The following is a 113,520-nucleotide window of genomic DNA, read 5'->3' as shown; positions in this document are numbered from 1 at the left end:
CCGCCTGAACAAGGCTGCCGGCGTCCACCACCAGGCGGCTACCGCTATCGTCCCAGGAGCTGACGTGCTTGCCGACGGCCTCCAGCAGCGAGGACAGCCCGGGGATGACGACCATGGTGTGCTTGCGTTCTCGAGCCCAAAGGGCTCGATCATGTGGGTCGCCCGACCCCCGTCACAAAGATTGAGGAAGAGCCAGTTTTGCATCGGCGGCGACACTTGCGTTCGGTGCGCGTCAACGTACCTGTCGCCTGACCTATGCAGCCAGCGGCTGTTTATTCGATGCGTGTGAGTGCGCCGCCACGACGGCCTCGCGCTCCGGGTTGAGGGTCACGGCGCCGATGGGCGTCCAGTTGCGAGTGGTACGTGACCAGCGTGCAGGGTTGCGCTCACGGGCAGCGGTGTAGACGGCATGGCGTGCGGCAAGGATCGCGTGGTCACGCCCGGCATGGCGGTCGGCGGGGCTGACGTAACGGATGCCGCTGTGATGGTGCTGGGTGTTGTACCAGCCCACGAATTCAGCAGCCCAGGCGCGGGCGTGGTCCAAGTCAACGAAGCCCTTGGCAGGGAACTCCGGCCTGTATTTGGCCGTCTTGAACAGGCTTTCCACGAAGGCGTTGTCGTCGCTGACGCGCGGGCGCGAGTACGACGGTTTCACGCCCAGCCAGTGCAGCATGGCCAGCACCGTGGTGGCCTTGAGCGTGGCGCTGTTGTCGCCGTGCAGCACGGGCTTTTGCGTCAGGGCGTGGATGCCCTCGGCCAGCGCCGTGCGTTGCACCAGGTGCGCCGCATGGTCGGCATCGTCCGTGTCGTGCACCTCCCAGCCGACGATCTTACTGAGATGGACCCGACGCCTCCCTTCGGGGAGACTTTGTACCCCAAGTCCGAGTTTTGGTACGGAGGCCCATCATGGAAGTCGACGTCCTGGGAATCGATCTGGCCAAGCAGGTATTCCAATTGCATGGAGCCAGTCGTAGCGGCCTGGTAGTGCATCGCTCCAAGGTCAGCCGGCAAGGGTTGCTCACAGCCGTCCGCAATCTCAAGCCGCGACTGGTTGTGATGGAGGCGTGCAGCTCGGCGCATTACTGGGCGCGACGACTACAGGCCATGGGCATCGAAGCCAAGCTGATCAGCCCTCAGTACGTGGCCCCGTTCGTCAAGACCAACAAGAACGATCGCAACGACGCAGAGGCCATCGTCGAGGCCGCCAGCCGGCCCACCATGCGCTTCGTACCCGTCAAGACCGTCGAGCAGCAAGACATGACAGCGCTGCATCGCATAAGGCAGTTGCTGGTGCAACAAGCAACTGCGGTCATCAATCAGGTGCGCGGAATTCTGGGCGAGCGTGGCATCGTCATCGCGAAGTCACCGGCAGCCTTTTACCGCGCCATGCCGGATGTGCTTGCCAGCGACGACGCCGAGTTCACGCAGTTCTGCCGTGGCCTGCTGGTGAGCTTGCTGGAGCACCTGCACAGCATTGAGGAGCGCATCACCGAGGCCGACGGGAAGATCAAGGGCTTCATGCGCAGCTCGGCGTTGTGCCAGAAGATCAGCGCCATCGATGGCGTAGGCGCCGTGACCGCCACTGCTATCGTCGCGGCTGTCGGTGACGCCAGTGAGTTCAGGAACGGCCGGCATCTGGCAGCTTGGCTCGGTCTGGTGCCAAGGCAGCACTCGTCAGGAGGCAAGTCTCGGCTGTCGGGCATCAGCAAGCGCGGCGACGTTTATCTGCGCACTTTGCTGATCCATGGCGCCAGATCGGTGCTGAGGTTCGTCGCGGACAAGACCGACGCGCAGAGCAAGTGGCTGCGAGAGCTCATTGGGCGGCGTGGCTTCAGCCGTGCCGCAGTCGCGTTGGCCAACAAAAACGCACGGGTGATCCAGTCACTGCTCAGCAGCGATCGCGACTACGTGCGTCCTGGTGCGGCCTGAACAAGCTCGGCAGTCCACCACGTAACAAGGAACCCCTACAGCAACTGGATCAAGGAGGACCACACCCAACGCAGGTTTGCGAAGCTCTACCAACGTGATGACAAACCGGTCAGACCAGCATCCCGAGAACCTGTAACAGCCGACGGCTGAGCAATCGAGCCGTCTTTTTGCTGAGGACGGGATGCGCGGATCTCATCGAGGCTGCGGGCATGCACTCAGATCTGCCCATCAAGCAAGCCGGATACATGCGTGCAGACCAATCTGATCACCTCGTAGGACTTGCAAAAGGCGTCGGCTCCATACATGCACGCGGAGTCCGTCCACCCCAGTTTCTTGCGGGCCTGCTGCTCCAGGCAACATGCTGGTAAAAGGCATTCAAGGCCGGCAAGAATTCCGCTGGGTAGTGCTTATATGCACAAGCGTCTCCGGAAGCCAGCAACTGGTGCAGCGGTTGGCTACAGAGCGCGGATAGAGTTGTTAGCCATGGAAACCATGGCACCGATTCTTCGGATCAGCGCACGGTGCCATTTGCCTCCGTTGGTCAGACCGTCAGTACAGGGGTTTCAGGCACCAAAAATCTTCTTGAGCAGCCATCTCCAGCGGATCACAGGTGACTCCTGCGGTTCCTCGGATTCGCTGGTCAAGCTTTCGGGCGCGGGCAAGCCCTGCGCCCATCCTTGCAACCATGCCCTGGCTTCAGGCGAACCCTCCGGGTAGGGAAGCCGATGTTCCCGCCTTCGAGCAGCCTCGAAGCCCTCCCTCCATATCTTGTCGTTGCTTTGTGGCAATGCAGCATTCCCTGTTCAGACGTGTCCGGGCTTGATTTCCAGTCAAAGGCTAGGCCTGGTCAGCTCGACTGCGCTGGTGATTTCAGCCAGGCCAGTGTCCGCTACCAGTCAAAGACAGGGCATGGCGAAGCAGTTCGAAGCCTGTGCCGGTCCAATTCCGTTTCTTCGGCCTTTCTTGACCACTCTTCGTCAGTTCGCCCTCGCCTTTGAATGCTCGGGTGACCCACTCCGGTGAAAAGTCGTAACCGGGCGCTGTCGGTGTGGGTTCAAGGCCCGGTTCCCGGCGCTAAACGCCGTCGCCTGTGCCGGGCAAGAACGCCGGCCTTACCGCCTTGAGGGCATGGCAGTTGCAAGGTGGCTCGTTTGCGACGACACCCACTTCCCGACTTGCGATACCGAGAGCCGTTGCCTGTCCCTATGAAACCCCGGCAAGACACGTCCGGCGTGCCGCTGTGGTGGCCGCTGATGCTGCTGGGCGTGGGTCTCGTCGTTGCGGTGCTCGGGGCGGTGTGTCAGCAGCGCGCCAACGATGCCCTGGTGCGCCAGCGGCTGCAAGTGGGGCTTCAGTGCCCCAAATCCTGCGCGGCCGACTCCATCCGGTGTTGGTGTGCCGGGGCGCTGTTCACCGGGCACCCTCGGCTACGGCGGACGTCAAGCCGGTGCACCACACGTGGATCGGCCATGCGGCAAGCCCAGTGTCCTGGCCGATCCTGCGAGCCAGCCATCCAGCCAGTGCGCTTCTTCCGGGGTGCCGCTTGCATAGGGGCATGGGATCTGGAAGGTCTCTCCAGCCTCATACCCCTTGTTCCAAGCGCTCGTGTCGTTGCCGTGCAAACCTTTGACTCAGGTGCCAGCGGCGCGCCGCCGTCGGACACCAGCACCGTCCGGCAGCGGTCATACGCCGTCCGTGGTCAAACTCCCCGCTTTCTGTCCGGTCACAGCAACCGTAATCCTCAACAGCGGTTCAGCGGCTTCGCGATGACTGCAGGGCGTCCCGGATTTCGCGCAGCAGCACGATGTCCTCGGGTGCGGCGTCGGGCGTCTCCGCCGGCGGCGGGGAGGGCTCCTCGCGGCGCAGCCGGTTGATCTGCTTGACCATCAGGAAGATCACGAAGGCCAGGATCAGGAAGTTCAGCGCCACCGTGATGAAGCTGCCGTAGGCGAACAGCGGCACGCCGGCCTTGGTCAGCGCCTCGTAGGTCATGGGGCCGCTGTAGCCGGGCGGCGGGTCGGCCAGCCGGACGAAGTAGTTCGAGAAGTCCAGCCCGCCGACGACGCGGCCGACGACGGGCATGAACAGGTCCTTGACCATCGAGTCGACGATGCGCTGGAACGACGCGCCGATGATCACGCCGACCGCCAGGTCGACCACGTTGCCCTTCATGGCGAAGGCTTTGAACTCGGAGAAGAAGCTCATCGACTGGCCTTTCAAGGTCTTTTTGGGTGCAGTGGTAGTACCGGGCACAAGGCCGGCAGCGGCCAGTATTTCCGAGGCTCGCTCCCTGTCAAGGCCTTGTCGCGCTGTCGGCCCTGCTCAGCCCGGCTGCCGTGGCGGTTTTTGGCTACCGAACAAGCGTGCGTGCTCGCCAACCTGTGGCCAACACATTGCATGACGCACGTTTCAGGTTCTGGCTCCCGTGTCCAAGCCCGGCGCCAAGATAGGCCAGCATGGTCGTGAGGTTGTGCAGGACAAGCACGAGCCCAAGAACGACGACAACGCGGCTGTTGCCATGCAACCAATGGACAAGTACATACGCAACCTCCTTGCGTACCGGCCTCTTCCGGCCCGCGCAGCAAGCTTTAGCGCGGACGGTGCACCCTGGGCTTGTAAACGTACACGCTGCAACCGGAAGTGCGTGGCGGACCGCCATCGCGCCCGCCGCCGCGTTCAAGATCATCAGTCCGACAAGGCTTTGCCCGGGAAGGCTTGCAGATAAATCCGAAACGCCCGTCGCCAAGCGGCCTTCCAACACCTGCCCGCAGCGATGTTTATTTACACCGCGACCAACCTCCACCGGCTTGAGCAGGTAGCCGTCGAAGCCGGCGTCGCGGCTGCGCTGGCAGTCCTCGGCTTGGCCTTAGCGGCTGAGCGCGACGGTCACGGCCGCGGCAAGCCGGGTGTCACGGCGCAGCGCCCGCGCCACGGAATAGCCCTCCATGCGCGGCAGCCCGATGTCGAGCAGGACCACGCTGGACTGCAGGCCGCGTGCCACATCCAGCGCCTGCATGCCGTCGTGGGTCAGCTGCACCCGGTGGCCGTCGGCTTGCAGCAGCAGCGCCAGCGACTGCGCCTCATCACTGTTGTCGTCCACCACCAGGATGGTCGTTGGCTCCAGCAGCGCGCGCCTCTCGTGCCGCGCCTCGTGTGACAGTGATCTCATAGAGCCGTACCGGTACGCCGCGCGCTCCAACCTGCTGGAGACGGAGCACCTCAAGCGGCTGCTGGCCGAGGAACCGGCACAACTGCAGCGCTACGCCACCTTGGCGACATTGATCAACCGCCGCCTGACCCAGGTGGACCACATCGCGGACCTGCGCATGAGCCAGGGCTTCAAGGCGGCACGCGAGTTCGTCGGCTGCGGCGGTGGCAAGCAGCTGCAGGACCAGAGCCGCGGCCTTGTGGCCGAGGCGCGCGCCGAGCAGCGGCTGCTGAGCCAGCGCGAGCGCCGGTTCCAAAGCAGTGCGATGCTGGCCATGGCCAGCATTCCTGGGCAAGTCGGTGGACATCAAGCAGTTGCTGGCGGTGCTGTCGCGCCATGGGCGTGCCAGCGGTCAGGCGGCCGCCCCGGCAGCGCTTGCCACTGCTGCCCAGACACCTGCCGCGCCGGCGCCCTGGCCACCGATGGAAGGCATTGACCCTACCCTGGTGCGCACGGCGCTGCAGGGCAACTTCGAGCGGTACGTGCAGCTGTGCGCGCAGTTCATGGAGCAGGCACAGGCCGCACCCGAGGAGATCACCGCGGCGCTGAACAGTCAGGACGCGCAGGCGGCGCTGAACACGCTGCACAGCGTGCGCGGAGCTGCAGTGTCGCTGGGCATGAAGCGCTTGGCTGCCGCTGGCAGCCATGTGAAAGAGGCCATACGCGCAAGCCGCGCCAGTGCATGATGCATTGGGTGAGTACGCCAAGACCCTGGCGCAGCTGGAACAGGCGCTCTCACCGTGGTTATCGCCGGTATCGAAAGATACACAGGACAGCCCAGTTTGAGAAACGTCAAATTGCGCCTGCATTCGTGACAAAGGAGCACCCCGGGCCCCTCAGGACAAGGCATTTGCAGCCAGCCCTTGTGAAACACTGGGCACGTAGCTTGCGCCACCCACAGCGCGGCTGAATGCCAAGCGGTCGTGTGCCCTGGCAACTGGGACAGCAGCCCTGCCTCGGAGGCAGTGGCCTGTGCGTGGCAACCGTGCCCACCTGCAATGAACGCGATATCCGACTGCCGCCATGGCGGCATTGCCGAGACTGATGCCCTTCGGGATACGAAAGCCAGAGCCATGCCACCCGTGCACGAATCCGTTGTTCTCTACGTTGAGGATGACCCTGTCAACGCGCTGCTGATGCAGCACCTGCTGGCGGCGCACCGACCGCGATGCGCGCTGCATGTAGCCGAGGACGGCAGGAGCGGCGTGGCGTGCGCTGAGCGCCTGCGGCCGGACTTGGTGCTGATCGACATGAACTTGCCCGACATCAGCGGCTTGGAAGTACTCCAGGCGCTGCGACAGAACCCGCGAACGCAGTCCCTGCGCTGCATTGCGCTGTCAGCCAACGCCATGCCAGACATCGTGGAGCATGCCCGCACGGCTGGCTTCAACGACTATTGGACCAAGCCGATCGACATTCACGAGTTCTTGCAGGATCTCGACGGGCAGCTGGCGCGGCATTGAATGTCCGATTCCTCGGGGAGGGGGCGGCAGAAATGCCGTCCCCTGCCCTTCCACCTCGGGCACGCTGATGCCAGTTCGAGTGCATGCGTCCATTCCATTACCCCCGCCAGCAGTTCACGGAAGGGCATGTTGTCGGGGAGCGGTTGGCAGAACACGGACCCGTAGGGCCATCTACAGGCTTGTCCTCTGGGTGGGTGCTCTGTCAACGGTGGGCGCGTATGCTGATCTGCTGCCCTAGGAAAAATGGGTGGGGCCCCGGGGAGGGTCAGCCCTTGTCCAATCCTTGTGCCCTAAGCAGTGCGGCAAGTAGCTCTAGCGCTTCTGCTTCAAACCCCATCGAGTCCGTGTTCCCTAACTCACGCTCTTTCCGAGCTTCGTTGAGTAGGGCTATGGCTTTGCGTAATGCTGAGACTTCTGCTTCGGTCACTGTGGCTCCTGCTGGTTGAATGGGCCGTGGTCGTCGGCCCTTTCGTTCACTCTGCTGCGCAATACCTGTTGGCGCCGGTACCGAATTGAGCCGCATTCTGTGAACTTACCAACGAATTGCTAAGTCAAAGGTTAGAGTGCAAGTTGTTGATCGGACAGGCAACTTCGCAATCCGTGTTGGCAGCAATATCCCGTCGGCACGATGGCTTATTCTGACGGCGGCGCCAACAGCTGCCGGGACTGCGGCTTTTTCAATCCGTGTAGGTCTCGCTCTCGAACCCGTTCCAGCTGAATCCTGTGTGGCGTGGGTCGTCGCGCAGCGCAGGGCCGTAGCGGTAGACCAGCTCGCAGTTTTCGTAGCGGCCGCGCTGTCCCCTTGTGGACATGGAAACGAATTCGCCGCCGCGGATACATCCTTGCCAATCCGGTGACGCTAGCTTGGCAGGCGCTGTTACAGGAGAACTGCCATGCCTTATCTTGGTCACCATGTGCTCATGTGGGCTTTGGGTGCTGCCACGGCAGCAGGGGCAGTCGCCGCCTCAGCAGGAGAGGTGCCGCGCTACCGGGTGCAGGACCTGGGCAGGCTGATAGCCACGGCTGGCCTGAACCTGTACGACAGCCGCCTTGAAGACATCAACAACGCCGGTATCGTCGTGGGCGGTGGGAGTGGCGCGTCGCCGCTGTTCATGATCGAGCAGGGGCGGCTGAGCCTTCTGCCCGTCGATGGGTTTGCGTCCGACGGACGCGCTACGGCAATCAACGAGCGCGGCGATATCCTGGCCTGGACACTGGACAACAGGGGCGGCGGGGGCTACCGCGACGTGGTCTACCGCAACGGGGTGGCGACCAGGCACATCACCGCACCGGCCGGCACCGGGCTGGGGTCCGTGAATGCAATGAACGAGGCGGGCCAGGTCATTGGCCGAGTCATGCAGGTGGACAGCGACGGAGGTGCTATCGGGGAATGGCTACCCATCATCAACGACGCCGCGGGCAGCCGCCTCATCACCATCCCCAACGCCCGCGCTGCTGATGCCAACGCCATCAATGACCATGGCACGGTCATTGGCACGGCGGACCTGAATGGCCGCGGCTCACGGGTTTTCGTCTGGCGCGATGGCCACAGCGACGTCTTGCCCGTGCCTATCGGCGGTGGCGACAGCCCGAACGACTATTACTACGGCCAGGACATCAACAACGCCGGTCAGATGTTGGTGCGGCACATGACTTACGGTCCGGGCTCGGGCATGACCGAATTTATTTATCAGGACGGGCACTACACGCGGCTGCCGCTGGACAGCGACCAGCGCTTCGACGGCGGTGGTGGATCGGACATCAACGAACACGGCTGGGTGGTGGGGCAGCGAACGTTCGAAACACCTGACGGCACCGCGCCTGACAGGCGTGCCTTCCTGTACCGCGACAGCCAACTGCACGACCTGGACAGCCTGCTGCGCCCACAGGACTCGCAGCGCTGGCAACTGTCTGAGGCGCAAGCCCTGAACGACCGTGGTCAGATCATCGGCATCGGGTACCTGAACGGCCAGTTGCGCCAGTACTTGGCCGCGCCCGTGCCAGAGCCGTCTGCGGGCGCGCTGCTGTGCGCCGGCTTGGGGCTGGTGTTATTGGCGGCCCGGCGAGGCCGGTCCGGCCGCGGGTAGGCCAATCAGTGCTCTAAGCGCCAGTGGGTCCGAACTCACTAACGCTGTCAAAGATGATGGCCAGCGTGTTTCTTATGCCAAATAAGGTCAGTACTCCGAGGGCAGTTTTGATATTGGGAACGGGCGCAAGCACGCGTTGGTGGACCCTGCCGAGTTTCTACGATGGCGCAGTTCCAGATCCTGTGTGCCGCACCATGCCAACAATCCGTGCCTAGCCCGAGGCAGAGCAGCCGCAACGTGCTGTCTGGGGCCAAGCCCAGTGCTCGGGCGTGTTGTGCGCGCCTGCAGCGCAGCCCATCATGGGCACCCATGCACCTGTTCCTCAGCCACCAGAGTTGCAGCAAGCCGCGCGTGCGCCGCATTGCCAAGGGCTTGCCGCCGCACGTGAGCTGGTGGCTGGACCAGGACGAGATGCCGCCGGGCTCGGTCTTCCCCCGCCACATCGAGGAAGCGATCGCGCAGAAGTGCGATTTCTTCATCGCCTTCCTTGACGAGCGCGCCCTGGACAGCGAGTGGGTGCGGCGCGAGATCGCGCTGGGGCTGCGGCGCGAGGCCGACCTGCAGCGCACGTTCGTCATTCCGGTGCTGCTGCAGGACGTTCGCGCACGGCTGCACGAGCTGGACCTGGCCGAGCGGCTGTACCTGCCGGGCTGGGATGAAGACGACGATGCACGGCTGGCGCAAGCGCTGTCTGCGCAGCTCTTCGCGCTGGCCAGCCGCATCATCGAGAGCCTGCGCGGGCTCGGGCGCCGCGGCATGCTTGATGCCTTCGCCGCCGAGCTGACAGCCTGGAAGCAGGCCGCCTTTCAGTGGCGCGCCTCGCTGGGCAACAGCATCGCGGTGCTCATCACGAACCAGGCCGCCTTCGACCATGTGCGCGAGTCGGTGGCGGCATACAACCGTGTCGCCGACGTCTTCATCCCGCGCCTGGCGCTGCACCGCGACCGCATCACGGCCGCCTGGGCTTCCTACCGCGGGCTGTGCGAGGACACGCGTGATCTGGTGGGCCGCATCGAGCAGGTGTACCGCAGCGAGATGTACCGACTCAACGAGATCCACGAACTGGTGCATGCGGCGCTGGTGGCGCCGCCTGACGCCGAGAGGCTTGCCACGGCCGATGCGCGGCGCAGCGCCATCCTGGCCGAGGCGGGCGCGGCGCTGGACCAGCTCTCCGAGCGCGCCACGCGGCTGCTGGCGGCGCTGGAGCGCGAGATCTCCTGAGCCACAGCACGTCGCAGGATGCGCTCAGGAGCAGTTGGCCGTTTCGTTGCGGCGTTCGAGATCGATGCTGACCGCCCCGTTGCTCAGCCGCATGCCGGAAGCGCCGACGAAGTCGCCTGTCCAACGGTCGCCGCCCTGGACCGCCAGGCTGTCGATGCGGGTAGCGGGTTTCAGGGCAGTGCCCGGATCGAAAGCCACGGTGCCGTAATTGGACACCACCACCGCCATCGTCGCGGCTCGACTCCCGGAGCTCGTAATCTCGCAACCCGTCGCCGTGGCGTTGGCGAAGGCGGTGAACTTGTAGCGGCGGCTGGAGTTGTTGACGTCCACCCATACGCCCGTGGTCATGTCGGGGAAGAAGTCGTTGAACAGGTGCAGCTTGCCGTCGTCGGAAACCAGCTCGTTGACGGACGCGTACTGCCCACTGAAGCAGCTGCCGATCGTCACCCGGCGTCCTTCGACCCGGCCAGAGGCGTTGCTGCAGTTGGGAAGCCCACCGCTGGCCGTGACGGCGTAGCTGGTACCGAAGAGCACCGGAGCGGGCACACCAGTGTTGGGGTCGGGGGGCGCGTCCACTGCCAGCGTCAAGGCGCAGGGTTGGCCCCCACAGTCCACCGGCTGAAAGCCCGCCACCAGAGGATCGTCCTGGAAGAACTGTCCGCCCCCGGTGCCCAGAAAACCGACGACGGCAGACTCCAGCGCCCCGCCGCCACAGCCCGCGAGCAGGGCCACCGTGACGGCTGCGGTGCAGCGGCGCCACTGGACACTGCAAGGCCGAAGACCACGCAGACAGGGGCGGTCTTGTTGCTCAAACATGGCCGGTCCTTTGCACGAAGGTGGGACCTGCAAGCATGCCCGGCCTTTGCACCGCCGGCCAGTGACGAAGGCCACGCCGGCATTGACGAGTGTGCGCCTCACCAGCATGAAGAGGCCAACCTGGTGAGGCTGTCCGTGGCACCAAGTGTCGCGGTAACCCGTTTGTCGGAGGCACTGGGGCTGGTGAGGGTACCGATGGCGGCTTTGCCCGGGCACCAGCCCTTGGTGACGGCCTGCTCAGCGCACGGGCGGCACGGCTGCAGCGCTTGCCGGCATGAGGGCGAACATCCGGTTGGCGTTGCGGATGCCGCTGGCGATCTCGCGAGGGCCCAGCCAGGTCTCGACCAGGCCACCCTCCAGCCAACCACGGTGCTCGTAGCGCAGCAGCCGGCCGTCCTGCGTCAGGGCCAGCACCACGCCTTCGCCCGGGGAGCAAATCTGCGCGAAGTCAGCCCAGCCGCTGCCCACGTCGGCGTGGCCCTGCCACCCCAGGCCGCCGTCCGCAAAGCCCAGATGACGGTACCAGCGCAGCGTGCCATCGGGCAGCACGCCATAGATCACGCCCTGGCCGGCGCAGAACACGCGCGCGAACTGCGTCCAGCCCGAGCCCACCGCATGGCCGCCGCTCCAGGCGCCGGCACCGCCCTCCAGGAACGCACCATGGCGGTACCAGCGCAACGTGCCATCGGGCTCGATGCCGTAGAGCACGCCGTCGCCGCCAGCAAAGACATGGCTGAAGCGCTCCCAGCCGCTGCCCACGTCCTGAGGCCCCTGCCAGACAAAGCTGCCGTCGTTGAAACCGTCATGGCGGTACCACTTGAGGACGCCGTCCTGCGCCACCGCGAAGAGGGCCGCGCCGCCCGCGGGCACGACCTGGCGGAACTGTACCCAGCCCGAGCCGCAGGTACGCGGCCCCATCCATGCGGCCGCCTCGCCCGCCCGTGCGGCGCGGTGCGCCAGCCACATGAGTTCGCCGTCGGCAGCGACGGTGTAGAGCGTCAGCGGCGTGGGCACCGGGCCGACGGGGAAGGTGCCAATGAACGGCTGGGGTTCGCGCACGCTGGTGCGCCCGTCCTCGGCGCAAGCGATCACGCCGCGCTCGAAGCGCTGCGCGCGGCCCGTACCGTCCGCCATCTCCGGCTCCACCGGGTAGCCCAGCGCGCTGCGCTCCCAGCCCAGGCGTGCCCAGTGGGCGCAGATGGCGCCGTAAACCTCGACGGCGCCGGTGGCAGCGGTCCAATAGATGGAGGCCTGCGGTGTTCCGTCGAACTGCAGCGCGCGGAAATGGTTGAAGCGCCCGAGACCGTCGGGAGTTGCGAGCTCGTCGGTGACGGGATAGCCGTAGCGCTCGGCCCCCAGCGCCAGCCAGCGCTGGGCGATGGCGCCGTGCACTGAGAACGCGCCCGTGTCGGGATGCCAGGCGATGAACCCGCCGGCGAAACGCTGCAGCCGCCCGGTGCCGTCGCCCGTGGGCGCCTCGGCCGCCAGCGGCGCTACCAGAAAGCCGTCCTGCCCGCCCAGCCGGCGCCATTTGACGACGATGGCACCGAAGACCGGGATGCCGTTGACGCTCTCGGGATGGTCAGCACGACGGATCACGTCGCGCACATAGGGCCACCAGGGATGGCCAGGATCCTCGTGCTGACCCCAGGCCGGCCCCCGCCCGCCCGGCGCGAACCACTCGTCCACCACGGTGGCCTCCTGCTCCAGGTTGAGCGCCGGCCAGGGCTGGCGCATGTCGGCCGGCGGGAAGTAGTAAGCGCTGCCCTCCACCACGCCCGCCGTAAGCCGGTGGCACAGGCGCGGCTGGTACTTGTCATGGGCGATCTGCCAGACATGGCACAGCTCGTGGACGAACAGCTTGCCGGGCACGGGATATGGCGGTTCGACATGCGTGGCCGGGTTGTCGTAGGCCTCGGTGCCGAGGTTGACCAGGATGTCGCCGCCGATCGTTGGCATCGTGAAGGCGGCGCTGCCCAGCCCGCTGAGGTTGGTCAGCACGATACGGTCCAGTGGCAAGGTATCGCCATACACCCTTAGCGCCAGGTCCCGCTCGATCTGCTCCATGCGTCGGTGCCGGATCAGCGCCGCAGCAGTGCCAGCGCCGGCCAGGAAGGCGGGTACGACATAGGTCGGCCCGGCGATGAACAGCGCGGGCCCGATGGCCAGGATGCCTGCCAGCGGGGCGGCGCCCTCGAACAGCGAGGCAGCGGCATCCGCCAAGCCCTCGCCTACGTCTTCGACCACCTCCACGGCGTCATCCACCACGCCGCCAATGGCGTCCCAGATGCTCATGTCCAGCGCTCCTGTTGGTGTTGAACCGGTTACACGCGGCCCAAATGGTCGGGCGGTCTTGATCCGATATCCGATGTCACCTCAGCACGACGGGCACCCTGGCCCAGCCGCCGACGGGCGAGACCGCGCGCTCGGCCGGCTGCTGTGGATCAAGCGCGATCGACGTCGTCGCGGCGAGCAGTTCGCGCACAAGGATGCGCATTTCAAGCGTCGCGAGCAGACGCCCCGGGCAGGCGTGTAGGCCGATCCCATACACCAGGTTGCGGTCAGCGTTGGCCAGTGGCTTCAGTGCATTCAAATCTCCAAAGACCGCTTCGTCGCGGTTCGCGGAGGTCCAGTTCAGCTTCACATGGGCTGCTGCGGGCAGTGCCACGTCCCCGATCGTGAGCGGGCACGTTGTGATGCGGCGGCTGGACACGAACGGGTCGTCGATGCGCAGGATCTCGTCGAGAACGGCGTCCAACTCAGTGTCGGCAACGCCGGCGCGCAGCCGCTCTTGCAGCCGCGGCTGTGAGGCCAAGTGGTGCACGAGCACGCCGACGCACAGTGCGATCGAGCCCAGGTCGCCGCCGGTCCAGTTGCGCAGGACCGAAACGATCTCCGCCTCGCTGAGTGGCTGGCCGTTCACCTTGGTGTGTATCAGCTCGGTGGTGACGTCGCGCGCGCCTCCCGGCGACACGCCTGCGCGGCGTGGTTCGAGCACCGACCGGATCAGGGCGTCGAAGTCCTGCGCCACCCGCTGGGTCCACGCGCGGTCCCCCGAGCGCGTTGCCGCGTGGTTCTCGGCCACCCAGGCGACGAGACGCTCCTCGAGCGCGGCCGGCCAGCTCAGCCATGTGCTTTGCGCTCGCACCGCGAAGCGCGTCCCGAGCCCGGACACCGCGTCGACGCCGGTACCCCGCGGCAGCGACGCGACCAAGTCCGTCGCGACGCGGCGAAAATCCTCCTCGAAAGGAGCCAGCGCCCCCGGAGTGAGGAAGCGATCCAGGGCCTGACGATACGCCGCGTGTTCGGCCGCGTCGAGGCCGTTCGGGACATGAAGGTGGCGCGACACCGCGCTGGAGAAGCGGTCGGGATCCAGCGCGGCCTGCACCACCAGCTCATGGCGCAACAGCACCCATTCGCCGTGGACGTTGCGCACCACACCGTGCCGGGGACGCAGTTCGTCGGTGTAAGCCCGCAGGTCCCGGCCAGCTGCCGACAGGTCGTCCGGCATGTGCTCGGTCATCCTCAACTCCTTGTCACGGACGGTGGCCGGCACCGCAAAACCTCGGCTGGCGAAGCGCACTCGGATGCAGAGCGACGCCAGCTGAGTATCCCCGGTGAAACCACCGTTGTGCGAACCCGCGGTGCGCCGCTCGAGCGGGCCTAAGAAGCAACATCAATCCTACGTTGGTGACTGCGAGGCATCGAGGATCCTCATCCGGCCATCGGGCTCGACCAGGTAGACCCTCGTCGGCGGGTAGGCCTGCAGCAACGCCGTGGCCTGCGCTGGCGGTCCGATGGACAGCGCCGTTGAAAGCCCATCCGCCAGCGTCGCCCGTGAGGCGGCCACGGAAACCGACAAGTAATGGTTGGCGCTGCGGCCCGTGCGGGGATCCAGCAGGTGGTGGACGCGCGGGTCGGTACCGAACAAGGTGCCGTAGCCGGCGGACGTTGCCAGTGCCGGCAACGCACCGCGGTCCTCGCCCAGCGGCAGTTCAAGGATAGTGCGGGTGAGTTCGCGTGGATCGACGATACCCGCGCGCCAGGCCTGACCGTCGTCTCGGTGGCCGAGCGCACGCGCCTCGCCGAGATCGACCAGCACATCGTTGAAACCTGCGGCCCGCAGCAGGTCGGCCACGCGGTCGGTCACATAGCCCTGAGCCACGCCATTGAGCGTGAGCGCCATGCCGGGCCTGCGCAGGCGCACAAAGTCGGGGCGCAACTCAACCGCTCTGAAATCCACCCGGCGCAGCACCCGCTCGATTGCTTCCGGGCAGGGCCCGCCCGGCGCGCCACCCGGCGAAGCAAAGTGGTCTGCATACAGCCGATACAGCGGCTGTATCGTCGGATCGAAGGCTCCGGCACTGCGCTGTGACAGCGATAGGCTGAAGGCCAACAACTCGACAAGCTCGTGAGGCGGCCCGGGCAACTCGCCCTGCGCATTCAGCCGCGACAGCGCCGAGTCGGCGCGGTAGAGACTGAAAATGTCCTCCAGCCGCTGCAGCTCGCGCACGCAGTCCTCCAATTGCGCCTGTGCCCTGGCCCGATCGGGGTGGACCAGCGTGATCGATGCCAAGGCCCCCATGGCGGTTCCGCGCCAGACGCAGGGCAGTGGTGCGGCCGCTGCGCGCACGGCGTGCCAAGGCGCCAGGGCGGCGCAAGTCGCGGCGATGGAGATGAAGCGGCGACGGCTGGACATATCAGGCCTCACTGCGATGGATGGCTGGCACCATGGCCGTGAAGGTCAACAGGTCCGAGCACATAGGCGTCAGGGATGTCGCCGAGCCGGACCACGCGGCCGCCGTGGGACGCCGTGAAGGTTTCGGCCAGCGCCGAATCGGAGAACGGCACCGCCTCCGGTGCGCCCATGCCGCCACGCATATCGCTGTCGATCACGAACCAGGCCTTTCGGGGGTCCACCCAGGCGCCCGCTTCCGGTTGGTCCCAATGGTTGGCGCGGGCCATGTCGTTGACGTAGACAGCGGCGATGTCGCGCGGCTCCTCGGGCAGCCGCAGGAATGCTAGGGTGTCGCGCACGGACGAGAACCACAGCGGGTCCTTGCGGCTGCCCAGATGGACCTGTCCTTTGGGCCCTTCATGGTCGACAAGCAGCATGCCGCAGTAGTGCCCGATGGCCTCGGCATGCACCTCGGCCGGCGGTGGTGGCGGTGGTGAGGCGGATCGGCTGCAGCCCGCGACCAGCGTGACAGAAGCGATTAACGCCGCAGCTACCCGTACGAATTCGCGCCGGCACACCATGCTCATAGCGGTCTCCTACGAAACACTGCGATGGCCAGCACCAGCGGCACGAGGATCCAAGCTGCCAGCACGGCCAGGAATACCGTTGCCGGCAGCGCCGCCGGATCACCGGGGCCCGCCATGCCGCTGTAGACCGACACGGTCTCGCTGGCGGTCATGTTGAACAGGCGGTAGACGTCGGTGGGATTGAGCAGCAGCAGCGCATCAAGCTCGGGCTTGCCCAGCACGCGCCCCTGGTCAGCAACCAGCACCCCCAGCAACGCCGTGTCGTAGAGCAACACGAAGAACAGCCACGCGCCGACCGCCAGACCCGCAGCGGTCGCGCGCTCGCGCACCAGCGTGCTGGCCAGGACTCCCAGCGCCACGAAGGAGGCCCCCAGCATCACCGAAGTCAGCATCATGCCCCCGAAGGCCTGCAGGGCCTGTGCACCGACGCCACCGCGCAGCCACAGCGCGGCGGCTGCCGAGCCGTAGCCGAGCACGGTCGCGACACCGAGGATCACAACCTGCCCCACTCCCTTGCCAACCACGACCTGCCAGCGTGCCACCGGGTAGGCCAGCAGCAGCATCAGCGTGCCGCGCTCGTGCTCGCCGACGATGCTGTCGAAGGATAGGAGCAGCGCTATCAGTGGCACGAGGAAGATCGTCAAGCTGGCCAGGCTGACGACCACCACCGCCAGCGGATCGGCCTTCACCACACCGGTCGGTGCGCTTCCAAGCAACGCCAGCGACAGCGCCAATGCGGCCATCAGCACCGTCGTGGCCAGCACCCAGCGGTTGCGCAGGCCGATCCGGACCTCCTGCGCCGCGACCGTGAACACGCTCATGGGGCTTCGCCCTCCTCTTGCGCCGGGCCGACGAGATGGTTGTACAGCTCCTGCAGCCCCGGCGCCGTGACGTCCAAATCTTCCACCTCGCCGGCCTGCGCGATGGCGCGCAGCGTCGCCATCTTCGCCTGCGGAGCCACGAGAAGCGTGAGCTCCGTGCTGCTGCGCTCGGTGCAGCGTGCCTGTGGCGGCAGCCGCGCGAGCACGGCGGCGGTGGAGCAGGTGCGCACCTGCAGCCGAATGCGGACTTCGGCCGTGACGCCGTGGCGCAGCTCGGACAGCGTGCCGGCAGCCAGCAGCCGGCCACCGTGCATGATCGCCGCGCGATCGACGCGCTGCTGTACTTCGTCCAGTGCATGGGTGGAGATCAGCACCGTTGCACCGCTGCGGCGCAACCGGTCCACCATCTCGTAGACATCGCGCCGCGATGCGGGGTCCAGGCCGCTGGTCGGCTCGTCGAACAGCAGCAGGCGCGGCTCGCCGATCAGCGCCTGCGCGATGCCCAGGCGTTGGCGCATGCCCTTGGAATATGTCGCCAGCCGCCGGTGTGCCGCATGGGCAATACCCACCCGCTCCAACAGCTCGGCGTTGCGCCGGATCGGCGCGCCCTTGAGCCGAGCATAGAAAGCCATCAGCTCACGGCCCGTCATTGCGCCATGGAATGCGACGCTCTCAGGCAGGAAGCCGATCGTGCGCCGTACTTGGACCGCGCTGAGGCCGGCCGGGTCCGTGCCGCCCACCCGCACCGAGCCCTCGTCCGGCCGGATCAGACCCAGCAGCAGCTTGATCAACGTCGTCTTGCCTGCGCCGTTGTGCCCGACGAGCGCCGTGGCCTCGCCCGCCATCAGCGGCAGCGACACGCGGTCGAGCGCCGTCACGGCGCCGTAGCGCTTGGTGACCGCACTCCACTCGGCCACCACCGTCATCGCGCGTCCGACGCCGGCGTGCGCGCCGGATGCATCAGCGGCGCGGAGTCGATCACGCCGCCGGGATAGAGGGCCGGAAAGCGTGCTTGTGCCCAGCGCACCATCTGCACGGCCGGGCTGGTGCTCAAGGCCTTGGCCGCCGGCAGCGTCCACAGTACCTGGTCCATCACGTCGTTGGGCCGGTAAGGCCGGTCGGCGATGCCGTTGCCGTCGAGATCGAAGGCGGGGTTGTCGCTCCAGTAGTTGCCGCGCCCCTGGTAGGCCCAGTCGATGAACCGCGTGCCGACGTACTTCACCTGCACGCCGTTGCCGATGAACGCGTTGCCGCTCACGGTGTTGCCCTCGGAGCCGGCGGTGAAGTGGATGCCGATCGGGCAGCGTTCGAACCAGTTGTCGCGCAGCACGTTGCGGTGGGCGTTGTAGATGAACACGCACTTCTCGTGGCCGTGCCGCACGACGTTGCCCACGACCTGCGAAGCGTTGGTGAAATTGAGCATCAGACCGTGGGTGTCGTCATCGTCGGAGACGTTGTCGCGGATCTCCAGGCCGTCTGAGAACATCAGCGCCCAGGCCATGTGGTTGCCGCGCGAGCGGTTCCCGACGATGCGGCTGTCGTGCGTGTACATGTAGTGGATCGCAAAGCGCAGGCTGGTGAATGTGTTGCGCTCAAAGACGTTCTGGCGGCTGGTGATGACGAAGATGCCGTCGCGGCCGTGGCTGATTGTGTTGCCCACGACCTGCGTGCCCGGCGCATTCCAAATCGACACGCCGTCTCCGGAATCCGACAGGCGCAGGTCGCTGCGGCCGATGATCTCGTTGTTCTCAACCAGCGATGCGGCCGCGCCATGCACGTAGACGCCGAAGAGGTTGTCCACGAGCCGGTTCGAGCGGATGCGAGCCCGAAGCGCGCTTTGCTGCAGCAGGATGGCCGCGTCCATGTCAGGCACCGTGCGGCCCGAGCCCCTGATCTCCACGCCCTCGATGCGCACGTCGGGCGCGGTGACAACGATGACGCTGCCTCGGCCATTGCCTTTGAGCACGGCACCCACGTCGCCGACCAGCGATACCGACCGATCGATGTGCACTGGCCCCGCGTGCTGCCCCGGCGCCAGGCGCAGGACCTCGCCGGCCGCTGCCTTGTCCAGCAACGGCTGCAGCGCCTGGCCGGGCGTGACCAGGCGCTCGGCGCCCGAAGCGCCGGACGCCGCCAACACGGCCGCGACTCCAGCGACGGCAAACCGCCACGGCATGGGCAACACCTTTAGGTACGACGCGGTTGGACCAACATGCGTCCCTTCATCTCCATGTGCATCGCATGGCAGAACCACTGGCAGTAGTACCAGAAGACGCCCGCCCGATCGGCCTTGAAGGTGACGGACACGGTGGCCTGCGGCGGCACCTCCATCGCAATGCCGTAGTTGACGATAGTGAAGCCGTGCGTGAGGTCCTCCACCATGTCTCGGTTGGTCACGTAGATTGTGACCTCATCGCCTTGCTTCACGGTGAAGTCGGTCATGCTGTAGGTTGGCGCCACCGAGAACATGTAGACCCGCACCTTATTGCCCTGGCGTATGATTTGCGAAGCGGTCTCCAACTCGACGTTGTCTGCTTTAGCTTGCTGTCGCGCGTCCTCCCACATGGGGTCGTCGCGCTTCCACAAGCTGATCGGGTTCACCTTGGAACGATGGATGATCGTGGCATCGTGCGGCTCGGCAAAACTGGGCGAATCGTGTACCAAGACCATCTTGTCGCCCGAGATGTCGACGAGCTGGTCGCACTCGGGCTTGAGCGGACCGACGTTGAGGAAGCGGTCCTTCGAGAACTTGTTGAGCGAAATCAGCCACTTGCCGTCGGCCTCCTTGGTCTGCCCCATGGAGGTGTGGTTGTGCCCCGGTTGGTAGTGCACGTCGAGTTTCTGGACGATGGGGTCCACCTTGTCGCCCTTGTACTTGGCGATCGCCTTCTCGATCGACCACTTGCAGATCTGGCTGTCGATGAACAGCGTCGTGTAGGCATTGCCCCGCCCGTCGAACGCGGTATGCAGCGGTCCGAGCCCGAGTTCCGGTTCGGCGACCACCGTGTCGCGCGGCTGGATCTTGTCGTCGAACAGGTCGTCGAACTTGCGTACGTCGAAGACCGTGACGGTGGGCGAGAGCTTGCCGTTGGCCACGACATGGATACCGTCGGGCGCGGTGTTGATGCCGTGCGGGCTCTTGGGCACGGGAATGTAGCGCGTGAAGCGCGAGCCCTTGCGGCCGTCGAGCACCGGCACGCCCCCGATCTTCTTGAAGTCGCCCTTGGCTACCGCCTCCTCGATGCGCTTGAGGTTGAACACCACCACCCAGTCCTGCTCGGCGGCCGTGCTCTCGGCCAGCGTCACCCCTTCCTCGGAGTTGTAGCAGGTGGAGAAGCAGTACTTGCCCTGGTAGTCGCCATCAACGTTATCCAGGTTGCCGCTGACCAGCACCTGCCAGGCGACCTTCATAGTTTCACCGTCAACGGCAGTGAACACGCACTGGTACTTCTTTGGCTCGTCCAGAACGCTACCGTCGTTGGGAATCGGCGTGCGGTCCTCGCCGTTGCAGAAAACATAACCGGTCTTGGGAAACTTTTGCACCCGCAAGCCGTGCACCGTGTGCTGGTTGGGCAGCTCAATGATCTTGTCGCACTTCATCACGTCGCAGCGGATACGGGCCACGCGTGTGTTTGCCTTGTCGTTGACGAAGATGTAGCGGCCGTCGTAGGTGCCGTCGGTGAACGACATGTGCGGGTGGTGCAGGTCGCCGTTGGTGTAGGTGCCGCCGCGCGTCTGCAGGAACTTGCGCGTCTCGGGCTGCAGGCCTTCGGTAAGGACCTTGAGGCTTTCATTGGTCTGTCCCCAGCCGGTGGCGCTGCAGCGGTTGAACACCGGCACGCGCATGAGCTCGCGCATCGAGGGCAGCCCCATGATGCGCAGCTCGCCACTCTGGCCGCTGGAGAAGAACACGTAGTACTCGTCGAGCTCGCCGGGGCCGACATGCGTCTTGGCCAGCGCCGCGTTGGTGGTCGCGGCGTTCGGGGAGGCGGCGTGCGAGGCCTGCGAGCCGGGAGCCGAAGGCGCGGACGCGGCACCGGCTACCGCGGGCTCGCCGGCCTTGGGGCCGCAGCCAGCCAGCAGTCCGCTGGAGGCCCCCGCCGCCAGCGCAACAGCCTTTGCACCACCGCCCAGGACGGCGCGACGCCGAGGGTCCACGGGTTTGCCTTGGTGAGAATCGTTGCTCATGACGGGCTCCTTCGATGGTTGGAATGCACGTTCAGGTGCCAGGTTGGCCGGTGCCCGCAGGGGCGATCGGAATGACGCTCGGCGCGGCGCCCGACTCGGCCGCCAGGGGCGGCGCCATTGCAGAGCGCCGCTCGCGCTTGAGGCGGCGCTGGATGAGCACGGGACACTTGTGCTCGTGGTGGTACAGCACCTGGCAATGCAGGCAGGAAATGCACTCATTCGGATTGATGTGCCCTTCCGGATGGATGGCCTCGACCGGGCACTCCTTGAAGCAGCGCATGCACGGATTGCCGCACTCGCGGTAACGCTTGAGCCAGTCGAACATGCGGATACGACCGGGGATTGCGAGCGCCGCACCCAGCGGGCAGAGATAGCGGCAGAAGAATCGCTCGACGAACAGCCCCGCGACCAGCAGCGCGACCGCAAAGGCTACGAACCACCACTCACGCATGAAGCGCAGGATGATCGCCGTCTTGAACGGTTCAACTTCGGCGAACATCTCCGCAACCGCAAGCGAGCCGAGCGATACGCCGAAGAGGCCGAGGAAAATGATGTACTTGAGCGGCCACAGCCGCTCGTGCACGCGCCACGGGATTTTGAGCTGCGGCACCTTCAAAGCCCGGGCCGCGCGGTTGGACAGCTCCTGCAGCGCGCCGAACGGGCAAAGCCAGCCGCAGAACGGCCCGCGGCCCCAGAACAGCAGTGCTGCCGCGACCGAGCACCAAAGGATGAACACCAGCGGATCGATCAGGAACGACGACCACTGGAAACCGGTGCGCAGTGCGGTGGTGAAAGTCAGCACGTTTACCACCGAGAGCTGAGCCTGCACCATCCATCCGAGCCAGACCAGTGTCACGGCCAAATAGATCAGGCGGACGCGGTCGTAGAGCTTCTCGCGCTTCACCAGCGCGTCCTGGAAGAAGAAGATGAGCGTCAGCACGGCCAGCATCACGGCCAGCACGGCCACAGAGGCTGCCTTGCTGGTCCACAGGCGCTTCCACAGCGGCGGACCGTCCTGGCCGGCGGCCGCGCCGTGGACGTCCACATCCGCTGCGGCGGCCGGCGCGGCGGCGCGCGGCTCGCTTGCAGCCACTGCCGAGCCCGCCCCTGCAGTGGCTGCAGCGGCGACCACCTTGGTGTAGCGCCGGGGCAGCTCATAGGGCAGCATGAACGACACGAACGCCTTCTCCAGTGCACCGGTAGAGCGTTGCACGAGCAACTGAAGGCGCCACGGTCCCGCGGGATCGAACTCGGTGCCGGCCGGGATCAGGAAGACGCCGATCTCCTTGAGCTCGGGTGCGCCCGCCGCCCGCAGCGCGCCAACGCGGCGGTGCAGCCGGTCCCGGAAACGGATCGTCTCTGCCCCCTGGATCAGCTCGATGCGGTCGAAGATGCCGCCGCGAACATAACCCGAGCCCTTGAACGAATAGAGGCCGTCACCGGCTACGAGGATTGCCTGCTGCCCCGGCGCCAGCATGCCGGATACGCTCGCGTACTCCTCATCACCGAGCAGGCTGCGGCCGATGGCCGGCTGCGACACAAGCGCGGCGTAGAGATCGATGAAGTCGGCCTGTTCAGGGCCCGGCTCCGGTCGCTCGGCAGCCACCTTGTTACCTGACTCAACGAAAGCCTTGTTGACCTGCCCGACTGTCAGATGCAGATGGCGCACGGCGCCTTCGTTGAGCAGCGTGTTCCAGTCGACCACGGCCCCCGCCTGGCTGTCGACGGTGCGCTGTTGCGGCAGGGCGGCACTCGTGGGGGCGCTCTGCGTGCTCAGTGCCCGGGCCACCCGCACGGCCGATCGCACAACGGTTTCCCCCATCACGAGCACGGTCACCGTGGCTCCGCTAACGATGTCAGGGTGGGGCGGACCTTGATTGGTTGCGGCGGCCTTGAGCGGGTTGTAGCCGACGAATGACTGCAGGTACGTGACGACCTTGCGTTCGGGAATGCCGATCAGCACGATGGGCTCGCTGTGCGCCACCAGCTTGACGCCGACAATCGTGCCTTCGGTATCCAGGCCGACCAGGATGTGGATCGGCTTGCCGGAGTAGCCGTTGGCGTCGACGTACTCCGAGTTCAGGTAGACATAGCCGAGCAGCTGGTTGCCCCGGTACGCGGGGGCCACCCGTGGCGACTCGCGTACTGGCCCGAACCGGTCCGCACCGGGCACGATGTCCGACGCAGCGACCTTGGGCAGGAAGGTGTCCAGCCCGGCCGGCTCGGTCGCAGCGTGTACCGGGCACCACCACACCAGGAGCGTCGCAATGACCAGGGCCAGCAGCGGCAGTCGGATTTGAATGGTCAATACCACCTCGCCAGTTACGGAGGCTCCATCGAGCGTCAAATGGCGGCAATTAGCGTGCCCATGACAGCGGATACCGTCTGCACGTAACACGGGAACCGTTGTGCAATCATCCCTTGCGCTGTGCCTGCTGCAGCGGCCGGATGCTTCAAAGGAAAGGGCCCCCATGCGCAAGCCCCTGCTCGACCACCAGCCCCACATTGGCGAGGTGAGCCTGTCGGTGCTCATCGGCGTAGCCAACGCCATCGAACGCGAGTCCGTGCAGCGCTATGACGCGCTCGCAGAGCTCATGCAGCGCCGTGGCGACGCTGCGACAGCCGAAGCATTTCGCGCCATGCGCGACGAGGAGCGGGCCCACGTCGACGCCGTCGAGCACTGGGCTGGCGCGCTGGGCCAGCCGGTGCCGGACACCGCGGATTTCAGCTGGTGGTTGCCACCGGAGATGGCCAGCGCCTGGGGCGACGTTGCCGGCAGCGCACTGCTTTCACCGTATCGCGCGTATGCCATCGCCGCGGACAACGAACAACGGGCCTTCGCGCTGTACAGCTACCTCGCCGCCCAGGCGTCCGATCCCGCCGTTGCAGCTCAGGCCGAGCGCCTGGCGCTCGAGGAGTTACGCCATGCATCGCTGATGCGACGCTGGCGGCGAAAGGCCTGGCATCGCGAGCGGCGCCAGCTGCTGCCTCCCCCGCCGACCGTCACGACGCAGGAAGCTCTGGAATCACTGCTGGCGCAGCAAGAGTCTGGGATCGCCAGGCGCCATCGTGCCGTGGCGGCGGCGTTACGAACCCAGGGCGACGAGGAAAGCGCCCGGCTGCTAGAAGATGAACTCTCCACGACACCGCTGCGCCCCTATGTCGAGGAGGCTGCGCTCCTTGAGAACGCGATGCATGGGGCGTCGGTTGTCTCGCTGCTGGTCTGGGCACAGGAACCCCTGGAAACGCTGAGTGAGACGCTGGAGGCGATCATGCGAAGCAGCGAAGGCCATTTGTTCACCGCGGCCGAAACAGCGCTCGGCCGAGTCGTGCGGCGACTGGGCCGGCTGGCGTTGCAGATTGAGCGCCGGATGCGGACTTGAGCCGGCCACGGGCTGCCACCGTGGCAGTGGCGGCCATCCAGGCAGCGTGGCCTCACGAGCCGCACGGCGGCTGTCAAGATTGCCAGGCGGGGGCAGGAACGCATGGCCGGGCATGTCCTTCGCCCCGCTGTGCGGCGCCCGCTTGGCGCCTACACGATAGGACGAGACGATGAGCATACGGACAATTTTCGCGGCGGCACTGTTGGTCACGGCTGGCAGCGTACTGGCACAAGCCGACGACCCGGGCGCCAAGCTTGCCCAGCAGAAGAACTGCTTGGCGTGCCACTCGGTCGACAAGAAGGTCGTCGGGCCGGCGTACAAGGAGGTGGCCAAGAAATACGCTGGGCAGAAGGACGCGCCCGATACGCTGGTCACCAAGATCATGAAGGGTGGTTCTGGCGTCTGGGGCCCAGTGCCCATGCCACCACAAGCTGTCAGCGATGCCGAGGCCCGTCAACTCGTGGCTTGGATCTTGAAGCAGAAGTAGCGATGTGAGCACGGCGGTGAGATCGAACTGCGGCAGTGCCCGTTAGGCCAGCTCTGGACCGCTGTGTCCGCCGCTGACGCGCGGCGGGAGTGGTTGGCGGCGGAAGGAGTTCAGGAGGTAATTGACCTGGCGCAGGCGCACGGCGAGTGGGTCATCGTCTGTGGTTCTCTACTCAACGGTTTGAAAAGCAACCCTGTTACACACCACCGGTCAACGATAGCCACCAAACGGTCAAGCCGTGCAACACACGCCACCGTGTGGAGTCTGCACGGAACTCAAATGACCCGGGAAAACCGGCCACGCTCCTTGGCTGCTTGTAAATGCCGGTCGAACACCATGGCAATGGCCCTAACAAGGAACCAGCCCGAAGGCGTGACCTGGATATCGCCTTCGCCAATCTTGACCAAACCAGACTGAGAAAGCGCTTGCATCGATGCCAGTTCAGCTGCGAAGTAGTCGCGCACGTGGATGCCGTGGGCGCGCTCGATGGCGTCGAACTCCAGACGTCCCTGGCACATCAGGGACATGATCACATCGCGCCGCAGCAGGTCGTCACTGTCAAGGGCGTAGCCGCGCACCACCGGCAACTCGTTGCGCGCCAAGCTTTCGTAGTACTGCGGCAGCGTCTTCGCATTCTGGTAGTACGTCGCTCCGATCCGCCCGATGGCCGAGACGCCGAGCGCGACAAGGTCGCAGTCGGGCTGCGTGCTGTAGCCCTGGAAGTTGCGGTGCAGCCGGCCCTCGCGCTTGGCCACAGCCAGCGCATCATCAGGCAATGCGAAGTGGTCCATGCCGATGTAGTCGTAGCCACGTGCCAGGAAGCCGCTGATCGCCTCGCCCAGCATGACCACGCGCTGCGACGGGCTGGGAAGGTCTGCGCCGTCAATGCGTCGCTGGGGCTTGAAGCGCTCGGGCAGGTGAGCATAGGCATACAGCGCAATGCGGTCGGGCCGCAGTTCACCGATCTGCTCCAGCGTGCGAGCAAAGCTCTGTGGCGTTTGTCTGGGGAGCCCGTAGATGAGGTCCGCGTTGATCGAGACAAAGCCCAGCGCCCGCGCGCTGTGCATCAGCTCACGGACGCTCTCGAACGACTGCACGCGGTGCACGGCCTGCTGGACGTCGGGGTCGAAGTCCTGCACGCCGAAGCTGAGCCGGTTGAAGCCTAGGGCGCGCAGGTGCTCCAGCCGCTCTGGCGACACCGTGCGCGGGTCGACCTCGATGGAAACTTCCGAATCCGCAGTGAACACGAAGCGCTCGCCCAGCGCCTTCATCAATCTGCCAAGCTCGGCGTCCGACAGGAACGTTGGCGATCCGCCCCCGAAGTGAAGCTGCGACACCGGGCGTCCCGGGCCCAGTGAGTGCACGACCAGGGCGAGTTCCTTTTCCAGGGCGTCGAGGTACTCGGTGGCACGCTCATGGTGCTTGGTGATGATCTTGTTGCACGCGCAGTAGTAGCACAGCGACTCGCAAAAGGGGATGTGCACGTACAGCGACAGCGGCGCCGTGGCGCTGCTCGCGCCAAGGCTCAGGATTGATTGCACCGCTTCAAAAGGACCGAAGTCTGCTGAGAAGCGGTCGGCCGTCGGATAGGAGGTGTACCGGGGGCCCGGCGTATCGAACTGGCGCAGCAGGTCTTCGGTAAGCACGGATCGTGGGTCCATCGGTTGAACGGCAACGGTAGACATGGCCACATGTTCGTGCCCACGCCGATACGGCGCCTTGATATTGGTCAATTCGCGCGTTGCCCGGTCAGGCTCACGAGCTACGGCGGCCCCGCGCTCGTGCGCGTGGGTCCCGCGAGCGACCAGGTGGTGCAGACCATCCTGTTCCCGCAGAACGTAGCGCTGCCCACCAAGTACCTCAACAGCGTGCGCTTCAACCGGCGCCGTGGCGACGTGGGTTTTGCCTTCATCATCGACTCCAGCGACCAGGGCCCCAACTGCCCCACCATCGTGGATTTGCTCAGGGGCGAAAGCTGGCGCCGGCTGCATGACCTTTTTCACCAAGGCAAGGCCGGTGCACGACTTCATCCCCGCCGTGTAAGGAAGGCCGCCCGCTCCTACAGCGGCAGCGCGGCCAGATCAAGCTTGCTGTGGCTCAGGGCTCGGCATGGTAGACGGTGGCCGCGACGTCACCGGCCAGGAGACTGGGCGCTGTTGTGGAGAGCATTGCCGAGCGAGTGCGGGGCAGCAGCAGTTCGGCCTTCAGCCCGCCGAGCCGTCCGCTGCCCAGCATCACGTTGCCGCCGTAGAGCTCGGCGAGCTCGTGCACGATGGCCAGCCCCAGGCCACTGCCAGGTGCGGCCTCGTCCAGGCGCACGCCGCGCGACAGGGCGTGCTTGCGTTCCTCGGCCGCGATGCCCGGCCCGTCGTCCTCGACGACCAGGCGAAGCTGGGGTGTCCCTGCCTCGGGTACCCGGGACGCCGCGATATGCACCGAGCTGCGCGCCCACTTGCAGGCGTTGTCGATCAGGTTGCCCAGCATCTCCTGCAGGTCCTGCTCCTCCCCGGCGAAGGCCAGTCCGGGCTCCACGACGGCGATGTCGAATTGCAGCCCGCGCTCGGCATGCACGCGCGACATCACCCGCACGAGCGCTTGCACGACGGGGCCTACCTCGGCGCGTACGCCCGGCATGCCTTGCGCCGCCGCGGCGCGCGAGCGGGCCAGATGCCAGTTGACGTGGCGACGCACCACTTCGACCTGGTCGGTCACGAATGCAGGCAACGCGACCAGCGTTTCGGGATGCTGCTGTGCCGAAATCGCACCCTGCGCCATCACGGCCAACGACGTCTTGATAGCGTGTGCAAGGTTTCCCGCCTGTGTCCGCGCGCGAACCACGATTTCGGTGTTTCGTTGCAGCACGCCGTTGAAGTCATCGACCAGCGGCTGGACTTCTTGGGGAAACTCGCCCTCCAGGAGTTGCCGTCGGCCCTCGCGCACGGCGTTGAGTCCACGCCGCAGCGCGCTGAGCGGCGCCAAACCCACGACCACCTGCGTCACAGCCCCCGCCATCAGCAGCCCCAACAGCACCGCCAGCGAGGCTGCTAGAAGGCGGTTGAAATGGGCAACCGCCGCGGCCGTGTCACGGCGATCGGCTGCCACCAGCAGGCGCCAGACCGTGGTGCGGCCCGCAGCCATGCGCACCGTGCGCTCCACCAGGAGCAGCTCAGCGCCACCAGGTCCGGCGACCTCGTGCACGTGCACCTCGCCATCGGCCAGCGCATCCGCGGGCGCCTGCAGCTCGGCGTCCCACAGCGAGCGTGAGCGCAGCACGCCGCGTCGGGGCACTGTGCCCGCCATCTCGTCGATCTGCCAGTACAGGCCGGAATACGGCCGGGTCCAGCGCGGATCGCTCAGCCGCGCCGGATCGAGCAGGGGCTGTCCGTTGGCGTCCACCTCGAACCGCGCCGTCACTTGGTCGAGCTCGGTGGCCAGCGTCGCCACGAACTGTTGGGTGACGTGTTCGCGGAACAATCCGGACAGCAGCCAGCCCGCAAGCAAAACGGCCACGGCCGTGCCCACGAACGTGGCCGCCAGCAGCCGCCAGCGCAGCGACCGCGGCAACGGCACCGCCATGCGCATTCTCATGCTCCGGGCACGAGCCGGTAACCCAGGCCTCGCACCGTCTCGATGGTGTCGGCAGGCAGCTTGCGGCGCAGCCGGGCGATGAAGACCTCGACCGTGTTGGAGTCCCGCTCGAAGTCCTGGGCGTACAGGTGCTCGGTGAGCTCCGTGCGCGACACGACCTGGCCGGGCCTGTGCATCAGGTAGGACAGCAGCCGGTACTCGTGCGAGGTCAAGCTCACCGGGTGGCCGCTGATGCTCACGCGGCCGCTGCGGGTGTCCAGGCTCAAGACGCCACACTGCAGCAGCGGCGACGCCAGCCCCTGGGCACGCCGAATGAGGGCCCGCACGCGCGCGAGCAACTCCTCCATGTGGAACGGCTTGGCGAGGTAATCGTCCGCACCGGCGTCGATGCCCGCCACTTTCTCGTGCCAGCTGTCCCGCGCGGTGAGGATGAGCACCGGCATGGCTCGCCCAGCGGCGCGCCAGCGCTGCAACACCGTCAACCCATCGACGATCGGCAAACCGAGATCCAGCACAACCGCGTCGAATGGCTCGGTGTGGCCCAGATGCTCGGCGTCGCGGCCGTTGTCGGCCTCATCCACGGCATAGCCGGCTTGCTGCAGGCCGGTGCGCAACTGTGCCCGCAAGGTAGGTTCGTCCTCAACCAGCAGCAGTCTCATCGCGGCTCCTCGGTGTTTGGCAGACCCTCACCGGGCCGGTCCCTGCATCGGCGACGGGCCCTTGGGGCGCTGCTTCAACACCTCGGCCGTTGCGGCATCGACCGCCAGCTTCACCACCTGGCCGCCGGGCTGCAGGAGCTTCACCTCGTAGACCCAACGTCCGTCGTCGCGCTCGAGCTCAAGCTCCAGCACCTGGCCCGGGTGGGTGCGCTGCAGCCGCTCCAGCAGCACCGGCAGCGCCAGCGCTTGACCCGACTGCACGGCGTCCCGGGCACGCTCGTGGTCCCCCTCGCCTGCACGCACCGGCGAGGCCGCCCCCAGCGCGCAAGCCGCGAGCAGCCAGACGGCACGCCGGCTGATACGCGCCGGCCGCACCGTGCCGGGGACGGTGGCCGGGAGCAGACGGAGCGGGTAAGTCATGCGTCCAGTCTTCAGCGTCCTGGCTGAACCACAGATGAACAGCCGGTTCAGAAAACGTTCAGTCCTCGTTGCGAAGAATGCCTCCAACGCCTGCAACGGCACCGTCGCGAGGAGCCCGCAATGAACGCCAAGCTGACCTGGATCAAAGATCGCTGCCCTTACTGGCTGGCGGCGGCCGTGCTGGCAACCGGCCTTGCCGCAGTGGCCGCCCCGGTCCGGGCTGGCGACACCACGGCGGCTCATCAACTCGAACGCTTCAACGCCCAGGCCGGCACTGCGGGCCAGGCCGAGCGCGGCCGCGTCTTCTTCACCAGCCGCCATGGCGGTGAGTGGTCCTGCGCGTCGTGCCATGGCAACCCGCCCACGAGCGCCGGCAAGCATGCCAGCACCGGCAAGTCCATTGAGGCGCTGGCACCCGCCTTCAATCCGCAGGCCTTCACAGACACCGCAAAGGTGGACAAGTGGTTCCGGCGCAACTGCAAGGACGTTGCTCAGCGCGAATGCACGCCCACCGAGAAAGCCGACGTGCTGGCGTACCTGCTCAGCCTCATGCGCTGAAGCTCGCCCCATTACCGAGGAGAACGTCGATGAACGCGCCATTCCGCCCCTTGCCGTCACATGCATCGCTGCCCTGGGCCGCTTCGCTGCTGCTGGCCCTGGCGGCGGCGCTCCCGGCCCAGGCCGACGAGCGCCAGCTGCTGCCAGCAAACACGCCCAAGGCCTACACACAGGAATGCGGCTCCTGCCACACCGCCTACCCGCCCGGCATGCTGCCGGCGCCCTCGTGGAAGCGTCTGATGTCGGGCCTTGACAAGCACTACGGCACGGACGCATCGCCGGACGAGAAGACAGTCCAGCAGCTGGCTGTCTGGCTGGAAACCCACGCTGGCACCTACAAGCGCGTTGCCGAGGAGCCGCTCCAGGACCGCATCACGCAGTCGAACTGGTTCAGGCGTGAGCACCGCGGGATCGACGCCGCGGTATGGAAGCACGCCAGCGTCAAGAGCGCCGCCAACTGTGCGGCCTGCCACAGCGGGGCCGAGCGCGGCAACTTTGACGAGCGCGGTCTGCGCTTTCCCGCTGGGCTGGACGAGCGCCACCGCCGCGCCTGGCAGGACTGAGTTCCCCAAGGAGACACCATGATCCAAGCCGAAACGATGGCCGCCGCTGGCCGTCCCGTACCTGCCCAGGCCGCGCGCGGCCGGCGCGTCACGGATGCACCGACTCGGATGTTCCACTGGCTCTTCGCACTGAGCTTCGCCGGTGGTTGGCTGACGGGAGATTCCGAGCACTGGCGTGCGCTGCACGTGGCCCTGGGCTACACGATGGCCGCCCTGCTGGGCTTTCGCATCGTGTACGGGCTCGTCGGGCCACGCCATGCGCGGCTGTCGCTGCCGTGGCGCAAGCTCGCCGGCGCGCCGGCTTGGCTGCGCTCGCTGAGGAACGACGGTACGGCCACGCGCATCAATTGGCGCCAGGGGCAGAACCTGCTGATGGCCGCTGCCGTGGTCCTGTTGCTGCTCACCGTCGTGCCGCTGACCCTCAGTGGCTATGCCACCTACAGTGACTGGGGCGGCGAGTGGCTGGAGGAAGTGCACGAATTCTTCGCCAACGCTTTCCTGGCCATCGTGACCGTGCACTTGGCGTTGATAGCGCTCTCCAGCCTGCTACGACGCCAGAACCAGGCGCAGCCCATGCTCACCGGTCGAATTCCCGGCATGGGGCCCGACCTGGTAGGCAAAGACCGCCGCTGGCTCGCCGCGCTGCTGTTGCTGGGCGTGCTGGGCTTTGGCGCATGGCAATGGCAGCTCTCGCCCAACGGGCTGCTGCCCGGCTCGACGAGCCATTCCGAGCAGTCGCACGACGGCGGTGACTGACTTCTCCACCCCGGCCGTCATCCAAAGGAGTGACCATGAAGACTTACGTGTGCCCGGCTTGCGGGCTGGTGTATGACGAAGCCGCCGGCTTGCCCGAGCACGGCATCCCCGCCGGCACGCCCTGGGCCGATGTGCCCGAGAGCTGGCGCTGCCCGGAGTGCAACATCGGCAAGACCGACTTCGTGCCGATGGAACTGTGAGCGCATGCGCCTGGGCCGCGTGGACCGAGCCGGAGGCTGCGGTTGGTCGCCCCGGCTTGGTACGGATCACGGCATGCAGCCTCTGGAGTCCTGGACGCCGGTCGGCGCGCCGCCCCTGCCCTGTTCTTGATATTTCCCAAGGAATCGAAACATCAGCCGAACGCCTGGCCTTTCGTCCTCATCTGAACCAGCAGGAAGGCGATGGACGCCAACCGCAGACCAGAAGGAGATGCACGTGAAGACCCCGAACTGGACCGTGTTGGTCACCGCCGTTGCGACCGCCGCGATGGCCGCAGCCCTCAGCGCCCCGGCGCTGGCACAGACCGCCACGCACGACCACAGTGCTGCCACACCGCACAAGCTCACGCTGAACCAGGGCCGCAAGTGGGCTACCGACGAGCCTTTGCGTGCCGGCATGGAGCGCATCCGCGGCCTCGTCGAACCGCAACTCCGCGCCGCTCACGCTGGCAAGCTCACGCCGGCGCAATACCGCGAGCTGGCAACGCAGGTGCAGACCGAGGTCGGCGGCATCGTCGCCAACTGCAAGCTCGAACCAAACGCCGACGCGATGCTGCACCTGGTGATTGCCGATATCGGCGCAGGCACCGACGCGATGGCCGGCAAGGACGCCAAGACCCGGCCGGCGCTGGGCTTGGTCAAGGTGGCGGAAAGCCTTAATCAGTACGGCAGCCATTTCGACCACCCCGGCTTCGAGCCCATCCGCAACGCTTACTGAAATCCCGAGGAGACGGTCATGAAGTTCACCACTCCCCAGCCCCTGCAACACGAACATGAAGCCCTGCATGAGCGGCTGCGCCAGGCCACGCAGGCCGGTGGCGAGATCGGCGAAGCGGCCAAGACGCTGGCGCGCCTGACGCACCCGCACTTCGTCAAGGAAGACCAGATCGCGCTGCCGCCGCTGGGCCTGCTCGCAGCGCTGGCGCGCGGCGAATGGAACGCCGAGATGGCCGAGGTGCTGCCGCTCACCGAGCAGCTCGAGGCGGAGCTGCCGCAGATGCTGGCCGAACACCAGAGCATCGTCGCAGCGTTGAACAGGCTGCGTGACGTCGCCGCGCGCGCCGGCCGCAGCGAGATCGTCGCGTTTGCCGAAGCCCTGGTCGAACATGCACGCACCGAAGAAGAGGTGATGTACCCGGCCGCGGTGCTGGTGGTGTGAACGGAGGTTAGGAAGCGCGCAATTCCGGTGGTGAGGTCGCGCTTTTTGAGCAGCAAGGCTCCTGCAGCGGTTGCATGAGGGAGCCCGCCCGGCAGGCCGCCCTGCAGGGCGGCCTGCCGGGCGAAGTCGCGTCGTTCAGGCAGGGGGTGACGGCGCCGAGAACGCTGTAGGCAGCGCGGCGAGCAGCATGCGAGGGAGCTACAACGGCAATTCCCGCCGAAGGCATCAGGCGGACACGGCAGCGGCCAACTTCGTGGCAGAGGCATGCCGCGCCGTGTCCCACACCACGGTCGTCACGACGGTGAGTGCAGCACCAGTGTTGCACCGAGCACGTCAGGGCGTCCAGCACTTCGGCTGCGAATGCCGAGGTGCCGTGCCGCAGTGGAGCGATCTCCCCGCTTGTTCCTGTGCAGCCGCTGCCGCGCGCAGGTGCTGCTGTGCAGCCACTGCGATCGCGGCCAGCACTATTGCGGGCGCGAATGCTCCAGCGCAGCACGGCGTGAGCGCCGCCGTGAGGCTGCCCAGCGCTACCAGCAAAGCCGCCGTGGCCGCCTGGCGCACGCCGCGCGCTCGCGGCGTTGGCGTGCGCGCCAGGCCGCACGTGCCGACACCGCGGCCGAGGGTGTCGGCGCCAACATCGTGACGCACCAGGGTTGCCCCACACCGGCAGCGGCGGCTCCACTGGCCGCATGTGCCCGCACCACCGTCATCCCAGCCCCCAAGGCATTGACGCCTGCGCCCGGCATACCGCTGCCGTGGCAGTGCCAGCAATGCCGGCGACCGCTGTTACCCCATGTGCGCCAGGACTTCCTGCGCAGGAGGCACGGTCGTGACCATCTCCCCTGACCTGGGCGCCGAGATCCTGCGGCTGCACCACGCCGAGCTCTGGCCGGTGGGCACTATCGCGTACCAACTGGGCGTGCACCACAGCACCGTGCGGCGAGTGCTCGCCGCCGAAGGCCTCACGCCACACGCGTACACGCCGGTGCCGCGCCCAAGCCGCGTCGACCCGTACCGTGCCTTCATCGGCGAGACGCTGGCCAAGTACCCGACGCTCACGGCCAGCCGGCTGTACGTGATGGTGTGCGAGCGCGGCTACGCGGGCTGCCAGCGTCACTTCCGGGAACTGGTGGCCGGGATGCGGCCGCGTCCCGCGGCACAGGCCTACCTGCGGCTTCGCACGCTGCCCGGTGAGCAGGCCCAGGTGGACTGGGCCCACATGGGCCACATCGAGGTCGGCCGGGCGCGGCGCCCGCTCATGGCCTTCGTGATGGTGCTGAGCTACTCGCGCCGTATTTACCTGCGCTTCTTCATGGACGCACGCATGGACAGCTTCCTGCGTGGCCACGTCGAGGCCTTCGCGGCCCATTGTGGTTGTGCACGCATCCTTCTGTACGACAACCTCAAGAGCGCCGTGCTGGAGCGTGTAAGCGATGCCATCCGGTTCAACCCCACGTTGCTGCGCCTGGCATCGCACTACCGCTTCGAGCCCCGGCCCGTGGCCGTGGCGCGGGGCAACGAGAAGGGCCGCGTGGAGAGAGCCATCAACTACATCCGCACGAACTTCTTCGCCGCCCGCAGCTTCACCGATCTGGCCGACCTCAACGACCAGGCCCGGCGCTGGTGCGATGGCGCCGCGTGCGAGCGGCCCTGGCCCGAGGATCAGCGCATGACGGTTGGCGCCGCGTTCGAGGCCGAGCGATCCCATCTGCTGCCGCTGCCATCGTACGACTGGGTGTTGGGCGAGCGGGTGGCCGTCGCAGTCGGCAAGACGCCCTACGTGCGCTTCGACCTCAACGACTACTCGGTGCCCCACACCCACGTGCAGCGCACCCTGGCGGTACTGGCTGACGAGCAGCGCGTACGCATCTTCGACGGCCCTGCCGAGCTGGCCTGCCACGCGCGTTGCTGGGACCGCGGCCAGCAGATCGAGGACCCGGCGCATGTGCAGGATCTGGTCGCGCACAAGCGTCAGGCTCGGCAGAACCGCGGTTACGACCAGCTGGCCCAGGCCGCGCCGGCCAGCGCCCAGCTGCTGCAGATGGCCGCCGCGCGCGGCCACAACCTCGGCGCCATCACCGCCGCCTTGCTGCGGCTGCTGCAGCGCTACGGCGCGCAGCCGCTGCAGGACGCCATCCTCGACGCCATCGGCCGCGGCGTGCCGCATCACAACGCCGTGAGCCTGGCCCTGGAGCGCGCCCGCGAGGCCGCCGGGCTGCCGCCACCCATCCCGCTGATCCTGCCCGAGCACGTCGCGCGCCGCGATGCGCCGGTGCGTCCTCACTCGCTGGAGATCTATGACCGCCATGGCCGCCGTCCCGAACACCCTGCCCAAGACGAAGCTGAGGACTGACGCCACCTTCACGCTGGCGGAGCTGCGCGAGCAAGCCAAGGCGCTGCGCCTGCATGGGCTACTTGCTCACTGGGGCGAGATCACGACAGACCCCGACTCGCAGCGCCGCGTGCACCAGTGGCTGCAGTGGGAACTTGCCGAGCGGGCTGACCGCAGCCTGGAGCGGCGACTGCGCGACGCGCATCTGGGGCAGTTCAAGCCGCTGGCCGACTTCGACTGGAGCTGGCCCAAGGAGATCGACCGCGCTGCCATCGAGGAGCTCATGGGGCTGCAGTTCCTGGAGGACGCCACCAACGTCGTGCTGGTCGGCCCCAACGGGGTGGGCAAGTCCATGTGCGCAGCCAACCTCGGCTACCAGGCCGTGCTGGCCGGCCACACGGTGCTCTTCACCACCGCCGGCCAGATGCTCAGCGAACTCGCCGCCCTGGACAGCGACTCGGCGCTGCGCCGGCGGCTACAACGCTACGCCGTGCCTGACGTCCTATTGATCGATGAGGTCGGCTACCTGTCCTACTCCGACCGCCACGCCGACCTGCTGTTCGAGCTCGTGAGCCGGCGCTACCTGAACAAGAGCACGGTGGTGACGACGAACAAACAGTTCGCAGACTGGGGGCAGGTCTTCCCGAGCGCCGCCTGCGTGGTCTCGTTGGTGGACCGCCTGATGCACCGGGTAGAGGTGGTGCGCATCAAGGGTGAGTCCTACCGCCAGAAGGAAGCCGAGGAGCGGGCTGCGCAACGTGCGGCTGCTCGCACCTCCGCCACGCGCGCACGCTCAACCGCGAAGGCCCGTGCATGAACTCCACTCCCAGACCCGAGACGGCAAACGGCATCGAGCTGCCCACGCACTGGACGCCCGAGCAGGCGTTGGCGGTCTTCGAGGCCGTGGACTTGCTGCGCGACTACCTCTGGGCCGCGTACGGGCCCGAGATCCAGCGCGCGCTGCGCGACGACCGTGTGACGCAGCAGCGCTCGCTGCCCTTGGACTCGGACGAGCCGTTCTGACAACGGCTGTGCAGCTCCTGCTCATGGCCTGAAGCCCTGGTACCTCTCCCGGGGTCCCTGGGAAGCGAACTGGACTTCGCCGGGGAAGGCCCGGTCTGTTCAGCTTTACACCAGCTGCAAGACTACCGTGCATGGACTCGGCCGATCACGCGCACCTGTACGCTTACCGCACTCAGCTGGAGCACGAGTTGCTGGCCATCGAGCAGGCGCTTGAGGGCCACATGCTCACCGCTGGCGACGTTGAGCGGCTGCAGCTAACCGCCCGGCAAGAGAGCCACCTCGCTGAACTCAGCGCGGTCAATGCCCGGCTCAGCGCGCTGCGCGACTCCGTGGCTCCGACATAGCCCCCGCCTTCACCAGCACGCCCGCCTCAGCCGCACGCCGTCCAAGGCCGCGGCAGCCCCTTGCCGCCACCCCTGCGCCGCGTGTAGCTAATGCCCGGCCGGCGCGCAGCTCGCCGCCGAAAAGCGCGTCGACACCGCCGAAAAGCGCGACCTCACCACCGAATACACGCGCTTCCTGACCGCCGCCAACAGGTGGGCCAGGTGGTGCGGCAACGGCTGGGCCAGCGATCACCTGCTCCGGCGCGAGAAGGGCGAGCATGAAGACGCCCGCCTTCTTTGATGCGGTGCCGGCGACCGTGGTCGCCGATCCGTTGGCCGAGACGCTCGGCGTAGCCTAGGGCGGGCTGATCGAGTACCGGTAAGTCGATGCGGTCAAGCTCGCCGACCACTGGTGCCCGACGGTGGCCGGTGCCTGGCTGATGACGCGTGCGGCGCTGGCGTGGCTGTATGCGGGCGAAACGCCGCGGCGTGGCGAGATCCGCGTCGAATTGGGCCAGGGTGTCGGCGTGGCGGGCTTGGTGACCGGCGCGGCCAACGAGGGCGGCTTCAAGGACCTGGCCGGCCGCTTCGCGCGCCAGGGCCTGCTGCGCTTCGGTGTGGCGATGAGCGGCGAGATCCGCTTCACGCGGCTGGACACCGGACGACGCGTCGAGCTGTCGCACCGGCCCAGGCGGTACCGCGGCCCGCCGGGTTGAGCGAGCGGCTGTGCGACACCCTTGCGGCGCAGGCGCCGGGCGCGACACGGCGTTGATCGAGATGGTGGCCTGAACAACATGGCGCGCCGAGAGATCGCGCCCGACGCGTTCCTCGCCGGCGTGCCGCTGTTCAAGACTCCAGACGCCGCCACGCTGGCACGATTGGCGGCGGCCACCACGCGGCGTGCGCTCAAGCGCGGCGAGACGCTTGTCCGCAAGGTCGATCCGGCCACCGGCATGTACGTCGTCTACGGCGAGATCAAGCTGAACGCCACCACGCCGGCTCGCGGGCATCGTTGGGTCGAGGCGGAGTTTTAGCGAGCCGGTGATGTTTCTTGAGCGCCCGCCCATCGTCGACGCTCAGACGGCCAGCGATGCGCTGCTGTTGCACCTGCCCAAGGAGGCGCGATGTTCGAGGAGATTGAGCGCAATCCGAACTTCGCGCTTCGCATGATCTCCGGCGCTGAGTCAGCGCATCGAGCGCCTGGTACGTGAACTCGATCGCCAGGCGCTGGGCAGTGGCAGCGAGCGCTTCATCGATTACCTGCTACGCCACGGCCAGGGCAAGGCGGGCACGTTGAAGCACGGCGGTCCTACCTGTTCGGGCCGACCACGGCCGGGCCAGTGCACGGGGTGTAGGTCGATGTCGGCGATAAGGTCAGGGCCGGTCAGTTGCGGCCGAGCCCGGCGGATCTAGACAAAAGCCTTGCCGCGCTCGACGCCTTGATCCGCGCGCACCGGCAGTGCGGCCGCGGCCGTGGAGGCTCAGCGCAAGAACGCTCTCAACTGAGACCGATTTCTAGCCGAAGGCAGAAGAAGAGCGTGCGCAACGACTAACGCGACAAGTGCAGTCGTGCAACGCACGCCGGCGAGATTCCATGACTCCGAGGGCGGGTCAGTGGCTGCGCTGGGCGGATGAACGCCGGGTGAACACGCTCTTCAGCGTCTGTACACCCCTCGCCTTGCAGACTGCAAGCACAGTCGATGTCGACTGGGCAATGCTGCAAAGGAGATCCTCATGAACTCGACATCTTTGCTCTCAGCGATCGGGATGCTGGCGATCGCCGCCGCCGCGAGTACCGCGTCCCTTGCGTACGCCGGCCTAGGTTTGCTTAACGAGCCTGCAATGCCGCAGGCCCTACAGCCAACCGGGCGCGCGCTGACAGCGATGAACACGGGCTGGGTCAGCCGGGATACAGATCGGCACAACGGGCACCGGCGTGATCACGAGCGTGACAGGCCGATGCACCCGACTGCAGCTGCAAAACTCGGCATGCAGGCGGTGCCCACCAGCACGGGCCCGGGTGAGCCTGCCCACGGTTGGCGCTATTACACGGACGCCCCTGCGGGCCGTGCCGTGGTCATCAGCCCGCAGGGCGAGTACTTTCTCAGCCGCGGAGAGGGCCTTCGCCTGGTGGCCGTCACGCAGTCCGTTCACTGAGCAGCTCTGCAGGCACGCCGGCACGCCGTTGAGATTCCTCAACCGTTTTCTGATGTTCTGGGCACATCCTTCACATTGAACGAGAGCCTGGACTGCAATCCGTGCACTGTTCGTCCCCTGCCCGCAGCCTCGCGATGGCGAGGCTCATCGTTGCCGCTCAGCCAGCGTGGGCCGTCAACGACTGCGATGCCTCTGCCAAGGCGCGGCGCGCGTCGAGCTGGTACTGGGCGACGCGCGCCTGGCATTGGAAATAGATGAGCCCAACCGCTGCGACGTGCTGGCCGGCGACGCCGTGCTGGCGCACCTGCTCTCGCGCGAGGCGATGCGCCTGCATGGGCCTCGGACCGGCCCAACGGCCTACACGACGGTCCAAGATGCCTTCGCAACGTTCAGCCGCGCAGCAGCTTGGTCTTTGCCCGTGCCAAGGATTCAGGCTTGCCCAAGAGCACCAATGTATCGCCCGAGCGCAGCACGATGGCATCGTTGGCCTGCACGATTTGACCAGAAGCGCGGCGGATGGACAGAGTCCGTACGCCCAACGCATGCAACGCCAGTTCGCCCAAGTTGTGCCCCAGGCTGGTCGCAGCGGCCGGCAAGCTCACGCTAAAAAGCTGGACGTGCTGGCGTTCTTCCATCATTGGATCGTCGTCGGCACCATGGAAGTAACCGCGCAGCAAAACGTAGCGAGCATCGCGCGCGGCGCGCGTGAGCCGGATGACTCGACGCGCCGGTACACCCACCAGCGCAAACACATGGCTGGCCAGCATTAGCGAGCCTTCCAGCGCCTCGGGTACCACTTCAGTGGCGCCTGCGGCACGCAGCGTCTCCAGGTCGCTGTCGTCGGTGGTGTGCACGACCACTGGCACCTGCGGCGCGTGCTCGCGTACGAGGCTGAGCACTTTGAGCGTCGACGCGGTGTTGTGATAGCTCAGCACCACGGCGCTGGCCCGCGTCAGGCCCGCAGCCATGAGAGTGCGTAGCCGCGCCGCGTTGCCGAAGACCACGCTCTGGCCGGCGGCGGCGGCCTGGCGCACGCGGTCGGGATCCAGGTCCAGCGCCATGTATGGGATCTTCTCTGCCTCCAGCATCCTCGCCAAACGCTGGCCACTGTCTCCGTAGCCGCAGATGATCACGTGCGCCTCGTTGCGCATGGATTTCTTGGCGATGGTGGTGAGCTGCACCGACTGCAGCATCCATTCTGTGGCCCAGAGCCGCATCACGATGCGGTCGGCATGCATGATGACGAAGGGCGTGGCCAGCATCGACAGCACCATGCTCGCCAGCACGGGGCTGACCCATTTGGGATCGATGAGCCCGTGCTCGCTAATGAGCGCCACCAGCACGAAGCCGAACTCGCCCGCATGTGCCAGGTACAGGCCCGTGCGCAGCGCCACGCCCGGGGTGGCATGGAACAGCCGCGCCAAGCCCGCCACCAACACGAACTTGGCCAGCAGCGGTAGCGTGCTCAGCAGCAGCACCAGCGGCCACTGCGTGAGCATCGGGCGGCCGTCGAGCCTCATGCCGACAGTGATGAAGAACAGGCCCAGCAGCACATCGTGGAAGGGGCGGATGTCGCTCTCCACTTGGTGCTTGAAGGGCGTTTCGGCGATGAGCATGCCCGCCACGAAGGCGCCCAGCGCCAGCGACAGCCCGGCGTGCTCGGTGAGCCAGGCCAGGCCCAGCGTCACCAGCAGCAGGTTCAGGACGAACAGCTCCTCGCTCTTGCGCCGCGCCACCAGCGTGAGCCACCAGCGCATGAGCTTCTGTCCGCCGGACAGCAGCAGCGCTAGCAGCGCTGCGGCTTTGAGCAGCGCCAGGCCCAGGGCCTGCCACAGGTTGCCGCCGCTGTCGCCCAGCGCCGGGATCAACACCAGCAGCGGCACCACAGCCAGATCCTGGAACAGCAGCACGCTCAGCACGCGGCGCCCATGCTCGCTCTGCAACTCCAGCCGCTCGGCCATGAGCTTCACGACGATGGCGGTGCTGGACATGGCGATCGCCCCACCCAATGCCACCGCGCCCTGCCACGACAGCTTCCAGGGGCGCGCTGTGAAGGAGAAGGCTAAGGTGAGCAGGAAATTGCCCAGCACCGCGCCGATCATCGTCAACGCCACCTGTGACAACCCCAGCCCGAACACCATCGCGCGCATGCTGCGCAATTTGGACAGGTTTAACTCCAGGCCGATGGCGAACATCAGGAACACCACGCCGAACTCGGCCAGGTACTTCACGCCCGCGCTGTCCTTGGCCAGCGCCAGCGCGTTGGGGCCGATGAGCACGCCCACGACGAGGTAGCCCAGCATGGGCGGCAGCTTCATGGAGCGGCAAAGCACCACGCCGAGCACGGCGGCAACGAGATACAGCAGGACGACTTCAAGCGTGGAGGCCATGGAACAGGAGACAAAGGCCGTCGCGGTCTCAAGCGCCCTGAGTGTGCCCCTTGGCGCGGTGAGTGATCGGGCGTCATCTCACGAGCGGCGATGGAAAACAACGACTCGGGCAATCAACACATGACGGCCCCACACGCAGCCGTTTCAATCAACGTTAACCCAGATAATTGCCCATAATCTCCTATAAATAAAAGCTGTCGCAAGTTGACTTGGCTGCGGCGGATGGCTGCTGATCTGAAGCCCGACAAGCACTTAGGAAGGTGAGCGACTCATGACCAAGGCGCCCAGCCCGAGACTCACAGACCCAGGAATCTGCTGCTACTCACAGAGCGATCACCTGAAAGTCACCGCGCAGCCGCTCCAGCAACGTGCCATCGAGCCGTGGTGGATGGCACGCGCCCAATGCTGCGACAGCGTGTAGTCACTACCGCTGCACAGGTCGTTGTTGAGGCCCAGGGCCTTAAAAGCCGTGCCAGTCAGATCAGCCATCAGCAGTTGCGGCCGTGCAGGCCGCTGCAGCGGCACTATCCACCGGCCAGCCAGCTCCGCCGTGGCCACCAGCCAGGAACCGTGGCGCCAAGCCGACGACTCGTGGATCACGGTTTCGACAAAAGCCGTGGCGACCTGATCGGCGGCATAGCAGACACCGAACCGCTGCTGCGAATCATCAAAGCGCCGAGCAGCCACCCTGCCCCACCATGGCTCAGTGGCCGGGTGCCGCGACAGGCGCACCGGGCTCTCAATGGGAACTTCGACGGGCTGCAGCAGGTGCTCGCAAGTGCCGCGCTCAGGTGCGCGCATCGCTCCCGGAGTCGGCGTCGGGATGCATGCGCTCGCGCGCCCAGGCTTGTGCCAGCTGCACGGTGCGTGCGAGCTGCTCGGCCTGTATCGGTACCGCGGGAACAAGTCTGCTGGGGGTTACAGCCACCGTGAATGGGTCCCCTCACGGACTGTTTGCGCGGTGGGAATGGCATCGGGACCGACACGGCCGGACGCCGCCTTCGTGCACGAAGCAAGGGAACTGAGTTCAGCGGCGCAACGACCAAGCGCCCGTTCACGGAACGAAGTTGAGGCTCTACGGGAAACCCGTACTCTTGTTGACCGGTGCGTGCCCAGCGCTTTCAAACTTGGCTATGCGCATTTCCGGACTGCCATGGCGTCAAGCAAGGCAGCCTGCCCTACACCGCTTGGCACGCTTGAATCACACGGTGTGGTGGCCTTGGGCCACCACACCGCGCTAGATTGAAAGGGTCCAGGCTGCGCCGTGACGCTACTCGCTGCTGCAAAGCGTAGTGGCAGGTGGCGCTTCCGGTGGCCGATACGCCGCACCAGCCGCCCGGCGCGGACTGCACTTCTTTCCCCAAGAACGCTTTACGCCGCGGGCCGTTCCTGTCATGGCGCGGGCGCGTGCCCCGCGACTAAGGAGGTGGGCAGGGTCAACGGTGCCCTGCCGCGTGGCGCGCTGGTGCCAGAAGGCAACAGGCGGGGTGCGGAGTTTTCGCGCGTGGGATCGCTACGCCGCATGAAATTCATATCAGCTATCAGCTTGGCAACGCAGTTCAACGGCAACGTACCGCCAAGAGAAGTCAGTTCTGGACAGCTCCAAACCTGCACGTAGCGGAACAGGCACACCGGTTGGTTTCTTGATCGACACGGCTTGGCAATCAGGCAGAGGAACATCGAGTGCGGGACGAGGCGCAGCAGGAGATGCAATCGCTTGTGAATGCGTTGCTCGAACTTCTACACTCGGTGTGGTGCAAAGGTGTCGGCGCATGGCTATTGCGCAGCGCAGTTGCGCGCCCACCTGTGGCACGGTGGCCCGGGGCCACCACGCCGGGTGCACTGTGCGCTTTAGCAGCGATGTCGATGAAGCGGCCCGACGGTTGCCAGGGATCACACGGAGGCTTCCATGCCTCCACGCAATCACGGATTGAGTGTCGACTTCCTGGAGCAGGTTCGGGCCGTACTGGACTGCCTTGGGCAGAACGCCGTGACGGGTCTGCCAAGATGACAATCCCCTTCTCATCATGGCTGAGGACGAAGTGGTCTCCCGGAAAGCGCTGTGCCCTCACCGCGTGAGCGCCGTGCGCCGCTGCACGTGCCTCCGCGCCATCAGTACTCCGCCCGGACGCATGTGGCTGGCCAAGCTTTATGGCTGAACGTCCAGCAGGCAGCCTGCACTGTGGTGGATTTGAGGGGTTTTGTACGAGAGCACACGCGAGCCTGCGAAAGGAGGCGGTGGCCCCGGGCCACCGCCCCATCGTTCCAAGCTGCAATGAAAAATCATCGCTGGACAGGACCTCGTGTGGTCGGTCCCAGCAGTTCACATGGTCATGTGAAGTTGAGGGTGGCCCCAGGCCACCGCCGTTTGACGGGGCCTCCAGTCAGCGCAATTGTTTCTTTTAAGAGAAAAAGGCTGGCCAAGCGTTTGCAGTGAAAAGGCGCAGGCTGCTCGCGTCTCGCGGAAAAGTGGCCTCAGGCCACCGCTTTCGGGCAAGAAAGGAAACGGGACCACGCCGCTTGGCACAGTGTCTTTCCAACGCAGCAGACGCTGAGCAGAAGGCTTGCTGGGTTTGATGGGGAAAAGGGCTGCGACCGACGTATGGCCGATGCGCCGGCTTCGTGTAGGGAATTCACGAGGCGACACCGCCAGCTACGAGCACCAAGCCCAGCACGCCTTGCCACTGGTGGGCAGGCGCACAACGCATTGGTGGAAGAGGTTTGCCAAAGAATGCACGCACCGCACGAGGATCGAAGCGGCCCGGTGATTCAAAGCCACTGGGCCGTCGCAGTACAAGGCACACGCGGTTTAATGCCCTCGACACCCTATTCCCGATGGCCGAAGACGCTGGATCTGCAGACCTGCCGCAGGACTATCAAACGCAGGACTGAATGAAAACGAACTTCGCCGCCGGTGGTGGGGGTGCTCGCCGGCAGTCGACATGTTCTGTGACCTTCCTCTGTCACATTGCCGCGGATCCGATGCGGTGAGTAGCCAGACACCAGTACTCAACCGCGAAAGTCGCTTCCTGCGAGCAATGCCCGTTCATGGACATCTCCGACCCGGTTCGGTGATCGTGCCACCGCCGCCTTCCTGTCCGAGGTGGCCATTTGGTGGCCTGGGGCCGCGATGCGTTGCACGAGGATTCGTGGCGGCGCAGCAGAGTTGCCGCAATTGGACTCGCGGCGAAAAAGATGCCTGCCGTCGGCAGCGCAGTAGGACAGCAATCACTTCGTGTGCAGCCAGGCCCACACCCGAAGACACGCGCCTTGTTGCGGCACTAGCACCGGATCCCGGCATACGCTTGCCAAGCATGCAAACGGTGGCCCGGGGCCACCGCGTGCGTCTCGTCGCGAGACAGGGTAAATGCCGTGCCGCCCCAGCACCGGTCCGCAGCATCCGCGCCGACACGGCAGTTGCTGTCCTCTTGGCACGACCCGGCTGTCGACGTCGCCGAGTTGGCTGTGCCGGACCCGCCCTGCGCCGACAGGCATGCAACAGGACCGAGCGTAAGGCAAGCCAGCATGGGCAACCCGGTACCTATTCGGGAACGGGCTGCAGCGTAAGCAAACGGCGATCACGCTCGTCGTTCGCGCAAGTTGACAGGGCAGCGCACGCCAGGCCGCAGCTATATCACCGGGTCAGTTGATTCATCTTGCAGACTTGGTGGCCCCAGGCCACCGGGTCGCCCAGGATTGGCACTTCGCCGATCCGCACGCCACGAGTTCTGTATACCGACCATCCGCCCGAGGCCTGCAGCAATCCTATTTAGCGCTACAGGAGCACGGGCGACTATTTATCGGCTGGCAGTCAACCTGGACCAATCGTCTGGAGACAGGGGCGGGCGGTGCGGCGTTGCAAGCAACCGTACCTGTCGGGCCAGGCCCCATTGGCCTTCCTGCCATGGGGCTCCTCGACGGCTCCCAGACACCGTTGGAGCGAGAGCTCTCGTGAGGCTGACTTCTCGGAGACCTTTGTCCGCACAACCTCTTTCCAGCGGCTGTGCCGCTTGCGTTGGTCGGCACTATACCGGCATGAAGTCCTGCCGGAACCTGACTGGTGGCCCGGGGCCACCGAGGGGTCCGCAAATCGCGCCGCAACCACGGAAACTCCTCGGAATGCACGCGGCCCGCTGTCCATTCAAGCCGCCAAGAAGGGATTCCTTGTAAGCGGCGCCGATATCTTGGCCGCCGATGCAGTAGGCACGCCCTGCTGCGTCCATTCTTGAGAGAAAAGCTCTTTGGCGGGCGCTGGCCCATCCGGGCTTGGCGACGTCGCGGTGCCGCCTCAACCTCCCGCGCCGACGCACGTCGACCAACTGACCCCCTTCGTTTCGCCGGCGTATCAGATTTGGGCCCTGCCCCCGGTGGCCTCAGGCCACCGACAGCGCTGCTGCAGCGATGGTCACTGGGGAGCACAGCAGCGGCTTGGCAAACGGGAGTGGCCATAGCCGCCTAGTCATGGTGTGCCGGCCTGAAGGATGCCGCTGCAACACATGCATCGGGGCGCTGCAGTGGTGCGTCAGATAGCAAATTTGCAAGAGGCATGGAAGGTTCAACCGCCATGCCGATCGATGTACCCGCGGCCGTTTCATCAAGGGGCATCCTTGGTGAAGCATCAGCACGCGACAGAGTTGCTGGGTGGCGCCGCTTGGCCGGTTGATGGCCGGTCCATGGTCTCTTACGGCGCGAGCGGCATTCTCAGCGGCTACCGCACCGCCGGCGGTCGGGTCACTCCGATGCAATGTGGTACGCGGCGAGCCTCGGAAGTGCACGAACGTCGATCCTGCTGCTCTGCTTACGTTGTAGCTTGAGTCCGGCTTCTGACACGGCCAAGCGCTGAACCATGTACACCACGGAGTCTGCAAAAGACCAGTCCCTCGACCAACGAACCTCCGTCTTCTTAAGGCTGCAGCGGAATCGGCGAGCCGCTGCTATTTGGTGGCCCCGGGCCACCACAGCAGAATGGGCAGATGCAAAGCATGCATCCACCACAGGGCAAATGAAAAGGGCTCCTCGAAGGGAGCCCGGGTTGCGTAGCAGTTCTGCGGTGCACTATTGCTTGTGCAGCTTGTCGCGCTCTTTCTCTAGCAACGCCTGGATTGCCTCGACCAAGCGCGGCGTCAGCCTCATCTCCTTGGATAACTTGACGGAGAGCCAACGGTCCGCACATTCGAGCGTGGCAACCGGGCGCCCATGGCTGCCCGCGATCTCTATGCGCTGCGGCCGCGCATTGGCCGACACCGTCAGAATCTCGAAAACTTCCCGTGCACCCAGCCGGCCCTTCTCTTCCCTTGCTTTCTGGGCACGCTGGGAGACTCCGTCCGGATCCTTCTGGACTGCGTCGGCAAGCTTCTCTGCCCAGCCTTTCTGAATGCTGCGCTTGCTCGGGAAAGCCTCGAGCACTTCAGCCGGCAGTGACGCAAGGAGCAGATAGCGACGCACCAGCCCCTTGTCCTTGCCGATCCTGTTAGCTAGGGCCGTGGGCGACGTGAACAGGCCCGCGTCCAGCGCAAGCTTGTAGCTGCGTCCCTGCTCGTACGGCGAAGGATTGGCACGCCCGGCGTTCTCATACTCCATGGCCTCCCACAGGGCCATGTCGGTCATGTCAGTGACCACCGCGGCCAGCACCTTCAACCCGAGTTCTGCACAAGCACGGGTACGGCGCCTACCGAACACCATCTCGTACACGCCTTCCTGCCCGGCATTGGCCCTGACCAGGATAGGCTGCACGTTGCCGCGCGTCTTCTCGATGGCGGCCTTGAACTCTTCCCATTCATTGCCTTCGAAACTTTCGGCGTCACGGTTGGGAAAAGGGCCGGGCGTAATGCTGGCGGGATCCAGCGGCAAGGTCGGCTGAGCACCGACCCACTTCTCAAGCTGCTTTCGCAGGCTTGCCAGTTCGCGTTCGGTGTCCTTCTGGACCCCCATCATGGCCAGCAAGGTTCCCGGTGCCGTACGAGGCTGCGAGGTCAGCGGCGCAGTCGACGTGGCCCCAGGCACCGTCTCTGCAGGACGTGGCACGGCTGCCGCCGAGGCTGTTGGCTGGATCTTCTCGACCGCCGCAGTTGCCTGCGCGATCCGGTCCTTCATCTTGCTCACAGTGCGGCCTCCCTGGCTTCAACGCCGAACAGGGCGCGCTGAGCGGTCTGATTGGCCCAAGCCTTTCCGATCGACGACTCCAGCATGTCGACCACGCGGTTTGCCGCATCCACCGCGCGAGCGAACGTTGCCCTGGACCCCTCGTAGGTTGTCACGTCGAACACGGTGCCAAACGACAGCGATGTCGTGCCGGCCGCCTTGGAGTCGGGGATTTCCACCGGAAGCACGAACTCGCCGTAGGCCTTGGCGATCCACGTCGCCACGGTGGTCGCGTTGTCGTCGCCTGCCTTGACCTTGGAGAGCAGCACATGGACGAAATCGAACTCCGACCGTCCGCCGTTGTAGGCAGCGTTCTGGGCGAGCTCGGAGAACAAACCGAAGAACTGGGCTGAGGACGCGAAGTCGAGATTGTTGGGCGGCAAGGGAATCAGCAGTCCGTCAGCCGCGTTGAACGCGTTCATCACCGTGAAGCTAAGCGACGGGCTCGTGTCGATCAGGATCACGTCGTACTGATCGCGCAACTCCTCCAGGCCGGCATCAAGAACCATGTAGAAAACAAGTCCTTCGGTGCCCTCGCGCATCTGACGGGCAGGCAGCAGGAACTCGGCGTTGTAAAGATTGGGATTGCTCGGGATAAGGTCGATGTTGGGCCAGTAGGTCTTTCTCACGGCGTAAGCCGCGCTGTCCTTCTCGCCTGCGAACAGCGGCACCAGCGTGTCGTCCATTGGCAGTGTGCTGATCTCATGCCCGAAGCCAAACAGCGTCGTGAGACTTCCCTGTGGGTCCAAGTCGATGGCCAGCACCTTGTGGCCACGCAGTGCCAGGCCCTGTGCCAAGGTCATCGACGTCGTCGTCTTGCTGACTCCGCCCTTGAAGTTGCCAACCGCGATTGTCACGGCCCTGCATCCCTGGGGGCGCAACTTGTCGGATCGGTACGCGCGAGCCCAGGTCGAAGCCTCCTCCACAGTGAAGAAGCGGCGGTTGTTGCCCCGGGCCACTTCACCCTTGGGAAGGTCACCTCGCGACACCCGGTAAAGCACTTGGTCATTGGAGATGCCGCACAACGCTGCCAGCTTCCCAGTGGACAGGGTGGGAGGCGTCTTCACCCTGTCCGGCGCAAAGATCGCACCGCGTACCGTTTCCAGTGTGGTAGCTGCAACCTCAGCAGCCTGGGAAATCCGGCTGAGAGGGACCTTGGGATAGGGAAGGGTACGTGTGCTCACTATGGATGCTCGCTTGGGGACGGAGTCCGTGAAATTCGACGGATTCGATCATAAATCACGGACTAGTGGTATGGCGCCAACTACGTGGATACAAAAATACAACTCAACTACCAATACCAATACAGGGGCCAAAAACTTCTTTTAAATCAGCGACTTACACCATTTTGAGTGAGTTGAAACCGGAAAGCCGGTGAGTTGAAAACGGGCTGCGGTGTGTTGATAGCTGAGGATTGGTGAGTGCCTTACGGGGGTTTGGGTGAGTTGAATCCTGGGGCTGGCGCAGAGAAGAGTCAGCGCCCACCTCCATCGCAGTGATGCTGCATCGTGCTTTCCGCTTGGGTTGGCACCGACCCCAGGAAACATCTCACCTTTAGTGCTCCTGAGCGCCTCCTTCATGAGCACGGCTTCTCCGGCCTCACCGTTTTTCGCCGCTCGACGCGGTTGGAAACGCACCGAAACCACGGGACAGGAGCATCGCAACGTCGCAGCAACGTAGAGCCACCGGAAACGTCTCACCTTTCGAACCATTGCGGTTCCCGCTCCTTTGTCCTGGGGAAGTTTGCGGAATCAAGGGCTGCGGTCGACCAGGGTCCGGAAACGTCTCACCTTTGGCCGCCTGCGCCAGCACGCTCATAACCACTGAACGTGAGGAACCAGCTGCATCCGCTTTGCCGGCAACGCTGCGATAGCACTTGCATCGACGCTCCTGCTGGCCATGCGCACGCACTTGCGCCGAAAGCGTTGCTGCATGACGAGGGCCTGCGTCATGCTGATCAGACGAAGACGGGGGCCGGGCGTCTGGCCGAGGCCGGGCGCTGCTTGCAGTTCTTCTTCTGCAGAAGCATCCCGCACAGCGGAACGCGTCTGTGCTGTCGGCAGGTGTGCGACGACCCCTTCACGTAGCGTCGTCGTGGCGTATCGCCTGCAGACAGCGTGGCCGTACCAGACATGCCGATAGACGGCGCGGTTACGCAGGAATCTCAAGTGAGGACGGAACCACGGCTGGCGCACGGTTGGTCACAGGTCACCGACATTTCCTTGGAAGCGATCCTGAGGTTGAGGTGAGATACTGTCCAGAGGAGACTCACCGATGCCCCCCGCCCCCAAAAAGATCAGCAGCGAAAGCGGTGAGCCGCAGCAGCTGCGCAAGTCCGAACGCATGCTGGTGCTGCGTGCCTCATCCGTCTCGCTCACCCTGATCGCGCGCAAGATGTACAACGCGATGCTTTACGTCGCACAGCGCCAGGGGCTGGAGAGGCCACGCTATTCAGCGCCATTGTCGAAGCTGGCCAAGATCATCGACTACGGCGGGAACGACAATGCGGCCCTGAAACAGATCGTTCGCGAGATGCAGACTTGCCTGATCCAATGGGAGTCGCCGGTCGGGCGGGGCGGTGTCGGCTGGTCGTCGTCACAGCTGATCGGCGGTGTCGAGGTCGGCGTGGTTGCTGGCCAGAACGTCATCTGGTGGGAGTACAGCAGCATCTTCAAGCGCGACATCCTGGAGCCGATGCCCTACGCCACCATTTCGCTGGTGACCAACGCGCGGTTGCGATCGATCTCGGCACTCGCGCTCTACGAGATCTGCTCGCGCTACAAGAACTCGATGCTCACGACCAGGCACCACTGGCGGTGGTGGCGTGATGCCCTGAGCCTGCAGCCCGGCACGATGAAGGAGGGCGGCGAGTACAAGACGTTCCATCGCGATGTTCTCAAGCGCGCCATCAGCGAGATCAACAGCCAGTCGGAGATCGAGATCGAACTTGTCACCCACAAGGAGGGGCGGGCGATCAGCGAGATCCAGTTCAAGGTACGCCCCAATACCAGCGCGCAGCGCGAAGTCCAGGTACCGAACATCGAGCCGGTCGACCTGATGCTCTATGACCGGGCAGCTGCGCTGGGCATAGGCGTCAGATGGTCAGAACGCCTCATCGAGCTCCATGGCGATGCGGCCTTCAGCAGTGGCTTGGACTTGCTTGAAGCCCGCATGAAAAACGCGGCGGCCGAGCTCGTCGCATCGCCGCATCGCTGGCTGGAGGAAGTACTCGACAGGCGGTCACTGCCCTTGTCGATGGCAAGCCAACCGACAGTGGTCGAGACCCAGCCCATGCCAACGACGTCCCCACCGCCCGCGCCCGTCCCGTTCACCTCGATGTCCGTCGCCGACTTGGAGACCCGGGAGAGGCGCAACGCCGAGGCGATCAGCCTGTACGCGCAGTGCAGCGAGGAGGTCAAGCTGGCGTATCGGCAGGCCTTCGCCAGTGCGGTTCTGCCTGGCTTGCATCGCAGCTACAAGACGGATTGGGAACGCAACGGTCCCACCGGACGCATGGTCGGTCCTGTCTTTGTCCGCTATCTCAGCGAGCGGCTTTCCGTGAATTCCGCAGTGTCGGCCCCGTAAGGTAAGCCGCCTGCGCCTGACGCCGCGGATGGCCGGGAGGCGCGGTACAGCCAGGACGCGCTCAGACCGAGCGGTCCGTTCCGTTTGCCATCGTTGCAACAGCCGAACTCTCCGCCGCGCGACTCGCCAGCTCGGGCAGCGACGACTCCGACCGCCCGACATCGAGCACCGGTGTCGCCGTCGCTGCGGTCTGCATCAAGGCAAGGGCGTCGCTGCTTGCACTGATTCCCGCGTCCGACCCGGCCGGCGCTGCCTCATCCAAGCCAGTGGCAACAGCAGCGGGCATGGCCGTGGGCCCTGGATCGCGCATCTCCATGCGCAACCGGTCCGCCAGCAGCCTTGCCAGGGAGGCAGGGCGCCCGGTGATGCGCTTGGCCTTGGCCCGCATCCTGTCAAGCTCGGTCTCGGTCACCAACTCCTCGATCTCCAGCGTCTGCAGCAACGGCATCAACTGGTCAAGCTTGTGAATGAGTTCGAAGTAGCGCCTGCCGATGGCCGAGACGATTGCAACGTCCTCTTCCATAGGGGTCGTCGTGAACGAGGCAACAGCGTCGATGCTGGATTCCTTCAGGCGCTGCTCCATGCCGTCCATGAGCTTGTCGATCAACTTGCTGGCATTGGCGATGGCCTGCTTGATCTGTAGTTCCAGGGTTTCGATTTCCTGATGACTCTTACGCGTCCGGCCAATCGTGGAGATGTAGTACACCCTGGACTGCAGCACGTAGAAGAAGCGCACGAACAACCGCTTGCCCTCCGCGCTGTGCAGCGAGGTCCGGCGCGTGATGGCCGCGGCTTCCACCCGGCGGAAATCCGCTGGCGTTTCCTTGGCCAGGATGCGCCTGTTGGCTTCGCCATGGTCGGTCCGGACCATCGCCGGTAGCTGTCTGAAGTTGTCCATTTGTGCGCATCACTTGCGTGAGGGAGCTGGCCAATCATCACGAAGCATCCGGATCGTTTCCAGGAAAAATCCCGCCGTTTTTTCCGAAGATCAGGCCCCAACCCCCCGCAGACCCCTCGTTGCGGGCTAGCGTTGACAGCGGCCGTGGTCGGATTTACTTTGGCGGCATGTGCAGCAGCTGGCCCTGCACTCAAGCATCAGGCAAGCCACCCAAGGCGCCGCCCCAGTGGTCGGCGCACACCCGCTCCCAGCGGAAACGTTCTTACCAGCCGAGCTGACAGCTTGGCTTTTCGAGGCGCGACGCCACGCCCTGAGCGGGGTCGCGCGCCGAAAAGCTTTCTGATCGGTAGCTGGTAGACCGATCAAGCGGCTCACGCCGCCAGTTCAAACCAGCGCAAGCGGTCGGCATCGATGCCGACGTCATCAACCCTGCGGGGCAATGTGCCTCGCAGGAGTTCCCCTGCAGCGCATTGCTTCGCCCGTTTGGGAGACAGCAATGTCCGTTCATCACCGGGCGTGTGCGTCATCCGCGCGCGACCCAACTTCCGTACCTGTTCCCGGTGCACTGCTTGGTCAGGAAGAGCTCAAGCTGACCTTCGAAGACCTGCCGCCCAGCGCGCAGCAGGCTGTAGCTGAGATGCTTGGCGACCTCGGCGGACGCACTGTCGAATGGTCCGAGCAGGACGTCGTGTACCTGCACTGGCGGCTGCTACAGGAACTGCCTCGCTTGGCAGACCCTGAAACGCCGCTGGAGGAGAAGCTCGACACGTTGGCCTGGGCCCTCGCGAAGTCCGAGCACGATGCCGAGCCTTTCAGCTTCGCGCAGTGCCTTCGGGTCGTCGGCACAAGCCCACTGTCGCCGGCGCCCTACGTCGGCCTGGTGGATGCCGACGACATCCGTGCATGGCTGCGCTGGCACTCGCGGCGCTGGATTGCAGCGACGCTGGAACGGTACCCCCAGTGGGTGCGCGATCTGGTTCGGGCCCAGCCCGACATGGTGTGCCGGGAACTGCAGCGCAATCCCCAGTGGATCAACGAGCAGATCCGAGCACGAGAGCAGGGTCCTCAAGGGGACCTGTTTGGTTCGGATTGTCCGTAGGCGGGAGCTGACCATGCAACTTCCCGCGATTCCCTCGCGGCTCGCGCTGGCCATGCTGATTGTGCTGTTCGGCTTAGCGGGTGCGTTGGACCGTGACACGAATGGTGATCCGGTCTCACATGCTGCTTCGCACGCCACGGCCGGGTTGCAGGGCCACGCCGTCCGGCGTGCGCCGCAGCATCTGTGCTTGCTGTGCCAAGTGCCAATCGAAGAGCGACACGAGGCGGTACGCCGTCTCGTGCGCGCCTCGGCGGAGCCCGTGACGATCGTCCAAGGTCAATCAGAAACCGGACCGGCGCGCGAACTGCGTTGTACGGTCATCGACGAATAGGAGAGATGCCATGAACACGGCTGTTGAGTCCACTCTGCGTCAGGTCCTGTCGCGGGAAATGCTGGGCTACTACGTCAAGGAGTACGAACTCCTGACCGCAGAGCGCGGCCGTGAGTTCGTCGTGCTTGGGGCAGAAAGGATCGCGTACCGCGTGGGGCTTTGCCAGAACGGGTACGAAATCCAGCGCGAGTCGGAGAGCGGGACGGCAGTGCATCCGCTGCTTCGCGCGCCAGCTCACGGTTTGCACAAGCACGCGATCGGCAAGGCGATGGTCAGTGGCGCGCTCTTCACGAGCGCGCTCCATTGACACAGCTGATACCGGCTTGACCGACGTACGCGGCTGCGACTGCAGCTGTCGTGCACCGCAAGCATGCGGCCGAGCAAGCCCGCAGGGTCTTGGTTCGATACCGGCTACCCGCGGCTTCATACCGCGGTGACGCCACCCACCTCAACCCGAAGCGGGTCGCGCATCCGCCTCGGCGGCGCCGCGTCCTGCTTTCCCAATGGAGCTGATCATGAAAGTGCATGTTCAAGTGAATGAGCAAGGCGCGTTGCGCAACGGTCGTTACGCCTTCGGCAACCGCTATACGGTGCTGTCGGAGCTGCTTCAAAACGCCCGCCGGTCCGGCGCATCGGCTGTACACGTCGAGTACCTGGACGTGATTCAGCGGTTGCGCTTCACCGATGATGGTTGTGGCATCGACGACTTCCAGAAGCTGCTGAGTCTTCACGAAAGTGGCTGGGACGAGCAGCTGGCCAACAGCGAAGGAGCTTTCGGCATAGGGTTCTCAAAATGCCTGTACGCCGCCAAGTCGGTGTCCGTGACGTCCCGCGGGATGACGCTGGCGTTCGAGTGCGCCGATGCGCTGGCACAAGCCGAGCTGGAAGTCGTTCCGGTACCTGAGACGGACCGTCGCAAGACGGTCGTACAGCTCGATGGCGTCGAACTGCCGCACCTTCGCGTCATCATCGGCCGCATGGTGCGAAGCTTCCCGATCCCGGTGTACTTCAACGGCGAGCCGTGCGAGCGTTCCCATGCGCTCGATGCGCGGCCCTTCGTGAAAACGCCTATCGGCATGGTGCATCTCGCCGGCGTCGAAACCGGTAGACCTTCCGACCTGGTGGCCGTCTACCTGCAGGGGCTGCTCGTGGCCGACGCCGCGCTCGCTGGCTACCTGTCGCAGGGTGAGGTTGACGTCATTCACCTTGACCTGCAGCGCTTTGCCGCTCGTCTGCCAGACCGTACGGAGCTCATCGACCCGCTGGAGGCCTGCGAGCGCATCGACCGCAGGATCAAGCGGACGTGGAGGCTGACGCTGCTGCAGCACAAGGCCGTGATGGCCCCGCAGGACTTCGTGAATCGCTACTACGAGGCCGCGCGCTGCAAGGACCTGCTCGAGGTCTTCGACGACGTGGACGTATTGCCGCGCCGCGCTTACTCGCTGGTGTCGGCCTATCCGGGCGTACCGATGCGGGAGGAATGCGACTACCGCCTGGTCGGGGAGTCGCATCTGCATCGCTCGGATATCGACGCCGGCGTAGTGCGGTTGGCCGCGTACGAACCTGGCCTGGAAGGCCCGAATGTGGCCACGCTGATGTACGCCCAGGCCGCGTCGCTGGTGCTGGTCGATCTCGGCATGCTCGGTCCAAACCATTGGGTCCAGCACGGCTTGCGCGACCTGACACGGGAAGCCGTGACCGTGACGGCCGTGGACGTCACCGCGGAGGCCAACTTCCGTGGCACCTACGCGCAAGCGCCGGTGCGTGCCTGCGACCACATCGAGATCGTCCACGGCGGCGACAAGGTGGTGATCCGGGACAAGGCGATGTTCTGGGACGGCGCGATCCTCTATCCGCGCGGCTGCCGCGACGGCCAGGTCGTGATGCAGGTCAGCGACTACAGGACTGCGCAAGACCATGTCGATGAACTGGCTTGCGGGGTCGATGAGGACCTGCTCGCGCGATTCATGCGCAAGCTTCGCTGTCCTGACCCGGTGGCCTTGCTCCAATGTGTGCTGGAGGAGATCTGCTGGACGGATTACCCGCAGCTCAGTGGCAGACGGTTCCGACTGATCATCGGTTCGTCCGACGCCACACTCACGGTCAGCCAGGCGTAATACGCTGGGTAGGCCGGGAAAGAATCCTTCATGATTCTTTCCACAGCGTGCTCGGGTTGTGCGCTGTGGAAAGGGTCGTCGTGTTTCGCAAGTTTCGCTGGAGCGGAATGCGCTTCTGGTGATGCGGATCGCTACGCTCATAGCCGCCGAGCCAGATTAGGCGGTTGATATTGGGATTTATCCATGAACTGCTGGACCAACTGGATATCAAACATCGAGGGCATGGAGCTTGTCCGGCCGGGGGAACCGGCGGATGAAGTGCCTTCCCGGTGGCATTTGTAGAGGCTTGCCGCTGCCGGCACAGCGCGCTTTTCACCTGGAACGCCGCTTGGCCCGCATCTTGGAAAAGCTTCGAATGAGATCACTGGAGCTATCCAACATGCCCAAGCCAGGCACGAGTGGAGTTGGCGTCTGTCCGACCCTGCAGCGGTTTTGGTGGAAGCGATCAGCAACGCCAGCGGCAAAGACCTGACTTCCGCTTAGCAGCGGCGTGGTGAAACGCACAGGCGACAAGGCAGGCTGCCTGCCCTTACTGCAACGGGTCACCGGCAAGCCCAGGCGCGAGAGGAACGTATAAAATTGCGCACGCAACGCTCTCGCGGTGTCCACCACTGGCATGAGAAGCGCCAACTGAACCAGTTTTCAGGGCGATTCGCCGAGGTGGGCCCTGTCCTCCAAGGTACATCCAGCCTCCAATTCCCGTCCTGCACAGCTTCGTCTGCCGCCCTTTTTCTCACAGACCCCATCGCTCATGACAGTGCGGCAGTTCGGTCTACCTCAAACGAAGAACTCTATGCCCAGGTCCCGGCAGATCCGGTCGATGCCCTTCACGCTGGGCAAGGCGGTGTAGATCGGCGGCCCCAACTTGGCTCGGGTGGAGGACTTGTCGAAGAGCACGACAGCCGGACGATCATTGAGCTTGCGCGAAAAGTAATGGATGCCGTCGAAGCCCGCAGGGTGCGTATGGACCTGGTGGCTCCACTGCTGCGGCACGTCATAGGGCACGACGCCGGACAGTGCGGCATGGCCGCCGGCGCGCAGCAGCCCGATTCCGGTCAGGTCCGCCAGCTTGAGCCTTTGATCATCGACATTCTCGAAGCGAACGATCCAGCGCGAAGCAAATTGTGCTGCGGCCACGAGGAACCGGCCGCCGACGGGCCGCAGGTCGTGCAGCAGCGTCTCGGCAAGGGCTGTGTGAAGATCCAATCCCAGGTAGCAGGTGCCATAGGCCTTGTCCGGGGCGTCGAAGCGGTTGGCCGCAGTCCGACCAAAGAAAGGTTCGCCGCTGTCACGGGGGCCGCTACGGTAGAGCTTCGAGGGCAGAACCTGTTTGATTCTGAGATTGAGCTTGTGAAAATCGTTCGGGGGACGTGGGCAGATGTCTGGGAGCGGGCTCTTTTTCTTGTCGCTCATGTCTGGGCAAAGGCCTGCGCCGCGTTGAGCACCAGGGCCAGCTTGCCCGCTGCGAGAGCCTCCAGCGGCGTCTGGTCGGCCAACGAGCCGCGGGGAACAGTGAAGAACGCCAGCTTGGCGCTTCCCGGCATGTCGCCCAGTGCTTTCGACACCTTCTCAATCTGCTTGCGATCGTGGCGTGGGTCCGCCAGCCAGGCAGGGAAGTAACGCACGCCCTTGTGTTCGACGCAGAACATGCGCCGCGCAGCGAGGGCCTTGCTCACCGCCTGCATGCTCATGCCCAGCCGCTCGGCGAGCACGTCGCCCCTGACAAGTTCGCCGCTGCCGATCATCCGGCGCAGGCTTTCTTCGGCTTCGCAGCGTATCTTCTCCATGAAGGCCGTCGTCTGCTCGGCCGACTGCTCTTCGACGCGGGCCGGTTCAAGCCGGCTTTGCGCCTGCTCAACATCGGCGACCACTTGCCGGAACCGGTCCAGCATCTGCTTGCGCTGGCGGTAGTAGGTGCTGCGCGCGCCGCTGCGGCTGCGCAAGTCAGGCATCACGCCGTCCAGGGGCAACGCCTTGAGCAGGCTGCTGGCGCTCTCCATCAGCGCCAGGACGTCCATGACCACACTGGGCTCGACCGGTGCGGCCGCGGTCTTGTGCTGCGTTATCTCCCGCCGAGCCTGCTGCAGCTTCTCGGCCGCTTCCGCCAAGGCCGGTGTCAGAGCGAACTCCCGGTGAAGGTGCATGGACACATCGGCCAGTGGGCGCTGTTTGCCCGCCTTGGCCGTGCCGGTACGCGCTGGGCGTTGGACGGACTTTGCGACAGCCGGGACAGCAGCCATGGTGTATCTCCTGAGTGCGCCCATTGTAGCGCTCAAGAGAGACTGGCTAAACCGAATCAACCGATACTTACGCCAGGAAAGAGGCCTTCTCGTCAAGAGGACAGGCCAGCGACCTACTGCCTGTCCGATTCCAACGTGCCGACTGCTCTTGCAGGAGGCAACGGTTGGATCGACTTCCAAAAATCCAACCATCAGTCATGCGTGCAGACCCAGCAGGGAGTTGGCCTGCGAAGGCAGACGCTCCGGTTTGTCGAAGCAGTGCCGTGTCAGTGATCTAGATGCTGTATATTTATACAGTACCCCGCTGGAACGGTTGCGTGTGTGGCCGATCCCGCGAAGTTTTCTCTTCCAGTTCTTCCTGGCCTGTTCATGACTCACGGTTTGCCTCTGCGTCCCAGCCGTCTGCTGCTGGACCTCTACGCGCGCCTAGCCGCACGCCACATGGGCCCTCAGGTGCAGCTGGCCGGCTTTCAGCGGCGCTGGACTGCCTGGCGGCACGACGATCTTGTGCAAGGCGTCGAGCGTGCCGTCCTGGACTGCTCCCCGGAGGTACCGCTGCACGAAGTCGAAGACATGCTCTTGGCACAGGCACATGACTTGGCCGGGGCGGACACGGCACTTGTCACGGCAGAGATTTCCTTGCAGCGTTACCGGTCCGAGGAAGGGGATGAGTTGGGTGAGAACGATGGCTTGGTTCTCACGATCAAGTTGGAGGAAACCGGACAGCCCACCGGGGTGCTGGGCTGGGTAGAGCTGGATGCGCAGCGCCGCCCGGTGCGGGCCTGTCGGCCACTGCCGCTAATGCTGCCCGGTGCCAACTGAACCGGCAGCCATGAGCTCGTCGGCGTCTTCACATGATGAATGTTCAACGAAGCCCAGGCACCTGGATGACAGTGGTGCTGGCCGCACTGCTGCTACTTTCCATGGGGGTTCTTTTAGCTTTTCGCAGCAGCGAGCAGGCCGAGCGTGCCGATTGCGAGTCGCGTGGCGGGCGTTGGCTCGACCCGCGGCGGTATGACCAACGCTGCTTGGACGCGGGCCAGCCGCTTGGGCCTTGAGCCCGAGCTTGCCAAGCTTGCACGCAAGGTGGTGTCAGCTTGATGCGGCAGGTACTGCGTGAGCGCGGACAAGGTCTCGCTGGTAACGGCTGAGCGCCAATTCGGACCGGGGTCCTGCGTGAGCGGCAGGCTTGTCGAGGCCAGCAAGTTCCTGAGCTTCGTGTTGCGCCACCAGCCCGAGGCCATCGGCGTGGCGCTTGACACCGACGGCTGGAGTAACGTGAACGAGCTCATTGCCGGCGCGGCGCGGCGCGGCAGGGGAAGCAGCTTTCCCGCGCGCTCATCGAGCAGGTCGTGGCCACCAACAACAAGAGGCGCTTCGAGCTTTCCGGTGACGGCCAGTGCATCCGTGCGGTCCAGGGCCACTCGACGCGTAGCGTGCAGCGCCAGTTCGAGCCGCGGCAGCCGCCCGAGGTACTGTTCCACGGCACGGCACGGCTTCGCGCTTCGTTGCGGCGATAGATCGGGAAGGCCTCAAGCCCGGCTCGCGGCACCACGTGCACCTGTCGGCCGACGAGCAGACGGCCCGCGCTGTCGGCATCCGCTACGGGCTGCCCGTGGTGCTCGTGGTGGACGCCGCGCGCATGCATGCGCAGGGCTTCGTGTTCCACCAGGCCGAGAACGGGGTGTGGCTGACGGCCCGGGTACCACCGGCATTCCTGCGCCGCGCCGGCCGATGTGGCGGCGCCTGCAGCGCCGGCATCAAGTTTTCAGTGTGAGGGACCGCGCGGCGGCGCAGGCCAGGCATCGTCCCGGGGCGTCTTGCCCACGACGGCGGCCAGGTCCCACTGGCCGGTCGAGTCCTCGCACACCAGGATGTAGAAGCCCTCGTCGGTAGCGACCTTCCACCAGGTGCGATCCCGGCCATGCCAGCGGTCGCAAACCTCGTTGACCGCCACGCGCCGGGAGCCGAAGTGGACGGCGCAAGGCCGGGCCTCGTTGCCGGCGGCGTCCAGTTCTACCGACAGGCCCATGCTGACCGACCCGATTCACGATTCATGCATGGGGTTGCGGCAACACGCGCGCCTGCGTCCATCGTGCGGCTCCCGGGGCCCGCCACCCGGGCACGAGACCATCACAGAGTTCTCAGGCGGTGCCGGGCAGCAAGCCAAAAACGTTCAGGAGCCTGGCTGCGTTGCACATGACCTACGTCTTCCAATGCTGCCCCAGCCGCAGGCCGCCCCTGCTGAGCGCCGCGACGCCCAGCGCGACGCCGATGAGTCCCGCCGCCACCGCGAACGTCGTGCGCATGCCGCCGGCGACCGACTCGGGCGAGGCCGCAGCGAAGTCCGAGCCTCCAACGGCCCAGGCGAACACGCTGCCCATGACGGCCGCCCCGGTGACGAGTCCAAGATTGCGCGAGAGGTTCAGCAGCCCGGACACCACGCCGCGATGGTCTGCGGCCACGTCCGCCATGACCGCGGTGTTGTTGCCCGCCTGGAACAGCGCGTAGTGGCCCGTGACGAGGGCCATGGGCAGCACGAAGCCGGCAACGCCCCAGGCGGTGGGCGCCAGCCACAGCGCCAGGCAGCCTGTGGCCATCCCGGCGAGTGCGGCGACGGTCATGCGCCGCGCACCGAAGCGGTCCACCAGGCGCCCGGCGGGCACGCCAGCCAGCGCCGCGACCAACGGACCGGCCGACAGGGCCAGGCCGACGTGCAGGGTCTGCAGGCCCAGCGCGCGCCCGAGGTGAAAGGGCCCCACCACCAGCGTCGCCATCATCACTGTCGAGACGAGCACGCTCATCGCCAGGCCCGCGCCCAGCACGGGGTCGCGCAGCCGCGCCAGCCGGATCAGCGGCGCCGCCGAGCGTGCCTGCACCCGCAGGAACAGCGCCAGGCCCGCCAGGGCCACCAGCAGCAGCGCCAGGTTGGGCATTCCGAAGCGGCCGCGGCCCGGGGTCATCGCCAGTGCGTAGGCCGCCAGCGTCAGGGCCAGCAGCACGGTGCCCAGCCCGTCGAAGTCGGCCCGGGCCGCGTCTGGGGCGCGGCGGTCGCGGGGCAGGTGGCGCCATGCCAGTCCCAAGGCCAGCAGGCCCAGCGGCACGTTGACCAAGAAGACAGCCGGCCATCCCAGGCCGGCGATGAGCAGTCCGCCCAGCGTCGGGCCCAGGGCCGTGCCGACGGCCGAAGCCGTGCCCAGCAGCCCCATGGCCCGCCCGGCCTGTGCCTTGGGCACGACCTCGCCCACCATCGCCACCGACAGCGCCATCAGCACGGCCGCTCCCACGCCCTGGGCGGTCCGGGCAGCGATCAGCAAGCCGAGCGACGGTGCCGCGCCACACAGCGCCGAGGCGGCCGTGAAGACCAGCAGGCCGGCCAGCAGCAGCCGGCGGCGCCCGACCAAGTCGCCCAGCCGCCCGGCGCCGACCACCAGCGTGGTGTTGGCCAGCAGGTAGGCCAGCACCACCCACTGCACCTGCTGGAACGAGGCACCGAAGGCCTCGGTGAAGGTCGGCAGCGCCACGTTGGCGATGCTGGTGCCCAGCGCGGGCAGCAGCGCGCACAGCGCCAGCGCCCACGGCGCCCGGCCGGCCGGCGCAATGACGCCCGCCGCGGCCGGGGCCTGGTGACGTGCCGAGGTTCCCGACATGAGCCTTCTCCTGATCAAGGGCTGCCAATCTGCAGCCGTCACGATCACGATAGGGAGGGGCCGGTCACGGCGGAAGGCGCATCATCTGCACTTCATTCGTGCGTCTGACGCCATGTCAGCACCCCTTACGCTGGTGCGACCGCCATGTCACACCCCGATCTGAACCTGCTCGTCGTGCTCGACGTCCTGCTGGCCGAAGGCAGCGTGGCGGGCGCGGCCCGGCGGCTGCGCCTGAGTCCTTCGGCGATGAGCCGGGCCCTGGCACGGCTGCGGGAAACCACGGGCGATCCGCTGCTGGTGCGCGCTGGGCGGGGCTTGGTGCCGTCACCGCGGGCGCTGGAGCTGCGCGAGCAGGTGCACTGCATCGTGCAGGACGCCGTGGCGGCGCTGCGCCCCGCCACGGCGCCGGATCTCGCCAGGCTGGAGCGAACCTTCACACTGCGTACCAGTGACGGCTTCGTGGAAACCTTCGGACCGGAGCTGATCCGGCGCGTCGGCGTCGAGGCGCCCGGCGTGCGGCTGCGCTTCATGCCCAAGCTCGACAAGGACAGCACGCTGCTGCGCGACGGCACGGTGGACCTGGAAACCGGCGTGGTCAGCAGCACCATGGGCCCGGAAGTGCGGACGCAGGCGCTGCTGCGGGACCGCTTCGTCGGTGTCGTGCGCGCCGGCCACCCGCTGGGCGAGGGCGAGGTCACGCCCGCACGCTACGCGCAGGGCAAGCATGTGCTCGTCGCGCGGCGTGCCCTGGCACAGGGGCCGGTGGAGGAAGCGTTGGCCACCGCGGGCCTGCAGCGCGACGTCGCGGCGGTCGTGGGCGGATTCTCCGCGGCGCTGGCACTGGCGCGCGCGTCGAACCTCATCGCCAGCGTCCCCGAGCGCCACACTGCCGGACTGCGCACGGGCATGCTGTGCTTCCCGCTGCCGGTACCGGTACCGGTACCGGAGATCACGGTGTCGCTGCTGTGGCATCCGCGGCTGGATGCCGATGCGGCCCACCGCTGGTTGCGCGGCTGCGTCCGGGACGCCTGCGCCGAGCCGGCTGCGCTGCTGGCGCATCGGCCCCCAGCGCTGCCTGAGCAGGCCTCGTAGGCGCTGAGAACTCGGCAAGGCAGGACGCGCTTGTCAGACGCGAGGGCGGTGGCTGGCTTTGAGGCTCGGCCCCGGCTCAGGGCGCGTCCAGGCCCGCCAGACCGGCGACGTCGCCCTCGCGCTCGATCAGCGCCAGCCAGCTGCGCAGCTCGGCCTCGCTGCCTTCGAGCAGCCTCAGCGCCAGTGATCGGTCATTGGCCTTGGCCAGCATGTTGTGCAGGCCCAGGTGCGCCACGAGCAGGTAGTGCATCGACGCGACCAGCGCCTGCCGCTGCTGTGGATGATGGCGGGCGAAGTGATGGAGTTCCTCGATCGCGTGGCCCAGCTTCTCGCCGACGTAGACCAGCGGCACGCCATGGCGCTGCTGCGGTGTGGTATAGGCCGGGCCGTTGGCGTCCAGCGGGAAGTCATCCTGGCTCACGGGTGTTGTCCTGTGTCTTCAGTGCAGCGTCTGGGCGCAGCAGTGCTTGTACTTGCGCCCGCTGCCGCAGGGGCAGGGCTCGTTGCGACCGATCTTGGGAACATGCCGGCGCAGTGGCGCGGGCCCGGCGGCACCCGCGCGCCGGGCCGACTCGAAGTGGCGGTAGCACTGGGTCGCGCCGGCGATCATGGTAGCGATCACCTCCCGGCGCTTCTGCGCATCGATGGGCGGCGGCCGCATCCCGGGATCTGGGTCGTGCTCGTGAACGAGCATCATCATCGGCACCACGCAGCCGCCGTCCTTGTCGCTGGCAATCAGCTCGTTCCAGCTGCCCGGGCGTGCCTGCATGCCGCGCATGAAGCCGTGCGCCCAATCGTTGCCGTGCGCCACGCCCGCGTCGTCCTCCAGCAGCACCGGCAGGTACACATCCGGCTGGGTCAGGGTGCGCTGCAGTTCCGCGGCGATCCAGTTCCAGTGCCGCATCATCAGACCGATGATCTCGCCGGCCTGCTCGTCGTTGTCGAAGGTGAACTGGTCGCCCAGCACCTGCTGCACGGCCTCGGTCGGCGGCACGAACACCGGCCCGCAGATCAGCGCCGTGAAGTACCCGTCCATCGCTTCGAGCTTCATGGCCGCAGGGCCGGCTTGCAGGGCGTCCTGGAGCTGGTCGAGCTCCTGCTCGGTGAGAGAAACGGGGGTTGAGGCAGCAAGCATGGGCGTGAGGGTCGGACGTGCGGCGCACTGCTGCGGCATTGTGGCGTATTGGAACTGCCCATCACTGCGGCCGCACAGCTGCAAGCCACCGGGGCCCTTCAGGCACGCGCTGGAGGCAGCCGAGCGGGATTTGTTTCAGTCACACTGCTCCCTGCGTGGCTCAGCGCCGCTGAGCACCGAAGGCCGCCGCCATCTCGCGCGCACGCTTGGTGTCGTCACTGTGCAGGTAGGTCGAGGTGGTGGAAATCGAGGCGTGACGCAGGTTATCGCGCACGGTGGTGAGCTCTACACCGCGTTCCAGAGCATGGCTGGCATGAGTGTGCCTTGTCCAGTGCGGGCTGGCCCGGCGCAGCTTCTCGGCCATCGGGGGGTTGTCGGCCTTGAGGAGGCCGGCGGCCGTGGCGAAGAAGCGCCGCATCAGCGCCCACAGCCGTGCCGTCGTGATGCCGCCGACGTCATCGGTCAGTCGGCCCACCAGCGGCGTGTCGGACGCCCAGCGCATGGGCGTCACGGGCAAGCCCCGTTGCACCAAGTAGCTCTCCAACGCCGTGAGGGCCAGTGGCGGCAGGGCCACCTTGCCGGTCTTGGCGCCCTTGCCCACCAGGTGCAGCCAGGACCCTTGCCGCGCGTCGGTCTCGATAGCGCCCAGCGTGGCGCCCACCAACTCGCTGGCGCGCAACCCCGATGCATATGCGAAGTCCAGCACGAAGCGCAGCCGCTGCGCCGCTGGCGCGCTCCAGCCGTAGGACCACTCCAAGCCGTCAGCGATGACCCGCAGCAGCCGCCACTCGGCTTGCGAGAAGCCGCGCGCGGCGTCCAGCGGCGCCGTCGATGACGCGCCGCGCACCTTGAGCCCGGCGAAGGGGTTGGCCAGCACGTAGCGCTGCTCGACCAGCCAGCGGTACAGGGCGCCCAGCACCGAGAGCGTGTACTTGATAGAGCGCGCCGACAGCGCCCCGGCGAACGGTCGCCACTCGGGCGAGTGGCGGGGCCGTGGCGGCCCGATCCAGCGCGCTACAGGTGCAGGCCGGCGCAGGAAGGCGCGGTAGGCGGTGGCGTCCTCGGAGGCCAGCGACGACAGCGCCTTGCCGCGCTCCAGCACCGCCCACAGGATCAGCCGCTCGGCCTCCTTGCGGTACGCGCGCCGCGTGGCCTCGGACTCGTGGCGCTGCAGCCAGGCCTGTACCGCGGCGTAGTCATCGCGGGCGTCGAGCGCGCAGCTCTCACGCGGGGCGCGGAAGCGCCCTTGCGAGCCGTCGAGGTCCTGCGGCAGCGCGATGCGCTCCCACGGCTGCACATCCGTGGGCGGCACCGCCACCAGCGCGCGGGCGCATTCGGTTAGCTGTGGGCGTGCGGCGAAGAAGGCTTCCACCTGGCGTGCGCCGGTGGCACCCAAGCCGGGGACGGCTGTCCACCAGCGACGTCGGCGCGGCACACGCAGCGTCAGCGCTGCCAGCGTGTCGATGCCCGCGGCCTGCAGTGCGGCGGCGATGCGCGCGGGCAGCCAAGCGTCCACCCGGTCGCCGATGAGCGGCTGCGGCCGGGGCAGGGTGCGCAGCGTCTCGATGGCCTGGGCCACGGCGCGGGCGTGGGCGGCGTCGCCGCGGTGCTCCACGGCGAAGGTCTGTTCCAGGTCTGCCCGGTGGCGCGAGCGCGCCAAGCGCTGCAGCCGCCGCCGGGTGGCCCCGAGTACGCCGCGCGCTGATGAACCGTCTTCCAACGCCTGGGGCAGGTACTGCTCGACGGCGACGCGTGCCGGCAGGCCCTCGTGCCAAGCGCGCAGCGCCGCCAGCGCCGCGGCGTCGGGCAACTCGTCCAACCCGGCAGGGGTACCGGGCGTTTTACGCGGGCCAGGTTTGGTCACCCGAGGATGCTACTGTGATAGATAAGACCTATCTCAATAGCAGCATGCTTTTGCATGATGGAGTGGGCGTCAATCAACGTTCACACAACTAGAAGCTTAACTTTTTGCTCTACGAAGGCAGCAAATGGTTCCAGCAGATGAGCGCGCAGCCCAGGGTCAGAAAGGCCTGGTGGATGTGAGCACGCCTCTCAAAGCGCGTGCGCAGCCGACGCATCTGGTGCAGCCAGGAGATCGTGCGCTCAATGGCCTTATCACAAGTGACAAGTTTTGCCTGATCCGCTGCGAGCGGCTACAGCTCAGCTGGCCGCGTCCCCAGCGGCCACGAGTCGAGTTTTCCGCGCCGTACTCTGCCCCGCTCGATGTCGTGCACAGCGGAGGACGCGATGAACGGCAACCAGCGGCCGCGACGAGCGGACTGGAGCGTGCGGCGCAGCGGGGTGGCAATTCCCGTCGGCCAACAACGCTGGGATCGAACGTACCAACTCTTTCTGCAGTGGGCGACTGTCAAGCCGAGCGTACCGGTGGAGCCGGTCGCCGGCGCCCCGGTGGAGGTAAGTCAGGATCGCCCGCATTCGGATCGCCCTGTACGTGCGCGTATCGACCAGCCATCAGGTCGATCGACAGACCATCGAGCAGCAGCTCGAACTTCTAAACGACCACGTCCGAGCACATGCCGCCGACGGCTGGGAACTTGAGCCACCGCATGTGTTTCGCGATGAGAGCTGCGTGGTGCGACCTTGGCACGGCCCGGGCTGGATCGGTTGCGCGATGCTGCCAAGGCGCGCGAGATCAACTGCTTGCTGGTCACCGAGCCGGACCGTCTGGTGCGCAATTACGTGCATTGGATGGTGCTGATCGAGGAACTGAGCCGGGTGGGCTGCGCGGTGGAGTTTCTTGATCGCCCGATGAGCAGCGACCCGCATAGTTGCCGAAGGCCAGCTGTTTGCCGGCCGCAGCCTGACCGGCTTCCCAGAGGAACTGCGCTCCGCATGGGTTACGACTTTCCTTGTGTGAACGCTGTTGCAACAGAGCCGCCTCGCGGCTTGCCGCCGCTGTGGCTTCAGGAGGGCCTGGCCGCCTCGAAACGCGGATACCGTCCCAGCGGCAGCAGCATCAGCGAACCGACGACAAACAAGCCGGTGCAGATGGTCAGCATCGAGTCGTAGTCGCCCGTGCTCTTGTAGAGCTGCCCAAAAAGTAACGGAGCAACGGTAGAGGCCAACGTGATCATCCCGAGGTGGATGCCAAACAGCGGCCCGTAGTCGCGCATGCCGAAGTAGCGTGCCATCAGGAACGCCGCAATGTCGAACTCCGCGCCGGCGCCGATACCGATCAGCATCACGGCCAGTGCCAGCATCATGGTGTCGTGGGGGGCGGTGTGGCCCAGCAGCCAGCATCCCAGCGCCGGCAACGCCATCGCCACGGCAGCCACACCTGGGGCCCAGACTCGGTCGACGAGGTAGCCGACGACCACGCGTCCGAGGATCAGCGACAGCCCGAAGCTGCCGAAGACCTGTCCGGCGGTTGAGGCATCGAGCCCTTTGTCGCGCAGCAACGGCACGGTGCTCGTCACCATGGCAACGACGGCGGCCACCACCATGGACAAGGCGATGTTCAGTGCCCAGTAGCGCGGGCTGCGAAGCGCAGCCTTGAAGGGCACGCCTCCCGGCGCCGGGCGGGAAACCTGGGTGCTGCGTGCCGAGGCCGTTGCTGCAACCTCACCCGGCTCGACCATCCATAGCCGTACCAGGGGCAGCACGATGCCGGCCGGCAGCACTGCCAGCACCAGCAATCCGGCCTGCCAGCCCCACTTCGCCGTGGCAGCGCTCACGGCGGCCGGGATGATGATGGCGGCCAGGCCCGTGCCCGAAAGCACCAGCGCCAGGGCCAGCCCGCGGTTGTGTTCGTACCAGAGGTTGACGATGTGCGTCCAGGTGACCTGCATGGTACCCATGCTGCACAACGACAGCACCACCAGCATCACGTACAGGCTGCTGATGGATGGCCCCATCTGTGTCATCGCCACGTAGGCCAGCGACAGCGCCAGCAGCGACACGGTCGTCACGCGTTTCATGCCGTAGCGCCGGTTCAGCCAGCCCACCACCTGCGCGCTCACGATGGCGCCCAGGAAGAGGAAACCCACCGCCGACTGGATCGCACTGCGCTCCCATCCGAAAGCCTGCTGCCAGGGCAGAGTGAGCGAGCCGAAGGCATACAGCATCGACGCCGCAGCATTGGCCGCAATGCCCAGCGTGGCAATGATCACGATGCGCCAGGCCACGCGGAACTCGCTGAGGTCCAGGCGCAGGCCGTTGCTGCCCGAGTGCGTTTCGTGGCCAGCAGCGCTCGCGCCGCCATCGACCGGAATGGATCGGTCTGCGACCGGTCGTGTGTTGCTCATGGGGTGATTCCAGGCAGGTGGGCCATGTCGTTCCCGCGCGGGGCGACGGCCCTGTGGCTGAAGCGGGCCCCGTACGGGCGGCCCTCCAGGGGTTGAGGGAAATGCCGGCAGCTCGCAGCGGGCTCGGAACGGCCCGCGTCCTTTCGCGCGCGAGATGCCGGCGCCGTCGTGCCTGCGGAACTGGCACGCCCCGGGGCAGGCACACCGGCAAGGCAGCTTTTATCGCTGCACCCGAAGGGTCCTTGATGGGGTTGCCTGGCGGCTCGCGGAAGACGGGGTGGGGTGACAGGCATTGACGGCGCGTTGGAGGAAAAGTCTAATAGCTGAACAGATTCAATCAATCTGTGCAAATATACGGAGTTACCCTTGGATTCCACACCTGCGGCGGCTGCCGCTTCACTTTCTTCCCGCCGGGTGCTGGTGACCGGCGGCCTGGGTGCGCTCGGACGTGCGGTGGGCGACCTGCTTGCCGAGCGCGGCGCCCGCGTGGTGCTGCTCGATCGCGCGCCGGCGCACTCGCTGCCCGGCATGGCTGGCGTGCTGGGCGACGTCGACCTGGGCGACCAGGCGGCCGCGGCTGCAGCGCTGGAGCAGGCTTGCAGCCTGTTGGGCGGCCTGGACTCGCTCGTCAACGTCGCTGGCGGGTTCCGCTGGGAGACGCTGGAGGGCGGCAGTGTCGAATCCTGGGATGCGCTGTACGGGATGAACCTGCGCAGCGCCGTCGTGGCCAGCCGCGCAGCCCTGCCGTACCTGCTGGCCGCGGCACCTGCGGCGATCGTCAACGTCGGCGCATTGGCGGCCAACAAGGCTGCCCTGGGCATGGGCGCGTATGCGGCGTCCAAGGCCGGCGTGGCCCGGCTCACCGAGGCCCTGGCCGAGGAGCTCAAGGACCGTGGCGTGCGTGTCAACGCGGTGCTCCCGAGCATCCTGGACACGCCGGCCAACCGTGCGGACATGCCTGATGCGGATTTCGCGCGCTGGGTGCATCCACAGGCGCTGGCCACCGTGATCGCGTTCCTGCTGTCCGACGATGCGCAGGCGGTTACCGGCGCCTGCATTCCCGTGGCAGGGCGGGTCTGAAGCATGGGTGCACCAATGCAGTGGACCGAGGCCTACCTGTTGGGCTACCCGGCCATGGATGCGACGCACCGCGACTTCGTCGACTGCGTTGCCGCATTGCAGGCCGCCGGCAACGCCGATGTGCTCGCACGGCTGGATGCAGTGGCCACGCACCTGATCGAGCATTTCCATCAGGAAGAGGCGTGGATGGCCGACAGCGGTTTTCCCGCCGCGCAGTGCCACGCCGACGAACATGCAGCGGTGCTGAAGTCCGTGCGTGAAGTCCGGGCGATGCTGGACGACGGTGCGCAGGACCCGGCCCGGGTGCAGGTCGCACGTGACCTGGCGGCAGCGCTTGAGAACTGGTTTCCCGGCCATGCCGATTACATGGATGCCGCGTTGTCTCACTGGATGAGCAAGCGCGCGCATGGGGGCGCGCCGGTGGTGCTGCGACGTGGGGTGGCCAGGACACCGGAAGATTCCAATGTCCAGGAGGACTGTTTGAAATGAGACTTGTGACCTATGAACGCGCCCAGGGCGTGCAGCGCTGCGGTGCGTTGATCGAGGCCGGCCAGGCCGTGCTCGATCTGGGACACGCGGCGCAGATCGCGCTTGGGGGCGATACGGCGGCCTTCGGCAGCGTGCAGGCCCTCATCGAGGCCGGTCCGGCGGTGTGGGAGGCGGCTCGCAATCTGATTGCGCGCGCACCGGCTGAAGCGGTGCTGGCGCGCCAAGACGTACGCCTGCGCGCGCCCATCCAGCCACCGATCCAGATGCGCGACTGCTCCTGCTTCGAACTGCACCTGCGACAGAGCTTTGCCGCCGCAAGACGGCTGCGTGCGATGCGCACGCAGGACCCCGAGGCCACGCTCAAGGCCATGAGCACGCGCGCCGACGATCGAGTGATCGACACCTTCAACCGCCAGCCGATCTACTACAAGTGCAACCGCTTCGCCACCATCGGCGCCGATGACGATGTGGTGTGGCCTGCCTACAGCCAGGCGTTGGACTTCGAGCTCGAGTTCGGCTGCTACATCGGCAAGCGTGCCAAGGACGTGCCCAAGGAAAAGGCGCGCGAGCACATCTTCGGCTACACCATCTTCAACGACATCAGCGCGCGCGATGCGCAGGCGGTCGAGATGGGCGGCATGCTGGGTCCGGCCAAGGGCAAGGACTTCGACACCGCCAACGTGATGGGACCCTGCCTGGTCACGGTGGACGAGTTGCCCGATCCCTACCAATTGACGATGGTGGCGCGCGTCAACGGCCAGGAGTGGGGCCGTGGCAACACCAGCACGATGCGCTGGACCTTCGAGGACGTGATCGCCCATGTCTCTCGATCCGAGACGCTGTACCCGGGCGAGTTCCTGGGCTCCGGCACGGTGGGCAACGGTTGCGGACTGGAGCAGCTGCGCACGCTCAAGCCAGGCGATGTGGTCGAGCTGGAGGTCGAGGGCATTGGTGTCCTGCGCACGCGCATCACCAAGCCGTGAGACGTCGCACCGCATCGAAGGCGCTGTGCGCGGCCTTGCTGCCCGGTGCGGGACTCGTGCCCGGCGCCGTGCGCGCGGCAGTTGACACGACAGCGAGGCGGCCGATCACGTTCATCGTGCCGTTCACCGCAGGAGCCGCGCCCGACGGGCTGGTGCGCGCGTTGGCCCGTGAGGTCGGCCAGCAGGCGGGTGTGCCGGTGGTCGTCGACAACAGACCCGGGGCCGGCTCGGCGCTCGCCGCCACGGCGGTGTCCCGGGCCACGCCCGATGGCCACACCGTGCTGGTCACGGGCAACGTCACGATGACGGGGAATCCGCATGTCATGCGACGGCTGCCCTATGACCCCGCCAGGGATTTCACGCCCGTGACGCCGCTGTCGCGCGGACCGATGGTCCTGTACGTCAATCCGGCCAGGGTCGTGTCGGCCTCGGTGCAGGATCTGGTACAGCGGCTGCGCAGGCAGCCGCGGCGATACTCGTTCGCGTACACCAGCATCACCAGCCGGCTGCCGGCCGAGGTGCTGCAGCATGGGGCCGGCAACCGGCTCACGGGCATTCCCTACCTCAGCGGTGCAGCAGCCCTGTCCGACCTCCTGAACGGGCGCGTCGATCTGCTGTTCACCGATTTCTCGCCCTGGCCCCATGTCGCGTCGGGACGCCTTCGCGCCCTGGCCGTCACCGGCCCCTTGCGCAGTCCCAGCGCACCGGAGTTGCCGACCTTTGCCGAGGCCGGTATCAAGGACATGGACATCGGCTTCTGGATCGGGGCTTACCTGCCGGCACAGGCTGACGAAGCGCTCGTGATGCGGCTGCAAGGCTGGCTTCGGCATGCCGGTGCTTCGGCGGCGGTGCAAGAGGCCCACAAGCGGCTGGGAACCGTGGAATTCACGCTTGCGCCCGCGCAATTCGCGCGTTTTCAAGCCTGGGAGATGCAAACATGGGGACACCTCATTCGTCAGGCGGGGATCGAGGCGCAATGAGTCAGGAGCCGGGCATCCTCGATGGTTTGCGGGTGGTGGATCTGGCCCAGGGCCTCGCGGGCCGTGCGGCAACACGCTACCTGGCCGAAGCCGGAGCCGACGTGGTGCGGATATCGCGCCCCGGCGCATGCGAGCTAGGCACCGGGACGCTGTTTCGCGTGCTCGACCGCGGCAAGCACCCGATGGCGCTCGATCCAGCCGATGCGCCTGGCCTGAAGCGGCTGCATGCTCTCCTGGCCGCGGCCGATGTGCTGGTACATGACCTCACGCCCTCGCAAGCTCGCGCGCTGGGGCTCGACGATGCCGCGCTGGCAGCGCTGAACCCGCGCCTGGTGTTCTGTGCCATCGGCGGCTGGCCGCAGCGCCACGCGCGGGCCGACGATCCCGTGGCAGAGACGCTGGTGCTGGCACGGCTGGGCCTGCTGGACGAGCAGCCCGGGCATCGCGACGGCCCTGTATTCATCCGCATGCCGTTTGCCGGCTGGATCGCGAGCTGGCTGGGTGCCGTGGGCGTGATGGCTCGGCTCATCGCTCGCGACCGCAGCGGCACGGGTGGTGCGGCGCACACGAGCCTGGCGCAGGCGGCCCTGGTGCCGATGACGATGCACTGGTCCCGCGCGCAACGGCCCAGTTCCGTCTTTGCCCAAGGCCTGCCCAAGTCGACACCCATCCCCCTGCACCAGGCCAGCGACGGCCAATGGATCCACGTTCACTACTCTCCCGATGCCGCGCCGTGGATGGCGCAGGCGCTCGCTGCCATGGGCCCCGAAGCCGTGGCCGCGGAAAACGCCAAGTACCCGCCCAGCCATGTTGCGCCCAACTTCGGGGCCAACAAGGCCATCATCGCCACCCGGCCTGCGCAGGAATGGGTGCGCCATTTTTGGGAACACGATGTGGCGGCCCAGATCGCCGCCCCCTTCGGCGCCATCTATGCAGACGAACAGGCGCGTGCCAATGGCTACGTCGCCGAGGTGGAAGACCCGGTCCTGGGCCCCACGCTGCAGCCCGGTCCTGCCGTGCACGTGCAGCCGCCTTGCCGGGTGCAGGTGTGCGCCCCGGCGTTCGACCTGGATGTCCCGTGGCCGTCCCCATCTGCCTTGCCGACATCGGCTCCTGAGGCAGGGCGGGCCTGCCACGCACAGCCGCCGCTGCACGGCCTGAAGGTGCTGGACCTGGGTGCGTACCTGGCCGGTCCGTTCGCCTGCATGTTGCTGGCCGACCTGGGCGCCGAAGTGGTCAAGGTGGAGCCGCCCTCGGGCGACGCGATGCGGCGCCTGGAGCGCATCTTTGCCGGTACCCAGCGGGGCAAGCGCGCACTTGCACTCAGACTGGGGACGCCGCAGGCGCAGCCGGTGTTGCAGGCGCTGGTGCGCCAGGCCGATGTGGTGCACCACAACATCCGGATGCCGGCCGCGCGCAAGCTCGGGATCGCGCCGCAGCAGTTGCGTGCGCTCAAGCCCGAACTCGTCTGTGCTCACGTCAGCTCTTACGGTCCGCACGGCCCCCGTGCCGACTGGCCCGGCTTCGACCAACTCATGCAGGCCGCCTGCGGCTGGGAGCTCGAGGGCGGTGGCAAGGGCAACCCGCCGATGTGGCTGCGCTTCGGCGTGGGCGATCACCTTGCCGCGGCGGCCTCGGTATTTGCAGTGCTGCTGGGCCTGTATCGCAAGACGCGTACTGGCCAGGGACAGGCTGTGGCTGCCTCGCTGCTTGGCGCGATGCTGACCACCGTGGCCGAGGCCGTGGCGCTGAGCGACGGCAGCATCACGCCCATTGCCCACCTCGACCAGGACCAGGCCGGCATTGCGCCAACGCACCGCCTGTACCGCTGCGCCGACGCCTGGGTGGCCGTGGCAGCCTTCTCGCCGCAGGCGGTGGCCGCGTTCGAGTGCCTCACAGCCAGCGATCCACAGGCGCATTTCAGCCGGCTGACGCAGGCCCAGGCCCTGGCCAGCCTCGATGCGGCCCGCGTGCCGGCCGCGCCGGTCCTGCAGGCCCAGGGCGAACCCTTCCTGGACGATCCCGCGCACGCCGCCGCGGGCCTGCATGCCAGCTACATCCACGCCGAATACGGCCAGATGCGGCAGATCGGCGCGCTGTGGGACTTCGGCGATATGCCGCTGTCCCTGCACATCGCACCACCAGCCCTGGGCGAGCACAGCGAAGCGGTACTGCGCGAGCTGGGACTGGACCAGGCCGCCATTGACGCCCTGGTGGAGGCCGGCATCACGCTGTGCCGACCCGCCACGGCGATGGCTCCTACTGCGAAAGCGACGACATGAACCTTCTGGACTTCAGCGGCCAAACCGTGCTCGTGATTGGCGGATCCAGCGGCATAGGCAACGGTATCGCCCAGGCCTTCCGCCAGTACGGCGCCACCGTGCACGCATGGGGTACGCGTGCGAACGCGGCCGACTACGCCGACGAGCCGGGTTGCGACTTGACGGGGCTGCACTACACGCAGGTGGACGTGTCCGATTGGCGCCGTGTGGAAGCTGTCCCGCTGCCTTTTGATCGGCTCGACGTGCTCGTCCAGGTCCAGGGCACCGTGCGCTACCAGCAGCAGGAATTCAAGGCCGAGGTGTTCAGCAAGGTGGTGGACGTCAACCTGATCAGCCTCATGGCCTGCGCCGACCGCTGCCATGGCGCGCTCAAGGCTGCAGGCGGACGCATGATCATCGTCAGCTCCGCCGCGGCCTTCCATTCCACGCGCGGTACACCCGCCTACAACGCATCCAAGACGGGTGCCTTCGGCCTGACACGCACGCTGGCTGAGGCTTGGGCGCGCGACGGCATTCGCGTCAACGGCATCGCGCCGGGGCTGGTGGAGAGCAAGCTCACGCGCGTGACCACGCAGAACCCCCAGCGCCTGGAGTCCGCGCTCAAACGCATCCCGCTCGGCCGCCTGGGCCAGCCTCGCGACATGGCTCACGTGGCGCTCTTCCTGGCATCGCCGATGTCGGACTACATGCTGGGGCAGACGCTGCTGGTGGACGGCGGCATGTTGCTCGCCTGATACGAAGGAGACCATGATATGGCCTGGGATTTCGAGACCGATCCCGAGTTCCAGCGCGAGTTGGACTGGATCGCGCAGTTCGTGCGCGAGCGCGTGGAGCCACTGGATGCCGTGCTGGGCAGCCCTTGGAACATCCACGATCCGCGCTTCGAGCAGCACGTGCGGCCGCTGCAGGCGCAAGTCAAGGCGCGCGGCCTGTGGGCCTGCCATCTGGGGCCCGAGCTCGGCGGCGCCGGCTACGGTCAGGTCAAGCTGGCGCTGATGAATGAGATCCTGGGGCGCTCGTCCTTCGGACCCATCGTTTTCGGATGCCAGGCCCCGGACTCGGGCAACAGCGAGATCCTGGCGCACTATGGCACGCCGCAGCAGAAGCGCCGCTGGCTGCAGCCGCTGCTGGACAACCGGATCGTGTCCTGCTTTGCCATGACGGAGCCCCAGGGCGGAGCCGACCCCGCGGTGTTCACCACTTGTGCCGTGCGCGAAGGCGACGAATGGGTCATCACCGGGCGCAAGTGGTTCGCGTCCAACGCGCGCTTCGCAGCCTTCTTCCTGGTCGTGGCCGTGACGGATGCCCAGGCCCCCGTCACCGCGGGCCAGTCGATGTTCATCGTGCCGGCCGGCACGCCCGGGCTCTCGATCGTGCGCGACGTGGGCATCGGCGACGAGCCCGAGGCCACGCACGGCTACCTTGACTTCGACCACGTGCGCGTGCCGGTTGACCACATCCTGGGCCAGCCGGGCAAGGCGTTCGAGGTCGCACAGGTTCGCCTGGGCGGTGGCCGCGTGCACCATGCGATGCGCACGATCGGCCTGGCGCAGAAAGCGCTGGACGCGATGTGCGAACGTGCGCTGTCACGCCGTACTCAGGGATCCCTGCTGGCCGACAAGCAGATGGTGCAGGAGCGGATTGCCGACTCCTGGATCGAGCTGGAGCAGTTCCGACTGCTGGTGTTGCGCACCGCCTGGCGCATCGACCACTACAAGGATTACCGGCGCGTGCGCCAGGACATCGCCGCCGTGAAGGCAGCCATGCCGCGCGTGCTGCACGACATCGCCGCGCGCGCGCTGCACCTGCATGGCTCGATCGGCGTCTCGACCGAGATGCCCTTTGCCGGCATGGTGCTGCGTGCCTTCCAGATGGGCCTGGCCGACGGGCCAACGGAGGTGCACAAGATCACGGTGGCACGCCAGGAGCTGCGCCGCCACCAGGCCAGCGCTGCGCTTTTCCCGGCCTATCACAAGCCCACGGCAGCGGCACAGGCCCGGGCCGTGCTCGGCATGGATGGGGACGTGCCGGCATGAGTGCACTGGCTGGCGTCTCCCCCGAGGCCGTGGATGTGCTGCGGCTGCAAGGCTGGATGCAGGCCCGGGGGCTGGACCACGGCCCCATTGAGCAGGCCCGCATACTGTCCGGTGGCACGCAGAACCTGCTGGTGCACCTGCGGCATGAGGACGGTTTTTGCTGTGTGCTGCGCCGTCCACAGCTGCCAGCGCGCGCCGAGGTAGGTGCAGCGCTGCTGCGCGAGGCACGGGTGCTGGGGGCGCTGGCAGCCACGGCAGTGCCGCATGCGCGGTTGCTGGCCGCTTGCAGCGATGACGGTGTGCTGGGCGCGCCGTTCTACCTCATGCAGGCCATAGACGGCTTCAACCCGTCCGGCACACCTTTGCCTGGTAGGCATGCCAAGGATCCTGCGTGGCGCCGCCGCATGGGGTTGGCCCTGGTCGATGCGCTGTTGGCGCTGGGCGAAGTGGACCCTGCGGCCGTGGGCCTGGCGGACCTGGGCCGCCCGCAGGGATTCCTGCAGCGGCAGGTCGGCCGCTGGCAGCGTCAGCTCGATGGCTGCCGCGGCCTTGACGGCTGGGAAGGCCCCGAGGGCCTCACCGGCGTGGCGGAGGTCGGCCGCTGGTTGCAGCAGCATTGCCCCGCGGCTGGTGCGACCGGGCTGATGCACGGCGACTTCCACCTCTCCAACGTGATGTTCCGTCGCGACAGCCCCGAGCTTGCCGCCGTCGTGGACTGGGAACTGACCACCATCGGTGATCCGCTGCTGGACCTGGGCTGGCTGCTGGCCACCTGGCCCGACGCCGCGGGCCAAGGCGCGGGCACGATCCATGTGCAGCCATGGAGCGGTTTCCCGACGCCGGCCGAGCTGGTGGAGCACTACGGCAGGCACAGCCCCCGCCCACTCGATCACCTGGACTGGTACGTCGTCCTGGCGCGCTACAAGCTGGGCATCCTGCTGGAGTGCAGTCACGCGCGCAGCTGCGCGGGCCTGGGCGACCCGTGCGTCGGCAAGCGCCACCATGCCTCTGCGCAACGCCTGCTGCGCCAGGCGCTGGACCTGGTCGAATCTTGAACCCCATGGACGGAGACCCTGCGATGAGCCTCGAAGGAAAGCGTTTCATCGTCACCGGCAGCGCACGTGGCATCGGCGCCAGCACGCTGCGGGCGCTGGTGGCGGCCGGCGCCTCGGTGGCGGCGTTGGACGTGAGCGACGCTGACGGCGAACGCCTCGCGCGCGAAGCCCACGCTGCCGGACCTGGCCGATCGCGCTACTTCCACTGCGACGTGCGTGAGCGCGCGCTCGTGCATGCGGCGGTGGACGAGGCCGTGGCCTGGCTTGGCGGCCTGGACGGCCTGGTCAACATCGCCGGTGTGGAGCGGCAGGCTCCGGCCGAGGACCTGTCCGAGGAGGAGTGGGACCTGATGTTCGACGTCAATGCCCGGGGCACGTTGCACACCAACCAGGCGGTGTTCCGGCATCTGAAGGCCCGCGGCGGACGGATTCTCAACTTCGCATCCGCGGCCGGCGTGATGGGGCTGCCAGGCTGCGCACATTACTCTGCGGCCAAGGCGGCGGTCCTGGGCTGGACCCGCACCGTGGCCAAGGAATGGGGCATGTACGCGATCACCGTCAACGCGATCGCGCCCGGCATGTGGACGCCCATGTACGACGCTCACCGCGCCCGGATGGACCAAGCGCAATTGCAGGCGCACGACGCCATGATGGCGCGGATGATCCCCTTGGGAGGCCGCCTGGGCGACCCGGACCGCGACCTCGCTCCGGTGCTGGTGTTCCTGCTGGGCGAGGGGGCGCGTTTCATCACGGGCCAGACACTGGCCGTCGATGGCGGGTTGATGATTCCATGAGGAAGCAGCCCGGTGCGTGAGCGCCGGTACGGGGACAGCGCCCAGGCACATCCGCCCGTGCCCCTGCCGGCAGGCAGGCAGGCAGGCAGGCAGGCAGGCAGGCAGGCAGGCAGGCAGGCAGGCAGGCAGGCAGGCAGGCAGGCAGGCAGGCAGGCAGGCAGGCAGGCAGGCAGGCAGGCAGGCAGGCAGGCAGGCAGGGAAATGTAAAGTTGAACACTGCTGGCCATATGTGCTCAGTAATTAGCGTAAACCAGCATCGCTGCACGAGGGCAGGGTGCCTAAAGTCGGGATGTGGAAGGTGCCCTGCAGCGGGCGGGACACCGTCCACGGCATCACCCGAGAGGCTTCACCATGCGTCTTCGCAGTATCCTGACGACCAAAGTCTCTATCGTTGCCCTGCTGTTGGGCTTCGAAGCCTTGTCATTGCTCGTCCTGGGGCCGGCGCCGCTCCACGCGTCCGTCGACCCGATGATGCGGCAGTCAGCGCAGCACATGCCCGTCGTGCCAACGATTGAACACGGTTGGTCATTACTGTTCCACTGAAGCCTTTGCCAGCGCGCCGCGGTTGCAAGGCGTGTGCTTGGGGGACGGTAACCGCGGCGCGGTGATCCAAAGAGGCGCCCGAGCCTCGGCCGTACTGCCGGCCGATGCGAAGCACCGGCTTTCGCGCGAGGTCTTCCTGCCCTTTGGCGTGGCCGCCTTCGGCATTCATGGAGGCAGCCAGGCGGCATGGCTCAACCCTCTCGACCAGGCGCGGCCCGAAGCCGGGCGCCCGGCTCGCAACCGCAGGTGTGCCTCGGCCACCGAGGCGCTGCAGCCACCGGCAAGCCGCTGACGCAGATCGGGTGCCGGGTCTCAGCGCCAGGAGCCACCGCGCTGCTGCAGCGGCTGGGCAAAGCGCGGCGGCGTGGCCAGCACCTGCGCGCCGCCGTACAGGCGCGGCACCATCGTGTCGATGAAAGCGTACGGGAAGATCGCTGGCAGCTTGCCCACCGCATCTAGCCGCTGCTCCAGTTCGGGCGGCAGCGTGAAGTCCAGTGCGGGCAGGATCTGCGCCAGTTGCTGCGGTTTCGTGGCGCCCAGGATCACCGAGCTCACGCTTGGCCGCTGCACCACCCAGTGCACGGCCACCTGGGCCATGGGCCGGCCGATCTCGCGGGCGACCGCCTCGAGCTCGGCCACGATGTCCCAGTTGCGCGGGGTGAGCTTGTTCAGCGACGGGGTGGCCACCTGGGCCGTGTTGCGGATGCGGCCTTCATCCTGGTCAGCCGCTCCCACGTGGGGGCGATACTTGCCCGACAGGAGGCCGCCACCCAGCGGACTCCAGGGAACGAGGCCGATGCCGAGTTCCTGGCACATCGAGGTGAATTCGTACTCGATGCCGCGCGACACGAGCGAGTACTCCATCTGCAACGCGCAGGGCTGCTCCAGGCCATGCGCCTGCGCCAGCGTGATGGCCCGTGCGGCATACCAGGCCGGCACGTCGGACAGCGCCCAGTGACGGATCTTGCCCGCGCGCACCAGGTCGTCCATCGAGCGCAGCACTTCCTCCACCGGCGTGACGGTGTCCCACATGTGCAGGTAGTACAGGTCGATGCAATCGGTGCCCAGGCGCGACAGCGAGGCTTCTAGCGCGCGCTGCAGCGCCTTGCGCCCGTTGCCCGCGGCATTGGGGTCGCGCGCGGTGTTGGAGAAGTTGTTGGTGTACTTGGTGGCCAGCACGACCCGGTCGCGCACGCCGGCCTCCCGCATGAACTCGCCCAGCCAGCGCTCGGACGTGCCCTGCGTATAGACGTCAGCGGTGTCGATGAAGTTGCCACCCCAGTCCAGGTAGCTGTCGAACAGCGCGCGCGCCGTGGCACGGTCGCAGCCGAATCCATGCTCGGTGCCGAAGGTCATGGTGCCCAGCGCCAGGCGCGAGACGCGCAGCCCGGTGCGGCCAAGCAGGGTGTAAGCGGGCGGAAGCGCCGTGGCGGGTGCAGCGTCGAAGGTCATGGGCGGCTCGTCCTCTGAGAAAAAGAGTGGTATTAGCACACATTGACTAAAAGTGTTCAATACATAGACTCCCGCTCCAGGCAAGCCCGGCAGGCGGGCTCGCAGTCACTGCCACGGAGCGCCAGTACATGCTGATCGATCTACACGCCCACCTTGTCACCGAAGGAATGCTCAACCGGCATGCCTTCTGGGGGCCCTTCATGAAAGCCCAAGGCTTCACAGTGGGCCATTTCTCACTGGGCACGCGCCAGCCCAAGAAGGCCGTCAGCGACGCCCAAGCGCAAGCCAACCTGCTGTCGCGCATGACGCACGATGCGCGGCGCAAGCTCATGGCCGAGCGCGGCGTGGATCGGCTCGTGATGGCCACCCCGTCGCACGCCTTCATGTATTGGGCCGAGGACTTCGGCAACGAGTACGCCCGCATCTGCAACGACGAGCTGTCCGCCTGGTGCGCACAGGATCCGGAGCATTTTGACTTCTGGGCCCACGCCAACCTGGCCGATCCCAAGGAGGCCGCGCGCGAGATCGAGCGCGCCGTCACGCAGCTCGGCGCACGCGGCGTGTGCGTCGGCGGCGCCAACTTCAACGGCCTGCAGGCCTATAGCGAGGAGCTGTATCCCGTGTGGGACAAGGTCTGCGCGCTCGACGTGCCGCTGATGGTCCATGGCTACAACCAGTCGGTCTGGTGGGGGGAGCGCCACACGGAGGACCGTTTCGAGACCACCTCCATCGTCGGCGACTGCGTGGACGAGACGCTCTTTCCCTGGTACCTGATCTGCGGCGGCGTGCTCGACGCGTTCCCGACGCTCAAGACCTATGTCACGCATGCGGGCGGCATGTTCGTGTTCCAGCTCGGACGCCTGTCGGAGCTCAACAAGACCATGGCGCCCGATGCGCGCAACAAGCGGCCGTTCATGGAGTACCTGCAGAACTTCTGGTTCGACCTCGACGTGCACCACCCGGCGCTGCGTCGGGGCGTGGCAGAGGTGGTCGGCGTGGACCGCCTGGTCATCGGTACGAACTTCGGCGGCGCCTACGACAACGGCGACCTCACCGAGGGACTGGGACTCAGCGATGCCGAGCGGGAGAAGGTGCGCGGCGGCAACGCGCTGCAGTTGCTCAAGCTCGCTCGATAAGTCCGTTCGGCACCGTACTGTGCCCTTGCGGCGCTGGCGGCTCAACCGCCGCGGGGCTGCAGCTTCCTTCTGCGCCCGAATCGCCATGTCCGCGCAAGCAGGCATGGCGATTCTTTTTGGTTGAGGAGGAAACCTGATCCAAGCGATGATCTCGGGCTGCGGGGGTCGCGATCGTCCCCGTGTACCGGCTGCCCCGGGCGCCGCGTCGCCTGCGGAATCTGATCCAGCGCAAACTCGCTGCGGGTACGGCCTAGGGTTGGCCCCTATTTGTTGAACACAAAGCAGATAAGTGTCTTAGATTCGCGCCCACGCCTTGCAGTGCAGGCGCCAAGGAGACACCCACATGCTCAAGCGCAGCGACCCCATGCTGTCCGACGGAACCCGTATCTCGGACCTCATCAACCTGCAGACCCGCGAAGTCAAGTTGCGGACGCTTTCCGACAAGGAGCTCTACGAACTCGAGATGGAGAAGATTTTCGCCAGGACGTGGGTTTTCCTCGCCCACGAGACCGAGATCCCCAACCCCGGCGACTTCGTGCAGCGCGACATGGGCTCGGACTCGGTGCTGGTCACGCGCGACAAGAACGGTGAAGTCCATGTGGTGCTCAACGTGTGCACGCACCGCGCCATGAAAGTCTCGACGCTGGATTCGGGCAACACGCACATCCATACCTGCATCTACCACGGCTGGGCCTTCAGGCCCAACGGCGACTTCATCGGCGCCCCGGTGGAGAAGGAGTGCATGCACGGCAAGCTCATGACCAAGGAGCAGTTGTCGCTGAAGAAGGCGCGCGTGGCCCTTTACGGCGGGCTGGTCTTTGCCACGTGGAACGTCGACGGGCCGAGCTTCGAGGAGTTCCTGGGCGATGCCAAGTGGTACTACGACACCCTGTGGTGCCGTACGACCAAGGGCATGGAGGTGCTGGGCCCGCCGCAGCGCTTCATCATCCGCGCCAACTGGAAAGCCGCCGCGGAGCAGGGGGCCTCGGACGGCTTCCACACCCTCACGCTGCACCGCTGGCTGGGCGAGATCGGGCCGTACGCCAAGAAGCCCGGCGGCGAAGGCGGCGGCGCGGACCTGACACCGGAGATGTACGGCGTGGAGGTATGGACCGACCACGGCCACACGATGCGCTGCATCGATCTGGGCCGCAAGATCCGCCGCATCACGGGCCAGGATCCCGAGCAGCTCACGCCCGAGCAGCGCCTCACGGTGCTGCCCCCGCCGGGCATCACCCCCGAGCTGGTACCCGAGCTGCTGAGCCGCTTTACGCCCGAGCAGTTGCAGGTGATGTCCACCAACCCGCCGCAGGTGGGCAACTTCTTCCCCAACGGCCTGTTCGAGTTCATCTACCTGCCCACCGCCGACGGCAAGGTGGTCGGCGCGATGGCACTGCACACCTACGTGCCGCTGGGCCCTGACAAGTTCATGTTCATGAACTGGGTCCTGGCCGAGAAGGACACGCCGGCGCAGGTGAAGGCCGCGATGCTGCGCATTTCCTGCCAGCTTCTGGGCACCTCCGGCATGGTCGAGCAGGACGACTCCGACACCTGGCCGCACCAGACCATCGTCGCCAAGGGCGCGATGAGCCGGCACATCACGCTGAAGTACCAGGCGATGTTCGAAACCGGCAAGCCTGAAGGCTGGCCTGGCCCGGGACACGTTGGCAGCGGCTTCACCAAGGATGACACCAACTGGAGCTTCTGGCAGTACTGGCACGAGCTGATGACCACCGACTGCTGATCTGCAAAGGAGACCTGACCATGATTGCCAATCTGCTTGAACCGACGCCCCTGCCACCGACCGTGCGTGCCAACCGCGTGAGCGTGGGCAGCGCGCTCTACAACGAGATCGTCGAGTTTCTTTACGACGAGGCCGAGATGCTTGACGAGATCCGGCTCACCGAGTGGAGCGAGCTGCTGGCCCCGGACATCGAGTACAACGTGCCGCTGCGCCTGACCAAGCCGGTGCGCCAGCTCGACGGCACCGTGATCCGCACCGTCCAGCACCTGCACGACAACCATGCCTCCCTGATGCTGCGCGTACGCCGCATCACCGACACGCGCAGTGCCTGGGGGGAGGACCCGCCCTCGCGCACGCGCCGCCTGGTGAGCAACGTGCGCGTGTACAAGACGGACAAGCCCAACGAGTACAAGGTCCAGAGCTACATGCTGCTCACGCGCAGCCGGTTCGACTTCGACTACTTCGACCTGCTGCCTTGCGACCGCCACGACGTGCTGCGCAAGACGGGCCAGTCGCTGCAGCTGGCCCGCCGCGAGGTCATCATCGACCAGTCCGTGATCGGCACGCCCAATCTCGGCATCTTTCTCTGAACCGGAACCTCCCGATGAAACTGGAAGACCTCATCCTGGTCAGTGTGGACGACCATGCGATCGAGCCACGGGGTGCCTTCGACCGGCACATGCCCGCTCGCTTCAAGGGCCGCCAGCCCAAGGTGGTGCAGAGCAAGGGGCGCGACGTCTGGGTGTTCGAGGGCCGTGCCACCGGCTACATGGGCCTGAACTCCGTGGTGGGCCGTCCCAAGGACGAGTACGGCATGGAGCCCCTGGGCTACGAGCACATGCGCCGCGGCACGTGGGACGTCAAGGCGCGCGTGCAGGACATGAACGCCAACGGCGTGCTGGGCTCGATCTGCTTCCCCACCTTCCCCGGCTTTGCGGGCCAGCGGTTTCAGCAGTACCAGGCCGCACGCGACGTGTCGTTTGCCGCGATCCAGGCCTACAACGACTGGCACCTGCACGACTGGTGCAATGCCGCGCCCGGCCGCTTCATCCCGCTGGGCCTGATTCCGTGGTGGGACGGCGAGCTCGCCGCCGGCGAGATCCGCCGCATGGCCCAGCAGGGCGTGCATGCGATATCCCTGTCGGACAATCCGGCGCTGCATGGCTTCCCCTCCATCCACGACGACCACTGGGATCCGGTGTGGAAGGCCTGCGCCGACCACGACGTGGTGATCTGCTGCCACATCGGCACCGGGGTCAAGGCCGAGCATGCGTCCGATCTCACGCCCATCGACGCCTGGATCACGTCGATGCCGATCTCGATCGCCAACTCGGCGGCCGACTGGATCTGGGCGCCGATGTGGAAGAAGTACCCCAAGCTGCGCATGGCGCTGTCCGAGGGCAGCATCGGCTGGATCCCGTACCTGCTCGAGCGCGCGGACTTCACCTACCGTCATCACCACGAGTGGACGATGACGGATTTCGGCGGGGGCAAGCCCAGCGACGTGTTCCGCAAGCACATCATCACCTGCTTCATCGAGGACGAGTTCGGGCTGCGCAATCTTGGGGACATCGGCGAGGACATGGTGACTTGGGAGTGCGACTATCCGCACTCGGACTGCACCTGGCCCGGCTCGCCCGAGATCTTCCACGCACAGACCAGGCACCTGACGGATGCGCAGATCGACAAGATCGCTCACCTCAATGCCATGCGCGAGTTCTCGTACGATCCGTTTGCCATCCTCGGGCGCGAGAACTGCACGGTCGGCGCGCTGCGCGCCCAGGCCGCCGGCGTCGATACCAAGCCGCTGCTGGGCATGGGCGGCGCCCGCCCCGTGCGCGAACCGGGCAAGCCCGTCACTTCGGGCGACATCCACCGGATGTTCTGCGCGGCAGACGCCGAGACCGCGCTCTGAGCCGCTGTCGCTGCCATGCTCCCGCCCGGGGCATGGCGGCGACATGCTGCAGCACATGCGGGTTCCTATATATGTACACAGATTCGAATTCTGTCTATATTCGCCGCGCTGGACCACAATGCGAGGCGAAGGAACCCCTTATGCTGACTCCGACAATACCGACGCTGGCCGATGGCACCCGGATCGATGACCTGGTGAACCTGGCAACCCGAGAGGTGCAGATGCGCACGCTCTCGGATCCCGAAATCTACGAGCTGGAGATGGAGCGCATCTTCGGCCGCATCTGGGTCTTTCTGGGCCACGAGTCCGAGGTCCCGAACTCCGGCGACTTCGTCGTGCGCGACATGGGCTCCGACTCGGTGCTGGTGACGCGCGACAAGAGCGGCGAAGTGCACGTGATGCTCAACATGTGCACGCACCGCGGCATGCGCATCTCCACGCTCGACGCCGGCAACACGCAGATCCACACCTGCATCTACCACGGCTGGGCCTTCCGGCCCAATGGCGAGTTCCTCGGCGCGCCCGTGGAAAAGGAGCAGATGTACGGCAAGATCCGGACCAAGCAGGAACTGGGTCTGAAGAGGGCGCGCGTCACGCTCTACGGGGGGCTGATCTTCGCCACCTGGAACATCGACGGCCCCTCCTTCGAGGAGTTCCTGGGCGATGCCAAGTGGTACTACGACATGCTCTTCCAGCGCACCGACCGGGGGCTGGAGGTGCTGGGCCCGCCGCAGCGCTTCACCGTGCGCGCCAACTGGAAGGCCGCCGGCGAGCAGTCGGCCGCCGACGGCTATCACACGCTCACGCTGCACCGCTGGCTGGGCGAGGTGGGCAACTACTCCAAGAAGGGCGACGGCGAGGGCGGTGGTGGAGACCTCAGCCCCGAGATGTACGGCTCCGAGGTCAGTTCCCCGCATGGCCATGCGCTGCGCTGCATCGACCTCGCGCGCAAGATCCGCCGGCTCACGGGCAAGGATCCCTCGCAGCTGAGCATCGAAGAGAAGCTGGCGGCGCTGCCGCCGGCGGGCATGACGCCCGAGATGGTGCCGCAGCTCAAGAAGCACCTCAGCGATGGTCAACTGCAGGCACTGACGTGGATGCCGCCGCAGGTGGGCGGCATCTTCCCCAACGTGCTGTTCGGCTTCGTCTACATCCCGCAGGCCGACGGCTCGGTGGTCGGTTCGATCACCCTGCACGCCTACGTCCCGCGCGGCCCGGACAAGCTGGAGTTCGTGAACTGGATCCTGACCGAGAAGGATGCTCCTGCGGAGCTGCGCGACAAGATGCGCAAGCAGACCACGCAGCTCTTCGGCACCTCCGGCATGGTGGAGCAGGACGACTCCGACACCTGGCCCCACATGACGCTGGGCGCCAAGGGCGCCCAGGGCAAGAAGATGACGCTGAAGTACCAGGCGGTGTACGAGACCGGCAAGCCCGAAGGCTGGCCCGGTCCCGGGATCATCAACGAGGGCTTCACCAAGGACGACACGCAGTGGCACTGGTGGCTGTACTGGCGTCAGCTGATGCTGGGCGAGATCTGAGCCCCTGCAGCCCCACAAGCCACTTCCATGGAGACAATTCCCATGACCGATCTCAAGCCCGGCCAACTGGTGCCGGTGGGCTCGCCCGTCTACAACCGGGCGCTGGAGTTCCTGTACGTCGAGGCGCGCCTGCTCGACGAGATCCGCCTCAAGGAATGGGGCGCCCTGCTGGCCGAGGACCTGGTCTACACCGCCCCGCTGCGGGAGACCCGTCCGGTGAGCCAGCAGGCCGCGTCAGTGGTGCGTACCACCCAGCACTTCGAGGACGACTGGCGCTCGGTAATGGGCCGCATCATGCGGCTCACGGGCACCAAGAGCGCCTGGGCCGAGGACCCGCCCTCGCGTACGCGGCGCATGGTCACCAACGTGATGGTGGAGCAGGGCGACCAGCCCGAGGAGTACCGCGTGCGCAGCAACCTGCTGGTCACGCGCAGCCGCTTCAACTTCGACGAGCTCGACCTCATCAGCGGCGAGCGCCGTGACGTGCTGCGCGTCAGCGGCGAGAGCTTCAAGCTCGCCCGCCGCGAGATCCTGCTGGATCAGGCCGTGCTGGGCACGCCCAACCTGGCCATCTTCCTCTAGACACTGGCGTCCGCCTCGAACGCCAGCCAACCCTCGTCGTCAGCGCACAGGCGCTGCGGCGAGGTACTGAAGTCCCAGGTCGACCCCACCACACGCAGCGCCTGCGCAGCCCGCACGGGCTGCTGTGCCCAGCACAGGCCGGTCACCCGCGCATGCGGCTGTTCGTCCAGCGGGAGGCCCTTGCCATTGGAGATGACGGCGCAGCGGCGCAGCACCAGCGCCGCCTCCGCCTCGTCCGCGGACAGTGTCTGCAGCGCCCAGCCAGCCATGGCCTGGCGCACCCCCATGCCAGCATAGAGCGGCGGCTCCACGATCGTGTCGTCCTGCAGGGACCACGACAGCAGCAACGTGCCGTCGCGCCACAGCAGGGCGTTCGTGCGTCCGGCCTCACGCAGGGGCACTTCGATGTCGTAGCGACGCGTACTCAGGCCGCGTGCGGCCGCAGCGCAGGCCAGCCCCGCGAGCTCGAGCTGGTGCGTGCAGTGCTGGCGCGCCTCGACCGAACGCGTCACGGTATGGGCAATGGGCGACAGCGCCATGCCCACGAGCTGCTGCAACTCGGCAGCAGCGCCTTCGCACAGCGTATAAGGCTGTCGCGCGGCCGTCGCGCGCACAGCGGCGATCCGGCCCTCACGGGCCGCGAGCTCGACACGGAAATGGTGGAAGTCGTCCTCCAGCGCCGCGCGCACGCAGCTGTCGCCTCCATCGGTGCGGCTCCTGATGTCAATGCGGCGGCGGAATCTAGGCGGGGTCATGGCGGGCAAGGGTCCTCACCGGGTGTCACACGGAGGGTGAAAGTGTACGATTATCGTGAATGTGTTCAATAACCATTCCGAAATGGAGATGAGGATGACTCTGCTGAAAGACAAGGTGGCTGTGATCACGGGCGCGGGCGGCGGCATCGGCCGCGGCATCGCGCGCTGCTACGCGCGCGAGGGCGCCGCGGTGGTGGTTGCGGAGATCAACGAGGACACCGGCGTCCAGGTCGAGCGCGAGCTCAAGGAGCTCGGCGGCCGGGCACTGTTCGTGCGCACCGATGTGATGCGCAAGGAGGCGGTCCAGGGTGCGGTGCGCGCTGCAGTGGATGCCTTCGGTGGCCTGGACATCCTGGTCAACAACGCGTTCGTGCCATCGCCCAACGTGCTGCTGGAGGACAAGACCGACGAGATGCTGGCGCAGACCCTGAACTCCACGCTCTGGGCCACGTGGTGGGCCATGCAGGCGGCGCTGCCGCTGATGCGCGCGCGCGGTGGCGGGCGCATCATCAACTTCACCTCCATCGATGTGGAGGTCGGCGCCTGGCAGCATGCCGACTACAACAGCGGCAAGTCGGCGGTGGTCGGTCTCACGCGCAGCGCTGCTGCTGAATGGGGGCGCTTCAACATCACGGCCAACGCGATCGCGCCGACCGCGATGGGCGCCACGTTCCACAAGCTCGCGGCCGAGGTGCCGGGCTTTGCCGAGAAATCGGCCGCCGCGCGCCCCCTGGGGCGTTCGGGCGACCCTGAACTCGACATCGGCCCGGTGGCCGTATTCCTGGGCTCGGAGATGTCGCGCTACGTCACTGGCGAGACGCTGCACGTGGACGGCGGGCTGCACCTGCCGGGCTACAACTCGCGGCCCCCGCACGTGCCCGTGCGGGAGTACTGAGTCCGATCGATGGAGCGCGTGTCAGCGCTTCTTCACGCTGATGCCGCTGGCTTCCTGGTCCCAGGTGGCCGCGGTGCAGCCCTCGTCGCGCAGCAAGTACTTGAGCACGCGCCCTTGAGGGTTCTTGGGCAGCGTGTCGCGGAACTCGATGTAGCGCGGCAGCGCGTAGTACGGCACCGAGTCCACGGCCCAATGGAACAGGGCTTCGGGGGTCAGCGTGGCGCCAGGGCGCAGGATGGCGGTGACCTTCACGTCGTCCTCGCCCTTGGGCGAAGGCACCGCGTGCACGGCGACTTCGGCCAGGTCGGGATGGCGCGCGAAGGCGGCCTCCATCTCGAAGCTGGAAATGTTCTCGCCACGGCGGCGCAGGTAGTCCTTCTTGCGGTCGACGAAGTAGAAGAAGCCCTGCTCGTCGAATTTGCCGATGTCGCCCGTGTGGAGCCACAGGTTGCGCAGCAGCTTGAGCGTGTCCTCGGGGCGACGCCAGTAGCCCATGAACATGATGTCGGGCTTGAGCGGGCGCACGATGATCTCGCCCGCCTGGCCCGCGGGCAGCTCACGGTCGTGCTCGTCCACGATGCGCACATCGAATTCCGGGATGCGCCGGCCCGAGGAGCCCGGTGCCGCGTATTCACCGCCAGGCAGCGACGTCACCACCGCCGCCTCCGTCAGGCCGTAGCCGTTGCCTCCCACCTGACGGGCACCGAAGCGCTCGCGCCAGACGGTCTTGACCTCTTCGGTGAAGGGGTTGCCGCGCACGGTATGGATCTGCCCCTTGCAGCGCAGCGCCGCCTCGTTGTCGGGCGCGTTGGCCAGCAGCGCGCCCATGCTGCCCAGGATGGATGCGATGGTGGCGCCGCTGCGCTCGACCTCGGGCCAGAAGTTGCTCACCGAGAAGCGCGGCACGATGGCCACGCGCGCGCCCACCAGGATCGTGGCCACGACGCCCACGCACAGCGCATTCATGTGGAACAGCGGCAGCGGCGTGATCGTCACGTCGTCGGCGGTGGCCGGGCCGGCACGCAGCTGCTGGCGTGCCAAGTGCACCATGTAGTTGTGGCTGACCATGCAGCCCTTGGACGGCCCGGTCGTGCCCGAGGTGTAGATCAGGCAGGCCAGCTCGCCGGGTTGTGGCGTGCGCTCGAACGGCGTGTCATCGCTGCCGCGGTGCGCATCCAGCGCCGCGAGCGTGAGCGTGCCGCACAGCGCGCTCTCTGGCCGGCCGCGCTGCAGCACCAGCCGAGCTTCGGGCAGTTCGGCCGACACTGCGGCAATGCGTGCGACGTAGTCGGCCTCGCAGACCACGATCGCCGCGCCAGCGTCGGCGATCTGGTGGCGCAGGAAATCGCCCTTGAGCGCGGTGTTGATCGGCACGCTGACCGCGCACAGCTTGTTGATGGCCAGCCAGCACAGCACCGCGTCAAGGTTGTTGTCCAGCATCGTGACGACGGTCTGGCCAGCCTGCACGCCCAACGCCGCCAGCTCGTGCGCCAGCCGCGTCGACATCATGTCCACCTCGCCGTAGGTCACCAGCTGCCCCGAGAAGTCCAGCAGGACCCGGTCAGGATGGCTCTTGGCCGCGCGCTCCAGCGCAGCAATCGGTGTGTCTTGCTCACCCAGGTACCAGGTGGCTTCGGGTCCCATGCCGGTCATCTCGTGCGTCCTTCCGTGCAGTTGTTCAGGAAAAATCGGTCCAGGAGTGGAGAGGAAAAAATGATTCTGATATTAGAAGACAATTCTAATGCCTGCATGGCTTTGCCAGATCGCTGGAAAACCCGCACAGACGCGAAACCGAAACTACCCACCATTAACCTCAGGAGGAACTGCGCATGAGCCGCTCCAATCCATCCGGCAACGCCGCCGTGCAGGCGGCTGCCAAGCGACCCGGCAAGAGCACTGTGGCCAAGGCCCCGGCGTCAAAGTCGGCGGCAGGCAAGGCCAAGCCGGGCAAGGCCGCAACTGCCAAGGCGCAGGTGGGCCAGCCAGCCGCGGGCGCACAGGTCATTGCCCTGCCTGATCGTGGCGCGCAACAGCGCCGGCGCAGCAACCGCCGCTCGGAGCAGACGATCGATCGCATCCTGGCGGCCACGGAAAACATCGTCTTGCAGTCCGGCGCCGAGCGGATCTCGATCCTCGACGTGTGCCGCGCCGCCGATGTCTCGCGCGGGACGTTCTACCGTTACTTCGCTTCTCAGGAGGAACTGCTTGATGCCTTCTCGCGCCACAAGCGCGAGACGTTTCACCGCACCCTTGTCGAGTCGGTGGAGGTGTTCACGGACCCCGATGAGCGCTTTGCCGCTCTGGTGCGCTACCTGGACGAGTACCTGGAGCGCGGCAATTCGCGGCGGCTGCTCGTGGTGGCGCCGGACTATGCGCTGGGCTTCTTCAAGCGCATCTTTCACGACTCGGTGGTGCGCTTCCAGGACGTGCTGGGCATCGTGTTCGATGCCTGGGAGGAGCGCCTGGACATCAAGCTCGACCGCGAGCTGGTGTGCGAGATGCTGATCCGCTACGTGCTCAGCGAGCAACTCGTGCCCAGCGAGGGCGGCCGCAAGGCGCTGCCGCGCCGCATTGCCCGCCTGGTCGAGTCGCTGGTCACGGGCGGGACATCACGCGTGCGTCGCTGAAGCGGCGGCCGGCGCAACGCCGGCCATGTCCTTGCGCAGCAAGGCTGCAGCCACGTGCCTGAACAGCCGCTCCAGCGGCAGCCCGGGCTGCAGCTCGCGCAGCGGGTCATCATGGGTGGTGAAGGCCTGTGCCACCTCTGACCAGTCGCCTTCGCTGAGGTAGCGACGGGCGGCCGGGAACACGAGCGCCTCTTCCATGCCCATGTGCTCCCACACGGTGCCCGCGAGCTGCTGCACCGCATCGCCCACCGCCTCCAGCGACGCCGCCTCGCTGCTGTCATAGCGCGAGAGCGCATCCGCCAGCGCCTGGACGCGGCGCTGCTCCTGCCCGTGCTGGCGCTCGAGTTCCAGCAGCACGTGGTCAAGCTCGTGCGTACGCTGGCGCAGCAGGCGGAACAGGACCGTTTCCTCCTTCGGGTGATGCTGGGTGCCGGGAAACTCGCGCAGGTAGCGCACCATCTCCGCCGCAAGCCCGACATCCAGTTGCTGGCCCGGCAAGCGGGCCGCACGTACCAGGTGCTGCAGGCCCTGCAGCACTGCCGCGATCGCACGGTGCTCGCCGGCCACGATGCCCAGTGCCCTGGCCGCGGGCGCGCACGCGTCATTGGACTCGACGGCGGACACCAGCACCGGCAGATCGGCGAGTTGCAGCAGATGCTGCGTCACGCTGTGGCGTAGCCAGCCACGCAGGCCCGGCACGCGCCCGTGCGCACTGACGAAGACAAGGTCGCACCCGTGGCGGTGCGCGGCTTCGACAATGGCCTGCGCAGGCTGGTCGCTCGTGCGCGACTCGGTGCCGCAGCTCACACCGGCCGCGCCTGCCGCCGCGGCAGCCTTCACGAGCACGGCACTGGCCGCGCCGGCGGCTTCCTGTGCGAAAGCCTCCTGGTCGAGCGTGTACAGCAGCGCGCCTTCTCCGGTGGCGGCAAGGTCCGGCGCCGCGTGAAAGAACGTGATGCGCGCACCCGCGGAGCGCGCGAACTCGACGCTGCGCGTGACGGTGGCATCTCCGAGCGGACTGTCGTCCAGCGCTACAAGCAGGTGTCGGTACATCGGTGCTCTCCTGTGTCGTGAGGGATGTGCACACGGCGCGAAAAGCCCGCGTGACGGGCCATTGCAAGGCATGACGCCGCCGGCGCAAGTCAGCGTAAACGCTAAATTGAACAAAAACCCAAAATGTGCACAATTTGGTGTGATCATCCTCCAAGGCTACTTCTGAAGGCGACCTAGACCATGCTGATCGACCTGCATGCACATGCGCCCCATCCGGGCTACTACAACCAGCACCCGCACTGGGGGCCGTTCTTCGAGCAGCACAGCGACGGCGACGTCAAGCTGCGCGTGGGGCACTGGATCCTTGGGCTGGGCTCGCCCGAGCGCAAGGCCGCGGTGCGCTCGGGCCAGGGCCTGCAGCTCGAGGAGTACCTCGCGCGCTGGGCCGACCCCAAGAACCGCCTGGCGGGCATGGACGCCGCAGGCCAGAACGCGCAGGTCGTCTCGGTGCCCTCGCACTGCTACATGTACTGGGCCGACCCGGAGTTCAGCGTGCGCTTCGCGCGCAAGGTCAACGACACGCTGGCCGAGTACTGCTCGGGCGCACCCGATCGGCTGATGTTCTGGGCGCACGCGCCGCTGAACGCGCCGCACGAGGCGGCCAAGGAGCTGCGCCGCGCGTGCACGCAGCTCGGCGCCAAGGGGCTGGTGGCCGGCGGGGCCAACTTCGGCGGGCTGGAGTACGACTCGCCGCAGCTGGACGTGGTGTGGGCCACGCTGTGCGACCTGGACCTGCCGATCTTCGTGCACGGCTACAACCAGTCGGTGACGTGGGGGCTGCAGGCCAACCACGACAAGTACGAGACCACGGCCATCGTGGGCATGAACTACGACGAGACGCGCTGCTTCTGGTACCTCGTCAACGGCGGGGTGCTCGACCGCTTCCCCAAGCTGAAGGTCTACATCACGCACGGCGGGGGCTTCGTGCCCTACCAGCTCGGGCGCCTGGCGCAGACCAACCGCAACCTGGACGTCACGCACAACAAGCGCCCGGTGCTGGAGTACATGAAGAACTTCTACTTCGACGTGGAGCTGCACGAGCTGCCCATGCGCCAGGCGCTGGTGGACATCATCGGGGCGGACCAGGTGGTGTATGGCAGCAACTTCGGCGGCTCCGATGCCGTGCGCCACGACCTCACCGAGGGCCTGCGGCTGTCGCAGCCGGACCTGGACAAGATCCGCTGGAAGAACGCCTGCGAGCTGCTGCACCTGGACCCGGCCAAGCTGGGCCGGCCCGCAACGCAACCGGCGGTGGTGAGCGCATGAAGCTTGCCCGCTGTACCGACGGCGGCGCGCCGTTCTGGGCCGTTGTCGAGCCCGAGAAGGGGACGCTGCGTCCCATCGAAGGCTCGGTCGCGCAATGGGGGCCTGCGCTCACGAGAGGCGAAGGGGAAGCCGCGCTGCGCTTCACCGGCGCACAGCGGCCCATCTCCAGCGTGCGGCTGCTGCCACCCATCGAGAGGACCAACCGTGTCGTCGTCGCCGGCGCCAACTACGCCAAGCACCTGGCGGCCGACTTCGGCATCAAGTCGCACAGCCAGCCCATCGCCTTCCTCAAGGCCCATGGTGCGCTCATCGGCGCCAATGACGCTCTGCGCTACCCGCCGCTGACCAAGGAACTCGACCACGAGGTGGAACTGGTGGCGGTGATCGGCGCCGAGCGCGTGGACCGCAGCAACCCGCTGTCCAGCGTGCTGGGCTACACGGTGGGCAACGACGTCAGCGCGCGCGACCTGCAGCGCAGCGGCCCGCCCGGCGTGGGCATGGACCTGTTCGCCGCCAAGAGCGCCGACCAGACCACGGGCCTGGGGCCCTGGATCGTCACGCGCGACGAGTTCCCGCAAGGCTCGCCGAAGCTGCGCTTGCTGCTGCGCGTCAACGGCGACGTGCGCCAGGACGGCAACACCGCCGAGATGACCTGGGACGTGGGCCAGCTGGTGTCCTTCGTGGATGAGCGCTCGAGCTTCGAGTGCGGGGACGTCATGTTCACGGGCTCCCCGGCGGGTACGGCGCAAGGCAGCGGCAAGTTCCTGCAGCCCGGCGATGTAGTGGAGGCCGAGGTGGAGGGCATCGGCACGCTGCGCAACGTCGTCACGTTGATGGATTGAACCCAGACAGAAAGAAAGACTTCATGAGCATCACGAACAACAAGGTCGTCGTCGTCGGCGCCGGCCTGATGGGAACGGGCATCGCGCATGCCTTTGCCAGCAGTGGCTTCACCACCGTGCTGGTGGACAGCAATGCCGCGGCCACCGACAAGGCGCTGGCGGCGGTGGCCAAGATCCTGGACGACGGCGTGCGGCTGGGCAAGGTCGAGGCTGAGGCTGCCGAGGCTGGCAAGGCGCGGCTGACGGTCGAGGCGGACCTGGCCGTGGCCGCCGAGGGTGCGGCGCTTCTGGTGGAGACCGTCACCGAGAACCTCGCGGTCAAGAAGCAGGTCGTGTCCACCGCTGCGCCGAAGATGGTGCCGGGCGCGCTCATCGCCACCAACACCTCCGCGCTGAGCGTCACCGAGATCGCCACGGCCGTGGAGCAGCCCGAGCGCGTCGTGGGCATGCACTTCTTCAACCCGGTGCACAAGATGAAGCTGGTGGAGCTGGTGCGCGGGCTCGCGACCAGCGACGAGGCCGTGGCCCGTGCGCGCGAGTACAGCGACGCGCTGGGCAAGACGTCGATCGTCGTCAACGAGGCGCCTGGCCTGACGACCAGCCGCATGTCGGCCATGCTCGGCAACGAGGCCATGTGGATGCTGCAGGAGGGCGTCGCCACGGCCGAGGACATCGACACGGCGCTGCGCATGGGCTTCAACCACCCCATGGGCCCGCTGGAGCTGGGTGACCTCACCGGGTGGGACACCCGGCTGTCGGTGCTGCGCTACCTGCACTCGACGCTGGGGGAGAAGTTCCGCCCCTGCCCGCTGATCATCAAGATGGTCGCCTCCGGCCGCCTGGGCCGCAAGGCTGGCGCCGGGGTCTACCGCTATGACGAGAAAGGCCAGCGCATCCCCGGCTCCGGCCTGAAGGCGAGCGTGCTGTGAGCGCCGCCGATGTCGTGATCGTCGGCGCGGCGCGCACGCCCGTTGGCAAGTTCAAGGGCAGCCTGGCCGGCGTACGCGCCGACCACCTCGGGGCCGTGGTCCTCAACGAGCTTGTGAGCCGCAGCGGCCTGAAGCCCGAGGTGGTGGACGACGTGATCTTCGGCTGCGTCACGCAAATCGGCGAGCAGTCGGCCAACATCGCGCGGACCTCGCTGCTGGGCGCGGGCTGGCCCGTCTCGATCCCCGGGCTGACCATCGACCGCAAGTGCGGCTCCGGCGAGGAGGCGGTGCATGTGGCCGCCGGGCTCATCGCCTGCGGCGCGGCTGACGTGGTCGTGGCCGGTGGGGCCGAGAACATGAGCCGCGTGCCCATGGGCAGCAACCGTGCCATCCACGGGGAGGCCTTCGGCTGGATGGCCGCGGATCGCCATGAGCTCACCAGCCAGGGCGAAGCCGCCGAGCGCCTGTGCGACGAGTGGCGCCTGGGCCGCGAGGAGCTCGACGCCTATGCCGTGGAGAGCCACCGCCGTGCCGCCGCCGCGGCCGCGGCTGGGTATTTCCGCCAGGAAATCGTGCCGGTGCCGGTGGCCCAGGTGCGGGAGAAGGGCTTGGAGGACGAGGCAGCGCTGTTCCAGGCCGACGAGACCATCCGCCCCGGCACGGCGATGGAAAAGCTCGGCACGCTCAAGACGAGCTTCCGTCCCGACGGGCGGCTCACCGCGGGCAACTCGTCGCAGATCTCGGACGGCGCCGCGGCGCTGCTGCTGATGTCGGCCGACAAGGCCCGTGCACTGGGCCTCAAGCCCCGTGCGCGCATTCGCGCGGTCACCACTGTCGGTTCGGATCCGACCCTCATGCTCACGGGCCCGATTGCCGCCACCCGCAAGGTTCTCGCCCGCGCCGGCCTCACGCTTGACGACATCGACCTCTTCGAGGTCAACGAGGCGTTTGCGCCGGTGCCGCTGGTGTGGATGAAGGAGATCGGCGTGGCGCACGAACGGCTCAACGTCAATGGCGGCGCCATCGCGCTGGGCCACCCGCTTGGCGCCAGCGGCGCACGGCTGATGACGTCGATGCTGCACGAGCTGGAACGCCGTGGCGGCCGCTTCGCGCTGCAGTCCATCTGCTGCGCCGGCGGCATGGGCACGGCCACCATCATCGAGCGGCTGTGACGGTGGCGCGGCTGCCGCTGGTGCCGCTGGAGGCCTTGCCGGGCGAGCTTGCTCAGGCGGTGCGGCATGGCCGCGCCACCCGCATGCTCAGCTCCACCGTGCCGGTACAGGTCTGGGCGCATCGCCCGCAGGTCGCGCTGGCCTGGCTGGCGCTGCTGGACCAATTCCACAACCATGGTGTGCTCGATGCGCGGTTGCGCGAACTGGTGCGGCTGCGCATTGCCACCTTCACCCAGTGCCAGGCCTGCCAGGTCGCCCGCAAGAGCGACGCGGTCGACACCCGGGACTTGGCGGCGCTGGCCTGCCAGGATGCCGACAGCGAGCACTTCAGCCCGGCCGAGCGCGCGGCGTTGCGCTACGCCGAGCGCTTTGCCGTGGACCCGCATGCCATCGACGATGGCGACTTCGACCACTTGACTGCCCACTTCACGACCGCCGAGATCGTGGAGTTGCAGATGTTCTGCGCGCTGATGCTGGCCGGTGGCCGCATGACGCTGGTGCAGCGCGCCTACGAGGAGAAACCTTGACCACTTCCCTGTACGACATCCCGCTGCAGGCCCTGGACGGGGCGCCCACCACGCTCGAGCCCTGGAAGGGGCAGGTGCTGCTGGTGGTCAACGTGGCATCGCAGTGCGGCCTCACGCCGCAGTACGCAGGCCTGCAGGCGCTGCACGAGCGTTACGGCAACCGCGGGCTGCAGGTCCTGGGCTTCCCGTGCAACGACTTTGCTGCGCAGGAGCCCGGCAGTGCGGCGGACATTCGCGACTTCTGCGACACGCGCTTCGGCGTGACGTTCCCGCTGTTTGCCAAGCTCAACATTAACAGCGAGCCCCGGCACCCGCTTTACGCGGCACTGATTGCCGCGCAGCCGCAGGCACAGCCCTCCGGCGACTCCAAGTTGCACGAAACGCTGGGCAAGCACGGCCTGTTGCCCAAGCACGCCAGCGACGTGACATGGAACTTCGAGAAATTCCTCGTCGGCCGTGACGGCCACGTGATCGGCCGCTTTGCACCCGACATCACGCCGGACGATGCGCGCCTGAGCGCGGCCATCGAGGCGGCGTTGGGCTGATTTCTCAGGCACCATCGTCAATTGCGCAAACGCGTGAGACGATGACGGGAAAGACTCGAACTGCTGTGGCGTTTGCGCTGCGCACCGTCGCGGACACCATTGCCATGGCGCTGCTCATTGCAAGGGCATATCCGCCCGCGCAGCGGGCCCAGCGCGCTGTACGAGGCCGCGAGCACGCAGCGAGGCCCTTGTCACGTGGGCCGCGGTGCTAGCCACGCACAGCCGACCGCGGCATTTCCGTGTTCAACACGCTGCGCTTTTGCCGTGACCCGACACCCGACGGTACACCGCCACGGCATGGAGCAACTGCAGCGCCGCTCCAGCCTGCTCATCGTGTCCGGTGTGCTGCGCTGCGGCCGGCGGCGCGGGACCGCAGGACGTGTCTGACCAGGCGCTGCAGCTGCTCACGGGCAGGGTCGAGCAAGGTCAGCCGCCGAAGCGGATGGGGGCGCCCCGCACGCCCCATCCTTCGGTCCCGCCGCGCAGTTTCCTGCTGTGCCCCTGCCCGCAGCGCGCGGCGTTTCGGGGGGCGATGTGACGACACGGCGCACTGGCGCTGTGAGCGGCCAAGCGGCCACGCCGGCCCTGATCAGCCGGGCCCTGGCCGGTGCCCCGTTTGCCGAGACAGCAGCGAGGAGTGCTGAGCGAGCCTGGCGGCTCCCCAGGCGCCTTCCAGGACCCAAGGACACACATGCCTGCATCGACCGTGACACCTGACGAGCATCGCCTGCTGCCGCTGGCAGGCGGGCACAACTTTCGCGACCTTGGAGGCTACGAAACCGCGGACGGCCAGCGCGTGCGCCGGCATGTCCTCTACCGCTCGGGCAAGCTCTCGGGGCTGACGTCGCAGGACGTGGCGCTGCTGGCATCCAAGAGCATCCGGGTCGTGTGCGACCTGCGTACACCCGTGGAGCGCGAGAAGGAGCCATCGGTCACCGGCTTCAGCGCGTGGCATCGGGGCTGGGACTACGACGCCGGCCACAGCCGCCTGCGCCAAGTCGCTGCCGCCCGGGAAGCCACCCCGCAGGATGTGCATGATGCGCTGGCGGCGACCTACCGGAAGATGCCCTGGCACTTTGCCGGCCCGTATGGATGCGTCATCAACCACATTGTCAGCGGAGATGTGCCGCTGGTGTTCCATTGCATGGCGGGCAAGGATCGCACCGGGCTGTTGGCCGCCCTGATCCTGCGGCTGCTGGGTGTCCCGGAAGCGACGGTGCTCGCCGACTACCTGCTCACGGACCGCTGCCTCGACATCGATGCACTGGTGGCAACCCCGCGTGCAGCGGGCTCCGATGCCGCTGCCGCTGGCTTCGCCTACCTGCAGGCCATGCCGCCCAACCTGCGCGCCCCGCTGCTGAAGTGCCATCCGGCCTATTTGGAGGGCGCACTCAGGGCGGTCGAGGCCCGGCACGGCTCGGTGCTGGGCTACATGCACGAGGCGCTGGGCGTCGGTGGCGATGGTATGGCTGCCCTGCGCCATCGGCTGCTGGAGCCCGCCGGCCAAGAGGCCGGACCAGGCCGCCGCGCCTGAGGCGGGGTGCTGCGGCACCCGCCAAATCAGGAAATCACGACGCGGTCGTGCATCCGGGTGAAGCGGGCCTGCAGGCCCGCCGCCGCGCTGATCGCCTCGGTCTCGTCCGCGATCTCGCCAAACAGCGCATCGTTGGCATCCAGGAAGGAGGGCCGTGTGGCCTCGTCAGCAAACACCGGCGTGAAGGCGACCCGGGCGATGCGTCCGTGCTCGATGTCGATCCTGGCCGCCAGGCCCTTGCGCTTGTGCTTGCCGACGACGGCTCTGACGCCGATGGGCGTGTCGCCGGTGTCGCGTGGCCCCTTCATCAGGAACTTGCCCAGCGAGTAGAAGACCACCTTGCCCTTGTAGACCTCGATGCCCTTGGTCACGAGCGTGCCGTGGCCCAGGATCAGGTCGGCGCCATGGTCGATGCAGGCACGCGCGGCCTCGCGCTGGTAGTCGCCGATCGCCACGCGGTCTTCCAGCAGGCCCCAGTGGACGCTGAGCACCACGATGTCGGCCTGCTCACGTGCCGCGCTGATGCTGGCGCAGACCGCTGCCAGGTCCTTGCGGTCCACCAGTGTCCCGACCTGCGGCGCCAGCCCCCAGTCGTTCCAGTTGGGGTTGTGGAAATAGCTGTGCCGTCGCAGCGGGGCGACGCCGGGTGTGCGGCGCCCGGCGTGGGCACCGGGCAGCAGTGCGGCGGTGCAGCCCACGAATGCGACCTTCACGCCATTGCGCTCCAGCACCACCGGCGCCAGCGCCTCGGCGATGTTGCGGCCTGCGCCTACCGGCGCGATGCCTGATTCCCGCATGAGCTCCATGGAGCGCAAGAAGACCCGGTAACCGGCGTGCATCGAGTGGTTGTTGGCGAAGGACAGGACATCGAAGCCCTTGGCTGCCTTGAGGCGGATGGCTTGCGGATCCCCCGGAGTGAACAGGTCCTCGCCCTCCACGTCGTCGTTGAGGTGCGCTTCGACGGGATGAGTGTCCCCTGCCTCTTCCGCGTAAGGCCATTCGCAGTTGCCAAACGTGAAGTCGGCTGCCTGCAGGACGGGGGCGGCGGGGTCAAGCAGTGTCGCGTCGTAGCGGGCGATCATCACGTCGCCCACGCCCACGAGCGTGGCGCATCCCGATGTGGTTTTCGTGGTCACGGTGTTGCTCCTAGGCCCGGCGGTCACTGTCCAGATACCGCGACAGGCGCTGCGTGGCGAAGTCGAGCAAGGCCCCGGACCGGTTGACGCTCTTGCCGTTGCGGAAATCCCGGATGGAAATCACTGCATGCTTGAGCGCAGCGATGGCTTCGTAGTACTCGAAATGCGGCATCGGACGGCCGTAGAGACGCTCGAAGCCACGTATCGCGGCTTCCCGGTCGGGGATGCCGGCGATGCGCTGGTGACCAAGGCGCAAGCTGAAGAGGTCTTCCGCGTACAGCCACCAGGCCAGGTCGATCTCGGCCGGTCCGAGCGTCGCCACCTCGAAGTCCAGCAGCGACGCCACGCGTAGGTCGGCTGCAAACATCGTGTTGCCCATCCGGGCATCGTTCCAGACCAGTCCGGCGTGCTCCACGGAAGGCCGATGCTCCAGCAGATGGCGCAGCGCCCGGTCCAGCAGCGGGTAGGGCTCGCCTTGCGCGGCCCAGGCAAGCCACCGGCCGACGAAGTGCTCCAGGTAGAAGCCGGCATCCGGCGCATGCTGCGGCTCCTGCGCCATGAAGCTGAAGTGCTGCCAGCCGATCCGGTGGAGCTTGGCCATCTCCGCGATGGCGTTCCACCATGCCCGCTCGCGCTGTGGGGCCGTCAGTTCAGCGGCGAACCAGCCCTGTGCGTGGTAGCTCGGGAAATCGGCAGGCACCCGTCCTTCGACCCGCTCCATGAGAAAGAAAGGCGCCCTCAGGATCCCGGCACCCTCCTGCGCCAGGACCAGGCGCGGGACGGCCACGTCGGCAGCATCGGCGATCGCGGCCATAGTCCGGTACTGATGCAGCACGTCGGACTGCAGCGGACAGGCCGCCTCGCGCTGGATGCGAGCCACCAGGTCCCGCTCGTGCCCCACGCCCTGCTCACGCCAGCTCAGCTTGAACAGGATGGTCCGGCTCGACGATCCCTGTGCCGGCTCGACCGGGTCGCTGATGTCCAGGTCGCAGGCGCCAGGCATCTGCGTGGGCAGCCAGCCGCGCAGGCGTTCCATCAGAGCGGCGGTGCTGATAGGAGCGGCATGTTCCTTGATCATGGAATGGTTACGGCTCAACGCCGGCTCCAAGCAGCTTGCGCAGTCCCGAGGCGATCGGCCGTGCGCCTTGGCCCAGACGCACGGTGCGCCGCGGTGCCTTGCCAGCAGTCAGCAGCGGGATGGTTTCCAGGTCCTCAGCCGCGCAGAAGAAGCGCTCGACCATGTGCATGCCGCCCTGGCCCCAGTGGTCGACGTTGGCCAGCCAGGCCTGCATGCCGTAGACCGGCCAGCGGCGCAAATGTGCCCAGGCGCTGTCCTGGTCCGGCACGTCGCGCGCACCCGTGGCCGACAAGGCTTCGCGGTAGTGACGGATGAGCTCGGCCGCCGAGGAACGACGCTCCTCGATCGTCAGGGCGCCCAGCATGAAGTAGGTGACGTCACGCCAAGGCTGGCCCTGGCGCACCAGCTGCCAGTCGTGCCAGACACGCTCGCCGCCGGCACGCAGGAAACTGTTGCCCTGGTGCGAGTCGCCATGCACCAGGCAGCGTGGCCCGGGCTGCGTGCGCGCGAACTCCGCCAGCTCGTCAAAGGCGTGCGCCAGCAGCGTCGGCTGGTCGTAAAGCCAGCGCGGCAGGAAGGCCTGGTAGCTCGGCTTGGCCAGGTTCAGTTTGATGTAGTTGTACATGCGCAGAACCTGATCGGTGTCGACCGGCGTGTTCATGGAGGTCTGCAGCCAGGACTGTGCCGCCAGCAGCGGGCTGTCCCACAAGGCGCCGTGCAGCGCCGCCAGCGACTCCAGGCCCCTGGCCACCCCGTCCACGCCGAGGTGGTGCGCGCTGTTGCCGAAGTCGCCTTCGGCCACGCCCAGGTCTTCCATCACCACAACGCCCCGGCCCCCACCGTCGCCGTCCCAGTCGGCGTAGTACGAGCGCGGCACCGGAGCCTGCAACTGGTCACGCATCAGGTGGTAAAAACGTGCCTCGAGCTCGCAGATATCCCCGCTCTCAAATCCCTCCGACCAGTTGGACTTCAGGCACACTTGGCTGGGAATGCCGGCGGCTCGTCCAACCTCGTTGAGTTCCAGTGCCACGCGCAGCTTGGTGGTGTGGCTGTTTTTGATCTCCACCACCGACAGGCCATGCACCTCGATGCCGGTGTAGCGGTGCGCCAGCAGGCGGCTCAGCCACTGCGAGTTGACCTCGTGCAGGTGGCGTGGCAGGCGGCCCTGGCGTGTGGGGTAGGGACGGTCCGATGCCGTGGGCGGCGAGGCGTCGGCTGCGTGTGTCTGGAGCATGCAGCCAGCGTAGCGAGCGCCCTGCGACGCGGGCAACTGCTGCGCTCAGCTTTGTCTATCGCCGAACGCACCTGACGTATCGATGGCCGACAGGCTGGTGTAGTTAAGACTTGTCACAAGTCACGAGGCCGGATGTCAGAAAGAAGAAAATACAAGGGTTGCCGGCAACTCTCCGGGACGAACACGGCAGCCCGTGGTGCAAACCTACACAAGGCCGCCCGGCTCTTGCAGCTTCGGAATTTGCTCCTAAAACAAGAATGATGGACAACCCCCATCGCCTGTGGAGCCTGCGCGACTTGGCGTTGCTGGCGACCGCGCCCGAGCCCGAATACGACGACCTCGTACGGGTGACGGCACGGCTGTGCGGCACGGCCTCGGCAGCACTGACGCTCGTGGATGGGGAGCGGACCTGGGTCAAGGCCTGCTTTGGCGCAGTGATGCCGGAGGTGGCACACGGGGTGTCGCTGTACGCACAGGCCATCGCCGGCAGTGGTCTGTTCGTGCTGGAGGATGCCAGGCTCGACACCCGCTGGCGGGACACTCTCCTGGTGAAGGAGGCGCCGCACATCGCCTTCTACGCCTGCATGCCGCTGGTGCTGGAGGGCGGGGAGCGCGTGGGCCTGCTGGAAATATTCGATAGCGTGTCCCGACACCTCGATGCCGAGGCCGCGGACCTGCTACGGCTCCAAGCGCGGCAGGCGGTGTGCCTGCTGCAGGCGCGTCTGGATCGCCGGCGATACCAGGAAACCTCGCAGCGGCTGGAGGAGTTGCAGGCCGTGAGCCATGTCGGCACACGGGCGCTGGAGCTGGCAAGCCAGCGCCTGCGCCTGGCCTGTCGCCTGGGCCGGCTCAGCGCCTGGGACTTCGATGTCCTGCAGCAGGCCCTGCACTGGGACGAGGAGCTATTCCACATCTTCGGCTTCGACGTGCACCAGCAGCCCGATGTGGCACAGGTCTTCGAGCATTTCGCACCACCAGATCGGGAACTGCTGCGCGCCGCGTTCGAGAGCTGCTGCCGCGACGCACAGCCCTACGACCTGGTCCTGCGGATGACCAACACCCGCGGCGAAGCACTGTGGACGCGCTCCATCGGCGAGGCCGTGCGGGATGCCGAAGGCCGTGTCGTGCGCGTGCAAGGCGCGTTCCAGGACATCACGCAGCAGGTGCACGCCGTCGAGGAGAGAAACCGCGTCGGGCGCCAACTCGAAGCGACGCTGGAGCGCATGAGCGACGGCTTTTACCTCCTCGACCGCGACTGGCGCATGCTTTACTTCAACGCTGCGGCCGAACAGGTGCTGGCCAAGCCACGCGCCGCGGTGCTGGGGCGGCGCGTCTGGGAGGTATTTGCCGGGATTGTCGGCTCGGAGCTCGAGCGCACCTACCGCGACGTCATGGCGAGCGGCCGCACTGCGCGGCTGGAGTACTACTACCTGCGCCAGGATCGCTGGTACGACGTCACCGCGTACCCGTCTGACGAAGGCATGGCGGTCTACTTCCGCGACATCACCGAGCGGCGCGCCGAGATAGAAACCTGGCGTCTTCTGGCCGAGGCCATGCCACTGATCGTGTGGACGGCGCGCACCGATGGGCAGGTCGACTACGTCAGTCCGGCACTTTCTTGCTATGCCGGCTTGCCGGGCGAGCGGTTGCTGTCCGAAGGCTTTGATGCCCTGGTGCATATGCAGGATCGGGCGTGCGCAAGGGACGCCTGGAACAGGGCAGTCCAGACTGGACAGCCTTTAGAGGTCGAGATGCGGCTGAGGCGGGCTGACGGGGTCTACCGCTGGCACCTGGCGCGTGCAGTGCTGGTATCCACCGAGAAGTGCGGTACCCGCAAGTGGTACGGATCGTCCATCGACATCGACGACAACAAGCGGCTGGAGCAGTCGGCGCGTGCGCTGGCCCGTCGGCTGGAGTCCACGATGGAAAGCATCACGGACGGAATCTTCGCGCTGGATCGCGAGTGGCGCTTCACGCTGCTCAACCGGCAGGCCGAGGTGATGCTCAAGCGCCCACGCGACGAACTGCTGGGTCGCAACATCTGGCGGGAGTTCCCGCAGGCAGCCGGCTCGGAGTTCCAGCGACAGTACGAGCAGTGCCTGGCCAGCGGACGCATCGTTCGCTTCGAGGAACCGTTCGCACCACTGGGCGCCCACTTTGAAATCACGGCCTATCCCGCTGAGGAGGGCCTGACGGTGTTCTTCCGGGATGTCACGCAGCTCAAGCAGGCCCAGAGCGACCGCGCTGCGCGCGAGGCAGCGGAACAGGCCAACCAGGCCAAGAGCCGATTCCTTACGCACATCAGTCACGAGCTGCGTACGCCGCTGAATGCCATCATGGGTTTTGCGCAGCTGATGCAGCTGGACGCGCAGACGCCGCTGGCGCCCAACCATGTCGAGTGGGTGCGCAAGATCCATGCTGCCGGTGAACACCTGCTGGCCATGATCAGCGAGATGCTGGACCTTGCCCGCATCGAGGCCCGGGGTATCGAGCTGCGCCTGGAGTTGCTGGACATTCACGCGGTAGCCACGGCCAGCCTGGACGTCATGGAGCCTCAGGCGGCGGCTGCCGGTGTGTTGCTCACCAACGATGTCCCCATCGGGCTGCCGGCGGTACAGGCCGACGCCCTGCGGCTGCGCCAAGTGCTCCTCAACCTGGTGTCCAATGCCGTGAAGTACAACCGTCGCGGTGGCTGGGTGCGCGTGTCGGCCCAGGTTGTCGGCGATCGCTTGCGCCTTGACGTGGAAGATACCGGTCAAGGCTTGAGCGACGAGCAGCTCGAGCAACTGTTCCAGCCTTTCAAGCGCCTGGGTGCCGAGCGCTCTAAGGTCGAAGGCACCGGTATCGGGCTCGTGATCGCCCGACGGCTGGCACAGCTCATGCACGGCGACTTGCGCGCCGCCAGGGGGGCAGCTGGCGGCAGCGTGTTCACGCTGGAGCTTCCCATTGGTGAGGCCGCGGCCGATCCGGACCAGTCCCCAACGGGCTGAACGTGTTCGACATGCATGGCGCGAGGGGCTGCGGCGGCGGTTCCTCACAGCCCGTCACTGCATCGCGCTGTCGACCGATGCCCCTGGTGCGCAGGGCCGAGTGCGCATGCCCGCTGCGCTTCGGCAGCTTCTGGACCAGGCCAGCCGATGGCCCTGTGTCGTGCAGCAGATCGATGCGCAGTCGCACGGGACGTGCAGCAGCGATCAGCCGACATGCCTGTCGAGTGCATCGGCGTCGTTGCCGACGACCCGGTCACGCTGCTGCTTGGCGATGTAGAGCCGGTGGTCAGCGCAGCTCAACAGGCGCTGCAGGTCGCACTGCAGCGCGGGCTCCGTTGTGCTGGCCACACCTGCACTGAAGCGAATGGGGGGCGCTGCGCTGTCGGCCAGGAGGTTGGCTCGTACGCGCTCGGCCACGCGCACGGCTTCAGCGGCAGCGGTATCGGGCAGCACGAAGAGAAACTCCTCACCGCCCCAGCGGCCCAGCAGATCGCTGCGCCGCAACCCGGCCCGCGCGCGTGCCACGAAGCGTTTGAGAACCGTGTCGCCTACGTCATGGCCGTGCTGGTCATTGATCTTCTTGAAATGATCCAGGTCACACAGCACCACCGACAGCGGTTGGCCGCGACGGGCGCGCGCGAGCTCGCGCTCGAGTTGCGGCAACAGGCCGTGACGGTTGAGCGCACCGGTGAGCGCGTCGGTCATTGCGGTGGCGGCGAGCTTTTCGCGCAGGTCCTGGTACAGGCACTGCAGGAAACCTGCTGTGCTGAACAGCGCCCACAGCATCTCTACCAGCAACCCACGCCGGGCTACCTGTTCCGAGGACGCGGCTGACGTGTCCAGCAGGAGCAGGTTGCTGATCAACATCAGCCCCGCCGTCGCAGCCAGCAGCCGTCCGCCCCAGGTGCGGCGTGCCAGCATCAGTGCCTCGCGCAGCAGCAGCATGCCCACGAGCAGCAGCCCGGCCAGGAAGATGTACAGAAACACCGTGATGTCCAGCACGGTATCCAAGGCGACTACGGTGATACCCGCCAGCAGCGAGTGGCGTAGCAGGTGGCTGCGGCGCACTTCGCGCCCGCGCAGGCCACGCAGCCCCATCGCCTGCCAGTACAGGCCGCACAGCATCAGCGGCAGCATCAGTGTCATGCCCGGCAGATGCAGGCCCAGGAACGCGAAGACCTCCTCCAGCGGGGTCATCAACCGGGAGAGGATCAACAAGGACGCACCGATGAGCCAGGTGTCGAGCCGGACCGCGGCCGTATCCAGGCCCAGCCGCGTGACCAGCAGCACCACCCCCATGGCCGAGGCAAGGATGATGTTGAAGACAACGAGGGCCGGGGTGTCGATCAGGGTCAGGGCATGCATGTTTGCGCTATCGGCCGCTGCACAGCCGGCTCGATACCGCGGCGGTTGCAGCGTGTGCACTGCTGCACACGCCCGGGCCGCATGTCATGCCCAGGACGCGCGGCCGCGGGTCGGCCCTGCACACAGGGCTCGACGCAGGAAGGGAATGCCGCCAGGCGCGTCGGGCTCAATCGAGGTCGAGCAGCACCTTGATGCTGTCATCCACGGCCGCCTCGTCGATGTAGCCTACCGCCTTGGGGTTGGCCGCCACGCTCTTCTTTACCTCGGCGGCGTTCGCAAGTTCCCTGGGCGCCTGTCCCTTGCCCGAGAACAGCAGGCGCGACCAGATGGCCTTCACCTGCGCCAAGTCGCGCCCGGCCACCTTCCTGTAGAAAGCGGCGCGGATGGGGGACGAATCCGGCTGGTCCAGCGGCGTCAGCGAGGTGTTCCGGCCCAGGAAAATCGCGGCCGCCTGCTCCTTGCTCAGTGCCGGGGCCAACGGGTGGCCGACGACCACGATGCCGGCGTGGGCGGTGGTGAGCACCAGCGTCAATGCGACGCCTGCAACGACTTGCTTCTTGCGCATCGCTATGGCCTGCTTCAGAACACGAAGTCCATGGCCACGCTCATCGCGCGCACGCTGGGTTGTCTGGCAGTGAAGCCCGGCGTCGGATCGACGAAGGCGTATTTCGAGTGCCGTGTGGCTTCGATCTGGGCCTTCAACGCCACGTTGCGGGCCACGTCCCAGCGCAGGCCCACCGCTCGCGTCGTGCCGTCCGGCGCGTTGACGCCGAAAGAAAGGCCTTCAGGCATGAAGCGGGCATAGGTCGCGTAGGGCGTCAAGCTGCCCAGGCGCAAGCCGGCACTGACGTAGAAGGCGGCGTGGTCGAGAAGACCCATGGCGCTGTAGCTGCGCCAAATGTATTCGCCCACCGCAATGAACCTGCCGTCGTCGTACTGCGCGCCGATGTCGGTGAAGGTGTCGTCGCCGCTGGGGACCGGGGTACCAGAAAACGTCGCCCCCTTGCCCAGCGTCCTGCTGGCGCGCAACGTCCACGCGTTCCTTTCCGCCGTGACCGCCACCGAGTAAAGCCGCCGGTATTTCAGCTCGGTCCTGACCGCCAGGAACAGCGGCGCCTCGCTGGTGCCTGCCGAGGCTTGCACGCCCAGGTTGACTGGACCGTCGCTGCTGCGCCACAGCAGCTGTGCGCCATCGAAGGACGTGTGCGCGTAGGGACCGTACACCTCGTTGGGAGCACGCAGCCAATGGATGGCGTAGCCGACGTTGCGGGTGTCCGAGACCATGAAGATGGGCAGCACCAAGCGGCCCGCGCGCAGGTCCAGACCTTGCATCGGCGTGGATTGGACATACAGCCACTCGAGCTGGGGATCTTCCCGGCCATCACGCCGGCTGGTCAGCACCTGGCCCACGGCGGAGAAGGCCTCGTCGACGTGCAGTGTGGCCTGCAGGCCCAGGCGCGAGTCCACGCCAAAGTCCACTGAGCGGTCCGCGCCCTTGTGCTGGCGGGGACTGCTGCGGAACTGGACTTCGTCGGTAGAGGCCCTGACTGCGCCCAGCGTGCCATAGCCGCCAAAGGTGAAGGACGCCTCGGCGCAGGCACTGAATGCACACGCGCCCAGAGCAGCCAACACGGCCACCGTGCGCATGGGAGGGAATGTCTCGTACATCGCGTTCTTGATTGCTTCACCGTGCCGCCCTTCGGGCTTGAGGGGCGGCACGCAGGCAGTGGGCTGCTCGGGAAGCCCTTGTCAGGACTGTCCGAGACAGGTGCGTTCGCTGGTGCCTGCTGCGGTATCGGCAATCGGCCACAGGAATGTGAACGGCGGATTGCCAAACCGTTCACGTTCTGCAATCCATTGAGCACCGGGATAACCCTGAAACGTGCTCCTGCTCGGTGTCACTCCACCGCTGCCGCGCCACGGGCCGCGCCAGGGGAGTGGCACGGCTCAAGGACAGCTCGCTCATCGATGCTGACACGTCGGGTCACGAGCAGCAGCACCACGGCTGCTGCCGCCGACCCCAGCAGCGCGGTGGTCAGCGAGGAGCGATCCGCCACGGCACCCCATAGCGCCGCACCGCCGGCACTGCCGCCCATGATGCTCATCTGGTAGATCGCCATGCCGCGCGCGCGCAGCGCGGTGGGCAGCACGAGCTGAGCCGACATGGTCAGCGTGTTGGCCACGCACAGCCACACCGCGCCCGACAGCGCCAGCGCCGGCGCCAGTGTCCAGGCCTCGTGAGCCCACACGGCGGCCACGGTGGCCGCGGCGTAGAGCCACACGCCGGCGTCCACGATGCGATCACGCGCTGCCGCAGCCGGCAATCGGGGCAGGGCGAACGCGGCCAGCACGGCCCCGGCGCCCATGGCCGCCAGCAGCGCGGTGTAAGTCGTGGCGTCGGCGCCGATGCGCTTGGCCAGCAGTGGCAGCAGGGCCACCAGCGCTACCGACTGCGTGAAGAAGACAAAGGCGCGCAGCAGCACGGCCCGCAGCACGGGCGAACCGTGCACATGGCGCAGGCCCTGGCCGATTGCCGACAGCATGGGCGTGCGTGCCGCGGGCCTGGCATGCGTGGCCACGCGGGCACGCAGGATCAGCCAGCATGCCAGTACCGACATCGCAGCATTGAGGACGAACACCGCCACGGTGCCCAACGAGGCCAGCACGGCCCCAGCCACGATCGGACCGACAACCCGCGTCAGGTTGATGGCCACGGCGTTAAGCGTGAGCGCTGCGGCCAGCTGCTCGCGCGGCACCATGTCGGGCACCAGCGCAGAAAACACTGGAAAGCGCAGCGCCAGACCCACGCCATTGAGCAGGCATAACACCAGCAGCGTGACGGGCGTCATCGCGTCGGTTGCCGCCAGCACGGCCAGCACCGCGGCCGTCAGCGCGATCCAGGCCTGTGCGAAGGCCAGGAAGCGCCGGCGCTCCAGCGAGTCGGCCAATGCGCCACTGGCCAGCCCAAGCAGGAACAGCGGCAGCGTGCCTGCAGCCTGCACGCCGGCCACCAGCAGCGGGCTATCGGTGAGCTGCGCCATGCGCCAGGCTGCGACCACCTCGTGCATCCACATGGTCATGTTGCCGGCCAGCCAGGCCAGCCACAGCATGCGAAACGCCGGGCGTGACAAGGGGGCCCGCAGCCCGGGCGTCGCGGCCTCAGCCACCGCGGCGTGCCATGTCGACGAGGTCGGCCATCGTGGGGTTATGCGCCAGCATGCCGCCGTCGGCGATGTAGGTCTGCCCGTTGATGTAGCGCGCTTCAGCGGAGGCCAGGAAGCACACCAGCGCGGCGATGTCCTCGGGCTCGCCGAACTCCGGCACCAGCAGGTGGCGCTGCATGACCTCGATCACGGAGGCCGCGGCACCCCGGGTGCCGGGCGTGAGCACCAACCCAGGTGCCACGGCGTTGCAGCGGATGCCCTGCTTGCCGTGGTGCGTGGCGATCTGGCGTGTCAGGCCGATGATGGCGGCCTTGGACACGCTGTAGGCCATGCGCGTGATGTCGCCGGCGAAGCCGCCGGTGGAGGCGGTGTTGACGATGGCACCGCCGCCTTGCGCGATCATGGTCGGCAAAGCGTACTTGCAGCCGGCCAGGTAGCCGCGCAGGTTGACCGCCATCACGTGGTCCCAGACCTCGAACTCGATGTCGATGGCGTTGTTGTCGCGCCTGTGGATATCCGGCGCGCTGAGCGCGGCGTTGTTGTGCAGCACGTCCAGGCGGCCCAGGCGCTCGACCGTGCCGAGCACGAGGCGCTCGATGCTTTTCACGTCGGCGGCATCGAACACCTGGGCACGGGCTGCAGGGCCCAGCTCGGCGGCCAGGGCCTGCGCGCGCTCCTCGTTGACGTCGGCGATCACGACCGTCGCGCCTTCGGCCACCAGGCGGCGGCAGGTGGCTTCGCCGATGCCCGAGGCGCCACCGGTGACGATGGCAACCTGATCCTCGAAGCGACCGGGATGCGGGCCAGGCAGGTTTGAAGCGGGGCTCATGCCGACACCTCCTTGGCGGCGGCGAAGCCTCGGAATTGATCGAGCTCGAGCGCACCAGGTGCGGGCGGCTTGAGGAAATAGCGCACGTACAGCGCCCCGGGCTCGAAGCGGTAGGTCTCGATGCTCTCGATGGCCAGGTCGGTGCCGACGATGCAATTGCGGTGGTGCACGGCAGCCTCGTTGCCGTTGACGATGGTCGCCACCACGTCGAGCGTGATCTGGTGGTTGTGCTTGTCGTACATCTCCTCGATGACGAACCAGCCGTCGGCCTGTTCGTCGCGGCCGACGTACTCGATTTCCAGCCGCTGCGGTGCCATCTCGCGGTAGAGGGCCAGGAAGCCAGCCTTGTCATGTGCGTTCCAGCAGGCGACCTGGCCGAGCATGAAGCGCTCGACAGCTGCGGGGTCCACGGTGTGCATGGGGGTGTCTCCAGGAAAGGGGCTGCCCTCAGGCGTCGTGCCAGAGGTCGTGTAGCCCGGGATTGGTGGCGGCAATGAACTTTTGCAGTTGCAGCTTCAGCAGCGCGCCCTCGTCGTAGCCGAAGCGCGCCAGCAGCTCGGCTTCGTGCGCCTTGGCCGCGGCCAGCAGGTGCAGCGAGCGGTCACGGCCGTCAGGGGTCAGGGTGTAGCGGGCGGTAGACGAGGGATCGCTGCCGGTGGCCATGACCCAGCCCTGAGCCCGCAGGGATCGCAGTACGGGCTCCACGGGGCCGTCAAGCACGTAGCCCAGCGCCGCCTCCAGCTCGGCGACACCGACGCCGTCGCGCACGGTCAGGGCCGCGACGATGACCCACTGGTGCTCATCGAGGCCGGCCGCGGCGGCACGCTCGCGCATTTCCAGGTGGCACTGGAAGTAGGCACGGCCCAGCAGGTAGCCCAGCAGGTCTTCGCCCAAGCCCCCGGCCACGCGGGCGCTGCGGGCTTGCGGCAACTGCGGGTCACGCCGCGCGGCCAGCGCGTAGCGCCCGGCATGGAAAACCAGCGGCGCGCGCTCGGCCCGATCGAAGGCGAGCACCTCCCCCACGAAGATCAGGTGGTCGCCGCCCTCGTGCTGGAAAGCCGTGCGGCACTGGAAGCGCGCCGCACAGCCTTCGAGCAGCGGTACGCCCCCGAGACCGTCCTCCATCGCCAGCCCTGCGAACTTGTGCGTGCCTGAGCGCGCAAAGCTCGTGGACAACGCTTCCTGATCCGCAGCGAGCACGTGCACCGCCCAGTGCTGGGCCTGTGCGAACACCGGCAGGCTCAGCGACTTGCGTGCCAGGCTCCACAGCACCATCGGCGGCTCCAGGGAGACCGAGTTGAAGCTGTTGGCCGTGAGCCCGACGGGCGCGCCATCGGCCGCCCGCGCGGTGATGACGGTCACGCCGGTGGCGAAGCTCCCCAGCGCGGCACGGAACGCCCGCGGGTCCAGCGCAGGAGCGGTGGGCTGCTGCTCCACGGGAGCGACCGCGTTCACGGCTGGCGCACGAAGTAGCGCACCGACAGCCGCCCGGCATCGAAGCGGTAGAGCTCGATGGTCTCGATGGCCGTCGAGGTGCCGCGCAGCCGGTTGCGGTTGTGGCAGGCCGCCTCGTTGCCGTTGACGACGGCGGCGACCTCCTCGATCTCGATGCGTGCGCTCTGCTGCGCCCACATGCCCTCGAGCACCGCCCAGCCGTCGGCGGCCGGGCCGCGACCCACGTACTCGATCTCCAGGCCCTCAGGCGCAGCCGTGCGGTAGGCCGCAAGGAACGCCGCCTTGTCGCCGGCGTTCCAGGCCTTGACCTGCGCGTGCAGGAAGCCTTCGATGGCTCGGGCGTCCATGCTGTTCAGACCTCCTGGCCACGCACGTTGCGTGCGCTGCCGTTGCGCTTGTCGCTCTCGCCCCAGGCCATCCAGCGGTCGGGCTCGCGCGTGTCGCCCACGCGGCGCCAGCGGCCTTCCTGCTGTGCGGTGATGGGAAAGCCACCGACAAAGTCGATCATCTCGCCCTTGGGATCGGGCACGAACTCCCATTCCTCCTGGCCCTCGAGCACGATGCGTGCGTCCTGCGCGAACCAGCTGCCATCCTTGTGCCGCACCGTCCCTTCGATGTCGGTGGTGCAGCGGATCTCGCCCTTCTCGTTCTGGAAGATGGCGTAGCCGAGGTTGTCATGCCCGACCATGAACGAGCCGGCATCCCAGGTGCCGTCCTTGTAGATGGTGGCGAAGCTCCACCAGATGACGTGCATCTTGTGGTTGACCACCAGGTCCTTGCTCATGTGGATGGCGCCGCCCTCCGCCATCCAGGCCTGGTCCAGCGCGATGACGCCCTTGACCTTGCGGCCCTCGCAGGTGCCCGCCACGTCGTAGAGCTGCGAGACGTAGAAGGTGCCCCAGTCCACGCCGGGCAGATACCACTGCATGCCGTTGCCGATGAGCTTGCCATGCAGGTCAAAGAGGCCCTCTTCGCGCCAGCTGAAGGCGCTGCCCGAGGCGGTCAGGTGCCAGGGCTGGCCCGGCTCGCCTTCCAGGCTGGACCACCAGGCGGTGTCGTTGTCCAGCCCGCGCGCGGGGAACATGGTCAGCGCACGCGGCGCGATCTTCTCCTTGTCGACGCGGATGTGCTTGTTGTCCAGCCGCGTGCTCTGGTAGATGAACTTGGTGGGGTTTGGCGTGCTGCCGGGCGCGTTGAGGGCGCGCACCATCGAGTAGATGTGCCCCTCCTCGTCACGCACGCTGCCGAAGGGCATGTGCTTGGTGAGCTTGAGGCCGAAGTGGTCGCGCAGGTCGGCAAGCTTGGTGCCGCTGACCTTCTGCGGACCTACTAGGCACTGGTAGGCGAAGTCGGCGCGCTCGGGAACGTTCGTGAAGTGACGCATGGGTCGTGTCCTGTCCGGGTTGCTGTCGTACGGGCGGTCGCGGATCGGGCCGCAGCCTCAATCCCAGATCACGTGCACGCTCTTGGCGCCACGCAGGTGCGCGCCCTCGATCCTGGGCGAAGGCTGCTCCGGGTCCAGGCGCAGGTTCGGGCACAGGTCAAGCAGCGCGTTGATGGCACACAGCAACTCGAGCTTCGCCACGAACTGGCCGATGCACATGTGCGGCCCGAAGCCGAAGCCAAACGACGGCTTCTGCCGACGGTCGATGTCGAACACGTCGGGGTTCTCGAACACGCTCGGGTCGCGATTGGCCGAGGCCACCATGCACTGCACGAACGAGCCCTTGGGAATGGTGACGCCGCCGATCTCGACGTCCTCGGCGGTTTCGCGCACCTTGAAGGTGGACGACGGCTCGAAGCGCACCGCCTCGTCGATGAGCTTGGGCACCAGCGTGCGGTCGCTGCGCACGCGCTCCACCAGGCCCGGTACCGTGAGCAGGAACGTCATCGCCGCGCTGAAGGTGCGCGTGGTCGTCTCACCGGCGGCGGGCAGCAGCGAGCG

The 113,520-nt window shown here is 66.7% G+C and carries 104 protein-coding genes and 3 pseudogenes (2 of these 107 only partly in view); 55 read left to right on the top strand and 52 right to left on the bottom strand.

The features are described 5' to 3' along the window. Window positions 1-115: the 5' end (the start) of an ISL3 family transposase gene (locus SM757_RS01575; RefSeq protein WP_322463948.1), read on the bottom strand. 1,562 nt of this gene lie to the left of the window's left edge; only the first 115 of its 1,677 coding nucleotides appear in the window; it begins with the start codon at window positions 113-115; its stop codon lies off the left edge, out of view. 138 nt (window positions 116-253) lie between these two features. Next, window positions 254-832, bottom strand: a pseudogene (locus tag SM757_RS01570) (transposase); the annotation flags it as partial. Between the two features lie 74 nt (window positions 833-906). Between SM757_RS01570 and SM757_RS01565 the strand changes: the two are divergent. After that, window positions 907-1,929 carry an IS110 family RNA-guided transposase gene (locus SM757_RS01565; protein ID WP_322463947.1) on the top strand — a complete coding sequence of 341 codons (1,023 nt, stop codon included), beginning with the start codon at window positions 907-909 and terminating at the stop codon, window positions 1,927-1,929. A 1,439-nt stretch (window positions 1,930-3,368) separates the two neighbouring features. Here SM757_RS01565 and SM757_RS35650 read toward each other — a convergent pair. The 3 genes from SM757_RS35650 to SM757_RS01555 all read right to left on the bottom strand — a co-directional run bounded on the left by SM757_RS35650 (window position 3,369) and on the right by SM757_RS01555 (window position 5,029). Then, a complete protein-coding gene (locus SM757_RS35650) occupies window positions 3,369-3,551 on the bottom strand; it encodes a ribosome modulation factor (protein ID WP_456062116.1) in 183 nt (60 codons plus the stop codon). A 130-nt stretch (window positions 3,552-3,681) separates the two neighbouring features. Then, window positions 3,682-4,134, bottom strand: a complete 453-nt coding sequence (mscL, locus tag SM757_RS01560) for a large conductance mechanosensitive channel protein MscL (RefSeq protein WP_322463946.1) — start codon at window positions 4,132-4,134, stop codon at window positions 3,682-3,684. A 661-nt stretch (window positions 4,135-4,795) separates the two neighbouring features. Further along, on the bottom strand, window positions 4,796-5,029 hold the full coding sequence (locus SM757_RS01555; RefSeq protein WP_322463945.1) for a response regulator: 234 nt from the start codon (window positions 5,027-5,029) through the stop codon (window positions 4,796-4,798). Between the two features lie 7 nt (window positions 5,030-5,036). Here SM757_RS01555 and SM757_RS01550 point away from each other — a divergent pair, with 7 nt between their 5' ends. The 3 genes from SM757_RS01550 to SM757_RS01540 all read left to right on the top strand — a co-directional run bounded on the left by SM757_RS01550 (window position 5,037) and on the right by SM757_RS01540 (window position 6,600). Then, the gene (locus SM757_RS01550) at window positions 5,037-5,573 is read left to right on the top strand and encodes a CHASE3 domain-containing protein (protein ID WP_322463944.1); all 537 of its coding nucleotides are present in this window, start codon (window positions 5,037-5,039) and stop codon (window positions 5,571-5,573) included. Next, entirely contained in the window at window positions 5,560-5,823 is a 264-nt protein-coding gene (locus SM757_RS01545; protein WP_322463943.1) for an Hpt domain-containing protein, read from the top strand. The genes SM757_RS01550 and SM757_RS01545 overlap by 14 nt, the downstream gene beginning before the upstream one ends. A 312-nt stretch (window positions 5,824-6,135) precedes the next feature. Further along, on the top strand, window positions 6,136-6,600 hold the full coding sequence (locus SM757_RS01540; protein ID WP_322463942.1) for a response regulator: 465 nt from the start codon (window positions 6,136-6,138) through the stop codon (window positions 6,598-6,600). Between the two features lie 677 nt (window positions 6,601-7,277). Here the strand turns inward: SM757_RS01540 and SM757_RS01535 are convergent. After that, entirely contained in the window at window positions 7,278-7,412 is a 135-nt protein-coding gene (locus tag SM757_RS01535) for a hypothetical protein (RefSeq protein WP_322463941.1), read from the bottom strand. Between the two features lie 81 nt (window positions 7,413-7,493). Here SM757_RS01535 and SM757_RS01530 point away from each other — a divergent pair, with 81 nt between their 5' ends. Beyond that, entirely contained in the window at window positions 7,494-8,687 is a 1,194-nt protein-coding gene (locus tag SM757_RS01530) for a PEP-CTERM sorting domain-containing protein (RefSeq protein WP_322463940.1), read from the top strand. 309 nt (window positions 8,688-8,996) lie between these two features. Further along, a complete protein-coding gene (locus SM757_RS01525) occupies window positions 8,997-9,908 on the top strand; it encodes a TIR domain-containing protein (RefSeq protein ID WP_322463939.1) in 912 nt (303 codons plus the stop codon). 24 nt (window positions 9,909-9,932) lie between these two features. Here the strand turns inward: SM757_RS01525 and SM757_RS01520 are convergent, their stop codons facing one another. The 10 genes from SM757_RS01520 to SM757_RS01475 form a co-directional block, all read right to left on the bottom strand. Next, entirely contained in the window at window positions 9,933-10,724 is a 792-nt protein-coding gene (locus tag SM757_RS01520) for a hypothetical protein (protein ID WP_322463938.1), read from the bottom strand. 237 nt (window positions 10,725-10,961) lie between these two features. Beyond that, window positions 10,962-13,019 (bottom strand): tachylectin-related carbohydrate-binding protein, encoded by a 2,058-nt coding sequence (locus SM757_RS01515; RefSeq protein WP_322463937.1) that lies wholly within the window; start codon window positions 13,017-13,019, stop codon window positions 10,962-10,964. Window positions 13,020-13,095: 76 nt separating this feature from the next. Beyond that, window positions 13,096-14,247: a cytochrome P450 gene (locus tag SM757_RS01510; RefSeq protein ID WP_322463936.1), complete on the bottom strand. Its 1,152-nt coding sequence runs from the start codon at window positions 14,245-14,247 to the stop codon at window positions 13,096-13,098. A 159-nt stretch (window positions 14,248-14,406) separates the two neighbouring features. Further along, entirely contained in the window at window positions 14,407-15,423 is a 1,017-nt protein-coding gene (locus SM757_RS01505; protein ID WP_322463935.1) for an FAD:protein FMN transferase, read from the bottom strand. Between the two features lie 8 nt (window positions 15,424-15,431). Continuing rightward, window positions 15,432-15,989, bottom strand: coding sequence for a nitrous oxide reductase accessory protein NosL (locus tag SM757_RS01500; protein ID WP_322463934.1), 558 nt, complete (start codon window positions 15,987-15,989; stop codon window positions 15,432-15,434). Next, window positions 15,986-16,810: an ABC transporter permease subunit gene (locus SM757_RS01495; protein ID WP_322463933.1), complete on the bottom strand. Its 825-nt coding sequence runs from the start codon at window positions 16,808-16,810 to the stop codon at window positions 15,986-15,988. The genes SM757_RS01500 and SM757_RS01495 overlap by 4 nt, the downstream gene beginning before the upstream one ends. Continuing rightward, window positions 16,807-17,736 carry an ABC transporter ATP-binding protein gene (locus SM757_RS01490; RefSeq protein ID WP_322463932.1) on the bottom strand — a complete coding sequence of 310 codons (930 nt, stop codon included), beginning with the start codon at window positions 17,734-17,736 and terminating at the stop codon, window positions 16,807-16,809. The genes SM757_RS01495 and SM757_RS01490 overlap by 4 nt, the downstream gene beginning before the upstream one ends. Then, a complete protein-coding gene (locus SM757_RS01485) occupies window positions 17,733-18,986 on the bottom strand; it encodes a nitrous oxide reductase family maturation protein NosD (protein ID WP_407655724.1) in 1,254 nt (417 codons plus the stop codon). The genes SM757_RS01490 and SM757_RS01485 overlap by 4 nt, the downstream gene beginning before the upstream one ends. 11 nt (window positions 18,987-18,997) lie before the next feature. Next, a complete protein-coding gene (gene nosZ / locus SM757_RS01480) occupies window positions 18,998-20,998 on the bottom strand; it encodes a TAT-dependent nitrous-oxide reductase (RefSeq protein ID WP_322463930.1) in 2,001 nt (666 codons plus the stop codon). A 31-nt stretch (window positions 20,999-21,029) separates the two neighbouring features. Then, on the bottom strand, window positions 21,030-23,306 hold the full coding sequence (locus SM757_RS01475; RefSeq protein WP_322463929.1) for a 4Fe-4S binding protein: 2,277 nt from the start codon (window positions 23,304-23,306) through the stop codon (window positions 21,030-21,032). Window positions 23,307-23,469: 163 nt separating this feature from the next. Between SM757_RS01475 and SM757_RS01470 the strand changes: the two genes are divergently transcribed. Beyond that, on the top strand, window positions 23,470-24,381 hold the full coding sequence (locus tag SM757_RS01470) for a ferritin-like domain-containing protein (protein WP_322463928.1): 912 nt from the start codon (window positions 23,470-23,472) through the stop codon (window positions 24,379-24,381). 169 nt (window positions 24,382-24,550) lie between these two features. Then, complete coding sequence (locus tag SM757_RS01465; protein WP_322463927.1) at window positions 24,551-24,868, top strand: c-type cytochrome; 318 nt, start codon at window positions 24,551-24,553, stop codon at window positions 24,866-24,868. Window positions 24,869-25,143: 275 nt separating this feature from the next. Here the strand turns inward: SM757_RS01465 and hemN are convergent, their stop codons facing one another. The 4 genes from hemN to SM757_RS01445 form a co-directional block, all read right to left on the bottom strand. Beyond that, a complete protein-coding gene (gene hemN / locus SM757_RS01460) occupies window positions 25,144-26,529 on the bottom strand; it encodes an oxygen-independent coproporphyrinogen III oxidase (RefSeq protein WP_322464207.1) in 1,386 nt (461 codons plus the stop codon). Between the two features lie 436 nt (window positions 26,530-26,965). Beyond that, on the bottom strand, window positions 26,966-28,444 hold the full coding sequence (locus tag SM757_RS01455) for a sensor histidine kinase (RefSeq protein ID WP_322463926.1): 1,479 nt from the start codon (window positions 28,442-28,444) through the stop codon (window positions 26,966-26,968). Window positions 28,445-28,452: 8 nt separating this feature from the next. Further along, window positions 28,453-29,115: a response regulator transcription factor gene (locus SM757_RS01450; protein ID WP_322463925.1), complete on the bottom strand. Its 663-nt coding sequence runs from the start codon at window positions 29,113-29,115 to the stop codon at window positions 28,453-28,455. A 27-nt stretch (window positions 29,116-29,142) separates the two neighbouring features. Next, on the bottom strand, window positions 29,143-29,535 hold the full coding sequence (locus SM757_RS01445) for a PepSY domain-containing protein (RefSeq protein WP_322463924.1): 393 nt from the start codon (window positions 29,533-29,535) through the stop codon (window positions 29,143-29,145). 120 nt (window positions 29,536-29,655) lie between these two features. Between SM757_RS01445 and SM757_RS01440 the strand changes: the two genes are divergently transcribed. From SM757_RS01440 to SM757_RS01380, 13 genes are all read left to right on the top strand, one after another. Further along, window positions 29,656-30,093 carry a DUF1924 domain-containing protein gene (locus tag SM757_RS01440; RefSeq protein ID WP_322463923.1) on the top strand — a complete coding sequence of 146 codons (438 nt, stop codon included), beginning with the start codon at window positions 29,656-29,658 and terminating at the stop codon, window positions 30,091-30,093. A 29-nt stretch (window positions 30,094-30,122) separates the two neighbouring features. Then, window positions 30,123-30,656, top strand: coding sequence for a diheme cytochrome c (locus SM757_RS01435; RefSeq protein ID WP_322463922.1), 534 nt, complete (start codon window positions 30,123-30,125; stop codon window positions 30,654-30,656). Window positions 30,657-30,674: 18 nt separating this feature from the next. Then, the gene (locus SM757_RS01430; protein ID WP_322463921.1) at window positions 30,675-31,412 is read left to right on the top strand and encodes a cytochrome b/b6 domain-containing protein; all 738 of its coding nucleotides are present in this window, start codon (window positions 30,675-30,677) and stop codon (window positions 31,410-31,412) included. Between the two features lie 35 nt (window positions 31,413-31,447). Next, on the top strand, window positions 31,448-31,612 hold the full coding sequence (locus SM757_RS01425; protein WP_322463920.1) for a rubredoxin: 165 nt from the start codon (window positions 31,448-31,450) through the stop codon (window positions 31,610-31,612). A gap of 235 nt (window positions 31,613-31,847) precedes the next feature. Further along, entirely contained in the window at window positions 31,848-32,348 is a 501-nt protein-coding gene (locus tag SM757_RS01420) for a hypothetical protein (protein ID WP_322463919.1), read from the top strand. An 18-nt stretch (window positions 32,349-32,366) separates the two neighbouring features. Beyond that, on the top strand, window positions 32,367-32,789 hold the full coding sequence (locus SM757_RS01415; protein ID WP_322463918.1) for a hemerythrin domain-containing protein: 423 nt from the start codon (window positions 32,367-32,369) through the stop codon (window positions 32,787-32,789). Window positions 32,790-33,618: 829 nt separating this feature from the next. Next, window positions 33,619-35,142 (top strand): IS21 family transposase, encoded by a 1,524-nt coding sequence (gene istA, locus SM757_RS01410; protein WP_322463917.1) that lies wholly within the window; start codon window positions 33,619-33,621, stop codon window positions 35,140-35,142. Further along, window positions 35,096-35,938, top strand: a complete 843-nt coding sequence (istB, locus tag SM757_RS01405) for an IS21-like element helper ATPase IstB (protein ID WP_322463916.1) — start codon at window positions 35,096-35,098, stop codon at window positions 35,936-35,938. Before istA ends, istB begins: the two co-directional genes overlap by 47 nt. Continuing rightward, window positions 35,935-36,144: a hypothetical protein gene (locus SM757_RS01400; RefSeq protein ID WP_322463915.1), complete on the top strand. Its 210-nt coding sequence runs from the start codon at window positions 35,935-35,937 to the stop codon at window positions 36,142-36,144. Before istB ends, SM757_RS01400 begins: the two co-directional genes overlap by 4 nt. A gap of 131 nt (window positions 36,145-36,275) precedes the next feature. Beyond that, window positions 36,276-36,488: a hypothetical protein gene (locus SM757_RS01395; protein ID WP_322463914.1), complete on the top strand. Its 213-nt coding sequence runs from the start codon at window positions 36,276-36,278 to the stop codon at window positions 36,486-36,488. A 419-nt stretch (window positions 36,489-36,907) separates the two neighbouring features. Further along, entirely contained in the window at window positions 36,908-37,183 is a 276-nt protein-coding gene (locus SM757_RS01390; protein ID WP_322463913.1) for a hypothetical protein, read from the top strand. Between the two features lie 78 nt (window positions 37,184-37,261). Continuing rightward, on the top strand, window positions 37,262-37,501 hold the full coding sequence (locus SM757_RS01385; RefSeq protein WP_322463912.1) for a hypothetical protein: 240 nt from the start codon (window positions 37,262-37,264) through the stop codon (window positions 37,499-37,501). A 700-nt stretch (window positions 37,502-38,201) separates the two neighbouring features. Further along, entirely contained in the window at window positions 38,202-38,624 is a 423-nt protein-coding gene (locus tag SM757_RS01380) for a hypothetical protein (RefSeq protein WP_322463911.1), read from the top strand. A 157-nt stretch (window positions 38,625-38,781) separates the two neighbouring features. Here SM757_RS01380 and SM757_RS01375 read toward each other — a convergent pair whose 3' ends face one another. The 5 genes from SM757_RS01375 to SM757_RS01355 all read right to left on the bottom strand — a co-directional run bounded on the left by SM757_RS01375 (window position 38,782) and on the right by SM757_RS01355 (window position 48,339). Further along, the gene (locus SM757_RS01375; protein WP_322463910.1) at window positions 38,782-38,958 is read right to left on the bottom strand and encodes a hypothetical protein; all 177 of its coding nucleotides are present in this window, start codon (window positions 38,956-38,958) and stop codon (window positions 38,782-38,784) included. A 55-nt stretch (window positions 38,959-39,013) separates the two neighbouring features. Next, window positions 39,014-41,014 carry a cation:proton antiporter domain-containing protein gene (locus SM757_RS01370; protein WP_322463909.1) on the bottom strand — a complete coding sequence of 667 codons (2,001 nt, stop codon included), beginning with the start codon at window positions 41,012-41,014 and terminating at the stop codon, window positions 39,014-39,016. Between the two features lie 333 nt (window positions 41,015-41,347). After that, entirely contained in the window at window positions 41,348-41,815 is a 468-nt protein-coding gene (locus SM757_RS01365; RefSeq protein ID WP_322463908.1) for an RES family NAD+ phosphorylase, read from the bottom strand. Window positions 41,816-46,069: 4,254 nt separating this feature from the next. Continuing rightward, entirely contained in the window at window positions 46,070-47,107 is a 1,038-nt protein-coding gene (locus SM757_RS01360) for a ParB/RepB/Spo0J family partition protein (RefSeq protein ID WP_322464206.1), read from the bottom strand. Window positions 47,108-47,112: 5 nt separating this feature from the next. Continuing rightward, window positions 47,113-48,339 carry an AAA family ATPase gene (locus SM757_RS01355; RefSeq protein WP_322463907.1) on the bottom strand — a complete coding sequence of 409 codons (1,227 nt, stop codon included), beginning with the start codon at window positions 48,337-48,339 and terminating at the stop codon, window positions 47,113-47,115. A 1,090-nt stretch (window positions 48,340-49,429) separates the two neighbouring features. Here SM757_RS01355 and SM757_RS01350 point away from each other — a divergent pair. Continuing rightward, window positions 49,430-50,740 (top strand): replication initiation protein, encoded by a 1,311-nt coding sequence (locus tag SM757_RS01350; protein ID WP_322463906.1) that lies wholly within the window; start codon window positions 49,430-49,432, stop codon window positions 50,738-50,740. Between the two features lie 61 nt (window positions 50,741-50,801). Here the strand turns inward: SM757_RS01350 and SM757_RS01345 are convergent, their stop codons facing one another. Then, on the bottom strand, window positions 50,802-51,638 hold the full coding sequence (locus SM757_RS01345; protein WP_322463905.1) for a DUF1845 domain-containing protein: 837 nt from the start codon (window positions 51,636-51,638) through the stop codon (window positions 50,802-50,804). Between the two features lie 496 nt (window positions 51,639-52,134). On the opposite strand from SM757_RS01345, the gene SM757_RS01340 reads away from it, so the two are divergent. From SM757_RS01340 to SM757_RS01325, 4 genes are all read left to right on the top strand, one after another. Further along, a complete protein-coding gene (locus tag SM757_RS01340; protein ID WP_322463904.1) occupies window positions 52,135-52,737 on the top strand; it encodes a hypothetical protein in 603 nt (200 codons plus the stop codon). 13 nt (window positions 52,738-52,750) lie between these two features. Further along, window positions 52,751-53,068, top strand: a complete 318-nt coding sequence (locus tag SM757_RS01335) for a hypothetical protein (protein ID WP_322463903.1) — start codon at window positions 52,751-52,753, stop codon at window positions 53,066-53,068. A 10-nt stretch (window positions 53,069-53,078) separates the two neighbouring features. Continuing rightward, window positions 53,079-53,375 carry a hypothetical protein gene (locus tag SM757_RS01330; protein ID WP_322463902.1) on the top strand — a complete coding sequence of 99 codons (297 nt, stop codon included), beginning with the start codon at window positions 53,079-53,081 and terminating at the stop codon, window positions 53,373-53,375. Between the two features lie 208 nt (window positions 53,376-53,583). Further along, window positions 53,584-55,185 carry an ATP-binding protein gene (locus SM757_RS01325; RefSeq protein WP_322463901.1) on the top strand — a complete coding sequence of 534 codons (1,602 nt, stop codon included), beginning with the start codon at window positions 53,584-53,586 and terminating at the stop codon, window positions 55,183-55,185. Between the two features lie 777 nt (window positions 55,186-55,962). On the opposite strand, the gene SM757_RS01320 is transcribed toward SM757_RS01325, so the two are convergent. Both SM757_RS01320 and SM757_RS01315 read right to left on the bottom strand, forming a co-directional pair. Beyond that, window positions 55,963-56,598, bottom strand: coding sequence for an RES family NAD+ phosphorylase (locus SM757_RS01320; protein WP_322463900.1), 636 nt, complete (start codon window positions 56,596-56,598; stop codon window positions 55,963-55,965). Further along, window positions 56,595-57,425, bottom strand: a complete 831-nt coding sequence (locus tag SM757_RS01315; protein ID WP_322463899.1) for a hypothetical protein — start codon at window positions 57,423-57,425, stop codon at window positions 56,595-56,597. The genes SM757_RS01320 and SM757_RS01315 overlap by 4 nt, the downstream gene beginning before the upstream one ends. Window positions 57,426-57,746: 321 nt before the next feature. On the opposite strand from SM757_RS01315, the gene SM757_RS01310 reads away from it, so the two are divergent. Both SM757_RS01310 and SM757_RS01305 read left to right on the top strand, forming a co-directional pair. Beyond that, window positions 57,747-58,247, top strand: coding sequence for a hypothetical protein (locus SM757_RS01310; RefSeq protein WP_322463898.1), 501 nt, complete (start codon window positions 57,747-57,749; stop codon window positions 58,245-58,247). 354 nt (window positions 58,248-58,601) lie between these two features. Further along, a pseudogene (locus tag SM757_RS01305) lies at window positions 58,602-59,202 on the top strand (RNA 2'-phosphotransferase). On the opposite strand, the gene SM757_RS01300 reads toward SM757_RS01305, so the two are convergent. Beyond that, the gene (locus SM757_RS01300) at window positions 59,194-59,457 is read right to left on the bottom strand and encodes a hypothetical protein (protein ID WP_322463897.1); all 264 of its coding nucleotides are present in this window, start codon (window positions 59,455-59,457) and stop codon (window positions 59,194-59,196) included. The pseudogene SM757_RS01305 and the gene SM757_RS01300 sit on opposite strands and share 9 nt — an antisense overlap. A 172-nt stretch (window positions 59,458-59,629) precedes the next feature. Next, window positions 59,630-61,075, bottom strand: a complete 1,446-nt coding sequence (locus tag SM757_RS01295) for an MFS transporter (RefSeq protein WP_322463896.1) — start codon at window positions 61,073-61,075, stop codon at window positions 59,630-59,632. Window positions 61,076-61,219: 144 nt separating this feature from the next. Here SM757_RS01295 and SM757_RS01290 point away from each other — a divergent pair, with 144 nt between their 5' ends. Next, window positions 61,220-62,167 carry a LysR family transcriptional regulator gene (locus SM757_RS01290; protein WP_322463895.1) on the top strand — a complete coding sequence of 316 codons (948 nt, stop codon included), beginning with the start codon at window positions 61,220-61,222 and terminating at the stop codon, window positions 62,165-62,167. Between the two features lie 76 nt (window positions 62,168-62,243). Here SM757_RS01290 and SM757_RS01285 read toward each other — a convergent pair whose 3' ends face one another. The 4 genes and pseudogenes from SM757_RS01285 to SM757_RS01270 all read right to left on the bottom strand — a co-directional run. Next, window positions 62,244-62,588 (bottom strand): hypothetical protein, encoded by a 345-nt coding sequence (locus SM757_RS01285; protein ID WP_322463894.1) that lies wholly within the window; start codon window positions 62,586-62,588, stop codon window positions 62,244-62,246. An 18-nt stretch (window positions 62,589-62,606) separates the two neighbouring features. Further along, window positions 62,607-63,302, bottom strand: coding sequence for a YecA/YgfB family protein (locus SM757_RS01280; protein ID WP_322463893.1), 696 nt, complete (start codon window positions 63,300-63,302; stop codon window positions 62,607-62,609). A gap of 160 nt (window positions 63,303-63,462) precedes the next feature. Next, the gene (locus tag SM757_RS01275) at window positions 63,463-65,166 is read right to left on the bottom strand and encodes a phage integrase family protein (protein WP_322463892.1); all 1,704 of its coding nucleotides are present in this window, start codon (window positions 65,164-65,166) and stop codon (window positions 63,463-63,465) included. A 109-nt stretch (window positions 65,167-65,275) separates the two neighbouring features. Further along, window positions 65,276-65,410, bottom strand: a pseudogene (locus SM757_RS01270) (IS5/IS1182 family transposase); the annotation flags it as partial. A gap of 493 nt (window positions 65,411-65,903) precedes the next feature. Between SM757_RS01270 and SM757_RS35500 the strand changes: the two are divergent. Further along, window positions 65,904-66,332 (top strand): recombinase family protein, encoded by a 429-nt coding sequence (locus SM757_RS35500; protein WP_084150447.1) that lies wholly within the window; start codon window positions 65,904-65,906, stop codon window positions 66,330-66,332. On the opposite strand, the gene SM757_RS01265 is transcribed toward SM757_RS35500, so the two are convergent. After that, window positions 66,227-67,567 (bottom strand): MFS transporter, encoded by a 1,341-nt coding sequence (locus SM757_RS01265; protein WP_084150446.1) that lies wholly within the window; start codon window positions 67,565-67,567, stop codon window positions 66,227-66,229. The two genes, SM757_RS35500 and SM757_RS01265, sit on opposite strands and share 106 nt — an antisense overlap. A 366-nt stretch (window positions 67,568-67,933) precedes the next feature. Here SM757_RS01265 and SM757_RS01260 point away from each other — a divergent pair, with 366 nt between their 5' ends. From SM757_RS01260 to SM757_RS01220, 9 genes are read left to right on the top strand one after another with little or no spacing between them, the layout of a single operon-like run. Continuing rightward, the gene (locus SM757_RS01260) at window positions 67,934-68,647 is read left to right on the top strand and encodes an SDR family NAD(P)-dependent oxidoreductase (protein WP_051241926.1); all 714 of its coding nucleotides are present in this window, start codon (window positions 67,934-67,936) and stop codon (window positions 68,645-68,647) included. Between the two features lie 15 nt (window positions 68,648-68,662). Continuing rightward, on the top strand, window positions 68,663-69,136 hold the full coding sequence (locus SM757_RS01255) for a bacteriohemerythrin (RefSeq protein ID WP_238446612.1): 474 nt from the start codon (window positions 68,663-68,665) through the stop codon (window positions 69,134-69,136). Continuing rightward, window positions 69,133-70,119 carry a fumarylacetoacetate hydrolase family protein gene (locus tag SM757_RS01250; protein ID WP_028997042.1) on the top strand — a complete coding sequence of 329 codons (987 nt, stop codon included), beginning with the start codon at window positions 69,133-69,135 and terminating at the stop codon, window positions 70,117-70,119. Before SM757_RS01255 ends, SM757_RS01250 begins: the two co-directional genes overlap by 4 nt. After that, complete coding sequence (locus SM757_RS01245; protein ID WP_028997041.1) at window positions 70,116-71,099, top strand: Bug family tripartite tricarboxylate transporter substrate binding protein; 984 nt, start codon at window positions 70,116-70,118, stop codon at window positions 71,097-71,099. The genes SM757_RS01250 and SM757_RS01245 overlap by 4 nt, the downstream gene beginning before the upstream one ends. After that, on the top strand, window positions 71,096-73,381 hold the full coding sequence (locus tag SM757_RS01240; protein WP_322463891.1) for a CoA transferase: 2,286 nt from the start codon (window positions 71,096-71,098) through the stop codon (window positions 73,379-73,381). The genes SM757_RS01245 and SM757_RS01240 overlap by 4 nt, the downstream gene beginning before the upstream one ends. Then, entirely contained in the window at window positions 73,378-74,115 is a 738-nt protein-coding gene (locus tag SM757_RS01235) for an SDR family NAD(P)-dependent oxidoreductase (RefSeq protein ID WP_322463890.1), read from the top strand. The genes SM757_RS01240 and SM757_RS01235 overlap by 4 nt, the downstream gene beginning before the upstream one ends. Window positions 74,116-74,133: 18 nt before the next feature. After that, window positions 74,134-75,417, top strand: a complete 1,284-nt coding sequence (locus tag SM757_RS01230; RefSeq protein WP_028997039.1) for an acyl-CoA dehydrogenase family protein — start codon at window positions 74,134-74,136, stop codon at window positions 75,415-75,417. Next, window positions 75,414-76,472 carry a phosphotransferase family protein gene (locus tag SM757_RS01225; protein ID WP_322463889.1) on the top strand — a complete coding sequence of 353 codons (1,059 nt, stop codon included), beginning with the start codon at window positions 75,414-75,416 and terminating at the stop codon, window positions 76,470-76,472. The genes SM757_RS01230 and SM757_RS01225 overlap by 4 nt, the downstream gene beginning before the upstream one ends. A 23-nt stretch (window positions 76,473-76,495) precedes the next feature. Continuing rightward, a complete protein-coding gene (locus SM757_RS01220) occupies window positions 76,496-77,266 on the top strand; it encodes an SDR family NAD(P)-dependent oxidoreductase (protein WP_028997037.1) in 771 nt (256 codons plus the stop codon). Window positions 77,267-78,121: 855 nt separating this feature from the next. Here the strand turns inward: SM757_RS01220 and SM757_RS01215 are convergent. Continuing rightward, window positions 78,122-79,261: an aldo/keto reductase gene (locus SM757_RS01215; protein ID WP_322463888.1), complete on the bottom strand. Its 1,140-nt coding sequence runs from the start codon at window positions 79,259-79,261 to the stop codon at window positions 78,122-78,124. Window positions 79,262-79,389: 128 nt separating this feature from the next. Here SM757_RS01215 and SM757_RS01210 point away from each other — a divergent pair, with 128 nt between their 5' ends. The 6 genes from SM757_RS01210 to SM757_RS01185 all read left to right on the top strand — a co-directional run bounded on the left by SM757_RS01210 (window position 79,390) and on the right by SM757_RS01185 (window position 86,179). After that, complete coding sequence (locus SM757_RS01210; protein ID WP_028997034.1) at window positions 79,390-80,397, top strand: amidohydrolase family protein; 1,008 nt, start codon at window positions 79,390-79,392, stop codon at window positions 80,395-80,397. A 343-nt stretch (window positions 80,398-80,740) separates the two neighbouring features. Continuing rightward, window positions 80,741-82,141: an aromatic ring-hydroxylating dioxygenase subunit alpha gene (locus SM757_RS01205; RefSeq protein WP_028997033.1), complete on the top strand. Its 1,401-nt coding sequence runs from the start codon at window positions 80,741-80,743 to the stop codon at window positions 82,139-82,141. 20 nt (window positions 82,142-82,161) lie between these two features. Beyond that, window positions 82,162-82,731 carry an aromatic-ring-hydroxylating dioxygenase subunit beta gene (locus tag SM757_RS01200; RefSeq protein ID WP_028997032.1) on the top strand — a complete coding sequence of 190 codons (570 nt, stop codon included), beginning with the start codon at window positions 82,162-82,164 and terminating at the stop codon, window positions 82,729-82,731. A gap of 14 nt (window positions 82,732-82,745) precedes the next feature. Next, window positions 82,746-84,056 (top strand): amidohydrolase family protein, encoded by a 1,311-nt coding sequence (locus SM757_RS01195; RefSeq protein ID WP_028997031.1) that lies wholly within the window; start codon window positions 82,746-82,748, stop codon window positions 84,054-84,056. Between the two features lie 140 nt (window positions 84,057-84,196). After that, complete coding sequence (locus SM757_RS01190) at window positions 84,197-85,597, top strand: aromatic ring-hydroxylating dioxygenase subunit alpha (RefSeq protein WP_028997030.1); 1,401 nt, start codon at window positions 84,197-84,199, stop codon at window positions 85,595-85,597. 42 nt (window positions 85,598-85,639) lie between these two features. Then, entirely contained in the window at window positions 85,640-86,179 is a 540-nt protein-coding gene (locus SM757_RS01185; RefSeq protein ID WP_238446611.1) for a 3-phenylpropionate/cinnamic acid dioxygenase subunit beta, read from the top strand. On the opposite strand, the gene SM757_RS01180 is transcribed toward SM757_RS01185, so the two are convergent. Continuing rightward, complete coding sequence (locus SM757_RS01180) at window positions 86,176-86,934, bottom strand: DUF2889 domain-containing protein (RefSeq protein ID WP_028997028.1); 759 nt, start codon at window positions 86,932-86,934, stop codon at window positions 86,176-86,178. The genes SM757_RS01185 and SM757_RS01180 overlap by 4 nt on opposite strands. 94 nt (window positions 86,935-87,028) lie before the next feature. On the opposite strand from SM757_RS01180, the gene SM757_RS01175 reads away from it, so the two are divergent. After that, complete coding sequence (locus tag SM757_RS01175; protein ID WP_028997027.1) at window positions 87,029-87,829, top strand: SDR family NAD(P)-dependent oxidoreductase; 801 nt, start codon at window positions 87,029-87,031, stop codon at window positions 87,827-87,829. 21 nt (window positions 87,830-87,850) lie between these two features. On the opposite strand, the gene SM757_RS01170 is transcribed toward SM757_RS01175, so the two are convergent. Further along, window positions 87,851-89,482, bottom strand: a complete 1,632-nt coding sequence (locus tag SM757_RS01170) for an ATP-dependent acyl-CoA ligase (protein ID WP_322463887.1) — start codon at window positions 89,480-89,482, stop codon at window positions 87,851-87,853. Between the two features lie 176 nt (window positions 89,483-89,658). Here SM757_RS01170 and SM757_RS01165 point away from each other — a divergent pair, with 176 nt between their 5' ends. Further along, window positions 89,659-90,456, top strand: a complete 798-nt coding sequence (locus tag SM757_RS01165) for a TetR/AcrR family transcriptional regulator (RefSeq protein ID WP_084150444.1) — start codon at window positions 89,659-89,661, stop codon at window positions 90,454-90,456. On the opposite strand, the gene SM757_RS01160 is transcribed toward SM757_RS01165, so the two are convergent. After that, the gene (locus tag SM757_RS01160) at window positions 90,439-91,509 is read right to left on the bottom strand and encodes a universal stress protein (RefSeq protein WP_322463886.1); all 1,071 of its coding nucleotides are present in this window, start codon (window positions 91,507-91,509) and stop codon (window positions 90,439-90,441) included. The genes SM757_RS01165 and SM757_RS01160 overlap by 18 nt on opposite strands. A 180-nt stretch (window positions 91,510-91,689) precedes the next feature. Here SM757_RS01160 and SM757_RS01155 point away from each other — a divergent pair, with 180 nt between their 5' ends. From SM757_RS01155 to SM757_RS01125, 7 genes are all read left to right on the top strand, one after another. Next, window positions 91,690-92,775, top strand: a complete 1,086-nt coding sequence (locus tag SM757_RS01155) for an amidohydrolase family protein (RefSeq protein ID WP_322463885.1) — start codon at window positions 91,690-91,692, stop codon at window positions 92,773-92,775. Further along, complete coding sequence (locus tag SM757_RS01150) at window positions 92,772-93,617, top strand: fumarylacetoacetate hydrolase family protein (protein ID WP_028998297.1); 846 nt, start codon at window positions 92,772-92,774, stop codon at window positions 93,615-93,617. Before SM757_RS01155 ends, SM757_RS01150 begins: the two co-directional genes overlap by 4 nt. Window positions 93,618-93,640: 23 nt before the next feature. Further along, window positions 93,641-94,546 (top strand): 3-hydroxyacyl-CoA dehydrogenase, encoded by a 906-nt coding sequence (locus tag SM757_RS01145; protein WP_322463884.1) that lies wholly within the window; start codon window positions 93,641-93,643, stop codon window positions 94,544-94,546. Next, on the top strand, window positions 94,543-95,718 hold the full coding sequence (locus SM757_RS01140) for a thiolase family protein (RefSeq protein ID WP_028998295.1): 1,176 nt from the start codon (window positions 94,543-94,545) through the stop codon (window positions 95,716-95,718). Before SM757_RS01145 ends, SM757_RS01140 begins: the two co-directional genes overlap by 4 nt. A 2-nt stretch (window positions 95,719-95,720) precedes the next feature. After that, a complete protein-coding gene (locus SM757_RS01135) occupies window positions 95,721-96,245 on the top strand; it encodes a carboxymuconolactone decarboxylase family protein (protein ID WP_028998294.1) in 525 nt (174 codons plus the stop codon). Further along, window positions 96,242-96,790, top strand: a complete 549-nt coding sequence (locus SM757_RS01130; protein WP_028998293.1) for a glutathione peroxidase — start codon at window positions 96,242-96,244, stop codon at window positions 96,788-96,790. The genes SM757_RS01135 and SM757_RS01130 overlap by 4 nt, the downstream gene beginning before the upstream one ends. A gap of 691 nt (window positions 96,791-97,481) precedes the next feature. Beyond that, window positions 97,482-98,324 (top strand): tyrosine-protein phosphatase, encoded by an 843-nt coding sequence (locus SM757_RS01125; protein ID WP_322463883.1) that lies wholly within the window; start codon window positions 97,482-97,484, stop codon window positions 98,322-98,324. A gap of 26 nt (window positions 98,325-98,350) precedes the next feature. Here the strand turns inward: SM757_RS01125 and SM757_RS01120 are convergent, their stop codons facing one another. Genes SM757_RS01120 through SM757_RS01110 form a run of 3 tightly spaced genes read right to left on the bottom strand, consistent with a single transcriptional unit; the run spans window position 98,351 to window position 101,772 of the window. Continuing rightward, the gene (locus tag SM757_RS01120) at window positions 98,351-99,460 is read right to left on the bottom strand and encodes a CapA family protein (RefSeq protein ID WP_322463882.1); all 1,110 of its coding nucleotides are present in this window, start codon (window positions 99,458-99,460) and stop codon (window positions 98,351-98,353) included. 10 nt (window positions 99,461-99,470) lie between these two features. Next, window positions 99,471-100,538, bottom strand: coding sequence for a phosphotransferase family protein (locus SM757_RS01115; RefSeq protein WP_322463881.1), 1,068 nt, complete (start codon window positions 100,536-100,538; stop codon window positions 99,471-99,473). Between the two features lie 7 nt (window positions 100,539-100,545). Beyond that, window positions 100,546-101,772 (bottom strand): phosphotransferase, encoded by a 1,227-nt coding sequence (locus SM757_RS01110; protein ID WP_322463880.1) that lies wholly within the window; start codon window positions 101,770-101,772, stop codon window positions 100,546-100,548. Window positions 101,773-102,068: 296 nt separating this feature from the next. Here SM757_RS01110 and SM757_RS01105 point away from each other — a divergent pair, with 296 nt between their 5' ends. Further along, window positions 102,069-104,762, top strand: a complete 2,694-nt coding sequence (locus SM757_RS01105) for a PAS domain-containing protein (protein WP_322463879.1) — start codon at window positions 102,069-102,071, stop codon at window positions 104,760-104,762. A gap of 204 nt (window positions 104,763-104,966) precedes the next feature. Here the strand turns inward: SM757_RS01105 and SM757_RS01100 are convergent, their stop codons facing one another. The 10 genes from SM757_RS01100 to SM757_RS01055 form a co-directional block, all read right to left on the bottom strand. Further along, the gene (locus SM757_RS01100) at window positions 104,967-106,127 is read right to left on the bottom strand and encodes a GGDEF domain-containing protein (protein ID WP_322463878.1); all 1,161 of its coding nucleotides are present in this window, start codon (window positions 106,125-106,127) and stop codon (window positions 104,967-104,969) included. 166 nt (window positions 106,128-106,293) lie between these two features. After that, the gene (locus tag SM757_RS01095) at window positions 106,294-106,692 is read right to left on the bottom strand and encodes a type 2 periplasmic-binding domain-containing protein (protein WP_322463877.1); all 399 of its coding nucleotides are present in this window, start codon (window positions 106,690-106,692) and stop codon (window positions 106,294-106,296) included. 14 nt (window positions 106,693-106,706) lie between these two features. Further along, window positions 106,707-107,795, bottom strand: coding sequence for a porin (locus tag SM757_RS01090; RefSeq protein WP_322463876.1), 1,089 nt, complete (start codon window positions 107,793-107,795; stop codon window positions 106,707-106,709). Between the two features lie 230 nt (window positions 107,796-108,025). After that, window positions 108,026-109,237 (bottom strand): MFS transporter, encoded by a 1,212-nt coding sequence (locus SM757_RS01085; protein ID WP_322463875.1) that lies wholly within the window; start codon window positions 109,235-109,237, stop codon window positions 108,026-108,028. Between the two features lie 49 nt (window positions 109,238-109,286). Then, on the bottom strand, window positions 109,287-110,120 hold the full coding sequence (locus SM757_RS01080) for an SDR family NAD(P)-dependent oxidoreductase (RefSeq protein ID WP_051242515.1): 834 nt from the start codon (window positions 110,118-110,120) through the stop codon (window positions 109,287-109,289). Further along, the gene (locus SM757_RS01075) at window positions 110,117-110,539 is read right to left on the bottom strand and encodes a nuclear transport factor 2-like protein (RefSeq protein WP_064735964.1); all 423 of its coding nucleotides are present in this window, start codon (window positions 110,537-110,539) and stop codon (window positions 110,117-110,119) included. The genes SM757_RS01080 and SM757_RS01075 overlap by 4 nt, the downstream gene beginning before the upstream one ends. Before the next feature lie 28 nt (window positions 110,540-110,567). Further along, the gene (locus SM757_RS01070; RefSeq protein WP_238446678.1) at window positions 110,568-111,575 is read right to left on the bottom strand and encodes a flavin reductase; all 1,008 of its coding nucleotides are present in this window, start codon (window positions 111,573-111,575) and stop codon (window positions 110,568-110,570) included. Next, window positions 111,572-111,922, bottom strand: coding sequence for a Cif family virulence factor (locus SM757_RS01065; RefSeq protein ID WP_028998286.1), 351 nt, complete (start codon window positions 111,920-111,922; stop codon window positions 111,572-111,574). Before SM757_RS01065 ends, SM757_RS01070 begins: the two co-directional genes overlap by 4 nt. Before the next feature lie 5 nt (window positions 111,923-111,927). Continuing rightward, window positions 111,928-112,959 carry a hypothetical protein gene (locus tag SM757_RS01060; protein WP_028998285.1) on the bottom strand — a complete coding sequence of 344 codons (1,032 nt, stop codon included), beginning with the start codon at window positions 112,957-112,959 and terminating at the stop codon, window positions 111,928-111,930. 57 nt (window positions 112,960-113,016) lie between these two features. Then, window positions 113,017-113,520: the 3' end of a cytochrome P450 gene (locus tag SM757_RS01055; RefSeq protein ID WP_322464202.1), read on the bottom strand. 777 nt of this gene lie beyond the right edge of the window; the window shows 504 of its 1,281 coding nt (coding positions 778-1,281); its start codon lies off the right edge, out of view — the gene reads right to left on this strand; the stop codon is at window positions 113,017-113,019.

This window comes from Azohydromonas lata (assembly GCF_034427735.1).
Taxonomy (GTDB): Bacteria; Pseudomonadota; Gammaproteobacteria; order Burkholderiales; family Burkholderiaceae_C; genus Azohydromonas; species Azohydromonas lata.
This window is presented reverse-complemented; position numbering and strand designations above follow the sequence as displayed.

Bases quoted from the DNA above. Each gene is read 5' to 3' on its own strand.
- SM757_RS01565 (WP_322463947.1), top strand. From the start codon at position 907: ATGGAAGTCGACGTCCTGGGAATCGATCTGGCCAAGCAGGTATTCCAA.
- mscL (WP_322463946.1), bottom strand. From the start codon at position 4,134: ATGAGCTTCTTCTCCGAGTTCAAAGCCTTCGCCATGAAGGGCAACGTG.
- SM757_RS01550 (WP_322463944.1), top strand. From the start codon at position 5,037: ATGGTCGTTGGCTCCAGCAGCGCGCGCCTCTCGTGCCGCGCCTCGTGT.
- SM757_RS01545 (WP_322463943.1), top strand. From the start codon at position 5,560: ATGGAAGGCATTGACCCTACCCTGGTGCGCACGGCGCTGCAGGGCAAC.
- SM757_RS01540 (WP_322463942.1), top strand. From the start codon at position 6,136: ATGAACGCGATATCCGACTGCCGCCATGGCGGCATTGCCGAGACTGAT.
- SM757_RS01535 (WP_322463941.1), bottom strand. From the start codon at position 7,412: ATGTCCACAAGGGGACAGCGCGGCCGCTACGAAAACTGCGAGCTGGTC.
- SM757_RS01530 (WP_322463940.1), top strand. From the start codon at position 7,494: ATGCCTTATCTTGGTCACCATGTGCTCATGTGGGCTTTGGGTGCTGCC.
- SM757_RS01525 (WP_322463939.1), top strand. From the start codon at position 8,997: ATGCACCTGTTCCTCAGCCACCAGAGTTGCAGCAAGCCGCGCGTGCGC.
- SM757_RS01520 (WP_322463938.1), bottom strand. From the start codon at position 10,724: ATGTTTGAGCAACAAGACCGCCCCTGTCTGCGTGGTCTTCGGCCTTGC.
- SM757_RS01515 (WP_322463937.1), bottom strand. From the start codon at position 13,019: ATGAGCATCTGGGACGCCATTGGCGGCGTGGTGGATGACGCCGTGGAG.
- SM757_RS01510 (WP_322463936.1), bottom strand. From the start codon at position 14,247: ATGACCGAGCACATGCCGGACGACCTGTCGGCAGCTGGCCGGGACCTG.
- SM757_RS01505 (WP_322463935.1), bottom strand. From the start codon at position 15,423: ATGTCCAGCCGTCGCCGCTTCATCTCCATCGCCGCGACTTGCGCCGCC.
- SM757_RS01500 (WP_322463934.1), bottom strand. From the start codon at position 15,989: ATGAGCATGGTGTGCCGGCGCGAATTCGTACGGGTAGCTGCGGCGTTA.
- SM757_RS01495 (WP_322463933.1), bottom strand. From the start codon at position 16,810: ATGAGCGTGTTCACGGTCGCGGCGCAGGAGGTCCGGATCGGCCTGCGC.
- SM757_RS01490 (WP_322463932.1), bottom strand. From the start codon at position 17,736: ATGACGGTGGTGGCCGAGTGGAGTGCGGTCACCAAGCGCTACGGCGCC.
- SM757_RS01485 (WP_407655724.1), bottom strand. From the start codon at position 18,986: ATGCCGTGGCGGTTTGCCGTCGCTGGAGTCGCGGCCGTGTTGGCGGCG.
- nosZ (WP_322463930.1), bottom strand. From the start codon at position 20,998: ATGAGCAACGATTCTCACCAAGGCAAACCCGTGGACCCTCGGCGTCGC.
- SM757_RS01470 (WP_322463928.1), top strand. From the start codon at position 23,470: ATGCGCAAGCCCCTGCTCGACCACCAGCCCCACATTGGCGAGGTGAGC.
- SM757_RS01465 (WP_322463927.1), top strand. From the start codon at position 24,551: ATGAGCATACGGACAATTTTCGCGGCGGCACTGTTGGTCACGGCTGGC.
- hemN (WP_322464207.1), bottom strand. From the start codon at position 26,529: ATGGACCCACGATCCGTGCTTACCGAAGACCTGCTGCGCCAGTTCGAT.
- SM757_RS01455 (WP_322463926.1), bottom strand. From the start codon at position 28,444: ATGGCGGTGCCGTTGCCGCGGTCGCTGCGCTGGCGGCTGCTGGCGGCC.
- SM757_RS01450 (WP_322463925.1), bottom strand. From the start codon at position 29,115: ATGAGACTGCTGCTGGTTGAGGACGAACCTACCTTGCGGGCACAGTTG.
- SM757_RS01445 (WP_322463924.1), bottom strand. From the start codon at position 29,535: ATGACTTACCCGCTCCGTCTGCTCCCGGCCACCGTCCCCGGCACGGTG.
- SM757_RS01440 (WP_322463923.1), top strand. From the start codon at position 29,656: ATGAACGCCAAGCTGACCTGGATCAAAGATCGCTGCCCTTACTGGCTG.
- SM757_RS01435 (WP_322463922.1), top strand. From the start codon at position 30,123: ATGAACGCGCCATTCCGCCCCTTGCCGTCACATGCATCGCTGCCCTGG.
- SM757_RS01430 (WP_322463921.1), top strand. From the start codon at position 30,675: ATGATCCAAGCCGAAACGATGGCCGCCGCTGGCCGTCCCGTACCTGCC.
- SM757_RS01425 (WP_322463920.1), top strand. From the start codon at position 31,448: ATGAAGACTTACGTGTGCCCGGCTTGCGGGCTGGTGTATGACGAAGCC.
- SM757_RS01415 (WP_322463918.1), top strand. From the start codon at position 32,367: ATGAAGTTCACCACTCCCCAGCCCCTGCAACACGAACATGAAGCCCTG.
- istB (WP_322463916.1), top strand. From the start codon at position 35,096: ATGGCCGCCGTCCCGAACACCCTGCCCAAGACGAAGCTGAGGACTGAC.
- SM757_RS01400 (WP_322463915.1), top strand. From the start codon at position 35,935: ATGAACTCCACTCCCAGACCCGAGACGGCAAACGGCATCGAGCTGCCC.
- SM757_RS01395 (WP_322463914.1), top strand. From the start codon at position 36,276: ATGGACTCGGCCGATCACGCGCACCTGTACGCTTACCGCACTCAGCTG.
- SM757_RS01390 (WP_322463913.1), top strand. From the start codon at position 36,908: ATGACGCGTGCGGCGCTGGCGTGGCTGTATGCGGGCGAAACGCCGCGG.
- SM757_RS01385 (WP_322463912.1), top strand. From the start codon at position 37,262: ATGGCGCGCCGAGAGATCGCGCCCGACGCGTTCCTCGCCGGCGTGCCG.
- SM757_RS01380 (WP_322463911.1), top strand. From the start codon at position 38,202: ATGAACTCGACATCTTTGCTCTCAGCGATCGGGATGCTGGCGATCGCC.
- SM757_RS01375 (WP_322463910.1), bottom strand. From the start codon at position 38,958: ATGCAGGCGCATCGCCTCGCGCGAGAGCAGGTGCGCCAGCACGGCGTC.
- SM757_RS01370 (WP_322463909.1), bottom strand. From the start codon at position 41,014: ATGGCCTCCACGCTTGAAGTCGTCCTGCTGTATCTCGTTGCCGCCGTG.
- SM757_RS01365 (WP_322463908.1), bottom strand. From the start codon at position 41,815: ATGCGCGCACCTGAGCGCGGCACTTGCGAGCACCTGCTGCAGCCCGTC.
- SM757_RS01360 (WP_322464206.1), bottom strand. From the start codon at position 47,107: ATGAAGGACCGGATCGCGCAGGCAACTGCGGCGGTCGAGAAGATCCAG.
- SM757_RS01350 (WP_322463906.1), top strand. From the start codon at position 49,430: ATGCCCCCCGCCCCCAAAAAGATCAGCAGCGAAAGCGGTGAGCCGCAG.
- SM757_RS01345 (WP_322463905.1), bottom strand. From the start codon at position 51,638: ATGGACAACTTCAGACAGCTACCGGCGATGGTCCGGACCGACCATGGC.
- SM757_RS01340 (WP_322463904.1), top strand. From the start codon at position 52,135: ATGTCCGTTCATCACCGGGCGTGTGCGTCATCCGCGCGCGACCCAACT.
- SM757_RS01335 (WP_322463903.1), top strand. From the start codon at position 52,751: ATGCAACTTCCCGCGATTCCCTCGCGGCTCGCGCTGGCCATGCTGATT.
- SM757_RS01330 (WP_322463902.1), top strand. From the start codon at position 53,079: ATGAACACGGCTGTTGAGTCCACTCTGCGTCAGGTCCTGTCGCGGGAA.
- SM757_RS01325 (WP_322463901.1), top strand. From the start codon at position 53,584: ATGAAAGTGCATGTTCAAGTGAATGAGCAAGGCGCGTTGCGCAACGGT.
- SM757_RS01320 (WP_322463900.1), bottom strand. From the start codon at position 56,598: ATGAGCGACAAGAAAAAGAGCCCGCTCCCAGACATCTGCCCACGTCCC.
- SM757_RS01315 (WP_322463899.1), bottom strand. From the start codon at position 57,425: ATGGCTGCTGTCCCGGCTGTCGCAAAGTCCGTCCAACGCCCAGCGCGT.
- SM757_RS01300 (WP_322463897.1), bottom strand. From the start codon at position 59,457: ATGGGCCTGTCGGTAGAACTGGACGCCGCCGGCAACGAGGCCCGGCCT.
- SM757_RS01295 (WP_322463896.1), bottom strand. From the start codon at position 61,075: ATGTCGGGAACCTCGGCACGTCACCAGGCCCCGGCCGCGGCGGGCGTC.
- SM757_RS01290 (WP_322463895.1), top strand. From the start codon at position 61,220: ATGTCACACCCCGATCTGAACCTGCTCGTCGTGCTCGACGTCCTGCTG.
- SM757_RS01280 (WP_322463893.1), bottom strand. From the start codon at position 63,302: ATGCTTGCTGCCTCAACCCCCGTTTCTCTCACCGAGCAGGAGCTCGAC.
- SM757_RS01265 (WP_084150446.1), bottom strand. From the start codon at position 67,567: ATGAGCAACACACGACCGGTCGCAGACCGATCCATTCCGGTCGATGGC.
- SM757_RS01255 (WP_238446612.1), top strand. From the start codon at position 68,663: ATGCAGTGGACCGAGGCCTACCTGTTGGGCTACCCGGCCATGGATGCG.
- SM757_RS01250 (WP_028997042.1), top strand. From the start codon at position 69,133: ATGAGACTTGTGACCTATGAACGCGCCCAGGGCGTGCAGCGCTGCGGT.
- SM757_RS01240 (WP_322463891.1), top strand. From the start codon at position 71,096: ATGAGTCAGGAGCCGGGCATCCTCGATGGTTTGCGGGTGGTGGATCTG.
- SM757_RS01235 (WP_322463890.1), top strand. From the start codon at position 73,378: ATGAACCTTCTGGACTTCAGCGGCCAAACCGTGCTCGTGATTGGCGGA.
- SM757_RS01230 (WP_028997039.1), top strand. From the start codon at position 74,134: ATGGCCTGGGATTTCGAGACCGATCCCGAGTTCCAGCGCGAGTTGGAC.
- SM757_RS01225 (WP_322463889.1), top strand. From the start codon at position 75,414: ATGAGTGCACTGGCTGGCGTCTCCCCCGAGGCCGTGGATGTGCTGCGG.
- SM757_RS01220 (WP_028997037.1), top strand. From the start codon at position 76,496: ATGAGCCTCGAAGGAAAGCGTTTCATCGTCACCGGCAGCGCACGTGGC.
- SM757_RS01215 (WP_322463888.1), bottom strand. From the start codon at position 79,261: ATGACCTTCGACGCTGCACCCGCCACGGCGCTTCCGCCCGCTTACACC.
- SM757_RS01210 (WP_028997034.1), top strand. From the start codon at position 79,390: ATGCTGATCGATCTACACGCCCACCTTGTCACCGAAGGAATGCTCAAC.
- SM757_RS01205 (WP_028997033.1), top strand. From the start codon at position 80,741: ATGCTCAAGCGCAGCGACCCCATGCTGTCCGACGGAACCCGTATCTCG.
- SM757_RS01200 (WP_028997032.1), top strand. From the start codon at position 82,162: ATGATTGCCAATCTGCTTGAACCGACGCCCCTGCCACCGACCGTGCGT.
- SM757_RS01195 (WP_028997031.1), top strand. From the start codon at position 82,746: ATGAAACTGGAAGACCTCATCCTGGTCAGTGTGGACGACCATGCGATC.
- SM757_RS01190 (WP_028997030.1), top strand. From the start codon at position 84,197: ATGCTGACTCCGACAATACCGACGCTGGCCGATGGCACCCGGATCGAT.
- SM757_RS01185 (WP_238446611.1), top strand. From the start codon at position 85,640: ATGACCGATCTCAAGCCCGGCCAACTGGTGCCGGTGGGCTCGCCCGTC.
- SM757_RS01180 (WP_028997028.1), bottom strand. From the start codon at position 86,934: ATGACCCCGCCTAGATTCCGCCGCCGCATTGACATCAGGAGCCGCACC.
- SM757_RS01175 (WP_028997027.1), top strand. From the start codon at position 87,029: ATGACTCTGCTGAAAGACAAGGTGGCTGTGATCACGGGCGCGGGCGGC.
- SM757_RS01170 (WP_322463887.1), bottom strand. From the start codon at position 89,482: ATGACCGGCATGGGACCCGAAGCCACCTGGTACCTGGGTGAGCAAGAC.
- SM757_RS01165 (WP_084150444.1), top strand. From the start codon at position 89,659: ATGAGCCGCTCCAATCCATCCGGCAACGCCGCCGTGCAGGCGGCTGCC.
- SM757_RS01160 (WP_322463886.1), bottom strand. From the start codon at position 91,509: ATGTACCGACACCTGCTTGTAGCGCTGGACGACAGTCCGCTCGGAGAT.
- SM757_RS01155 (WP_322463885.1), top strand. From the start codon at position 91,690: ATGCTGATCGACCTGCATGCACATGCGCCCCATCCGGGCTACTACAAC.
- SM757_RS01150 (WP_028998297.1), top strand. From the start codon at position 92,772: ATGAAGCTTGCCCGCTGTACCGACGGCGGCGCGCCGTTCTGGGCCGTT.
- SM757_RS01145 (WP_322463884.1), top strand. From the start codon at position 93,641: ATGAGCATCACGAACAACAAGGTCGTCGTCGTCGGCGCCGGCCTGATG.
- SM757_RS01125 (WP_322463883.1), top strand. From the start codon at position 97,482: ATGCCTGCATCGACCGTGACACCTGACGAGCATCGCCTGCTGCCGCTG.
- SM757_RS01115 (WP_322463881.1), bottom strand. From the start codon at position 100,538: ATGATCAAGGAACATGCCGCTCCTATCAGCACCGCCGCTCTGATGGAA.
- SM757_RS01110 (WP_322463880.1), bottom strand. From the start codon at position 101,772: ATGCTCCAGACACACGCAGCCGACGCCTCGCCGCCCACGGCATCGGAC.
- SM757_RS01100 (WP_322463878.1), bottom strand. From the start codon at position 106,127: ATGCATGCCCTGACCCTGATCGACACCCCGGCCCTCGTTGTCTTCAAC.
- SM757_RS01095 (WP_322463877.1), bottom strand. From the start codon at position 106,692: ATGCGCAAGAAGCAAGTCGTTGCAGGCGTCGCATTGACGCTGGTGCTC.
- SM757_RS01090 (WP_322463876.1), bottom strand. From the start codon at position 107,795: ATGTACGAGACATTCCCTCCCATGCGCACGGTGGCCGTGTTGGCTGCT.
- SM757_RS01085 (WP_322463875.1), bottom strand. From the start codon at position 109,237: ATGCTGTGGCTGGCCTGGCTGGCCGGCAACATGACCATGTGGATGCAC.
- SM757_RS01080 (WP_051242515.1), bottom strand. From the start codon at position 110,120: ATGAGCCCCGCTTCAAACCTGCCTGGCCCGCATCCCGGTCGCTTCGAG.
- SM757_RS01075 (WP_064735964.1), bottom strand. From the start codon at position 110,539: ATGCACACCGTGGACCCCGCAGCTGTCGAGCGCTTCATGCTCGGCCAG.
- SM757_RS01065 (WP_028998286.1), bottom strand. From the start codon at position 111,922: ATGGACGCCCGAGCCATCGAAGGCTTCCTGCACGCGCAGGTCAAGGCC.
- SM757_RS01060 (WP_028998285.1), bottom strand. From the start codon at position 112,959: ATGCGTCACTTCACGAACGTTCCCGAGCGCGCCGACTTCGCCTACCAG.